Here is a 115,343-nt window from a genome sequence, read left to right as displayed (position 1 = left end):
CCGTCCTTCCACAGCGGCTCCGTCGATGGCTTATATTTGGCCTCATTGAATACATAATGAATATCGTCCTCTACGCCTCTTGCCTCGTCCAGCGCGACTTTGCCTTCTCCTTCATTCAAGCTCCAGCTGCCGATGAGCCCTTTGCCTCTCACCTGGACGTCGTCGATATTGAGATGCCCTTCCGCGCTGGCGTCCGCAAGCTTAACGTACAGCTTCTCTCCCAAGTAACCGGTGGCATCCCATGCGACGCTCGTATAGGTTTCCGAGCCGCTGCCCGTCGCCTTCATAAGAACGGCATCGTCGGAGGCTCTGACCAAGGCCGCGTACAGCTTGCCTTCATCCTGGCCGCCGCCGATCAGAAACCGGATTTCTCCCGTTCCCGTCAACACGAAGGTTTCCGAAGCCAGCGTGCCGGTGCGCGCGTCCGCATCCGTGCCGTCCGCAGCCCCCGCAAGCCCCCATAGATGAAAATTCCCCGCATGACTGAAGGGGGCTTCCTCATCGCCGAAAGATGACCTGTCGGTAACGGCCCCCGCAAACGCATCGCCCTCCGCCGTCCATCCGGTCAAATCGCCGGTTTCAAAGCCCGGATTGGCGAGCTCTCTCGGTACCACAGGCTCCGTATTGAAGACGGAGAAATCGTCGACGTTAATATGGCCGAAGCCGCCTGTATGGTAATCGACGACCCGGATAGACAGGCTCTCGCCCAAATACTCGGAAGCGTCCCATTCCACCCGGCGGTAGCCTTCACCCATCGTGGGTGCGGCCCCGGTCGCCTTGAACAAAATTTCGCCGTCCGCCTCGCGCACGAGCGCAACATACAGCTTGTTCAAGTCCTCGCCCCCGCCGACGCGGAAGCTTATTTTGCCGTTACCGCCCAAGCGGAAAACCGAGGATCTCAGCTCGCCGGTCCGGCGGTCGGAGAAGTCCGGATTGGCCGCGCCCGCAAAGCCCCATGCATGATAGATGCCTTGATGGTTAAAAGGCGTGCTCCCCCAGTAGGTCGCCACATCCGATACCGGCGCGGCAAATGCGGTGCCGATCGTCGACCAGCCCGTCAGGTCGCCGGTTTCGAAGCCCGGATTGACGATCGACTCCGGTTCATTCAGCACCCTGAAATCGTCGACGCTAATATGGCCCCAGCCGCCGGTGTGGTTGTCGACGACCTTCATATACACGGTTTCGCCCAGGTAGTCCTCCGCATTCATGTGCACCCGCCTCAGCGTGCCGTCGTCCTTCCATTCGTTATTGGCAATCTTCATCAGCTCCGTATCGTCTTCGGCTCTCACGAGCGCAACGTACAGCTTCTCGATATCATTGCCGCCCCCGATCAGGAAGCTGATATCGCCGGAGCCTCCGAGCACGAACGGCGCGGAGCTTAAGGTGCCGGTCGGCACGTCGCCGGTTTTAGCGCCCCATACATGATAAACGCCCTGCTTGTTGAAGCAGCAGCCCCAGCCCCAATCCGTGTCCGTCACCACATTCTCGTTCGTGAACGCTTCGCCTTCCGCCGTCCAGCCGGTCAAATCGCCGCTCTCGAAATCCGGATTCGGAATGTCGTGCGGCGACAGCGGTTTATCTGTACTTTTCCCGATTTCCGCCGCTTGAAGCGGATAGACATTCAGGGATACGAGGTCCGCCGCTCCGCCCTCGGCGAACAGCTCCAGCTTGTTCGATCCTTCCTCCGGGAACAGCAGGTCTGTAAAGACGGCGCTTCCGTCGTCCGCGAACAGCTCGACCGACGTTTTGTCGACGAGCAGATGCAGCTTGAGCGTGCCGCCGGCCGTATATTCCGCTTCATGCCGCGCTTCGCCGAACTTCGCGTTGAAGCCTATGTTGCCCGACCGGGTCCGGTCGACGAACAGCTTGCCTTCCGCGGCATCGTAGCCGACGGCCGTCTTCCGGCTGCCGCCGGCATGAACGTTGAACCCGAAGCTTGACGCCGTGGCCGTATCGGCCGCAAACTCGGCAACGATCTCGTACGCTTCGCCTGCAAGCGGCAGCTCAACCGTTCCTTCGGCTTTCGGAATGGCGCCAAGCTCCAGCGGCTGCTGACGAAGCCGGTTCAGCTCCTCAACCGGCGCCTGCTTCAGCCGGATGCCTCCATCGTCTTCGGCGGTAAGCGTAAGCTCACGCGGCACCGTCATCGCCCCCCGCCAGCCCGCCGAAGGAATCGACTGCGCATAAAGCCAGTTGTTCATCCATCCGAGCCAGATCCGGCGGTTCTCGGTGTCGCTGAAGGTCATGCCCGCGTAGAAATCGGCGCCGAAATCCGTCCAAAGCACCTTTTCCGGCGCGTTCAGGTTCGTGAATTTCGATCCGTCAAAGTCGCCTATGAAATACTGCATACCCGATCCGAAAGCCGGCGCGCCTTCGCCAAGGCTGACGGACATCACCCATTTGACGTTGTCCGGATCGCCGTCCACCGCGAGCGGGAACAGATCCGGCGTTTCCCATACGCCGTTATGCGAGCCCTGGCCCGCCCCAAAGTCGCTTTCATGCGTCCAGGCTTTCAAATCCGGCGAAGAATAGATGCCGACATGATCGCCGGCCGTAACCACCATCACCCATCGGTTCGTCTGCTCGTGCCAAATGACCTTCGGATCCCGGAACACCGAAAGCCCGGCCGGCTGCGGAATGACCGGATTTCCGTCATAAACGGTCCACGACCTGCCGCTGTCGTTGCTGTAGGCCAGACTCTGTACCTGACCGTTCGCGTATTCCTGCGTGAACATCGCCACCATCGGCGGCTGCCCGTTCGCCCCGAAGCCGGATGTATTGTTCCAGTCCACGACCACACTGCCGGAGAACATATGCCCGAGCTCGTCGGGATAAAGCGCAATCGGCAGCTCCTCCCAATTCACAAGATCCCGGCTGACCGCATGCCCCCAAAACATTTCGCCCCACGTATCGCCGCTGGGCTTGTACTGATAGAAAATATGATATTCCCCGTTGTAATACACAAGTCCGTTCGGATCGTTCAGCCAGTTCCTCTCAGGCGTATAGTGGAACAGCGGCCTGAGACGCTCCTCCTCCGGCTGCCCTGTCTCCGCGGCCGAGGCCGTCCGCAGGGGAATGGCCTGATAGCACAGAGAGAATAGAAGAATGAAGGCCATTGCCCATTTAAATGCTTTGCTCTGCATGCTTGCGGTAACCCCCCAAAATTGTTAATCGTTTACGTAATCGGCCGGCCCTGAACGGGCCAGCCTCCGAAGCTTACAAAGCCTTAGTCCACTCAGCCCGCCGCAGCCTGAACATTCACATCGTCCACGTTCAGATGGCCGAAGGCGCCCGTCGACTGATCGACGATTTTGATGTAGCAGCTCTCGCCGACGTAATGCTCCGCGTTCCAATTTACCCGGGTATAGGCTTCGTCGTCCGAGCCCGTCGCCTTCATCAGCTCGGTGCCGTCCGACGCCCGGACCAAAGCAACGTACAGGTTCGCGGAGTCGCTGCCGCCGCCGATCAGAAAATCGACCGCTCCGCTTCCGCCAAGCACGAAGTCCAACGAACGGATGACACCCGTCTGGCTATCTCCCCCGTCCTTAAAGCCCCAAAGGTGATAGGAGCCGTTTTGGCCAAACGGGCCTCCCCAGCCCCAGCCGGTATCGGCCGTGACATCGGCGGCACTGAAAGCATTGCCGCTCACGACCGTCCAGTCCGCCAAATTCCCGGTCTCGAAATCGTGGTTCGCGATTCCCGTTACCTGCGCCTGCACCGGCACGTTCATATCGTCCACGTTCAAGTGACCGAAACTGCCCGCCGACTGATCGACGATTTGGATATAGCACTCCGCACCGACGTAGGCCGAAGCGTCCCAGTTCACCCTCGTATAAGCTTCGTTGTTAGACCCGGTCGCCTTCATAAGCACAGCATCGTTGGACGCCCTGACCAGCGCCACGTACAATCCGTTCAAGTTATTTCCTCCACCAATCAGGAAATCGATCGATCCGCTGCCGCCCAGAATAAAGCTGTCGCTCCTCAGCTCCCCGGTCTGCGAGTCGCCGCCGTCTTTAAAGCCCCACAGGTGCTTGGAGCCGCTTTGGCCAAACGGGCCTCCCCAGCCCCAGCCCGTGTCGGCGGTCACATCGGCAGCGCTGAATGCATTGCCGCTCACGACCGTCCAGCCTGTCAAATCGCCGCTTTCGAAATCATGGTTTTTCAGCGTTCCCGTCACGCTTGAGCCGGTCTGAACCGGAACTATAAAATCGTCGACATTTAGATGTCCCCAAGCGTCGGTTCTGTCATCCACAACCTTGATATACATCTCCGTTCCGATATACGCCGTAGCATCCCAGCTCCGTTGCGTGTACGCCTCCGTCGCGCCCTTGCTGTTCTGCCAATCCCAGTAGGTGCCCGGCCCGCTCGTCCGGTACAGCTCCTTGCCGTCGGATGCGCGGACGAACGACACGTACAGCTTGTCAATGTCGGAGCCGCCGCCGACCTTCAGGCTGATCTGGCCGTTCCCGCCGAGCCTGAACGTATCCGACTTCATCGCTCCCGTGGCGGCGTCGCCTCCGCTCAAATGCCCCCACAGATGATAGGTGCCCGTCTGGTTAAACGGCTGCGTCCCCCAGAAGGTCGTTTGATTCGTAACTGCGGTATTCGAGAATGCCGTCCCGCTTTCCACCGTCCAGCCGCTCAGATCGCCCTCCTCGAAGCCGCCGTTAAAGAGGTTGACGGATGGCGGCGGGTTTACGACCGTTACGGTTCTTGCCGCCAGCTTCGCGCCGTCTCTCGTTGTGGCTGTAATGACGGCCGTACCCGGCGCTTTGCCCGTTACCCTGCCGTTCACGACCGTCGCGACGGAAGGCTGGCTTGACGTCCAGACGACGCTTTTGTTCGTCGCGTTCGCCGGTGCAACGACTGCCTGCAGCGTTTTTTGGCCGCCTGCGGAAACCTGAAGCGCCGACGGAGAAATCGACACTCCCGTTACCGGCACGTGCTCGTAAGCCGAGTTCATGCGCCAAACCTTCAGCTTTTTGACTGTGATCGTGTTGGTATCCGCATTGCCCCACAGCTGAAGCCCCTGGGCGTCGCTCCGCGTCGAATAGGCTCTGGTCGTGACCGATTTCAGTCCGTTCAAATAGGCTTCAATCATCGACTTGTCAAGGAAGATACGCATCTTCACGTTTTCGCTGCCGATATCGACGGTGCCGTACTGAAAACCCTTGTTCTCGCCGGCAACCGTTTTGGTACGGTCGACGCCGAATTCCTTGTTGCTGTTCTTATAGAAGAGTGTCGTCTCTTCCTCGCCGTTCGGCGATTTCCGCACCTTCATGCCCACGTTGTCCGCCGAACCCCGGTCGAGCTCAAGCTCGATCTCCAGCGTGTCGCCGGTGATGGAGGACAGCGCCGCATTGGCATCGGAGAAGCTTGTATCGGTCGTAATGTTAAGCAGCTGATCTCCTCTGAGGCTTTGCAGCTCGGCAATCGGATTGATGCCCAGCCTGCCGTCTGAGCGCAATTGAAGCTCCACCGGCAGGCCCGCATTATGCGCCCAGCCGAGATCGGAATCCTGCTGCGACGTCCTCTGGCCCTGTGCGATCGTGAACATGATATTCCGTCCCGTAACCGGATCCGTAAAGGCGCTCGGTCCCGTGAAATGAAAATCTCCGAAGTCCATCAGCTGCGGAGCATCGTTGTCCGGCGAGAACGTCGCCGTCGAAGCGTTCCAGGTGCCGATCCAGTAATACACCTCCACGTCCGCACCGGTCCCAACGGGACTTACGGCGAACAAATGCTTGCCGCCGCCGAGCGGAAGCAAAATCGGGAGCTCCCATACGGGACCGAGGAACGGGTAGGCCGTCATGTCCGCTTGGTATAACGGTCCGCGGTACGTCCAGTTCATGAGCTTCGGATCCGTCGTCGAATAGACGGCAGCCGTTCCGCCTTGTCCCGAGATGCCTGTCCCATTCAGCAAAAACCAGGTCGAGCCGTCCTTGAAGACGTAAGGGTCGCGGAACTCTCCCGGAATGCCCTGGCCGGATTGCTGGGTAATCGCCAGCTTCGATTCCTTCACCCAGCGCTTCAAGTCATTGTCGCCGTCGGTTTGGACCGTGCTTCTCGCAACGCCGACATTCTGATTGCTGTTCATATAAGGCCTGGAATCGTTGCCTGCCGTGAAGAACAGCGTCGGGTTGCCGAAGTCGTCGATGACGGCGCTGCCCGTCCAATCCCCGTCGGGATCGACCTGGAACAGCCCGGGCGCGATTGCCGGCGGAAGGTCGCGCCAGTGCACCATGTCGTCGCTGACCCAATGCCCCCAGTGCATGTTGTGCCAGTACGGGCCTTGGGGGTTATTTTGATAGAACAGATGGTATTGTCCGTTGTAATAGAGCGGGGCATGCGGCTCGTTCATCCAATGGCCCGGCGCAACGGCATGATAGATCGGCCGGTGCTTGTCGCCGTCATAGACGCTCCGGTCGAAGCTCAGGTTCGGTGTCGGCAAATTGCCGCCCAGCGCCGACAAACGGCTGTCATAGGCGGTTTGCGCCTCCGATGCCGTAAAAGCGCCGTTGTACACGTTCACCTCGTCGATCAAGCCGTTGAACATATTAAGCGGAAAAACGGCAAGCGGCGTGCTCTGATTATTTTTGCCGATCAGCAGGTCGTTCGAAGAATGGGCGATCGTGGAGTTGGCGGGAATCGCGCTCTCCGCAACCTGCTTGCCGTTCAAATACAGCTTCATCGTGCCTGCGGTACCGTCGACCGTCGCTGCGAGATGCGACCATTCGTTTTTGGGCAGCGGCTCATAGCACCATACCTCATACCAGTTTCCCCCGGTGCCGATCTGGAAGGACCATGTGCCGTGTCTGAAGACGCCTAGTATAAAACCCTCCTTGGCGCCCTTGTCGTGCTGGTTGACCACCGCTGACAAAATGCCCCCGTCGCCCCACTCATACGCGCGCGGCGCTACCCAGGCTTCCACCGTCATTGCGCTGGAAGGCGTCGAGATCGGGTCATGCGTCACCCAGTTCGAGTAGCCGTCGAACAGCAGCGCCTTGCCCGCGATTCCGTCCTCCCTCCAGACCGGATCGCTTGACGGCTTGTAAACGGCATTGTTGAACACATAGTTCACGGGATCGTTCACCGCGCTGATCTCTTCCTTCGTCACGTTCCCGCTTCCTTCATTCAGCTTCCATTCGGCGATCTTCGTCACCGCGGCTGCCGCTATTTCCGGGAAAATCATCTGTGGAGCCGCCAAAGTCATCATTAGCGCTAGTAAACCAAGCTTCCTCAACCTGTTCCTTCTTTTCATGCATACGCCTCCCGATTTGGTCTGCTTTTTTTCGTCGCAGCGGCCGCGGCTGGTTGCATGCTTCCTAAGTTGTAAGCGTTAACATTATGTAACGCACGAATCGCGATCCGGCTTAGACCGGCGGCAACGTTCCGAATGCTTGCTCCTGCTTACTTAACTGCTTCCTGCACTGCTTCCTGCTTGTCCGTTCGCGGCTTAATCGGGTAGTTGAATAAAACATCACCTCCAATTCTGATAATCGTTTACGCAAACGTTTACGTAACAGCTAAAAAGAATAGTCAGATCGACTGTCTGACTATCAATTTGGCATTTAAACGATGCTCCTGTACGGGCGCATCCGCATTATCGATCCGGTCCAGCATCACCTCGGCCGCCTTCACGCCAAGCTCGAACGCCGGCTGCTCGATAACCGTAAGCGGCGGCGACGTGATGCGGGTCCACTGGAACTCGTCATAGGCGACAACCGCGACTTGCCCGGGCACATGGATTTGCTTCTCCTGCAAATAGAACATGACGCCCATCGCCATGACGTTGTCCGATACGAAAATAGCCGTAGGCTCGTGCACCATCAGCGTCTCTGCCAGCTTGTAACCGCTGTTCAGCGAAACCTCACCCATGCTGATCAGCTCCGACGCCGCTTCCAGTCCAGCCTCAGAAAGCGCTTCGAGATAGCCGGCGAACCTTTCCTCCGTCGTTGTCAGCGTATTCGGCCCGGAAATATAAGCAATCCGCTTATGCCCTTTGCCGATCAGTGTTTGCACGGCTTCCTTGGAAACCGTTTTGTTGTCGACGACTACGCAGTCACGCTCGCTGTCGCTTGGCACCCTGTCCAGATAGACGACCGGATAGTCGCCGAACAATCGCTCATAATCGAGCCCTCTGCTTGAAGGCGCCATTATAAGGCCGTCGATCATCTGGGAGCCGAGCATCCGGATTTCGTCCGTTTCGTACTCCTCCTCTTCATGCGAATCGCTTAGCACGAGATGGTAACGGTGCTGCTTCAGCACGCTCTGGATTCCCGCCGCAACCGACATAAAAAAGTAATTCGACGTTTCCGAGGCCAGAATCGGAGCCAGAAACGCGATGACATGCGATTTTCGGCTTCTTAACGAACGGGCGACGGAATTGATCCGGTAATTCAAATCATCCATCGCCTGATGCACCTTCCGCTTCGTTTCCTCGGAGACGAACCGGGTGCCGTTAATGACGTGCGACACGGTAGCCGTCGATACATTGGCGTGCTTCGCCACGTCTTTGATGCTTATATTTTTGCTATCGCTCATAATCTCACACCTATGTTTGACATTCTATCGTTCCTTGCATAAACGTAAACGTTTACATAACTTTACTTTATGTGAAACCCCAAGGTTTGTCAATCGGATTTTTCAGCCGTCCCGCTGCATCCTCTTCCATCTCCCATCTGTTTCATAACTGGATTTCATATCCTTAATTTCGTAACTGAACCGCATTCGGGCAACATATCTGTATTCTTCGTAGTTATTCCGACCCTAACGCGCCGATTTGGATATTTCCGTCGATTTAAATACGTAGTATCCCGTTATTTACTCCAGGATAAGACCATGCGAAAAATTAGCTGTAATAAATCCAATTACTCCTCCCAACTCTCTCAGCTGAAAAACGGCCGCGAAGTTGGCAACTCTCACAAAGCCTCCCTCAGTAAAAAAGCCGGCCCGGCAGCCCAGCGGAGCTGCCAAACCGGCCGCATCTAACAAAACTTACGGCTCCCTGCCGTTCACGTTCATATCCAGCCTGATTTCCTCCGGAAGCTTCTTCGAGGCGCTCGGCACCTCGCGCTTCTTCACCTCCAGCAGCTCGGAGGAGCAAAGCACGATGCTGACCTGTCCGTTGCCCGCATAAGCGCGGATCAAGATCGGCTGGTTGTAGTTGTTCTTGAACACAAAATCCGGACCATACCAGCTTACCGTCGCGTCACGGCCCGGCGGAACGTAAGGAACGTTGCGGCTGTGGGAGTACCGTTCGACAATTTTGAGTCCGGCCCGGTCTGCAGCGTTGAACAGGGTCGATGAAATTTGGCAAATGCCGCCGCCTACATCCTCATAAACTTCGCCCCGCACGATGACGGGAGCCCGCAAATACCCCTTATCCTTCGTCCGTTTCCCGACCACCTCGTTAAATGAAAACTTTTCGCCCGGAAACACGACATGGTTATTGATGGCTTTGGCGGCCAAGGCGATATTATAAGAACGGTTTTTGTTGCGGTTATTGTAATAGGTCACGTACTGACCGATCCGCTTGACCTTGATCGCAGACAAAATTTCGCTGTCCACCTTCGGGTAGGTCGTAATCAGCGGAACCTCCAGCTTCTGTACCGTCCCTTCGAAAACAAAGCCATAAAGCTGCCGTTTCAGACTCATCCGATCCAGCCTGCTGCCTGTCGTCTCCGGAACGATTCTGCCCGCTCCGTCCAGCTTCGCGTTAACCGGCTTGCGCTCGGTTTTTTTGTCCACGCTGTCCATCAGCTTGTTCAGCTTATCATCGTCCACGAGCGGAACTCCCGGAAGAGGATGGATATAATCCTTGTTCCTGAATTCAGCGATTGGCTGCCCTTCCCGTTCGATGACCAGCGTATCCGGACGCTCCGCGGGCTGCATCATTAATAGTATGGCTAATAGCCAGTTCCATCCCAATGTAACGTCAGCTCCTCATCCAAAAGTAACCGACTTAGTATGGTTCAAAAAAGGTACGGACATACACATGCACCGGAAGGCCTGAAGGCTGATTTTGACAAATCCCGCCAACCGCTCAACGTAATAAATTCTTATATTTTAAAAAATACTGGAGAGAGCGAATTTTTCAGGCGGAGGGATCGGAAATGAGACAAACGGCGGTAAAATGGGCTGCATTTGTAACCGCAGCGATGCTATTCAGCATACTTTTTCTGGCTGGGCCGTCTGCGGCTGCAGAAAGCAAAAAAACAGATCAAACCAGCATTACAATGACCGTGCGTACAAGCAAAAAAGCGGATTTCGCCAGCGAGCTGACCTTTACCAGCAACGAGCTTGCGAAGGCCTTAGGCAAAGCGAAGACGGAGCAAGCGCCTTCCGCGGACCTGCTGCGGGACATCGAGCTGACGGTCGCACAGGCTGGTGCCAATAAGGGAACTGAAGGCGATCCCTTCGATGGTGGAACTTACTACCGGCTTGAAACAAATGGGAGTTTATGGAGCGCGGCAAACGGCGGGGAGCGTATTGTCATGCCCGAGCATGCAGCGGCTCTTTTGCTGCGGTGCGCCGGCGCATTGAGAAACCAGCATTACGGAAAGCTGATCGCTTGGGATGAAGCCGAGCGGATTTTGCCGAGGAAAAGCATTTTTTCGGTGACGGATATCGAGAGCGGGCTGACGTTCCGGGTACAGAGACGCGCGGGAAGCGATCATGCCGACGTACAGCCGTTGACGAAGGAAGATACGAAGGTCATGAAGCAGATTTACGCGGACAAATGGAGCTGGAACCGGAAAGCCGTACTCGTTCACGCCGGCGAGGAATGGATCGCGGCTTCGATGAACGGCATGCCGCACGGCGGCGACGGAATACCGGATAACGGCTTTTCCGGCCATTCCTGCATTCATTTTTATTTGAGCAGCACGCACAAATCGGACCGTCCCGATCTTGCCCATCAGCTCATGGTTCATAAGGCAGCCGGGGATTTGGACGCCTATTTCGACGGTTTATCGCCTTCTTCGCTTGCCAAAACGTTTATTGCCGCCATGAACCACAAGGAAGCCGAGCTCCTGTGGCATTTGGGCAAGGGGCTGGAGGAGGAGCGTTTGTCCGCTATCGAGGCGGAAATGGATTCGCTGGACTCGATCCGCGAGGAAGTGTCTTCCAAGTCCAAAAGCAAAGGGCGATCAGCGGATAATTTGTACGGGGACCGCTTAACCGCAGAAGTCGTGCTGTCCGTCTCCTTCGAGAAAAAAGGTCAATCCCCGCAAAACGGAAAATACCGTTTTTCCTTCCAAAGACAATCGCCCCAGTCGCCTTGGCGCATCTCGGGCGTAGAATAGACCGGGCAATTCTCCCGGCCTCCAGACCGCATAAGCACTGGGGGCCAATGCCTTGCAGGTCAAGTGTACAGGTCATCTCTCCTCTTTGCGAATACAATAAGTTGTATTCCAAAACAGGAAGGAGATTATCACTTTGAAGCGTAATAGTATGGGCAATGCAGGCGGCATGGGTATGGGCAACGTCGGTGCCATGGGTATGGGTAACGTTAGCCCCATGGGTACGGGCAATGTCGCCCCTATGGGTATGGGCAACGTTAGCCCCATGGGCATGGGCAATGTCGGCCCTATGGGTATGGGCAACGTAAGCCCTATGGGTATGGGCAATGTTGGCGGCATGAATAAAGGGCAAGTAGCCGGCCTAAGCGACGCAGACTTTTGTCCGGATTGTCCGACTCAGACGGTCTATGATCCTCCGATTACGGTATACGAAGACTACTACCATCCTCAGCTTGTGAATGTCATTCAAAATATTGAAACGGTGAAGCAGCATCATTGCTGCCCTGTCTATAAACACCTTTATACACACACGGAGAAAAATGTGATGGTCTCGAGCGCGAAACGCAGGAAGTCCGCTAAAGTCTCTTCCAAAAAACGTTCGAAAAAATAACCGCTTTGCGTAATACAATGACCCGTAAGAACGGAGGCTTCACGATTGAAGCTGTCATCTTACGGGTCATTAGTTTGATTCAAAAATATGGCTGCATATCCAATGAGCCTGCTTATCAGCCAGTGTTTGCTACAAAGGCGATCTCAAATTGATTTCCTTTATTTTCGTGAGGTCGACCTTCGGCTTCCGTGTCTCCGTCAGCAGGCCGTTGACCTCCTGCTGGACGTCGGAGAGCTGCGTATAGCAGTATCCGCAGACGTAGTCGGTATCCTTGATCGCATTCGTGATGCTTCGGAACCGCTCCAAAAATTCCTCCTCCGTCTTCACTTGGTTGCCGTAACCCCAGCCCTTATCGGTCGTAAAAGCGATGCCGCCGTATTCGCTGATCAGAATCGGCTGTCCCTTGTAGGCGTAGCCATTCGCGAATGCGAACTTAAAACCGTTATGGCTGATTTCGTTATTCAGAATCGCATCCTTTTTGCTGTAACGCGCCAGGAAACGTTCGCCCGATTCCTCGTAGTCGTGCAGCGTGATGATATCCGAAACGGTATGCTCCCAGCCGTCATTGACGATGACAGGACGGGTCGGGTCCACCGATTTCGTAAGATGGTAGATGCCCTCCGTGAACTGCTGCTGCTTGCGATCCGTCAAAATATTCATGACGCCCCACGATTCGTTAAACGGCACCCATGTTACGATACACGGATGGTTGTAATGCTGCTCCACAATGTCAAGCCATTCCTTCGCGAACCTGCTGACGGCTTCGGCGTTGAACTCGTAAGCTGCCGCCATCTCGGACCAGACCAGCAATCCCTTACGGTCGCACCAGTATAGGAAGCGGGGATCCTCCAGCTTCTGATGCTTGCGCACGCCGTTAAAGCCCATCTCAAGCGTCCGGTCGATATCGAGAAGGAGTGCTTCCTCCGAAGGCGGCGTCAGATGCGACTCCGCCCAATAGCCCTGGTCCAGCAGCAGCCGCTGCTCGATCGGCACGTTGTTCAACAGGACGCGCCCTTTTTCAATCGATATTTTGCGCATGCCGAAATAGGAGAAGACGCGGTCCACGACCTCGCCGTCCTTCCGCAGCTCGAATTCAACGTCGTACAGGTCGGGATGATTAGGATGCCATAGCTTGATGAACCATTCGCTGATACCAAGGTTTGCCAAGTTGATGTCCAGTGCAAGGCTCCCGCGGTCCGCCGCGATCGACACCTCCTTGACGGGGCGGCCGCCGAAAGAAACCTTTGTCGTTAGCGTAAGGCCGCTTCCTTCAGCCGCACCAAGCACCTTGTATTCGAAGCGGATCGTATAGTTGTCGATATCCGGCGTCATGCGCACTCTATCCAGCCGCTCAGCAGAAGCGTATTCAAGCCACACGGATTGCCAGATGCCTGTACTCTGGACATACCAGCAGCCGAAGCTGTCCCTGATCCACCGCTGCTTGCCTCTCGGCTGTACCGGGCTTTCGCTATCCTCAGCTTCCACGCTGAGCAGATTTGGTCCGCCGGCCTTCAGAAACCGCGTAATATCAAAAGAAAAAGCCGAATAACCGCCTTCATGAGTGCCGACATAGCTGCCGTTGACCCACACGCTGGCGCGGTAATCGACGGCCTGAAAACGCAGAATCGTCCGTTTATTCTGCTGCTCCCCGGGAACGGCAAACTCCCGTTCGTACCACACGCGGGAATGGAACGATTCCTCGCCGATGCCGCTCGCTTTCGACTCGTACGTGAACGGCACGCGAATCATCATCGGCGCTTCCAAACCGTTGTACCAGCCCGCTACTTCGCCTAGGCCTTCATCGTCGAACCGGAACCGCCATTCACCGTTCAAGTCGGTCCATTCTTTTCTGACGAATTGCGGCCTCGGATAATTCGGAATATAAACATGACTGGTCATCTCGCCGCCTCCATCGCTTGATGTTGTCCGGCTTTACTTGCTCCCTCAGCTTCCAGGCTCGGCGTCTTGCCTTCGTTGATCGCCCGTATGACCTCGAGCGGCAGCTTCGGCTTGCGGTCAAATGTCAGCAGTCCGTTAATTTCCTGCTCCACATCCGTCAGCTGGGTGTAGCAATATCCTTGCACGGCCTTCGACTCCAGAAGAGGCTGCACTACGTCCAGGATCCTGCGCAGAAAATCCGCTTCGTCGGCTGCAGCCGAGTAACCCCAGCCGGGCGCACCGCCCTTGCGGAACGAAATACCTCCGAACTCCGACACGTGAAGCGGCTCGCCGTTGTATGAATAACCGGGTACATAAATCCAGCGGTTCTGCGCGATGCTGTCCACCGCAGACTGTGCCGTTTCGTACCTGCTCTTCAGCACCTCGCGCCGCCATTCGTAATCGTGAATGGTCGCCAGATCCGACTTCGTATGCTCCCAGCCGTCGTTGGACAAGACGAGCCGCGTGCCGTCCAGCGATTTGGTCAAATAATACATCGCCAGCGTATGCTCCTGCTGACGCTTGTCGATCAGCATGTTCGGCACGCCCCAGCTTTCGTTGATCGGCAGCCAGACGACGATACAGGGATGGTTGTAGTCTCGCTTCACCGCCTCCTGCCATTCCTGTGTAATCCGGCGGACATACGTTTCGGAGAACTGATATGCGTTCGCCATCTCCCCCCAGACCAGCAGGCCGAGCTTATCGCACCAATACAAGTATCTCGGATCCTCAATTTTCTGATGCTTGCGCGCTCCATTGAAGCCCATCATCTTCATCAGCTCCACGTCACGGCGAAGCTCATCGTCCGAGCCGGCTGTCAGCAGCCCCCCGGGAAAATATCCCTGATCAAGGACCAGCTTCATGTAATACGGCCGGTTGTTCAGGCATACCTTCCCATCTTCAATTGAGATTTTGCGCATGCCGAAATAGCTTTCCACTTCGTCCAATACCACCCCGCCATCCAGCAGGTGAAACGTCACGTCGTACAAATTCGGCTTCTCCGGCGTCCACCAGCGGCCAAGGCCATGGTCGTTGAAATCATGGAGCCTGATGGCCCGCGCCTCCTCCTCGCCGCCAAGCTCGAACAAATCCTCGGAAACCCGCTCGCCTTGGAACTTGATCAGCATACGCAGCTTCAGTCCAGGCTTCCAGCCTTCCGTAAACACGCGAATGCCAATTTCGTTCCGGTCGATGTCCGGCGTCATCATGACGCGCTCCAGGTAGCTGTCCGATACGGCCTCCAGCCATACCGTCTGCCAGATGCCCGTCGTCCGGGTGTAGAATACCATCTCGGACTGTTCCTTCCAGTATTGCTTGCCGCGCGGAAGCGTGACGTCCTTGCTGTAATCGCGCACCTTGACGACAATTTCGTTCGCACCGTCCGAAGCCGCGGTCGTAATATCCGCTGTGAAAGGGGTATGACCTCCTTCGTGCGCTGCGACGAGGTGTCCGTTCACCCATACCCAGGCAGCATAATCAACTGCGCCGAAGTGAAGAAGCAGCCGCTTACCCTTGTAGTCATCCGGTAACTGAAAGGTTTTACGGTACCAGACCAAATCGTGAAACTCTTTTTCCCCGATGCCGCTGAGCTCGCTCTGGTAGCAGAACGGCACCTGGATCGTTCTTTCGAAGCGGATGCCCGTATGCCAGCCTCCGCGCATTCCCGCATCCTCATCGTCGAACCTGAACTCCCAGCTGCCGTTCAGATTAAGCCAATTCCCCCGCACGAACTGCGGACGGGGATAATCGTTTCGTGTTGTCGTATTCGTCATGATCTCTTCTCCTAACCGATCTTACGATCGATGGTCTATATCTATCTGTCTATCTGTACCTATCTGTATCTAACCGTCCAGTTCTCAATCCTTGTCCCGCACAGTCATTGTTACTTTCCGATCGCTTCTACGTTCAGCTCGCCGAAAGCGATATCCTTGGCATAGACGGATCGGAGACCTGTCTTTCCTTGAAGAAACGCGTCCGGATCGTCATACGCCAGTGCCGCAGATTTTCCTCCGCCAACGTATACCCGAATGGAACCGCCTTCTGCCTCCACCCTGAGCTTCGTGGACTGCCCGCTTGACAGCTCAACCTTTGCCGCCGCGATCAGCTCCGAATCGTAGTTATGCTTGTAGAGCAGCAGCTTGTTTGCCGACACTGCAACGAAATACCCCATGAGTGAATCCTTCACCTGATCGGGAAAGTCGGATTCGTTCGAAGCCCGGATGAGGATGCCCGCCTCGCCCGTCGGATCTTCGCCCGCCGTGACGGTCGTTTCGACCGCATAGTCCGCCCAAAGCTTACTGCCGCCGTACAGCTTGACGTCGCCGTCTTCCGCCCCGGCGTATACTCCGCCGTTCAGCTGCCAGACGCCGTGGATCTCATCCGCTCCGGCATCGGACAGCACATCCTCCAATCGGCCGGACGCCGCTTCGGTCCGCGAGAACGTCAGCTTCTTGAGACCGAGTTTGCTGCCGGCAAGCTTCACAGCGATCGTATGGATTCCTTTCTCCAGCACGACGGTTCCTGCGCGCACCTTGGCCCACTCCGACGCTTCAGCGTACCGGTCTGCGTCAATGCCGAACTTGCCGGCCTTCCTGTCGTCGACGAGCAGCTCGACGGAGCGTTCGCCTCCTGCCGTGTCCACCGTCGGCTCGAACGAATATGTGCCTGTCTCCGAGACGTTGACGATATAACGGAGCCAATCACCTTTCCCTGTCAGCTCGACGGCAAAGGAACCGTCGTCTGCCTGCCTAATCGCCGTACCATCCCGCTGCCTCAGCTCCGGCGCCGCCGCACGTTCCTTCACCTCAAAGCCCCGGTTCTCTCCCTTCAGGTAATGAACGGCTTGAATGGTGCCCGGCACGGTTTTGGCCGCTTCAAAATCGCTGCTGCCATCCGCATGGTTCACGAAAGCGGTATAGGAATAGACGGGCGAAGCCGCTTGCTGCCAATAGCCAATTTTCCCTGCCCCTGCTCCGGCACCTTCAATTTCCACTTTCAGCAGCCCATCGACGTTAACGCGCAGCATCTTCTCGCCATTCTCTACGCGAATCGAGTGAAGCTTCGTATAATCCGTATCGTCCGGCAAATTGGCTTCTCCTATTATCCGGCGCTCCCCGCCTGAAACAAAGGCAACTGTCAGCCGCCCTTCGGACGGATTCAGCTCCGCAAGCCCGTAATTCGATTCGTCGGTATAACTGAAGACGGCGCCCACGCGGGTATCCGCAGCGGCTTCCTCTGTCAGCCGGAAATTATATTCCGCCGTGAACGGTTCCGATGCGGCCTCATCGCCGATAAAAAAACCGTCGCCGGCGGCGGCAAAGCCCGTTTTGGCGCCATTGACGCCGCCGCTCAGGCGGGCCTCGAAATCCGGCCTGGCGGGAACGGGCTGATCGTCCTTCGACGGGCCCAATACGTCCATGATATCCCCGTTAAATACCAATCGGTCGATATTCATGCGGCGCACCGGCGGACCTTCCGCGGATCGTCCGACCAGATTGTGATAGACGATGTAATGGGAGTCGAGGTTCGGTCCCATTACCGTCGAGCTGTGGCCAAGTCCGTAAAAATCCGGATCGGTGCTGATGACGATTGGATTGTTTGCGGGCACCATGTATGGCCCCGTAGGCGAATCCTTGGCGACCGCATATTGAATCCGATACCCCTTGCTGAACACATGATTGCCCGTGAACGTCATGTAGTACGTGCCGTTCCGTTTGATAATCATGGAGCCTTCCGTCCAATGCCCTAGAAAAACGCCTGGAATCACGCCGCCGTACCCGAATGCCGACGGCCCGTCCATCGGCACGCCGACGATCCCTTCGGTGCCCGCATGCGTAAACGTCCAGGAACCGTCGTCGTCGATGAATACAGAACCGTCGATGCTCATGCCAAGATTGTCCGTGATCCGCTCGAACGGTCCCGTCGGCGACTCGGAACGGAAGACATAATGCCCCCGGCCTGCAGGGGATGTATATAAATAAAAAGTACCGTTCCAATAGACGACCTCCGGTGCGTAGGCCCCTGTTGAGACGGGGTCTTCCGTCACGAGCCCCGCGTAACGCCAGTTCACGAGATCGTCCGATTCCCAGGCTTTGATGCCGACGCGGTGATCCTTCGTGCTCACGTACAAGTAATACTTCCCGTCATGCCGCAGGACAAACGGATCTCCATTGCCGTAATCCTCCCATTCTTCCTCCAGCTTGGGAAAAGGGTTCCTGTAAGTCGTTTGATAATCGCTCATCTGAATCGCCTCCGGTTTCTGGACCGCCTCGCAGCCCGTAATCGCCAGCGCCGCCGCCAGCACTGTCAGCAGTGCGCGCTGCCGCATCGATTGCCGCGCCATTTCGTCCGGTTACCCTTTGATCCCGCTGATCGCCAGCGACTCGATGAAATATCGCTGGCAGAAGAAAAAGACCAGAATAACCGGTATCATGGCGATGACGGCGGCGGCCATGATCATCGGGTAATCGGACTGTCCGATATAGAGCGCCTGCATGGACGCGATCAATACCTGGATCGTTTGTTTCTCGGGCGTATGCAAATAAATAAGCGGCCCGAGGAAATCGTTCCAGATGCCCATGAACCCAAGCGCCGCTTGTGCCGCAAGCGCCGGCTTCAAAACAGGAAGGCAGATCGACCAGAAAATGCGCGGGAAGCTCGCTCCGTCGATCTTCGCCGCTTCGATTAAGTCGTTCGGCAGCGCACCGGACAAATATTGGCGAAGGAAAAAAACAACGACGATGTTACCGAACAGTCCCGGCACGATGAGCGGAAGCAGCGTATCGACCCAGTTCAGCCAGGAAAAGCCGATGTATTGCGGAATCATGACGACCGAATACGGTATCATCATCGTGCCGAGCAGTCCCATGAACAAGACGCTTTTCAAAGGGAACTCGAACTTGCTGAAAGCGTATGACGACATGGCGCTGACAAACAAGCCGATCGTCAGCACCGTGACGACAATGATAAAGCTGTTGGCGAAGCCGTTCAGAAGCGGCGATTGCTCCCAGACATCTGTGTAGTTGCGGAACGTCGACGGCTCAGGGATCCATTTCGGCGGAATTTCGAATACATTTCGTTTGTCCTTCAGCGAGGTGGACAAAGTCCACAGGAACGGCGCGATCATGAACAAAGTGCCGGCGAGCAGGAGAAGGAACGACCAGACATCCGCTATTTTTTTATGCTTCACAACTATCCCTCCTTAATCCTGATAAACCCATCTGCCCGACAACTTGAATTGAATGAGCGTAACGATAAAGATAAGAATGCCCAGCAGCCACGCGGCCGCACTGGCGTAGCCCATATTGAAGTATTCAAAGGCATGCTGGAAAATATAATAAACGATCGTTCCTCCGCTGTATTCGGGACCGCCGTCCACCGCCAATACGTAAATTTGGCTGAACGACTGGAACGCCCCGATGACTCCCATAACGAGTACGAAGAAATGAATTGGCGTCAGCAGCGGAACGGTAATTTTCGTAAATTTGTGCCATGCTCCCGCTCCGTCGATCTCGGCTGCTTCATAATAGGAGGAAGCAATGGACTGCAGTCCGGCCAAATACAGCACCATGTTGCCCCCGATACCGCCCCATAATCCGATCAGAATTAGCGAAGGCTTGACCCAATCGGGGTCTCCGAGCCAATTCGGCCCTTTCATGCCGAACCATTCCCATAGAAAATTGTTCAGCAGTCCGTAATCCTGGTTCAAAATCCACTGCCAGAGCAGAGATACCGCGATAATAGGCGAAATAACGGGCAAATAATAAATCGTACGCATAACGGAGATGCCCTTCAGCTTCCGGTTCATCAGAATAGCAAGCAGCAGAGACAGCAGCATTCCGATTGGGATGCCTATCATGAGATAAACGGTGTTGAAAAGCGATTTGTACAGCTTCTCGTCCTTCAGAAGCTCCGCATAATTGTCGAAGCCGGCACCAGACGGGGCTGAGAGCATATCCCAATTTTGAAAGCTGATATAAATGGAGAAAATCATCGGTGCGAGACCGAACAGCAAAAATCCGATCACCGGCGGCGCCACGAACAGGTATAGCCAGGCCAGCTCTCTTCTGCGATATCCGGAAAAGTTCGTTTTCATATCCGTTCCACCTTCATATAGGATGGCCGCGTATAAGGGGCTTAAGGAGAAGGGGATGGCAGCCCGCTTCGGTCTGCCGCTCCCGCTCCGCGTTCCTACTTATTGTTCTTGTCGTACAGCTCTTGCATCTGCGGCTTGATCTGAGCCGTCCACTCCTTCGCCGTCAGATCGCCGTTCCATACCTTGCTTGCGTTCTGCCAGAACACGTCGATCCACTGCGTGTCCTTGGAGCCGTAAGGGATGTCCGGACGGCCGTAGTCTTGGATGATGTCCAGGAACACTTGGCGATTCTCCGGCGATTTGTCCATATCCATAAATTCGCCGTTCGCCAGGTCGATCAGGTTCGGCACCGCCTGACCGAGCTGAAAGTTCTCGCGCTGGCCGCTCTCGTCGAGCGACAGGTATGCCGCCAGGTCGAACGCTTCCTGCGGATGCTTCGATTTGGCCGATACCCCGAATCCAATGGAGCCGAGCCAAGTCGCCGTCTTGCCCGTGTTCGGACTCGCCGGCCACGCGCCGATATCCCAGCCGAACGGCAGCTCCCAGAAGCCCGGCTGATCCCACGGCCCCATTGCGAACATCGCGAGCTGGCCGTTAATGAAGCGCGTATACGCGTTCATCGCCTGCTCGGCTTCCTGGTTCGGGCTGACGCCATGTTTCAGGTTCAGGTCCGCGACAAACTGCATCGCCTCATAAAATTCCGGCTTGTCGACCAGCACCTCACCCGTCTCATAGTTAATGAACTCGCCGCCGTTGCCCCATACCGCGGACTCCAGGCTGTAGGCGCCGACGCCGTATTGCTCCGGCTTGCCGTCGCCGTTCTCGTCGACCGTCAGCTTCTTCGCAGCTTCCAGCATGTCGTTCCACGTCCATTCGCCGGCCTTGGCCGAAGGAACAGGAATGCCCGCCTTTTCGAACAAGTCTTTGTTATACACGAACGCCCACGGCCCTACGTCCTTCGGTAAGCCGTACAGGTCGCCTTTTCCAATCATGCTGCCGTCGTAGCGGTACCGGTCCATTGCCTGCGTCCATACGTTATCCGGGTTGAACAGGTCCGTCTGCTCCAGATAGGATTGAAGGTTGAGCAGCGTGCCCGTTTCCGCAAACCGGTAAAACTCAGCGCTGCCGACGTAGAATACGTCCGGTGCTTTACCCGAGGCGATCAGCGTTTTCATTTTTTGCGCATATTCTCCCGGCGGTACGGAGGTGTACTTCACGGTCACGTTCGGATTTTTTTCTTCGAAGGAAGCGATTAATTTTTCGAAAATGGCTTTTTCGTTCGGATTGCCATGGCCCATAAATTCAATCGTGACATTTTCCTTTTTGCCGCCATCCACCGCGCTGCCCGATTGATCGGCGCCCGTATCGCTGCCGGCATCCGCCCCGCCGCCGCTGCATGCGGATAGTACCAGCATTGCAGCGACGATCAGCATACTTGACCATTTTAATTTTCGTTTCACGCAAATCCCCTCTTTTTCTGAAAGATTTTTGTAAGCGCTTTACAACATCATAATAACGTATAATGTTATACTTTTATATACTAAATATAATATAAAATTTAAGCTTGCTTCACCAACGTAACCGGCACAATCATTCGCTGCGTTTCATAATGTCCTTCGATTTGCTCCATGAGCAGCTCGACCGTCTGCCGGCACATCTCGTCCTCGTTCTGACGAATATAGGATACGCGCGGAAGATCCGGCGGATCGAACGTAATCAGCTCCAGCTGCTCCGGCACCCGCCTGCCGAGCCTCGACGCGACCCTGTAAGCGGTTTGGCACAGCTCCGTATTAACGGTTATCGCAGCGGTAACCTGAGGGAATTCCCGCAGGAAGCGTTCGATCGCATCCTCCGCTTTGCCGGAGACGATCCCGTCGAGCGGTAGCAGGCACCACAGGTTTTTGTCGATGGATCTTTTCCGTTCCAGATACGCCAGCTCGAAGCCTTGCGCCCGCTCGTCCGTAACCGAGTTCGTAATTTCAGGCGAAATAAACGCGATGTGTTCGTGATTCTTATCCATCAGATACGCAACCGCTTCCTTTGTGCCGTTTACGTTATCCGAGCTGACGCTGTACGTCTTGATTTCCTTCAGGAACCGGTCAATCAGCACGAACGGATACCGGTCGAGCGACAGCCTCAGGATGGAGTCGTTGTAGGTCTCGTTCTCCACAGGGAAAATGATCAAGCCGTCAACTCCCTGCTTCAGAAATGAAGCGATGACGCCTGCCTCTTCTTCCTGCGACTCCCGGGTAATCCGCAGCATGAGCTCGAAACCAGCCTCGGACACGTATTTTTCCAGGCAGTCCAGAAACCGCTGGTCCACCTTCGTCTTCATCGTCGGCAGCACAAGCCCGATCCGCCCGCTGCGTCCCGGCGCCTCCCCGAGCTTGTCATAGGAGGGGGATTGTCCGGGCCTGCCCGCGACGAACGTACCCTTACCTTGAATCCGGACGAGCATCCCCTCCTCCATCAAACCGATCAGCGCGTTTTTGCTCGTAATCTGGCTCACCCTGTATTTCTCCGAAAGCTCCTTCTCGGAAGGCACCCGGTCACCCTCCCTTAGCTTGCCGTGAGCGATCAATCGCTTAATATCCTGTTGGATTTGCTTATAAAGAGGAAGCGTTTTCAATAACATCATCACCTTCATATAAAAATAATATATATTATATATTATTATAATATTTAATCTAAGTTGTAAATGGAAAATTGATCGAAACCTGCGCAGATAAAAACGGCGACAATCCTTCCATCCAGGATTGTCGCCGTTTCCGTCACTTAAATGCCGTCATTGTCTTAAGGCCGAATCACTTGCACCGGCACGATTTCCCGTCTCGGCTCGAAACGGCCGCTTAGCTGCTCTGACAGCAGCCCTACGGTCAACCGGCCGATCTCATCGACCTGCTGGCTGATATACGTTAACCCCTCCAGACCCGAATCATCGAAGGTAACGAGCTCCGGCATCGTCTCCCGCGCTGACTGCCCCCTCATCTCGCGCAGCGCTTCATACGCGTAGCGGGCGATTTCCGCATTGACTGCGAATATTGCTGTAACATCCCGGTGCTCGCGCAGAAAGCTTAAGATGTATTCCGGTACCATCCCGGCAACGATGCTGGGCAGAGGAAGCAAGCACCACAGCGTCTTGTCGATCGGCAGCCCACGCTCGATAAAGGCAGCCTCATACCCCCGAGCACGGTCATCGGTAGCGGTATTCGTAATTTCCGGTGACAAATAAGCAATTTTCCGGTGCCCGCGCGCAAGCAGGTCTTCGACTGCTTCCTTGACTCCGCCCATATTGTCGGAGCTGACGCTGTACGTCTTAATCTCCTTTAAGAAACGGTCAACAAGGACAAGCGGAATACGGTCAAGCGACAGCCGCAGTATCGTTTCATTGTAGCTGTTCTGCTCGACAGGGAAGACGATGAAGCCATCGACACCGCGGTTGCGGAACCGCTCGATCGCCCGGGCTTCTTCATCCGGGTTCTCACGCGTAATCCGGATAAGCAGCTCATAGCCCGCAGAGGCGCAATGCTTCTCAAGGCTGTCCAGCAGCTGCTGATCGATCCGCGTCTTCATCGACGGAATGACGAGCGCTATCGTTGCTGCACCGTGTTCCGCTAAAGCCTTCAATTCGCTCGCCGGCCTGTCCCCGAATGCGCGCACGAATGTCCCTTTCCCGCGGTAGCGGACGAGCAGTCCCTCATCCACCAGGCCTTTAATGGCGTTTTTGGACGTGATCTGGCTCACGCCGTATTGCTCGGCCAGTTCCTTCTCCGAGGGAACCAAGTCGCCTACGTCAAGCTCGCCTGATTGAATTCGACGAATCAAGTCGTTCTGTATTTTCTGATACAATGGTTCCGACATGCTTGCCCTCGTTTCTTCCTTTAATCCCAAAATCGTTATAGTAAGTATACATGATTTAGTACAATACCGCGACGTACCGCATTAAGCTCCAATGTTCAGCCTTTAAAAGATAACCCCTGCTCCTGCAGTGCGCCCCGCAGCTTCGGCAAAGAAGCCGGTCCCATTCCGTGAAATTTCATAATTTCTTTTTCACTAAATTGGGAGAGCTGCTGCAAGGACGTAATTCCGTTATGCTCCAATGCCCGTCTTGCCGGAGCCGAGAGCAGCGAAAGAAAACCGCTGTCCGGTTTGCTGTCCTGCTCGCAGGCCGGGCAGGTCGGACAATCGCTGCTTTTGTAATAGGGATGACCTTTGCTGCACGTTCTTAAAGTTTTTTGGGAAGTCACCGTTCTATCCCCTCCGCTTAAAATGACAAAAGTTCGCGCCTCTCCTATCTATTCGCCTTCCGCCGCGCATAATCCCGCTTTACGATTTGCTTGGCAGCCGATTCACCCGCGATTCCATCTGGGCATATGCTGAGGTAAATAACGAAGAGGAATCGAGGACATGCGCTATGAATGTTATCCCTAACGTTTACGGTTATAAAACCGAATGCGAAAACGTTCCGATTAATTATTTGCCGCAGTGCCAGCCTCAGCAGCCCGGATTTGAATACATCATGAAGCAGAGACCGGTATCGGAGGCTCCAGGCTACGGCGTTACAAGAAAGCTGGCCGATAAGGTGGCGGTCATTACAGGCGGAGACAGCGGGATCGGCAGGGCCGTCGCCTATGCGTTCGCCAAAGAAGGCGCCGACATCGCCATCATTTATTATAACGAACATGTCGACGCGGCGGAGTCGAAGGCGCGCGTTGAGCAGCTTGGTCGTCGCTGCCTGCTGATTGCCGGCAATATCGGAGACGAAGCGTTCTGCCGTCATGCGGCGGAGCAGACGGTACGCGTTTTTGGACGGATCGATATTCTGGTGAACAATGCGGCGGTCCAGTTTTTTCAGAAGAGAATCGAGGACATCAGCAGCGAGCAGCTGGAGATTACGTTCCGGATCAATGTGTTTGGCATGTTCTATTTGACCAAAGCCGCTCTTCCTCATATGAGGCCCGGAAGCACGATCATTAATACATCCTCCGCCACGGCTAGAACAGGCTATGAGGAGCTGATCGATTACTCCGCTACGAAAGGCGCGATCAATACCTTCACCCGGTCGCTTGCAACGTCGCTCATAAGCCGCGGCATCCGCGTAAACGCCGTTTCTCCCGGCACAACGTGGACTCCTCTTGTATCCTCGTCATTCCCTCCGGAAGCATACGCATCGGTCGGCTATTCAAACCCGATCAAGCGAAACGCCCAGCCGGTCGAACTTGCCGGCGCATACGTTTATTTGGCATCGAACGATTCTTCGTTCGTCGTCGGGGAAAATATCAACGTCAACGGCGGGGAGATTTACGTATAAGGATGTGATGATGTTGGCTATGAGCAGGGGAAACGAAGTTGGCATTTCGGAGCCAAACTGGCTGCCGACAACGCCGCTGGAGGAGATGAGCAAGACCCGGTACGATGTGCTGATCGTCGGTACGGGCGCCGGCGGAGGCGCCGTATTGTGGAGATTGTGCGAGCATTGGAAAAACGCGGGCAAAAAGATCGGAGTTATCGAAGCCGGCGATCTTATCCTCCCCACAAACATCCGCAACGTGGAGACGATGAACTCGCAGCGCGTCAATGAATTATCCTATGGTAAAAGAGGGCTGGTCATCGAGGTGCCCGGCACGAACTTCCGCGAGATTATTGCAGTCGGCGGCCGGACGCTGGCCTGGAACGCATACTCGCCGCGCATGCATATCGAGCCGAACGAATGGCCCTTCCCGCTTCATGAGATGGAACAATATTACCGTATAGCCGAACAAGCGATGGGAGTTTCCGTAAGCTATATGGCCGGGTCGCCGATTCAGCAGTTGTTCCTGAACCGCTTGTGGAATTCAGGCTTTAGCCGCGCGCAGAACATGCCGATGGCAGCCGACCTGGAGCCGACGAAATACGGAGAGCTCCATTCGAACGTCTATTTCAGCTCGGTCAAATTTCTGGCCCGGGCCTTGTTCGCAAGAGCTTTCGATTTGGCTGTGCTGTCGCGAGCCGTAGGCATCATTGCGAACAACGGAAAAGTCGAAGGCATCGAAGCGATGACGATCGACCGGAAATCGTATACGGTAAAGGCCGATAACGTCGTCTTGTGCACCAGCTCTGTCGAGACTCCCCGCCTGCTGCTCCATTCCGGCATTCCGGGCCCGGCGATCGGCCATTACTTAACCAAGCATACCGTAGTCTGGTCACCGTTCAAGCTGAACCGGGAGCAATACCCTTATGTAACCGGAACGGCCGGCATTCTGCTGCCCGAGCAAGAAGGCTTCCCTCTGCAAATTCAAGTCGATGGGCCTTCGAGAGCGGTATATTACCATAACAAATTCATCCCTTTCGAGAGCGAGGAGCAAGTGAACGTAGCGGGGATCGGCATCGTGCAGCCGAGGTTTGAAAACTATGTCTCGCTTAATCCGCTCAAACAGGACCGGTACGGGGTTCCGGAAGTACGAATTCAAATGACATACAGTCCATATGATTACGCAGTCACGGCGCTAGCCGAACAGCTCATCGGGCGCGTCGTATCGGCGCTTGGACTTGAGACGACGGCGGCTTTCAACCGCGATGCCCCTTTGCAGGGCGATCATGAATCCGGTACATGCCGGATGGGCGTCGACCCTGTTACGACCGCAACGAACCGTTTCGGGCAAATTCACGGCATCGGCGGACTGTTTGTCGCAGACAACAGCGTCATTCCTATGCTTAAAGCCGCGAACCCTACCTTGACCACGGTCGCGCTTGCCCTGCGTACTGCCGATTATATAGCTCTGACGACCTGACAATGTGTGCCTGCCATGAATAGTTTTACCGGGTATTGGCATAATACTTCCTAGGATTCCCACAGGAAAGGACACAGCTATGGCGACTAACGACAGGGCCGGAGGGAATAGTCAGGCCGGCAATACTCCTGTAAGCGATAAGCCGGAGACGGGCGGTACCCAGCAACCGATTTCAAAAAGCTTGTCCGATACCCGGCAGGAATTGGAGAAGCTTTTATCGCATTGTCACGACATCGTTATACAGCCTTCCCGATATGGAGCCGATTTTCAGTATGAAGTGCTTTCGGTTCATTGCGGCACGCTTGTCGAAGAGAAGGAGGTACTTTTCTTAAAATCCGCTTTGCTGGATCTTGCCTGCCAGGAAGCGGCCGCCTTCCACTCGATCGTACGGGAAAACGTCATCCGTTTTTTTGAAAACCGCGGCGTAACCTCGAGCCGGGTTATGGTCGTGGAAGGACTGCAAAATGCCATACAGCATATAGTGTCCGGGCATGTGGCGATCTTCTTCGACGGATGGAACAAAGCGCTCAGCTTCAATGCCTATTCCGTTGAAACGAGATCGGTCAGCGAACCGATCACGGAGCCTGTTGTGCGGGGGCCCCATGACAGCACCACCGAGGATTTAACGAAAAACATCGGTTTGCTGCGGTCTCGATTGAGAAATCATCTTTTTAAAATCGAGATGTTCAATGCGGGCGGAGAATGCCGGACAACCTCCGCATTCGGTTATTTGGAAGGCGCCGTTAATCCGGAAACGCTGGAAGAGTTCAAAAAAAGACTGGCCGCAGCAAAAGACGTCGAAATACTGGATACCTCCTTTATTGAGGAGTTGATTGAGGACAGCACGTATTCCCCATTCCCGCAATACCGGTATACGGAGCGGCCGGACACGGCGATAGCCGCCGTATTGGACGGCAAAATTATCGTACTCACCTCAGGCTCGCCGTCCATCATGATCTGTCCCGGTCTATTTGCCGAATTTTTCGCAACAAGCGAGGATTATTATTATCGGACCGTTGAAGCTACCCTGCTTCGGCAGCTCCGGGTGTTTGCCTTTTTTATGGCGCTGACTCTTCCGAGTATTTATATAGCAATCAGCACCTTTCATTCGGAGCTGATTCCTACCGTACTGTTGATGGCGGTTCTTGAAACCCGCGAGGGCATCCCGTTTCCCGCTCTCGTGGAAGCGATGTTAATGGAGTTTTTCTTCGAGCTTCTGCGCGAAGCCGGCATACGGCTCCCCCGCCCTGTTGGAACGGCCGTAAGCATCGTTGGCGCACTCGTCATCGGACAAGCCGCCATTCAAGCCAAAATCGCTTCGCCAATCATGATTATTATCGTAGCCTTGACGGGCATCGCTTCCTTCTCCATCCCGCAGTATTCGATCGGGGTAGCGCTGAGGGTGCTTCGTTTTCCGTTAATGTTCCTGTCCGGGACACTCGGAGGCTTCGGATTAATGATGGGGCTGTTGTTTATCCACCTGCACTTGACGGCTCTCAGGTCGCTCGGTCAGCCGTATTTGGCCCCGTTCGCTCCGTTTCGCATTCGCGAGCTGCGAGATATACTGATACGCGCTCCATTAAAAAATCTGCTCCGGTCGCCGCGAAATCGGCACATGCACAGGAGCCGGAAATCGTAACGATTTGAGCCCGAAAGGGAGAATCAGAAAATGAGAACGATCAAATCGATGACCATCATGCTCCTCTTTCTGGTTCTCTTGACCGGATGCTGGGATAAGGGCGAGCTGGTCGAATTCGCCTTTGTCCAGGCCGTCGCAATCGACAAAACGGAAAACGGGAAATTGAAATTGACGACGCTGTTCTTTAAACCGACAGGGGGGGACAACAGCGGCTCTAATGAGGTAAAGCTTGGCAGCTCCAGATCTTTTATGATTCAGGCCGAAGCCTATACGATTTTCGAGGCGATCCGGGACCTTACGATCCATTTTGGACGCAAAGCCAAATGGGACCATATGCGGGTCATTCTCATTAATGAAAAAGTGATCAGGCAGCAGGATATCGGAGATATATTGGATTTCTTCGCCAGGGATCACGAGCCTAGGGGAACGATTCTAGTCATGGCTACAAAGGGAGAAGCCGCCAAGTATTTAAAATTAAAACCGGTAATCGAATCTACGCTCGGGGAGCAGCTGCGTACTATGGAAATTGCGACGACCCGATATTCGGCAAAGTCCGTCCAGACGAATCTTCTGGACCTGACCATTCAGCTGAACAGCGAGGTCGGAGTCGCCCTGCTGCCCTACATTCATTTTTACAAAGCCGATTCCAAAGAGCTTTCGGCATCGGGCATTGCCATTTTAAAAAAAGGAAAGCAGATCAGCACCTTATCTCCGACCAAAATGCAGCGATTGCTGATGCTGACCAATCAGTACAAGGAAGGCAATATTGAATTTCCTTGCGGCAGCGAAGGAAAAGCAAATGTCAAAGAGTCCCTCGAAGTCGTATCGGCAAAAACAAAGGTTGTGCCTGTTATTCAGGGTGATTCGCTGACCGTCAGGCTTAACACGAGTATCGTAGGAGCGATTAGCGAGATGCGGTGTTCTTCCGTCGTGAAGCGGGAGGAAGAGGCCGCGTTCAGAAAAAGAATTCAGGAGACGGTCGAGAAAGAGTTCAGAGATTTGATAACCGAGCTGCAAGCCAAACGGCTGGATGCGATCGGCCTCGGCAACAAAATTTTCGCCAAGCATCCGGCACTGTGGAAAAGCTGGAAAAAAAACTGGGACGAGCGCTTCGCCCTTGCGCATTTCGAGAGCCACGTTGAAATCCGTGTGCTTCATACCGGATTAAACATTGGCAAACCGTACTCCAAGTATAAGGAGAAGTAAACGAATGCTGATCCGATTTGCCATTATGATCCTTGCCTGCGCAGCCGTTCTAGCCTTCGATGCCCCCCATTATAAAATGAGCAACAAACGCGGACATGTGGTATATGGGATCATCATGGCAGTTGCCGTCTACCTGGGGCTTGATTACGCGGTAGGCAAGGATTGGCCGGATCTTCACGATTTGGTCGATTTTGTTTTTTCGGCGCCGACCAAAATGATCGTGACCTATTTCGAGTCAAAATCCTGAACTACTTTAGCTGCCGAGACAGGGGGATTATTCCATGAAAGTAAAAGAAACGGTCAGCCCTTTGCAAATGTCCACACTGTTCTTTATCTTCATGACGGGATCGGCCATCATCAACATTCCCGGCCCGCTCGTCGGTTTCGCAAAAAACGGAGCCTGGGTGTCCCTTCTTATATCGGGCGCTTTCGGCTTTCTGGTCCTGGCCTGCATTCTTTATTTGCACGATAAATTTCCCGGCTCTACGTATATCGATTATACCAAGAAGATGCTGGGGTCTTGGGTGACCGCGCTGCTGTCCGTCCCTTTTATCCTGTTCGTGTGCCACATGGCTTCCGGGATCGTACTTGATATGGGACTATTTCTGACGACGTCGATGATGAGAAAAACGCCTGTATTTGTATTTAACGCCTTCACCTTCACGCTTATTGCGTTTACAGTGCGGGCCGGCATTGAAGTCATGGTTCGCATGTTCACGAACCTTATCCTGATTATGCTGTTTTTTGTCTTTATCGTGCTGCTGCTTTCGATCCCCAATTATCATCCGGATTATATATTTCCGATCATGCCGGACGGCATCAAGCCGGTTATGCAAGGAGCTTACTTTTCGTTCGGGTTCCCCTATGCGGAAGCGTTCCTGTTCACCATGCTGCTGCCGTTCGTGAAAAAAAATCCGGACAAAAAAAACAACAGACTTAACGGATACATGTATCTGGCTCTGGTTCTCAACATCCTCATCCTGATTCTATCCGTCGTTTGCGTTATTTTTGTATCCGGGCCGATTGCCAGCGATATTAAATATTCTTTGTATATGGTGGCGCGCATGATTGATTTTCAGGACATCATCCAGCGGATCGAATCCGTCATCGGCATGACTTTAATTGCCGGCTCTTATATGAAAGCGACGATAGCGCTGTTTGTTCTGAATTTGGTTTTAACCCGTCTGTTCCGCCTGCAGGACGATCGGCTTCTCATTTTCCCGCTTGCGCTGATGTGCCTGTTCCTCTCGGTCGTTCTGTACGACAGCGAGGTCCAATGGTATGATATCGTGTCGAACACTTGGCCGTTATGGAACGGCATTGCCGGCATTCTCCCGCTCTTCCTGCTTACTCTGATCACAGCATTCAAAGGCGGCGGCAAAAAAACAGGAAGCGGCGGCCCGTAAAGGCCGCGCGGCTTCATTAATTGTACATTTGGGCTATCGTATCCAAATACTGCTCGATCGGCATGGAATTTCGCATGGCAAGCAGCCCGTTACCTTCCTGGCCGATGACCGTCCGGAATTGCCGGCTTTTACCCGTTGCCGCAGCTTCTACCGCATCGACGATGATCTGCGGATCGTCCAGCCTGCTGTTGTCCAAATTGGCCATCATCCCTTCAATCTTGTTCATCAGTTTATCGTAAGCCGTAATCTCCTCGTTTTTGTTCCAGACTACTGTCTTTGAAATTATTGCCTGACGAGCCGCCCTGCTCAATCAAACGCAGCTCGATGTTCAGCGGCTTTAATTCGTAATACAGCCCTCCGTCAGCCCTTCCAAAGCGAACTTGGACATATTATAAAGCGAGCCGAGCGGTACGGCGGTTGTTACGCCCATGTAGGAGCTGATGTTAATGAACATGCCGCCGCCGCTCTCCCTGAAGTGCGGCAAAAATTTCCGAATGACATTGATGGGTCCCCGAAACTGGCAAGCGAAAGCTATATCGGACTAAAAAATAGCTGCGGACTGAAAGCGACGCTCGAATCCTGTTTTGTCCGGTCGGGAACGGCGCTTACGCCATCGTATGAAGCGGAAGACCTTACGACCGTTGCGGGCTTCGTAGCGGCGGGCCTCGGCGTTTCCTTAATGCCGCGAACGGCCGGACTGGCGCTGGAGGGGCTTGTTTGGCTGCCCATCGAGGAGAAGGAATGGATCTGGGAGGTCGGGCTGCTATGGAGGAAGGACCAGTATGTATCGCCCGCTGTCGAAAGCTTTATTGCCTTTGCAAAGGGGGGAGTCCATGCGGCCCACACAGGCTCATGATCCTGCACCGCTGGCGCCCGCTATATAATCCGCAGTACGAATGGCTAAAGCTACGGTCGACAAAGTCGGGTTAACCGCCCCCATCGAAGGAAGGACGCTGTTATCGGCAATAAAAATGCCGGGAACGCCGTGAACCTGGCCGTTCGGATCCGTAACGGACGTATGAGGATCGGTGCCCATCCGGCAAGTGCTCGATTCATGATTGTCCGCCCCGGGCAGCAGCAGACATAGATCGGAGCCGTTCACGACACGCTCCAATTCGAGCCCGATTACCGAGGCGGCATTCCGGAGAGCGGCCGCCGACCTTTCAATGACATCCCAATCGGCCGGACTATAGCTGAACTGGACCTGAAGCTCAGGTATGCCATAAGGGTCACGCCTGACCGGATCGAGTAACACCCTGTTCTCGAATCGGGATTCCACTTTGCCGAGCGTGATGATCGAATTTCCCTTCCACTCATCCGTCCTCGGTTTTGACGCGAATTGATACGAATAATAAGGATAAGAGCCGAACATTTGCAGTTGGTAGGGCCGGTTCAACGTTTGCGGGATCAAAATATTAATCATTCCCAAAATGTCCGGAAACCCTTTGCTGCTTATCTCCCCAACGCCGTTAACGATGGAATGATTGGTCAGATAACGGCCGATCGCCCTTCCGGGAATATTGGAATAAAGTAAAATCCTGGGCGTTTCCAAGGCGCTCGCAGCCAGCACCACGGTTTTGGCGCGCAGGTCATAGGTTCTTCCCTCCGGAGTCAGCACCCGGATTCCGCGCGTCCGGTTTTGCTCCGTCAGGACTTGAACGGCTCTGGCATGCACGGCCAAATCATATGGATGAAGCAGCCTTGCCCGCGCTAAAAAAAGGATCGAGCTAAAAAAGACATTCGAATGAATTTCGCCATATTGTGTCGGCTGCAAGTCCGTACCTACCGGCTGATCGACGGCCTCCGGAAACCCGGCGGCGCGCAGACGGTCAAGCAGCAGCTGCGTAAACGTTGAGTACCTGGAGTAGAACGGGGTCACGTTCATGACACGCTCGGCAATGCTGTAGTAGCGATGCATTTCCGCAATCGGAATTGGCCATGCTTCCAGCTCAAAATCCGGAATGCGCGGGCAGACGGCTCCCCAGAACAACGTCCTGCCGCCAAGCCCGTAAACCAGGCGGGAGCCGGGAAATTGAGGGAGAGCCTGCCCCACTCGAATGCCTATTCGGGGATTGTTATAGAGGTTAATGGCGGAATCGCTTGTAGGCAGATTAAATGCGTTTGTGGGCAGCAGCGGCCCTCCGCGTTCAATGACTCCAATCCGTTTTCCCGAGTTTTTCCACTGCTCGCAAAGCCTCCAGAGGGCCGCGCCTCCTCCGGCGCCTGTCCCGACAACGAGGACGTCATATTCCTTCATCGCCATCTCGTCCAAAGAGACAAGAGGGATCCATTGATTCTGCTCGTAAGGCTGAGGAAGCGGACAGAACGGAAGATTCCGGTGCATGAATGGCAATGGCGATCGGCGCTCCTTCCCGCAAAAGCTTTGAACGGTATATTTTATTTGGCAGGTACGGGAAATAGAAGCTTTAGCGGAGAGTCCATGGCTGACGGACTAATCCAGATAGAAAATTTTCAGTAACAAAAATACGATAAAAGGAGATATTCCGATCGCCCATAACGGCCTCTTGTGATGCAAACGGAGCATGGGGAACATGACGCAATTAAATATAAGCGACAAGGTCCATGACCATCCATGATAATACGAAATATATCCGAAAAATTGACCTATCCACTCCAACGAGGAATAAATTCCAATCCATTTTATATAGTGAAGCCATTGTTTTTTTGGAGGGTCAGGGTAATTGGAAAGAAACAGCATAACCGTGCACGGGAAAACAATAAACGAGTACAGGGAATCTGTAATGTATTCATTAGGCCAGTTACGTTTATTTTCCCAAAGATGGTAAATGTTATGTGCGATATATTGGTAAAAGAGGTTGGACACAACCATAAAATAAATCGTAGGCAAAAACTCTTTCCAGCGCCTCCAATCCGCCCACAATAAGGCTGCCAATAATGCCCATATTGCAATTGCAATGTGCAACCGAAACCCCTCCTTTTCTTTAAAATCATGGAGTTTCCTTGGAGCAGCAGACGCGCTTTGTCATTCCATTTACTCCCAATACTTATACATTGTTCCACCGGAGAGCTTGTTTAAACTAGCTGGTGCTCGAAAGTTCCCTCTCCATATCGAAAAAAAACCGAACAAGCTGCGGCTGCAGCTGCTCGGTTTTTTAAAAATAGCCAGGATGCACTTTATGCAGCAGATTAGGAGCTGTAAGTCTCGGCATGCTGCTGTGCTGTATTTTGTGCATTAGAATCAGGCAGGATAGGCGAAAATAGGCCAATTTGTCCGGCTTTACGAGTCGTCAGCTGCAGAATGTACAGCTGGAGCGCCGTTCGGCGTCCCATGTCAGGTTTCAGCTGCAGAAAGTGCAGCGGACACTCAAGCGCGCCGATCAGCCTCACCCGTTCAGTAAATTTCGCGGCCGCGCTCGTCCGCGATGCCGGACTTGCGGAAGAAATAAGTGTTGATCTGGTCCCGCCATTCCTTCGCATGGTCCGCCTGATCCTGCAGTCGTGCCAGCACCTGACTGAAACGGTCCGTCTCGATCCGGCCCTCCAGCGCCGACCAGTCCGAGACGAACTGCTCCGCGCGCGCCGCGCCCTCGAAATGGGTATCGTAAATATGCTGGATCACCGTCTTGCCGGATTGCAGCTTGTGCGTATAAGGCACGTGGTGGAAGAACAGCAGCAGCTCGTCCGGGCATGTCTCAAGCGACTCGTACATACCGGCGTTCGGAGCCTGATACTGCGCCGTGTACCCGGTGCCGGATTGCACGGTTCTGTCCACGCCAATTCCCCGCAAATCCGCGAAATGATAGGTCCCCCATTTGGAGTACTCGTAGCCGTCCACGTTCGGACCGTAATGGTGGTTAGGGTTCACCATCCAGCCTACGCCGAGAGGGGCCGTATAGCTCTCGTACACCTCCCAGGAATCGAGCAGGATACGCGAAATCGCCGAGACGAGCTGCGGATCGCAGCCGAACGTCATGGACACCCACTCCTGTACGATTTGTTCGGAGGAGAGGCCGGGATTCCAGGTAAGACGCCCATACCCGTACAAATTCGCCTGCGCCAAAATATGGCCCGTCCAGTTCAGATCGTCTCCGATATTGGATACCGCCGCAATTCCGCCGAGCCGGCGTCCGAACAGCTTGCCGCTTGCGATTTCCGCAACCGTCGAGCCTTCCCCCCGCGCATAAGTGTCGAACTCCAGCACTTCCTTCCACTGGGGAACGAGGAAGCACACATGCTTCTGCTGGCCCGTATATTCCTGGGTAACCTGAAGCTCCAGCACCTGGTTCGTATTCGGAAGCGCGCCGAACAGCGGCGACACCGGCTCGCGCACCTGAAAATCCATCGGCCCGTTTTTGATTTGCAAAATCACGTTATCCCGGAACCTTCCGTCCAGCGGAGTAAAATGGTCGTAAGCCGCCCGCGCCCGGTCGGTCTTCCGGTCGCGCCAATCCTGGAGGCAGTCGTAGACGAAGCAGCGCCAGATGACGATGCCGCCGTACGGCTGCAGCGCATCCGCCAGCACATTGGCTCCGTCGGCGTGATCGCGGCCGTACGTGAACGGCCCCGGACGGAACTCCGAATCGGCCTTCACCAGAAAGCCGCCGAAGTCCGGAATATGGCGGTAAATCGCCTCTGCCTTCTCCTGCCACCACGCCTTCACTTCTTCGTCCAGAGGGTCCGCGGTCGCAAGTCCGCCGAGCTGGATCGGGCTGGCATAGTTGATGCTGAGATACGTCACGATCCCGAAGGCGCGGAACACGCCGGCGATTCTCGCCACATCAGGCAAATACTTCTCGCTGATAAGCATCGTTTCATAATGATGCACATTCACGTTGTTGATCGAAATGGCGTTGATGCCGACCGAAGCGAGAAGCCGTGCGTAATCCCGGACCCGGAAAGTATCCTTCACCATTTCATGATCCGCATAAAAAATCGATTTGCCTGCGTAACCGCGCTCGATGCTCCCGTCCATATTGTCCCACTGGTTCATCATCCGCAGGCCGTTTGCCGGCGCTTCGGCAATATCAAGCTCCTCCAAAGTCTCGCCGTTCTGCATAAGCCGGAGCAGATGGAAGGCGGCGTACAAAGCGCCCTTGTCCGATTCGCCCGCAACGACGATGCGGCGGCATCCTTCTGCAGCTACCGTACGGATGACATAACCGTCGGGCGCAGGCACTGCGGCCTTGCCTGACAAGGCTTGGTCGATTTCCGCGCTCTGGCCGCGAACGCCAAGCAGAATCGCTTGCGGCTGCGTCGCTTCGGACCGGCGAACCGGACGCCGGCCAAGCATGGAACGGAAGCCTTCCGTCAGCTCGGCTGCCGCCGCCTGCAGCACCTCCGTCAGCGGACCCGGAACGGCAAGCTCGCTTCCCCAGCTACGGTAAGCCTCCGCCAATTTCGTATCCGTAACCGGCGCATAGCGAAGCCAGCCGGCGTATGCACTCTCCTGTTGCCTATTCATAGATCGCTCCCCCATATCCGCTTATTTCTCCTAACCCGCCGACAAACAATAGTCCTGCCAATATGCCGGAGCATACCGGCAGGAGAACCGCGCCGTTATAGCTTCATTTATTGCTGAACGCTTGCCGCAGCGGCCGCATATTCTTCCGCCACCGTGTCGCCGCCCGCTTTTTTGAACTTCTCGATCTCCTTGTTCCAGCCTGCTTCATCGATTTTGCCCATGATGAATTTGACTTTGGCGTCGACCAGAATTTGCGTCAGCTCGGCGCCCTTTTGCGCCCAAGTGTCGGATAAGAGCACCATCGACGGATCCTTGACCGCAAACTGCTCGTTCGCTTTCTCGACCTCGATGACCTTCTCCGAAATCGGATCCAGATCGCCTTGCGTTTTAATAGCCGTAAGCGGAACCGTTACAAGCGGCTTATTGTACGGGAAGCTGACTTCGTTGTCGTAAGTCTCCTGGTTCAAACGTACGGCCTTGCCGTCCTTCAGTTCATAATGCTTGCCTTGAATGCCCCACTCGAGCAGATCGGCCATTTCCTTCTCTGCCAGCTTGTCGAAGAAGGAGAGCAATTGCTTCAGCTCCGCTTCCGTCTTCACGCTCGCTTTCGGGAACATCAGAATGCCGTTGGAGCCGCGGTCCGCTACGACACGTTTGCCGCCCGGACCTTCCAGGACGCTGACGAAGTCGAGCTTGGCATCCGGATTCACTTTCTGAACGCGGGATTGGAAAGCCAGCACATTGTTCGTCGTCGCGCTGATGACGCCCGCTTTGCCGTTCTCGAAATCGCCTTCGCTTTTCGCTTGGCTGACCGATGCGAAATCCTGATTCATCAGCCCTTCGTCATACAGCTTCTTCAGAAACTTGAGGCCTTCCAGATACTCCGGAGTCGCCTCCGCTTTCACGAACTTGCCGTCTACGCTGTTCCAGTTGTTCGGAGCGCCGTGAGCCAAACCGAAATCCGGGGCAAGCGTGTTATTGTTAATAATAGCCGTGAAGCCGACCGTGTCGTTTTTGCCGTTTTTATCCGGATCGTTCTCCGTGAACGCTTTCAGCATAGCGTACAGGTCGTCCAGCGTTTTCGGCTCCTTCAGACCCAGATTTTCCAGCCAGTCTGCACGGTAAGCGAACGTATAACGGGATACCGGACGGAAACGCGGGATGCCGTACAGCTTGCCGTCAATCGATACGTTGCCGTAGACGAGCTCGGGCATCGAAGACAAGTTTTTGTATTCCTTGATCAGCTCCGTAATATCCCAGAACGTGCCGCCCTGAGCTGCGCTGATCAAATAGGACTGGTTCGGCGCCCCGCAGCTTGCAATGACCTGCGGCATCTCGCCGGAGGCGATCATGACCGGAAGCTTCGTGCAAAAATCGCTGCTGGCAATATGCGTCAAATCGAGCTCCGTATTCGTATACTGCTCGATCGCTTTCTCGACCTCGTTGCCTTCCTGCGGAACTTCCTTGCCGTCAAAATTCAGAGTCATCTTGATGTGGAGCGGCTGATTGGATGCTTCTGAATTTTGAGCCGGCGCTTCGGCGCCCGGTTCCTCTTTCGAGCCGCAGCCCGCAAGCACGGAGCCGGCCAGCGTAAGACCAACGAGACCCAGACCGATTGTTTTGTACGTTTTTCTGTTCATGAATAACGTGCCTCCCCTTAATCTGATTTGTTTATATTAAAAGATCGCGCAACCGTACGGCGGCAGATTATCCTTTAACCGAGCCTAATAGAGCCCCTTTGGCAAAATGCTTTTGCAGGAACGGATAGACGATCATAATCGGCAGCGTGGATACGACGATGACCGCCATTTTCACCCCTTGCCCGTAGTAAGCGACGCTTTCGCCGGAATTGCCCGAGTCGCCGAGGCCTCCCGACGCCAGCAGGACAATTTGCCGCAAAATGACCTGCACCGGCCATTTTTCCGGACTGTTAATATACATGATTGCGTTAAAATACTGGTTCCATATTCCGACCGCGTAGAACAATCCGAATGCCGCAAGCGCCGGGAGCGACAGCGGGAGCACGATTCGCAGCAGCACCGTCAGCTCGTGAGCGCCGTCGATCTTGGCGGACTCGATCAGCTCGTGAGGCACGCTGGTAAAGAAGTCGCGCAGCACGATCAGATAGAAGGCGCTGACCAGGCCCGGAATCATGAGGGACCAGGTTGAATCGAGCATATGCAAATTTTTGACGACAAAATAAGAAGGGATCAAGCCGCCCTGGAACAGCATCGTGAACAATACCATCAGCATGATGCCGCTGCGGCCGGGCAGTACCTTGTAAGAGAGCGAGTATGCCATCAGCGCGGTCGTGAGCAGGCTGAGCGTTGTACCGATCAGCGTAATATAGACTGACACGCCGATGCTCTTGACAAAGGTGGCCGTCGAGAAAATGTACTTGTACGTGTCCAGCGTAAATTCGGTCGGCCATACGGTGCTTTGGGTGGAGAATGAAGTCAATACGACATAGACGAACGGCAGAAACATAGCCAGGCCGACCAGGCCCAGAAACAGATGGTTGACGGAATCGAACAGTCTGCTTAATTTCGTGGGATGCGTATGCACGTCAATCCCTCCTTTCTAGTAAATACCCTCTTCGCCGAACAGCTTCGCCAGCTTGTTGGCCAAGATGACCAGGATGAACCCGACGACGGACTTGAACAATCCGACGGCCGTACTGTAGCTGAATTGCCCTTGCTGCAGCCCGACGCGGTACACATAGGTGTCAAACACCTCTCCCACCTCGCGGTTGATCGCATTCAGCATCAAGAAGATTTGCTCGAAGCCGAGATCGAGAAAGCTGCCAAGCCGGAGGATGAACAGGATCACGATCACGCTGCGGATCGAAGGAAGCGTGACGTGCCACAGCTGCCGGATTCGGCTTGCTCCGTCCATGCGTGCCGCTTCGTAGAGCTGCGTATTCACGCCGGCAAGCGCAGCGAGGAAAATGATCGTTCCCCAGCCGGCATCCTTCCAGATCAGCTGCAAAATAATGAGCGGACGGAACCATTCGGTGCTCGTCAGAAATTCAACGGCCGCGCCTCCGGTCATGCCTTTGATCGCTTCATTGATCAGGCCGCCTTCCGTCGTAAGCAGCACGTAGGAAATGCCCGCGATGACGACCCAGGACAAGAAATGCGGCACGTAGACGAGCGTTTGAACGAACCGTTTGTACATTTCATTCCTGATTTCGTTTAGAAGAAGCGCCATAATGATCGTAATCGGAAAATAAATGACCGTGCTGTACAAGCCGAGCAGCATCGTGTTGCGGAACAGCTGCCAAAACTCCGGCATTCCGAAAAACCGCTCAAAATGCTTAAACCCGACCCACTCGCTTCCCATCAGTCCGAGATGGGGCTGATAATTTTTGAAGGCCATAATCAAGCCCCACAGCGGGACGTACCGGAATAAAATAAAGTAAAGCAGACCCGGCAGCATAAACGCATACAGCCAGCGGTACTTCCACAGCCCTCTGAACCGGCTGCCCCTGCTTGTCGCCGTTTTCACATTCGTCTTGGTCACGCTGACGTTCATCGTACTCATGCGGCACACTCCTTTCAAGCCTCTTCATGTATCCGTTTGCAATATTCTCTGAACTTTGTTTAACGGTTAAACTTAGTGGATGGAGGACTGCCCGGCGCCGGCCGGATACCGGGGCGACGCAGCCTATCCATTCGTAACAGAGGTGCGGTAATGACCGGGCGTCACTCCGACCTGCTGCTTGAACACTTTATAGAAGTGACGCGGATTTTCAAAGCCGATATTTTTTGAAATTTGATCCATCGGCAAGTTCGGCATGCCGCTCAGCAGCGATTTGGCCTTCTCGATCCGGACCGTCCTCAAGTATTGGACGTAAGTCATTCCGGTTTCCCGCTTCAGCAGGCTGCATACGTAGCTCGGATGCAGCTCCAGATGCGAGGCCACTTCTTCAAGCGAAATATCATGCATATAGTTGCCGAGAATAAACTCCTTGAACTTTCTTATATTTTCGTTATTCTCGTAGGTTTCCCCGTCGCCTTCCTCCGCCGGCTCCTCCTGGGACTGCTTGCGCTGCTCCACGATTTCCATAGACAGCCTTGTCAGCAGGCCGATCAGCTCCTTCGGATCGACCGGCTTGAGCAAATAATCGGCGACGTTCAGACGGACAGCCTCCCTGGCATATTCGAAGAGGTCGTAGCCCGACAAAATAATAAAGCGGGTATCCGGCTTCTTCTGCGAAGCGGCCTTGATCAGCTCCAGCCCGTTCAGCTCGGGCATCTGGATATCGGAGATGATCAGATCCGGCCGGTACTCGTCCACCATCCGGAGCGCTTCCACGCTGTCGGAAACGCCCTCGATTTCCGTAAAAAGCGTCCCCGCTTGGCGGATCATATGCTGCAAGCCTTTCAAGATGATTGCTTCGTCATCCACGATCATTACCTTAAGCACTGCGATCCCTCCCCGCTTTCTCCAGACGGAGCACCGTAACGGTGCCCAGTCCCGCCGAGCTGTAAATGCTCATTCCCGAGCCGCCGCCATAATACGCTTTGATTCGTTCATGAACGTTGTACAGCCCGATTCCTCCGGCGGATGGAATTCGCTCCACGGGAAGACGGCCCTGCAGCACATCATGAATAACGGCCAGCTTCTCTTCCGGTATGCCTGCTCCATTATCGGACAGCCGGATCGTCACCGCGTCGGGCCCGTCCAGCAGCTCAAGGCGGATCGTTCCTTTTCCCCGGATGTTCTCGAAGCCGTGAAGAATGCTGTTCTCGACGAGCGGCTGCAAAATAAACCTCGGACAAGGCAGCCGGAGCGCCTCTTCCTGCACGGCAAGCTCGGCGTGCAGCCGCTCGCCCATGCGAAGCCGGTGAATATCGATGTAATGGCCGACATTCTCAAGCTCCTCGGACAGGGTAGTCTCGTCCTTCGCCTTGGACAAGCTGTACCTCAGCAGCTTGCCTAGTTTCAGCCCGATTTCCGCCACTTCGTCGTCGCCCTTCATCAAAGCCAGCATGCGCATCGTCTCCAGCGTATTGTACAGGAAGTGCGGATTGATCTGGGCCTGCAGCATTTTGATCTCCGCCTCCTTCTTCAGCAGCTCCGTTTGCGTCACGACATGGCTGAGCTCGTCCACCCGGTGCATCATGGAGTTATACGCCGAAATCAGGAAGCCGATCTCGTCCGAGCCGCTTTCTTCGGGGTAAATGGCTCTCTTGGGATCCTCTACCCGGCGCATGTGGCGCGAGAAACGAATAATCCGCATTGCGATCGATGATGCAATCGTGTAATACAGCAGCGACAAAAGGCAAAGCAGCAAAATGCCGACAGCGACGGGCAAGCCGAGCGCGCTCCTGATATCGAGCACGTCCCGCACCTCGTATACGTTCATGATGGCAAGGTTCCAGCGTTCCAGGCTCGCTACGCAGATCAAATAGTTGCCGTCGCTCGAGTAATAGCTGGCGAAGCCGGACTTCGGAATGTTGGAAGCCCATTCCTCCGGGTCGGGTTTGTACGTTCCGGCCAGCGATTCCTGGAACAGAAGCTTGCCGCTGCTGTCCGTCACCGCCCGCCATGCCTCGTTCCCGCTCTGCAGCGTCTGGAAAAACTGCTTGATCATGCCGTCGTTGAGCGTCAGCTGAAGCAGCCCGAGCTCCCTTGAGAAGCTGTCGTTGTACATTTTGTGAATGTAGCGGATCTTCGGCAGCCGGTTCGCACTCCCCGTCTCCTCGTAGGTCCACAACCCTTTGCTCGGCGGAAGCGCACCCACGGCAGCGGCGTTAACGGGATCCGAGTAGCGGTCCCTGTCCTCGATCTCGGGGGACAAAATCGCAACCTCCGGCAAATTTTTGTATACCGTTATTTTTTCAATAAGCTGGTTGCCAATATACGCGAACGAGAAGGTCGGGCCGATTTCTTTCTTATATTCGTAGACCACATCCCAATCCGAAGCGTATACGCCTCCCAAATATTCAGTCAGATTCGTGTTGTTCTGGAACAGCGGATAAATCGCTTCCACCTTCGTCAGATCGACCTCCAGATTGCGGTAAGCCTGCTCCATAAGCTGGGACATGCCGCTTCTGTACTGCCCGAGCCGGTCGTCGTACATTTGCTTGTAAAAAATAAATCCGAAAACGGAAAACGGGATGCAAATTAACAGCACATAGCCGGCCAGCAGCTTCGGAACGATTCGCACATGGTGGAAACGGCTTGCAAGTGCAGCCAATAATGTTCTCATAGGAGCATTCACCTTCAGCATTTAAAGTCATGACCCGAGTCCTATTATAGCATGACTTCCTATGCCGGCATGGAATCGTCCATTTTCGTCTCCTTGTTTGTATTCGCTTTCATGCGGTGCTTGTGTTTATTATAAAACCGCTTTCACCGTTGCGATACTGATCATTTATAGCGTTCGGGTGTCCAAAATTAAGGTGGGGGGGTGCAGGAGAGTGTGGGGCGCGGCATACGAATGAAGCAATAAATGGAAAATATGCATTTATATCCGACGAAGCAACGATTTTTTACAAAAATAACTGGATTTCGAGTGTCTAATTGATGGGTAAAGGAAAGATTAAGAACAAGAAGGTCAATATAACCACATCAAATCCAGTTATTTTACAAAAGAACTAAATTGCCTCGGAAATAACAGTATTATATCCAGTAATGTGGATCCTGCATTGCCTAATCTTCACTAATCTTCGAGCACCATATCAAAACTGTCGGACAATTTTACTGTTACATTGCTTTATAGCTTTATATCTTGAGCACTTCTTGCTCCACCTTCTTCAGAAACTCGTGAACGACGGCTAGGTTACTTTTTTGGCCGCCCAGCTTCAGCATCGCTCTTCCGACAAAGTTGACCCCTTTATTTTGGCCTGAATAAATGAACCTGGTCCGCTTATCGTCGAGCATGATTAAAGTAAACGTGAGCGTAATTTCAAACGCCTTCCCAAGTGTGAAAGCGATTGTTTTCAGCTTCCTGTCCGCGAGGTCCTCATACGCCAGCGTATCCACGATATAGGTTTCCACACGTTTCCCTTCGCGGTATTTCTGCCGGTGCTTCGCCCCCGCTTCCGTCTCCTTCCCATCAATTAACTCGTGCTCCTCCACCTTCGGCATAATTTTCTTGATGTTCCGATCCCGGAATAAGTCCCATACCTTTTCGATATTCGCTTCAATCGTGATTTCTTCATTCCACTGAATCACTTGTTCTCTCCTCCATTCCGGATGCCAGAAATTCATCGATTTCTTCGGCCTGAAGCTGAAGATCCTCGATTTGCATTCGTATTTTGTTCCTCTTGAGCAGCAGCAAGTCCTCCAAATGCGCGAAGGATTCGTCTCCCATCACGGCTTGCATCTCCTGAATCGTAAATCCGAATCTTCGCAGCTTGGATAACAGAAGAGCAAGGAAGTAGCTGCCGTCGTCGTAATAGCGGTAGTTGTTATTCGGATCGATGAACGCCGGCTCGAGCAGCTTCACTTCCGCATAATAACGCAGCGTTTCTTTGCTTAATCCGGTCAACTCGGAAAAATCGCTGATTTTATACATCGCAGTCCTCCCGCCTCTATCTTAAACCGTGGGGTGCACCACAGAGTCAAGCCGATTCACGTCAAAAAAGGAGGATCACCCACCTCGCAATTCGTTCAGCCCTAACAGGATTGGCCTTACCGCGTAATCGGCAGCGCTTCTCCGTTGATGAACTTCCTTGGTGAAGTACAATCCGTAGCCAAACGCGGTGAGAGTAATTATCCAGCAAATGACAGCGATTCCCCATCTTCCGACCATTGTAATCCTCCAGCCACAATCCGTTTGAGCAATATCTTTCCACCTAACTGTTGCTTAGATACTTAAAGGCGATAGGAACGGAGCAAAAGAAAACCGGGCGGGCTGCAGCAGCAACCGCCCGGTTTAGATTATAGGTCCCTTATAAAGCCTCCGCCGAAATAATCAGAAACATCGGTCTGCGGTTTTCGTCCCGGTACGCGGGATTTTGGTTCAGCAGCTCCTCGGAAGGCCCCGGTTCCTTGACCGCCTTCAAGGCAAATCCGGCCCCGAGCAGGTCGTTCATATAGGTCGAGATCGTCCGGTGGTATTTTACGACGTTGTCCGTCAAAAAAGATGTCGTCCGCCTTCCCTCCGACTGATACCGGTCGACCGGCCAAAACATAGGATTACCTTGAGCGTCGTAATGCCAATCCTGCTCGTCCCGGCAAGTAAAAATCGGATGCTCTACCGAAAAGATGAAGCTCCCGCCCGGCTTTAGACAGGCATGCACCTTCCGGCATAAAGCGTCAAACGACTCGATATAGTGGAACGCCAGGGAGCTGATGACGACATCAAACGGCGATCCGTCAAAATCGATGTCCTCGATTGGCATACGCATATAGGTGACGGCCGAATCGTCCGTCAGCTCGCGGGCTTTTTGCAGCATATTTTCCGAAAGATCGACGCCGACTACGGAGCTTGCCCGCTGTTCCCTCGCATACCGGCAATGCCACCCGAAGCCGCAGCCCAAATCCAGCACGCTTTTCCCCTCCAGGTCCGGCAATAAGGCTTGAAACACATGCCATTCTCCCGCCCCCTTCAGCCCCTGAACGGAACGCGGCATCTGCTTGTACGCATCAAAAAAGGTTGAATCGTCATATTTGTTTTGCTTCATTTCATATCCTCTCCCGTCGTCATTCAGACGTACCTGCGCCTCTTCATGTCCATATGGTACTCCGGATCCGGGACCAAGCGCAACGGAAGGTTCGTTTATAACCGTACTCGCCCTTGTCAGGTAACGGATAACAGGCAGCGCGCAACCGACTGCCTTTCCGTTATTTTCGTTTTTATTTTTATCGTACTAAAAGGCTCGTCTGAGCCCCCGATCCGGTCCAGCAGCAGCTTCACGGCAGCTTCGGCAAGCTCGCCGACGGGCTGGCTGACGGTCGTCAGCGGCACGGGCAGCATTGTGGCCAGCTGCGCATCCGTGAAGCCGGCGACCGACAGCCGCCCGGGTACTTCGCGGCCGATCCGTATAGCCGAATAGATAACCGAAGCCGCCAAATAATCGTCTCCGCACATCAAGGCGGTAATGGAAGCATACTCCTCCAAAAAACGCTCCAGCAGCGGATCGCCTGCGGAATAGTCCGTCAGCTGGTTGGATTTCTCAATGGTATGGATGTATTGGCTTTGAATCGGGATATTGTGATCGTATAAAGCCTTCATATAAGCCTGATACCGGTCTTCGATGCTGCTTACACCCGCCAGCGGATTCGTGACAAAGCCGATTTCCGTATGTCCTGCCGCAATGAGGCTTGCAACCATGTCGTACGCTCCCTGAAAATGATCGTGCAGCACGCAGTCCAGATCGGCGCCTGGAACGAGCCGGTCGACCCCCACGATCGGATAACGTTCAGCCAGCAGCTTCGACAAAGCTGGACCGCATGCCTGACGTCCGCGCGGAAACAGCAAGATACCGTCCACTCCGTCTCCTGCAAGCTGCAGCAGGCAGTCATCCTCATCCGCTATATCCTTGCTTAACTTGATGGTCAGCGAAAAGCGGTTTCTTCTTGCTTCCGCTTCCAGTGCGGATACGATTTTGGACGTATAGTAGTCCAGATTCGAAACGATAAAGGCGATTCTGAGCTCGCTCCGGAGGGCGTTCTCCGGCTCCTCAGCTATGTCAGCGCCGCGCGGGGCCGCCTCGGCCAGAAACGTTCCGCGTCTCGCCAGCCGGTAAACCCGTCCCCTGCCGGCCAGCTCATCGAGCGCCAGCTTCGCCGTCATCCGGCTGACGCCGAACAGCCTCGCAAGCTCCCCTTCCGATGGGACGGGATCATGAGGCTTCAGCCCCCTCTCCCGAATGATCCGCTCCGTTTCGCCTGAAACTTGCATATATAGCGGAAAGGCCGATGCCCGTTCAGGCGCCGGCCGGCCGGACATGATGGATCTTTGCTTCATTTTCGTTCAACCTCGTCTCCAGCGTATGTTGCGACCGCCTGCCTCTACGGCCTTGTCTTTGCACTTATCGTAGTACGCGACTATTCTATTTTCAATAAGCAGACTATTAAAATTGCGTAAAACCTAACCCTCGCATGGAAGAGACTACCATCGCTCCGATGCACTTTATACAGCGGAATCGCCGGTATTCCGCGTTCCTATCCGTTCTGCTGTACTTCATACAGCAGGTTCGGTCTAATAGGGTCTGTTTCGTGCACACGCGCCCCTTTCTGCTGCATATGTGCATCCTAGACAAACCAGAATCGCTTCATGTAAGGTTTCTGATGCATTTTGTACAGCAGTCCTGCGCATGCTCGGCGAAACCGCGTCCGTGATGGAGAGTTTCATACGATTGAAAATGATATTATTAAGCATTTGTAAGTACTTATGAGTATTTTTTGTAAATATGTTGCGTATATGAAGAAAAAACTTGTTAAATTCGCACGATTTGCTGTACAATGACTTACAACGAACGATACAGTTTAACCCCCTACGTCATTGTTAAGGAGGGATTTCCGTACATGTTTCAGGAAGAGCGGATCGCAGCCATTATGGAGCATTTGAAGCAGCATGAAAGAATCGACATCAAAGAGATTTGCCGGCTATTCGACGTATCCCGCGATACCGCCCGCCGGGACTTATTGAAGATGGAAGAGCTCGGTCTCATTCTCCGTACGCACGGCGGGGCTGTTTTGCCCAAAAAAACAAAAGAAGTATACGAATACAAAGAACGGCTGGGGAGAGAATCCGGCGAGAAGCATGAAATCGCAAATTTGGCGGCTTCGCTTATCAAAACCGGGGATTTCATTATGATGGATGCCTCAACGACGGTTCAATTCGCAGCGGAGCAATTATCCGCCGAGAACATCGTCGTCGTCACCAATTCGATCGATATCGCGGATGTGCTCTCCAAAAAAGAGAAAGTCAGGACCTGTCTCTTAGGCGGGGAGCTGCATTCCCAGCACCGCTTTCTGTTCGGGCAATCTACGATCGCCAAGCTGGCCGATTACCACGCGAACAAATTGTTTCTCGGCGCATGCGGCATTACGGCAAACGGCTTATCTTACCCCCACGAGGAGGACGGGGCTGTTAAGCGGGAGATGATCCGAAGGGCGGATCAAGTCATCGTACTTGCGGACCATACGAAGTTCGGCGAGCAAATGTTTTACAAAATAGCGGAGTTGGATGCGGTCGATCTATTGATTACCGACAAGAAACCAAACGAAGCAATGATGGCAACTCTTATTGAGCATCAGGTCGAATTATTAGTCGTATCGGAGGTAGAAAGTGATGATTAAACTGATTGTCAGCGACCTGGACGGCACCTTGCTGGATCATTCGCGTCAAATTGCCGGCAGAGACGTGGATGCCGTTTCCATGGCCCGGAGCGCCGGCTTTGAATTTTGTATCGCATCGGGACGGATGTATTCGGAAATCCGAATACTGATGGAGCCTTTTGGCGATCGTTTTCATGCGGTAGGCCAGAACGGGGCGACGGTTCATACGAAGGATGACAGACTGCTTGCCGCCTCTTCCTTCGAGCCGGACGTTTCGTCCCGTCTGCTTCAGGAATCCCGGAGCTGCGGCCATTTTGTCAATTTTATTCACTGCACCGACGATTCCTTTTATTTGAAAGAACGCAACGACACCACTCGGCCTTATGAAGACCGGATACTCAAAACATGCAGCGTCCACAGCGATTTGGAAGCGGCGCTCAGAGAGGATGAGCTCCGCTGCAGCAAGATTTCCTATTTCGGCGAGCTGGAGCAGCTGCAGCAGTGGAAGTCGGAATTGCTTGACCGGTTTGCAGGTCAAATCGATTCGTACATTTCCGACAAGGATTGTCTGGACGTCATGCCGCTAAACGTCTCGAAAGGAACGGGGCTGCTGCGTCTCATCGAGAGTCTCGGGCTGCGTCCGGACGAAGTGGCGTGCATTGGAGATTCCTTTAACGATTTGTCGATGTTCGCCCTGACCAGGCACAGCTTTGCCATGAGCGGCAGCCATCCCGACGTAAGAAGCAAAGCCGGCAGTGTCGTTCATTCCGTGGCTGATGCCATTGACCGGATTATGACTTATAATCACTCATTGGCAGGATGATAAGCGTGAAGGCGTATTCGGATGCACGCTGGGTAGCCAAGTACAGACGATATTAGCGCTGAAAGCATCGATGCGTGAAGCCCCATTCAAGAGGGTTGGAGTAACTGGATTTTACGCGGTTATTTAGGGTAATCGGCGGCAGAAGGCGAAGTAACGGGATTCTCTACAGTTATTCTCTTGCTTTTCGGCAAAACTCAGGGATTATAGGGGATTTAAAGACATTCAATCCAGTTAAATCTCCGATTCGGCCAAAACTGGTGAAAATAACGGGAGAAAATCCATTTGTTACGTACGATACTGCAACGAGGATGCCCCTAGTCCAAAATCGAGGGGCTGTGGATTACACTAAGTCGATCTGGTAGAGGAGCTCGGTCAAACTCTCAAATCGGAAACGATCCCGCTGCATACTATGCATCAGAAACCTGACATGAGGGGCTCGTGATAAGCTTCTGCTGTACAAATACAGCGGGAATTATACGAAACCGGGATACAGCACGCCAATCTTTGGGCTCTGATGCATATAGTGCAGCAGAGCCATCCGTCTGTTGTAATTTACCTACTTCTGATGCATAAAGTACAGCAGAGCTCACCGTTTTCTCAAACTTCTGCACAAAAAAGGCTGCCGCCAGAATCCATAATGACCTTGGCGGCAGCCCTTTTAACTGCTTATAGAAGAGAGAAAAACGAGCGAAGCAAACCGCGCTTCTTCGGAGGCTCCTGCAGCTTGGCGGCGGCGACCGGGTGCAGCTCTTCGTGCTGAGCCCGGCCCTTGCCGGCCGGCGTCTGCAGAGTCTCTACGGCGGCGGCCAATTGCACGATCATTTGGCGCAGCTCCTCAAGCTCCTCGCGCTGCTGAAGCAGCTGCACCGAGACGACTTCGTCGGCTTTTTGCTGAAGCGTCCGCTCCATCTGCTCGATCCGGTTCAGCATCTCGTCCGCAGCCGCAGCCGCAGCCTGCACATGCAGCGAAGCCTCGTCCTGTTCCTGGACTGAAGCCTCATCCTGCCGGGATGCAGCTGCCTCCATATTGCTTGTCAGCTGCATGCGATCCAGCTGCTCGCCCTGTTCGATGCGCTCCTTGATCAGCATAAGCAGCAGAACGTCGTCTTCTGAGAATATATAGTGGCCGAACCGGTCCTTTTGGAAAACATCCGGGAATGTAGAAGCCCATCGCTTGATGGTCGTTTGGCTGACGGAAATCAGATCTGCGGCATCCTTTGTTTTCAAGTTACCCATTTCTATCCCTCCGCTTCAAATATTCTACCTATATATTTGGCTGTCGGGAAGCGGGTTCCTGCATGGGTGACAAAGGTAGTGCCGATTCGATAAACAAAGTGCTTTTACGAGGAATCATGCGGAATATCCGTCACGCTTCCTCGTCTCTGCATCGTTACTTGGCCCAGGCCGGATCCTTTGCGATTTGGGCCATGTCGTCCCTGCGTTTATCGATGTTTTTCAAAATATCAACCGGTTGAATCGAATTTCCAAACATGGCGGCGATGTCTTTTCCGATGTCCATCCACTGCGGATTGACGTAGCTTACAAAATTTTGAATGTCCGTGCCTTTCTTCGGATAAGCCGCGAACAGCTCTTTCTGGGCGTCGCTGTATTTGTCCTTCAGACCCGAGAAGTTCAGGTTGGTGAACGACGGAGTGTTGTCGATCAGGTATTGAAGATTTTCAGGCTGCGCCAAAAACGCAAGATATTGCTTGGCCGCCTCGATATGCTTGCCCTTCGAATAAACGAATTTGCTCGGACCGCCCGGGTTAATGTAGTAGAACTGGTTGTCGGCCAGCGGGATTACAAAGTAACCGAAATCCTCTTCTTTCAGCTCCGGATTGGCTTTCACGATATCGCCGACTACGCTTTGCGCGGACAGCGACATGGCAAACTCGCCGGTCGCCAGTTTGTTCGCTGTATCGGAGCCCGTATCCGAAAACGTGTTGTCGCCGAAAAATCCGAGATCGTACATTTCCTTCATCTGAGTAAGTGCAGTCAGCATGGATGGATCGTCCGCGAATTTTTTCTTGTTGGCGTTCAAATCATCGTACAGGCCCGGCGTAATTTCGTCGTATCTCGGGCCCGGCTCCGCGAACCAGAGAACATGGTGCCAACCGTCCGCGATCGGCTCATAGATCGGCGTAATGCCCTTTTCCTTGATTTTCAGGGAAGCCTGCTTCAGCTCCTCGTACGTCTTCGGCACGGTCAGGCCAAGCTCCGCAAAAATCTTCTTGTTATAGACCATAACGAAGCTGTTGCCCGTATCCCAAATCGTCTGCGCATATACTTTGCCGTCCAGGGACAGCTGCTCGAGCGACAGCGGATCCTCGCGTTTCGTCCATTCCTGGTCGCTCAGGTCGACGGCGTTTTCCAGAACGTTGTAGTTCAGGCTGATTTCGCTTTTGCCGCTTTGGCCGCCGAAAATGTCCGGACCTTCCTTCGCGTTCAGCTTTGTTTTCAGCACGTTGAAGTACTGATCGGCAGGAATGATCTGATAGTCGATTTTGATGCCGGTCTGCTCCTCGAACTTTTTGGCGAGCTCCATTTCAGAGTCGAATATCCAGCCTTGGCTTGCAAGATAAGTCAATGTAATATCTTGCTTGGCGGGCGTTTCCCCTGTATTTGCGGTGCCGGCCGGCGTTTCTTCATTCTCCGCATTTCCGGCGTTATTCCCGCCGCAGCCCGCAATCAAAACAATGGCAAACAGAAATACGGTCAACATCCAAAGCTTTCTTCTCATAACAATCTCTCCCCGTCATGTTCATCTTTGAATCCGCTTTCATTCCGTGATAGCCTCATTATAAAATCCGGATCTCCGCTCTTCCATGGAGAAAACGGACTCTTTTTTTATCTTTATTTTACCGAATCCGCTTTCAAAAAACTTTTGACAAAGCCATGTTCCTTTAGCACCCTTAGCGTACGGGCCAAGCCCGCTTCCCCGCGATCCGGACAATGATTATTCTCGGTAGTCAGCAAGAAAAAGATTGCGCGCTTCAGGGCAGCGGCAAGCTCATCTGGACTGTTACACATAGTAAATCCGGTTCGAGTATTTTCCCTGGCGTATTGAGCTTCCACCCTGCCAGCGGCGTCTCCAAATGGTCTATGACCAAATCATTGTAAGCGTCGAATAGACCGAGCCTTGTTTCAAGATGAGATACAATCGATGCGGTCTATACAGGGGTATTTATGCGTGCATAATTATTACATAATGGGAAGAACATAATGATGCCTTATATATCCAAATGAGGGGGTGAGGGTGGGTGATGGCGTTGCAAACGGAGAAAACGCAATACAAAGAGAAATTGACATCCAGCTTAGACAATAACCGTGAAGTACTTCAAGAAGTCTTTGGAGAGAACACGGACATTATTTTTCATCGCTTTCTTACCGGGAATCATTTATCCGCATTATGTGTATACTGCAGCAGCTTGTGTGATACCGAACGACTGGAGAAACAATTGCTGTCTCCTATGTTGGACGGCAGCTTTGCAGCTCGTTCGGATGCAGGAATAGAATCTTTTACGTTCGTTCCTATGTCTTCCATTCAAACTGTCTGTACGATCAATGAAGCTATTCTTGCCATTTTGAATGGACAAGCTCTGCTGCTGCTGGAGGATCAACCGATGGGCAGGGCTTATTCTCTACCCAAAACAGCTTCTCGCGCTGTAGAGGAGCCCTCAGCCGAGTCTACTGTCCGCGGGCCTAGAGAAGGGTTTACTGAAAATTTAAGCATCAATCTTTCTCTTTTGCGCAAACGCATGAAAACCCCCTCATTGAAACTCATAACAACAACAAAAGGGCAATACACAAACACAGAAATTGTTCTCGCTTATGTTGAGGGTATCATTGATCCTGCATTGATAAAGGAAGTGCAATCAAGATTAAGAAAGCTGAAGTTAGAGGGTGTTCTGGAAAGTCATTACATCGAAAAAGGGCTTGCAGATGAGCAATTTTCACCGTTTCCGCAGATGCTCGCGACAGAGCGGCCGGATGTGGTCGCAGCCAATCTCTTGGAGGGGCGCTTTGCGCTTTTAATTGATGGAACGCCCTTCAGTCTGATTGCACCGGTTTCGATTTTCTCTATGCTCCAGTCTCCGGAAGATTATTATGAGAATAAATATATGAGTCTGTCCGTTCGCTGGATGAGATACTTTTTCGCCGTCATTTCCATCATGCTGCCATCGGCATACGTAGCTATCACTACATTTCATCAGGAAATGATTCCCACTGTCCTGCTGCTGAGCATCTCTAGGGCGAGGGAGGAGATCCCATTCCCGGCATTGGTGGAAGCGATGATCATGGAAGTCTCATTCGAAGCATTGAGAGAGGCGGGGGTGCGACTGCCTAAACAGGTTGGTGCTGCTGTCAGTATTGTCGGAGCACTCATTATCGGACAAGCCGCAACCTCGGCAGGCATCGTATCCGCTCCGATGGTCATTATCGTGGCATTAACCGGGATTGCTTCATTCATGATCCCAAGATATGCAGCCGGCATTGTTACACGTTTGCTCAGATTTCCAATCATGATACTGGGTGGCACGCTAGGGCTTGTCGGAATGATGCTTGGCGTCATTGTGCTCGTGATCCATCTAAGCAGCCTGCGATCATTTGGGACGCTATATCTATCGCCCGCTGCTCCAACTTCCGCGAAGGGGCTTAAGGATGTCCGGTGGTGTCGCGGAGGAACAAGCGAATAGTTAAAATCATTGAAAATTAGGCTCAGGAGGAGGCGGCGCACATGTTAACCGATAAGGGGCGAATTTCAGAAGTTCAACTGGCTATTCTGCTGCTGCCTACCGTACTTGCCACCTCCATCTTATCCGTGCCTAGCATGACCATGCATTATGCGGGACATGATATGTGGCTCTCGCCTATTTGGGGATCATTCATAGGGCTTATCGTTATCGGGATAAGTCTAGGCATTCATCGCCTATACCCTAATAAGACGATTATCCAGTCTAGTCTGCAAATAATAGGATGGTTTCCAGGCAAACTGTTCGGACTAGCTTACCTTATATACCTGCCTCACCTGACCGGCTTGATTATTCGAGAGTATGGCGAATTTATCGTTACCAACGCTTTGCCGCGCACGCCGTTATTTGTTGTGATGGGGACGATGGTCATTGTATGTACGCTTAATGTGCGCCTTGGAATAGAGGTTGTAGGCCGTACCTCGCAAATATTTGTAACAATTATCACTGCGCTTCTGCTCCTTACATTTCTTCTGCTTATTAAAGAATTGAGGCCTCAGGAGCTTCTTCCAGTGTTCGAGGATGGAATGCTTCCTTCCATGCTCGGCAGCATTCCACCTGCTGCGTGGTTTAGCGAGTACATCGTCATCGCTTTCTTGCTGCCATATGTCAATCATAAACGCCAAGTTGGTAAAGCGATGATTGGATCGCTTTTGTTTACAACCATGACCATGATCGTCACCAATCTCGTTTGTCTGTTCCTGCTTGGCGATCTAACGGACAGCTTTACTTTTCCTATGTTGATTGCTGCAAGGTATATTACGATTGCCGACTTTCTTCAGCATATTGAAGCTGTCATCGTTGCCGTATGGATATTCGGCATTTTTGTCAAAATCTCTGTATTTCTTTACATTTTCTCAACAACAACGGCAGAATGGTTCGGATTAAATGACTATAAACCAGTCGTAGCACCATTAGCATTCTTATGCTTAGCTTATTCCTACTGGGTTGTATCCAGTCATCCAGACGTGGCTAAGCTGTTAAGCGTCTCTGGGAATTTATATACCTTAATGCTTCTTTTCTGTTTTCCTGCTCTCTTATACGTTTGTGCCTTAGTGAGGAAGCTATGGAATGAAAGAATGAAGGGGGGAGCGACTTAATCACTATGACGACGTGTAAGAGGAGTGAGCGTGAGTCTTTCCCTGTAAGGTCGAGATGGAAAACGGCCTTTCAAGCGCTGACCTTATTCAGCTTTCTGCTGCTCGCCGGATGCTGGGATCGAATAGAAGTGAATGACCTTGCCATTATTCTCGCAACCGGTATTGACACCAAAGACGACCAAGTCGAACTGACCGCCCAAATCTTTATTCCTCGCAAGGCAGGGAGTGGTTCTGGCGGAAGCGGCTCGAGCGAAGCCAGTCAAAGCGGAGTAACCATGATACGTACCGCGGTAGGAAGCAATGTGGCTGAAGCGATGAACAGACTTCAGAGAAAAGTTTCCCGCAACGTGTTCTGGGGCCATTGCGAAGTCATTGTCATAAGTGAACAAGCCTCTAAACAAGGATTGCGCCAATATCTTGATTTCTTCCTTCGGTACACCCAAATCCGTGAGCATGCCTATGTATTCTCGACAGATCAGAAAGCAAGGGATATGTTGGCGCTGCTCCCTCCGCTGGAGCGCAGCTCCGCAGAATCGTTGCGGGAGATGAGCAATTTGAAGCTGGGAACGCGTGTAACCGTCTTGAATCTTGCGCAGTCGATAGAAGGTCCAAGCCGTTCAGCTGTTCTTTCGCGCATGCTTATTCTAAAGCCTGCGTCGGGACAGAGTACATACACGAGCGATCCCTATGTGAGAGGTCTTAGTCTGATTAAAGAGGATCGTTATGTGAAAACGGTGACCGAGCCGATGAGCGTTGGAGTATTAATGCTCCTTAATCAACTGAACTATATCATCATGCCGGTAGAGATTGAAGGGAACGAAGGAAACGTTTCGATCAGATTGATATCTATGAAGACCACGCTGACTCCTGCTATCTCGAACAACGAATGGAGCATGAAAATCAAAGTGGACGCAAAGGGTGAAGTGGTGCTGAATACCACTTCAAAATCGATTGCCGATCCTCAAATGAATACGATGGTCGAGCAACAATGGAAGGAGAAGCTTACTGGATTAGCCAAGGATGCATTGATGCTTTCTCAAAAACAGTTGAAAACCGACTTTTTCGGATTTTCTGGACAGTTTCGTCGTCATTATCCAAGAAAATGGAAAGCGCAAAAGCGAAATTGGGATGAAATTTTCGAAAACATGAAGGTGGAGGTGCGGGTGGATACCCTTATTACAAGTTCAGGGAAATCCACATATCCGCAAGGTGTGCCTGGACAAGGTGTACAATATTAATCGAACATAAGGAGGAACAATCGATGAAAGCGGCAGCGATCCTCGGCATTCTTCTGATTTCAGCCGCCATTTTATTGGTTGAATTACGTAAATGTAAGCAGAAGAAATTCAAAATGGTCATTACGGGAATCACTTTATTCTCGGCAGCATTATCCATAGCCTTGCTGTTCAACCCGCATTTGCCGGGTCCGACTCAATTGATGAGCGTTTTGTTCGGGAGATTTGATAAGATGCTGGGATAAAGGAGTTGTCTCATGGGAAACCAGCATATTACGATTGTGGCCGGACGCCTGGGCAGAGGTAAGGAGAACGCATGTGATAGAGCGCCTTAAACTCCATCCTCGATAATCGTCTCATCCGGAGCAGGCGTCGCGGATGGGACCGGCGTCGCGTCCAGCGAAGAAGGGCCGACCTCGATAATGGTCGGCTGCGCGCGGTATGTGTCCTTGGACACGCGCTCGCGGGACACTTCTACTCCGTCGCGCTTCAAGACGCGAAAGGTTTCTACGACATAACCCTGCTTCCCTTCCTGCACGACGACGCTTTTGCCGACCGGAAGAGCGCGGTTCACCGCCTGCTGCGTGCCGGGCTCAATCGTGTCCAGCGTCACAGACTCGATCTCGTAGCTTTCGTTCTGCGGCATCGTGCCGAACAATTTGATGGTCACTTTCCGGTCCTTGACCTCCGTGCGGATGATCAGCGACTTGCCCGTCGAATTGCGGAACTTGAAATCGATGGCATCCGTGGCATAGGTGGCGTCATGGCCGAGAGGGAGGTAGGCGACCGGCAGGGAATGGTTGCGACGTTCGACGATCTCCAGTCCAGCGCGCAGGACGGTCTGGTACAGGGTGCTCGACACCTGGCAGATGCCGCCGCCGATGCCCGTCACGAACTTGCCGTTCAAGATGACCGACGCTTCGCGGTACTCATGCTCTTTCTTCACCTTGGCGATTAGATCGGCATATGAAAATACTTCGCCCGGCTTCAGCAGCCAGTCGTTCAGCTCCTCCGCCGTCACCGTGACGTTATAAGCCCGGCCCTCCGCGCTCGTCGCGAAATCGGTCGTGAACGACTGAAAAGCCGATCGATGCCTTCTTCCTTCAACTGCTCGAGAGTGACGGCAGGATGAATCACCTCCACCGGGAGCCCCGCCGAGAAGACGCGCTGATCACCTTGGATAGCCCCCAGCGCCGTATCGTCTGCCACCACTGCCCAAGCTCCAGCCGCAGCTAACAGCTCTTCCAAATCCAGCCTATACGCATCCGTATGGGGCGTATAGATCACCTCGTCATCCTCCGTAATGGTCCTCGTCGCATCCTTCGACTCGTTTTTTTCGATCCAGCTCCACTGCTTCCGCAAAGCCGATTCGAATGCGTCGCGGTCCCAAGTTTGGCTCAGCAGTAATCGGAAGCATAGATGACCATGGCAAATAAGGCTCGAGCGCCTCTGGATTTTGTGAATCCGGAAGCTGCGGAAGCTGCTCGAACAGGTACTTAAAATATTGAAATGGAAGAAGTCCGTTTTCCTTCGCCGTCTCGATGACGCTGTAGATCGCCGCACTTGCCTTCGCGCCGCGAGGCGTATTCGCAAATAACCAGTTCTTTCTTCCGATTACGAATGGCTTGATCGAGCATTCACTGCGATTATTATCGATCTCGAGTCGGCCATCCTTCAGGAAGGCGGTCAGTTTCTCCCACTGATTCAGGCTGTAAGCAATCGCTTTTCCAACCAGACTCTTCGGCAATGATTGAGAGCGCTGTTGCTTGAGCCATACCGAATAAGCCTCCAGGATCGGAAGGCTTCGCTTCTTTCGCTCGGCATATCGTTCTTCTGACGAAGCATCCTTCAGCTCGCGCTCAATGGCAAAGAGAGCATTGCAGTAAGCTAGTCCTTGACACCGTCGAGCATGGCTTACGTAATGAGCCAGAAATACGTCGACAGCTTGCCGAGGATTAGAGAAGGAGCAGGAGAAACGCTGCCAGGTGGATCTACAGTGGCAAGAGGTACAAACTGTACGGAGAAGTCTTTTGATCTGGAGTAGCTGAGGATGATACACCCTTTATTTTGTAAAGCCAATATTTCAATTGTTCGACAGAACAATGATTTGCGGAGCACCAAGCTTTCATCGTGAGGCCACTTGCCCGATAGGCTTCGATATGTGTGTGCCAATCTTGTCTGCGTTGTTCTTTGGCATTCATGAGTTACCCTCCGTATTCAGGTTAATCTCATGATCTCATAGCTAGGTTAGTAGTTGAAGGTGTGGAGAGTTTGACGCTTACAAATCATTGTTTTCAGGAAAGGGATGGCCTTCTCAAAAATAGGGTCAAAGTTATATCCGTCCCTCCCACTCAGCTTGGAAGAAGATAAGATCGGTCCGATCATCAAAATATCCCCCTACGGCGGCAATATTGATCTCCGTCATTTCTTCCCAGCCCTTTTCACGATATAAACTGCCGCCTTTCTCTTCAAACGTAATGCTGCAAGATACCTCTTCATTTTTCTGATTTTTAAATAGTTTGATTTATCGGGGAGTTTGGCAAATGCATTGCCTGAATGATTAGGCAAATCAAAGTTAACCTCTATAATCCATATATTCCCTGATAGATCGACGGCAAAATCAATTCCGATTTGAGTCGTTGATGCCTTATATTTATTGAACCGGTTAGCGATAATAAAGCTTAATTCGCGAAGCTCTTTCATCTTCTCCTTAATCGCTGCAGGGGTCAGCTGCAAGGATCTTCTTAAAGCTTCCTCAAGTGTAATAACAGATCCGCCGGAGCGGCCGACATTGGTAATAATATTAACGGGTCCTGCGACCTTGGCAAAAAAACCATAAAACCCCCATTTGCGGTACGGTTTGCGCATCAGCATGGAGCGAATATCGAAGGGGCGGTTGTTAATTGCGGCAAGCGAGATCGCCTGCTGAATGATGTAGGTTTTATCTATAGCGGTTTTGATCACTTTCTTATAAATTTCCTCCAAAGCAGTAATCCCGGAAGTCACTTCCGCAGCCCTGCCCTTGATCCTGGTATAGGAATACCCCGTCTCCGTCTTGCGAACATAGGTTACTCCGTTACCGCCATGACGTGTATCGGGCTTAATATATACCTCAGAATACTTATCCATAAACTGTTTTAAGGTATCGAGACTGAACAGGGCCGTATCCGGCAAATATTTTCTAACTTCATTATGCTTATTATAAAATTGATGGAGTTTCCATTTCGAACTGGCCATTGCTTTAGGGATTCACCCTTTCTCGGTGCTTTTCTATATCATATGGGGCATCGTACCAAGAGGATCCAGCTTTCTAGCGAGCTCCTCAAGTTGGGTAGGGGAAAAACCTTCAGAAATAACCGGATTTGTTGCAACTAATTTTTGCATATTTAATCAATCGAAAAAAATAACTGGATTCCGAGTATCTAAATACCCCAGAACCGATAAATCCGGTTCATTTCGGCGATTTAGACACCCAAAATACAGTTATTTCATAAAAGGCTTGTAGTCCTTAAGCGAGCGTCAGCGCGTTTTCCCGGATAATGTCGTCGATGCGGACCGTTTTACCGTTTTCCTTCATCGTCCGTTCAATTGCCGCCATCAAGGCAAGCGTGCGCACGGCCTCCTCTACGTCCGGAAGCGGTACGGCGCCCGAGTCGAGGCATTCCGCGAAATATTCGATATAGTTCTGGTATTCGCCTGCATGATGGCTTCTGCCCTCAAAGCGGAAGTAGTAGTCGTGCATTTCTTCGTAGGAATACGTCTTTTTGCCTTCTCCGGTAAAATGCGTATGGTAGCGCAGATTGGAATATTCCGCACGCGAAGTCCCATTCGTGCCCCGGATGACGCATTCGATACCCGGCTCGACCTCGGTGCCGAGCGACGGCAGCGTGTAGCTGCCTGAAATTTGACCGATCCGGCCCTGGTCGTCGCGGACGAGGAGACGCATCGAATCCCAGGTGTCGAGGCCGTAGCCTCGGCTCGTCTCGCTCACGATCCCGTAGCCCGTCACTTCGGTGACGTTCGGCAAATACCAGCGGACCAGGTCGACGGCATGAATCATAAAATTATACATCCAGCTGAAGCCGCGCTGACGGCTCCACGGTTTGTCCAAAAACCAGCGGCTGTCCGAAATATAATGGGCTTCGACCGTCTGGATATCGCCGTGCTTTCCCTTCTCGAAGTCCGCACGCTGATGGATCATCGGCTCGAAAAAGCGCGAGCTCTGTCCGACGAATACGCGTTTGCCGGACTTCCGCACCGTCTCCAGCAGCTCGTTCGAGCCTTCCAGAGAGGTGAGCAGCGGCTTCGTGCAAATGACATGCTTGCCCGCCTGCACAGCTTGGGTAATATGGGTCAGGTGCAGCTGGTCGGGCGTATAGATGGCAATAACATCGATATCCGGATCGCTAAGCAGCACGCCGTAATCCGTCGTCCAATTGTTAAAGCCGAACTCCTCGGCCCGCTGCTCGCACAGTGACTGGTTAAGATCGCACACCTTCGCAAGCTCCCATCTCTTGCTGCTTAAAGCGGCCGACATAATGCTCCGGCCTTCACCTAATCCAACAACGCCAAGCTTGTAAGTTTTCATAAATACGCTTCCCCCTAGATATGTGGCCGCGCTGTCTAAGCAGCATTGGCATCGTAATCTTAGTTGCTTTCCTCGCGAATCCGGTAATATTCGTACGGCTTCCACAGCGATTGCTCGGATACGGACGCCTGCCCGGACCAGGGACTCGCCGTCACCCAGCTTTCGGCCGTTTGCAGAAGCTCGCCCCATATCTCCCTCACCGTCGAATGAGACACCGGAGCAGCCTTCCCGGCTTGCACGGCCTCCCGCTTGATCCGGGAAACCTCGGAGCATAAGCCGGTCAGACATGCCTCCATGATGGCCCTTCCCTGTTCGGCATCCGCTTCCTGCGCATCGTGCCCGATGGCCAGACGGCCTCCATAGCCCTGAAGCTCCTCGTACCGCCTTGCCGACGGATCGACCAGGTCCGGCCGGATGAACATGAGCTGCGAAAGCTCGTATTTGCCGGCATGGTCGCCCTCGAACAATCCTTCCACCAGCTCCGGATCGCTTTTTACCGAAACGGTCACCGGGACATATTTCATGAACAAGTCGGCCGCCTGCCGCAAATCCTCCTGATTGCCCCCGCTGTGCCCGGAGACGACGACGACCGCTTTAAAGCCGGCATTCACGAACGCTCTTAATTGATACAGGAAAAAAACAAGATAAATGTCCGGAGGCATCGACGTCATCGGCGGATGCTGCTCGCCGACCGTCTGCTCCAGCCAGCCGGCATGGTACCCCGTCTCATGGATATGGTAGCCCATGGAAGGGGCGACGATGCCGCCGGTCCTCTCGGCCGCTTTCCGGCAAAGCCACTCCGCCTTGATCGTATCCAGGCCGAATGCGCTGACCTGACCATGCGGCTCGCAAAGGCCAAGCGGCAAATAGACGACCGGACACTCCTCCATCCGCTGCTTGAATTCGTAAGGCAGCAGCTCCGCCCATAACGTCTTAGATCCAGTATTTGGACTCATAGAAGTTTCTCACCCATCTGTGATGGCGCCGGATATCCTCGAATACGTCATCCGGCAATGGCTCGCGGCCTGCGGCGGCGATATTCTCGTCCGCAAATTTCGTTATATGCATAGACGAAATTGCCGTCGTCACGCCCGGATGCTGCAGGACAAATTTGATAGCAAGCTCGGCCAGACTGTCCGCGTAAGCCGGAATGTAAGCCTCCTGCAGCCGGTTGACGCGCTCGATATACACGCTTCGCGGCATATAATCGAAGTGCGTTTTTCTGAAATCGCCCTCTTCAAAAACCGTGTCTTCCTTCAAATAACCCGTCAATCCGCCTTCGTCCAAAATGCAGCGCGCGATGACAGCGACATTGTTCTGCACGCAGGCCGGAATCAGGCAATCAAGCGGCTGCGGGTCGAAAATGTGGAATACCGTCTGAACGGAATCGATTTTGCCGCTTTGCACGATCGGCAGCGCAATATCGTGACGCGTGTCGGGCAGCGAAATGCCGATGGCGCCGATTTTCCCTTCTTGCTTGAGCTCCAGCAGCTCCTCCATCCAGTAGTCCTCGCTGTCCCAATGCGGCCAGTATTGGTGAAGCTGCATCAGCTCAATCGTATCGACGCCGAGCTCGCGAAGCGAAATTTCCGTGCTTTCCCTCAGCCAGCCTCTCGGAAATGCCGTTTCGACCGGGATCGGAATGCCCCAGCCGATATTGCCCGGCCCTTTCGATTGGATTTTGGAGGCAATAAACGGCTTTTCCCCGCGCCACTCCCGCAAAGCCAGGCCAAGAATACGCTCCGATTCCCCGTAATTGCGCGCAGTGTCGATAAAGTTAACGCCCCGCTCCAGGCTGTGAAGGACGGAGTGAACGAGCTCTTTCTCGTCATGCGTACCGAAAGAGCCGCCAAGGCCCATGGCGCCGAAGCCCAGACGCGATACCTGCCGTCCCGTCCGGTTAAACACATTATATTTCATGATTTCGTTCCTTTCGTTGCGGATGACCGCGCATTTTGTTAAGCCGTTTACGCCTAGGCTTGGATGTACACTTTGCCCGCTTCCACCTTCACCGGGTAAGTTTTCAAATCGACGCATACCGGAGCCCGCTTCGCCTTGCCGGTAGGAATATCAAAACGTCCGTTATGCTTCGGGCATTCAATGACGCTGCCCATCACGAGGCCGTTCGACAAATGAATTTTCTCATGCGTGCAGAAGCCGTCCGTCGCATAATAGTCCCCGTTCTCCGTCCTGTATATCGCATAGGTACGGTCCTCAAAGTCAAAGCGGATGACATCCTCCACCTCGACCGCATCGGCTGCGCAGGCCTCAATCCATGTTCCGGTTCTCATAGCACTTCACTCCTTAGGCTGGTATCCTGCTGACGCGGGACGCCGCGCACATAAGGGCGCGCCGTGACCGGCAGCGGTTTTTCGACGACGTAAGCGGGATCGTGCTTTTGCTTCCGCAGCGCCGTAATGACTTCCTTCAAAGCGGCAAACAAGCCTGGGCGCGCTGCCGGACAATCGGCCTTCATCTCCTCGTGAAGCTTCGGCAGCGCATGGTAAGGAACCATCGGAAACATATGGTGCTCGACATGATAGTTCATGTTCCAGTACAGAAACCGGAATACCGGATTCATATAAACGGTACGGGTGTTCAAGCGGTGATCGAGCACGTCCTCATAAAGCCCCAAATGCTGCGTAATGCCAAACGTAATGACGACGATCCCGCCGTAAAAAGAAGGCAAAAAGACGAACATAGCCGGCAGAATGCTTCCTGCATATATACATGCGGCGACGACTGCTAGCAAAATGAGCATGTAAACGCGTGCTTCACGGAACACCTTGCGGTGCTCGGAGGCGGGAATGTACTCCCGCTCCTGCTCCTCAAGCTTCCCGAACGTATGCAGCACGAACCGCTTCAGCTCGATCGGCCCGCCGTAGAGATGGAAAATTTGCATAATGAGAATTTTCCAAATCGGAGGCCGTTCCGTAATGATCTCAGGATCGCGTCCGACGATGATCGTATCCGTATGATGGCGGGCATGGCTCCAGCGCCACGGCGTTGCCGAGCGCAGAACCATGAAAGATGCGATCTGATAGACAACCTCGTTCATCCACGGCGTCTTGAACGCCGTCCCGTGCCCGCACTCGTGCCAGCGGGAATCGCCGGGCGTTGCGTAGAGAATGCCGTATGCCAGGAAAGCCGGAACCGCCCACCATGTCCCCCAGGACAAGAAGGCAACGCAGCCCAAAATCAGAAGAGAGCCGAACCAGATGATCGTATCCCGGATGGCCGGGCCGTTCCTTCGTTTCATCAGCTCCTTCATGCGCTGGCGGGGAATCGGGCACGTATACCATTCCGCCGCCGCAAGCCCCCGCTCCTGCGCGCGCTTGTTTTCCGGTCCGGTGATGCTGTAATCCCTTTTTTGCAGATTGGCCGATGCCATGAAGCATACCTCCTAACAGCCGTTTGCTTTTAATTTGCCGTCGAGAAACCGTTTCGCGCGCGGAATGTCCTGTTCGTCCAGATGCTCAATGATGATCGGAATGTTCGGATGAAGCTTGGACAGGCGCTGCAAATACAAGTCGTAATTCAAAATGCCAAGGCCGGGCGCAGGGAGCTCGACGGCTCCGGCACCGCGGAACGTATGCGATTCGGCCGCGTCGATCGACGCATGCTTCTCCGACGTATCCTCCGCCGGCTTGCAATCCTTCGCATGCGCGATTTTGATTTTGTCGCCCAGCGTATTGAAAATGCGGTTCAGCTCTTCGTCGACATGATTGATGTTTTTGTCCGTAAAATAGTTGGTAGGGTCCATCAGCAGGCCGAGTCCCGGATGATTGACGTCGGAGAACAGGCGGGCCAGCTGGTCGACCGAGCCGATCACGTTGTTGACGTAGTTTTCAACCAGGAAGACGGAGCCGTGATCATAGGCGAACTTGGCCAGCTCCTCCAATTCCCTGCATACCTCCTCGTACGCTTCCTCGGTGCCGTTTTTCGGATCCCATACCCAGTCGCTTTCCGTATTGTAGGTTCCCGTCTCGCTGATGACATAAGGAGTGCCCAGATCGCGTGCATGTTTCAGCAGCGCCTTCAGTCCCGAAATATTTTCCTCCCGTTTCCTCGGGTCCGGATGGATGATATTCGTGTAGCCGGATATACAGACGATCGGCAGGTTGGCGTCCCTGAACGCGTCGCGGATCTGATGGGCTTTCTGGCGGTTAAGCGAATTCGGCGAAAGGTCCATATCCTTGAACGACAAATCGAGCTGCACGCAGGAAAATCCGTCTTTCTGAATTTTGGCGATCGTCTCCTGAAGCGTATAGGGGTAATACCCGTTAAAAATGCCTACAGAAATCATAGCGAACTGCCTCCCTCAAAGGTATAGGATTTGATTTGGTTTGCCGTTTCCGAAAATTCGACCGTACGCCTTTCGGCGATCGACTTGTAGCACGCCTCGACCAGCGCCATCGTCAGCAGGTTATCCCGCCCGCCGATTTCGGGCTCTGTATCCTCTTCCACCGCGCGCAGCAGCTGGGCCATCGTACCCTGGAACGCGTCCGGGAACCAGACTCTGTTCCATGCGGGGCGATGCCACTGTCCGGGCGACCGCTTCGTTGTGAACTCGAGCGTGCTTGGCGTTCTTGCCGGATAGTCCGGCCAGCCGATCGTACCCTGAGCCATGCCTTCCAGCCCTTCGACCCTCCACTTGATATAAATATCCTTCTCGGTCCCGTCGCCCGGCCAGGCCCACACGTCGTCAAGACTGGTCGCCATCAGCTCGTTTGCGTACTGGAACGTGTACTGGGAAATCCCGTCGATATGATTGAAAGCGGTGCGGGGATCCCTGCGCGCGACTGCGGTGACCCGCTCGGGATCGCCGAACAGGTAGCGGAAGGCGTCGATATGATGGATGCCCATGTTTAAAATTTCGATGTGCTCATACTTGTGAAGAAAGTCCTGCCAGTGCGGAATTGCACGCATCTCGATCGTCGCCAGCACCGGCTCGCCGAGATAACCCCTTTCGAGGATCGCTTTCAGCGCCCGGATCGACTGGTCGTAGCGCATATTGGAGTTAACCCCGATTTTGATGCCTGCCGTCTCGCACAGCTCCACGATTTCGCAGGCTTCACGCATATTCATCGCCAGCGGCTTCTGGCATAGAATCCCTTTGATGTGCGTGTGCTTGACGGCTTCCCGGACGATTTCCAGCTGACGGTCCGGCGGAACCGCGATGTCGAGTATTTCGATTTGCGGATCGCGGACCAGCTCCTCCCATGTTCCATAGACGAGCGGAATTCCGTGCCGTTCCGCAGCCGCCCTGGCATTGCCCGGCGTCCTGGAGGTGATGGCGTATGGACGAAAACCTGCGTCCCCGTAAGCGACGAGATGGCAATCTCTCATGATGAAGCCCGAACCGATGCAGCCGATCCGGTAATCCTTGCGTTTCGGCATGAGCGGATCGATCGGGAAGTTCAAATCAATGGCTCCCATTTGGCAGTCCTCCTTCACATTGTGAGTGAATAAAATCCGCTGCGCGCGCCATTTGATCCTCCAATCGCTTGAAGCCCCATTCTTCTGATTTCCCTGGACATCGATAGGTGAAGAATGGGGCTTCAAAAGCGACCGCTACCGCTTTTCCGGATTCAAACGGCCCGCTTCGCACTTTATTCACCTTATTTCTAAGGCAATCTGCTTCGTGTCGACTTCCTCCAGCTGCGCGCAAATAAATGGATTTATTGTATCAAAATCCAGGATAACTCCGCTCTTTCGGGAAATAACTGGATTCAGCCCATTTAAATCTTAAACAATTGCCGATTCCAAGCAGAATGATCGAAATAAGGACATCGATTCCAGTTATTTCGTTAGAAAATGAAATTTCTTAAAAAATAAGGACACTGAATACAGTTAAATTCCCGCCGGTTGATCCTTCAGAGCTTCCACCCCGAGGCTGGCCCGGAACCGGAGTTCCTCCCCCGGCGCGATGCCGCGGGCGCCCGTCAGCTCGCTGTCGTAGGGCAAATTAAACGCGTCCGTCACATACGTATATGGCTCCAGCGAATAGGCTTCGGCCCAATCCGGACGGAAGAGGACGAGATACCGGAACCCGCGGTCGAACCGGTAGACGATTGCATAACCGCTGTCCTTCATTTCGATCCGGCAGACCGGATCCTCCTCTCCGCTGTCCAGCTCCAGGAGCGAGCAGCCCAGCGGAGGATAATCCGTAATGTCCGCCCCGCCCTGCAGAGCCTGGCTGAACGGAGTAGCCGCAGGCCGTCCGGTCACGAACGCTTCGTTCGTAACGGGCCACTCGGCGGAAGCCGGCGCCTTCAGCGTCAGCGTCTCCCCGCTTCCGAACGGAAGCGAGAAGTAGGGATGGAGACCGAACGCGAACGGAGCTTCGTCCTCCCCGTCATTCCGGATTCTCGTATCCATCTGCAGCCGACCCTCGAACAGGCGGTAGGTGACCGTAAACGTAACCGGATGCGGAAAATAGGCGAGAAGCTCTGGATACACCGCATAATGAAAACGGCTGGTGACCGTAGCGCCACCCTGATCGCTTGCTCCGTACTCGATAACCTCCCAGGCTCTGGAGCAAAGCTCCCCATGCAGATGATTGTCGGGCGGCTCGTTCAAAGGCAGGCTGTACGGCCGGCCGCGGAACGTAAACCTTCCGTTTCTCACCCGGTTGGGCGGATACAGAATCGGAGTGCCGTATTTGAAAGCGGCGAACGGCTCCTCCTTTAACGAACGGACGCTTGAAGGCGGCACAAGGACCGTATGCCCGCCGCTTTCGAAGCGGTACAGATTGTTGCCGGCCTCCGGCACGATTTCAGCCGCTGCCCCTGAAGCCTTGTCGGTTAACACGATGACTGTGAGCCCTTCCCTGATTTCAGATGCCGCCGCATATCGGCTCATATCTTCATTCCTCACCTCCCCGAAATTTCAAAATCGAGCGTAAAGCCTTGCGCGTCCGCCTTGTGCATCCGCACCTCCGTGCCGCCGAACCGCTGCATCCAGCAGCCGGGACTGCCGAGGAACGGCTGTACCGTTTCCATCACGCGGTCGTCCGTCAAAAAGCTGTCGGTCACAAGCCATGTCCCTTCCCCGGCCCGGCCGCTTTCCGGCCACTTGCCCCCGGCCAGCCAGCTGGCGATCACGACCGTCGCCCCCGATTCCGCCCGGCGTCTGACCGCCTTCAGCGTCTCGTCTTCGATCCGCTCGCCCGCTACAATAATCAGCTTCGGACGGCCAAGCTGCCGCTCCTCCACCTTCTCGTCATAGACGAGCACATTGTTAACCGGGTAATACAGCGGATGTACCTGCTCCTCCGGCGGGAACGTCCAGCCCTGCTCGAGCGGAAACCGCTCCTTCGGCACCTCGGCCTTCAGGCGGTGGCGTGGAAAGTCATAGCCGGGAATATGCATACAGCTTCCGTGAGCGGGAATGGTGCCGTGGCTGAGCAAATGCCAGACGTGAAACACGCTTTGCGTCGCATCCGGAGCCGCCAGCCCGCGGTTGCCGAACAGCCTTGCGTTCTGCCCATAATTGCTGTCGTCCGAATGAATGAAGACGATATCGGGATCGGCGTCCCTATGCGTCCACGTCAGCGGATGCTCCGGCACGAAACCGCGTACGAATTCGTCCCATACGTCTCCGAATTCCGTCTTGCGGAAACGGCCGTCCCCGTATTGCAGCAGAACGTCGATATTTTCCGTAAACAGATGGGTCGGTCCCATGTAATAGCCCATTCTCAAAGCCGAAGCGAATTCCTCCGGCGAATGGCCCGGGAAGCCGGAGGTTCGGGTGAACCACGGCCCTGCGTCCGGCCCCCACAGATCGGCGCAAATCCACATCGCCCGGCCGTACTGCCTCGCCGCTCCGAGCGCCGTAGACAGCTGCAGCGACTGGAACGACTCCTTCATCATTTTCGGGCAGACGACCATCCCTCCGCGCGCCTTTGTATGGAACATCGTTGGAAACACGAATTCGGATACGAGCGGAGCGGCGTCCGGATCAAGTCCCGCATCGTCCAGAACGGCTTTTACATGCGCGACTCTCGCCGCAACGGCAGCCGTAACCGTATTTTGCGACTCTGCGAGCGAGCTCCCTTCCTTTACCCCCCAATGCGGCAAAAAAGCATCCTTGCGGTACTGCGACGCATTGATCTGCAAATGCTCGGGCTCATCGTACAGCAGTCCGATCAGCTTGCCGCTGCGGGCGGCTTCGAGCAGCGCCTCGTCCGGCACGTCGTACCGGTTCGTGCCTTCGGCATAGGGACCGTTAATGTTGCCGTACTCGTTGCCCAGGCACACCTCCATGCCGTACTTCGTCATATCGCGAATCATTTCGGATTGGCCGGCCAGGCTGGGGAACATATGGTGCACGTAAAACTCGGCGCCCAGCTCCTTCATCGCCTGAACGAACTTGCCGGGAGGCGGCAGCGGATCCTGCGAAGGATAGATGCTGCCCGTTCCCGTCCGCATAATCTGATCGGACGCTTCCCCGGCCCAGGAGTCCTGCCATGCAATGACCGGCCCCTGTAAACCCAGCTTCGGTTTCATAATTGTCTTCATCTCCCTGTCTAATCCGCCTTAATGCTTCAGGAAAAGCTCGATGACGGGAACGGTTACGTTCGGCTTCTTGACCGGCAATTGCAGCGTCAAAATATCGCGCGACCTGCCCTCGTTGAAGGCCCCCGCTTCCATCGTCATTTCCTCTTCGCCCTGTACCGTTCGAATTTCCGATGCGTCGTTCAGCAGCTGTGCGTATTCCACCCGGCCGGAGAAGCCGCGCAGATGAATATGCTTGAACGGCCAGCTGTAAACATGAAGATAGAGGCGGTTCGTATCCGGGTTATAGGTAAAGCGGCAGTCCTCCGGACATTGCAGCTCCTCCGGCGCCGCCGTACAGCCGTAAATCGATCTGCTGTGGCGCTTCATCCATTCGCCGATGCCCTTCAGGCGGTCGATCGCACGTTCGTCGAATTCGCCTCGCCCGGTCGGTCCGACGTTCAGCAGCAAGTTGCCGCCTTTGCTTACCGTGTCGATCAGCATTTTTACGAGGGTATCGACGCTTTTCCACGATTCCTCGTCGCGGTAATAGCCCCAGGAGCCGCTGAACGTATGGCATGCTTCCCAGACGACGCGCTTGCCGTTCATCTTGATCCAGTCGCGCGGCTGGTATTGCTCCGGCGTCGTAATGTCGCCTCTCACCTGCAAACGGTCGTTCAACATAATGTGCGGCTGCAGCTCGCGGATGAGCTTTACAAGCTTCTCGCTCTGCCAATCTTCTTTGCCTTTGCCTGCAAAGCCCTGCTCGGGCGGGATCGAGAAATCGAAGAACATCAGGTCGATTTTGCCGAACTCGGTCAGCAGCTCTCTCGTCTGCCCGTGCAAATAGTCGACGTACTGCTGCCAATCGCGGTTCCTTTGATCCTCCAGAAACTCCTTGTTGTAGCGAAGCGGATGCTTGACATCGAGCGTATAATGCCGGTGATGCCAGTCCAGCAGGGAATAATACAGCCCCGGCCGGATGCCCTTCGCACGGAAAGCTTCGACCATCGGCGTCAGCACGTCTCGTCCTGCCGGCGTGTTCGTCGACTTGTAGTCGGTCAGCTTCGAATCCCAAAGGCAGAAGCCCTCATGATGCTTCGCGGTCACAACAAAATATTTCATGCCGGCATCGGCCGCCAATGTCGCCCACAGCTCGGGATCGTACAAATCCGGATCGAAACGCTTAAAATATTTGTCATACTGCTCGTTCGTCAAAAACTCCCGGCCCTTCATCCATTCGTGCCTCGCTCCAAGCGAGTACAAGCCCCAATGAATGAACATGCCGAATCTGTCGTGCGTATACCAGCTTGAATCTCCTGTTGTCGGTTCCACCTCGAACGCCATGCATAAACCTCCCAATAACACTTGATGACTTGGCTGTTTCTAGTTTATTGATATCGCTTACATCCTAAAGCTGATTGTCTATAATTATAGATGCTTCAAATTTAGAGTTCTCTAGTCGATATTGCTGTAAAGTTAAGGAATATTGCTTTACCCGACGGCATCATGGATTGTCCCCTTAAAAAAACAGGGAACGTCCGCTCTGCATAACGGCACGTTCCCTATTTCTTTATTTCTCGTACAGCCAATCGAGCGTTTCCACGCTGCTTGCTCCGGCCACATCGCGCACCCGCAGCGGCTGTCCCGCCTTGATGACGCCGACGACCAGATAAGCGCCCCGGCCGAGGACAATCGTATGGCGTCCCGGCTCGTAAGCGAAGGCATGGACGTTCACGTTCGGGTAAAAAAATACGCTCAGCCCGTTTTTGATCACGGGCGAAAGCCCTCCGCGGTCGTCGGCATGCGTGTTTTCCTCCAGGCTCGGAACCTTCAGCCACTCCTCATCGGCGGATTGGGAGTAGCCGATCAGCAGCCGGGCGGGCTCCTTCAGCTCGAGCTCCAGGCTGACGCCTTCCTTGGCCGCCTGCTCCCGGTTGAAGCGGATGCCGGTCAGCCCGACCAGCTCCTCCGCCACCTGTGAGGCCAGCACTTCTCCGTCCGTAAACAGCTTGGCCTGATTCCGGATCTCGTACAGCTCCGCATGCGGCGAATGGAGCGTGAAATCCGCCTGCTCGTAAGACACGACGTCCTGCTCCGCCTCCAGCACCTTCCGCGGCAGCACGCCTTGCCTCAGCAGCGCAACGTTCGCGGAGAAGCTCGAGAATTCCTCCTCGTAATGCGGAAGGCAGGCCTGCCAATGCCCGTATTTCTCCCCGTCCGGAAACGGCACCCTGCGCTGCGGGGTTTGCATGCTGTTAGCGTACAAATACGTGCGTTTCGTCAAGGCAGCGAGCTCGCGATATTCCTCGAGGCTTTGCCGGAAATCCGGCAGCGCCTCCTCGAGCAGCCCGGTATTCCCAAGAAAATTTTTGCCTGACAATTGCTTGTAGGTCAGAATCCGGACTGCCGCCCGCACCTTGTGCGTGTACGAGCGCGTCATCAGCGCAATTGCCGACACATCGGAAGCGATCCGCTCGAATTCTTCCACGCCGCGAAGCACGTGAGGCCGGGCCCGCTCGATTGCCCGTTCGGCTTTGGCCGCATGGTAATCGGCGTCATCCGCAATATCGATCGGCGTCTCCCCGATATGAGGCTGCCCGCCGAGCTCCCGCTCAACGTACAGGTCAAGCCGCTCCCCCTGCGGCGCCTGGGATTCCCACAGCTCCTTCCAGGGCCGGTACCGCTCCGGATTCGTCAGCTGGCTCATCGTCATGCCGAGGCTCATTGTCTGGCGGTTTCCTTCCGTAATGCCGAACCGCCTCAGCAGCTTGGGCGCGCATTCCCCCGAAGCTTCATAGGCATCCAAAATCGCTTCGCCCGCTTCGCGGCTGCCGTAGCGGCCGGCCAGCTCCTTGATCCAGTATTCGCGCTCCAGCTTCGGGTTCAAATCCGGATTCCACGCATAGCGGAACCACGCGGCAAACCAGATCCAGTCCCGGTCCATCTGCAGCAACCGCGGCTCCGCCTTGTCGGGGGAGTACGGCCAATCCCAGTAAAACAACGGATAAAGGTGAATCCCGTTCGTGCCGAGCCGGTATTTGGCCGCCTGCACGCACTTCTGGATGAACGAAGGGGCGCCGTACCGGAAGGGCTCCAAATTGGCCAAAATATGCACATTAAACAGGTGAATCGAGCCGAGCGAGCCGAGATGGCGGTGCGTTTCCTGCCAGTTGCCGCGCGGCGTGTAGGTGGTCAGCGATTCACCGTTATATTTGGCCTCGGTGAACAGATTTGCATAGTTCGGAAGCGCCGCCGCCATCACCTTCTCGGACGGAATCGCATGCGCCCGAACGATAATCGGCGGCAGCTCCTTCCGGTCCAGATCCTTCAGCCCTTCCTTTACGCCTCTCAGAATCGTATCGTTGAACCACTCGACACCGTACAGCGCGCCTTGCAGCGCTTCGCCCAGACATACCATGAGCCCGACATTGGGGAAGCTGCGGATGAACGCGGATATCGCCTTGATATGGTAGTCGCTCGTTACGGGCAGCGGCTGCGGCTGATGCAGCTCCAGGCCGTGCTTTTCGGCAAACGGCAGCGGGATATGAATATTGTAAAACTTGAGCACAAGCCAGATGCCGCGGCAGTCGCATTGCTCCGCCAGCCAGCGGAACATCTCCTCGTTAAGGGCAAACTCCTCCTCGGTCACCTCCAGCGCTTCCGGGTATTCCTCCAGCTTCACAAGTGAGGAAAACGGATGCCCCGTCCAGATGTAAATGACGTTGCATCTTTGCTCGAGCAGCCGGTCTAGAAACGCCAGCCATAACGCTTTATCGTAAAACCATGGGAAGCGGCCCGGCGTGATCGGGTATTCGTACGTTCGTCTGGGCGGCTCCACCTTCGTCTTCTGCAGCGGGACGACAGGCCCTCTCAGCTTCATGACCGGGGCGTCCCCGTAAGCCAGCTCATCCGGCAGCGCTCCCTGCTCAGACAGAAGCGCGGCAAGCTCCTGGCAGCCGTACAGCGCCCCGGTCTCTCCCCCGCCGGAGACGACGTACAGCCCGCCGGGCAATTTCGCCAGGTAGAAGCCTTCGCCTTCAGGCGCTTCGTTGTGGTAAAGGAGCACTTCGCTCTCCTCCAGCTCCCGAATGAAGGAGCACCCGCTGCGGTCGCCGACCGCAATCTTGATCCCTTCCAGCTGCCGGTAACCGGCCAATGTGAGCGGCCCGGTCTCCTGTACCGGAAAGCCCAGCTTCTGCAGCGCACGCTTCAGCAATTCCGTGCCGAAAAGGAGGCGGGAGCCCGCCTCCTCCGGCACGGACAAGTAGATTGTCGTCATGTCGACTACTCCTTCTTCTCCGTGCTTTTTGCCCTGATCTTCCCGCACGTTATTTCAAATATTTCTCGAATATCGCCTGTACTTGGCTAAGCCCGACCTTCTCCAGGTCGTTCAGATACCCGTTCCATACTTCGTCGCTGCTAATATCGACCATGCCCATAACGGCTTTCGTCGCAAACTGCAGCGCAACATCCTCAAGGGCGCTGACCGTCGTATTAACCGTCTCCTGCTCCTCCTCGGTAAGCGGCGCGTTCTTCGGCGTCACATTAAAGTTCGCAGCGAATTCCTTCATCGCTTCCTGCTTCTTCAAATATCCGGCATCCGATTTCAGGAAATCGTCGCTTTGGCTCAGCCACCAGTCGAAGCCGTACTGCTCCGCCACCTTTTGACGGTCGAGTCCGTCCTTGTATTTCAGCGTTCCGCCTTCGTTCACGTAGGTCACGTTCTCCAGGCCCGCCTGGTGGAACAGCTGCCCTTCCGGCGTGGCGCCCCATTCGACATACTCGAGAATGCGGTCCAGCTTCTCCGGCTCATCGGCCAGCTTGCTGCTGAAAATCGGGCCGAACAGCGAGAAGTTAAGCGGCTTGAACTCCAGCGCCGGCTGCTCCGAGGCGCTCGGCAGAGTGCGGGCGTATTCCCACTGGCCGCCCGGAATATCCGTGAGCGCATAACCCGGATCGACCGTATGGCTCGCGTATTGGAAATCCAGCAGCACTTTGCCCGTCAGGCGCTTCGCCTTCCATTGGTCCTGCGTCAGCGTCGCAAATTCCTTCTCGATCAGCCCATCCTTGTACAGCTTGGCAATAAAGGCCAGCATGTCGCGGTGCTTCGGCGACGCCATGTTCCATACGACCTTTCCGCCCTGGTCCGGATCGTTCCAGAAACCGCGCGTGTTGCTGCTTTGCGGGTTGCGGAACGCCTGGCGGAAGCCGTTCATCAGGTTTTTGACGCCGCCGTTTTCCGTGCCGCCGCGAACGCCGATCGGCACCGAATCGGGATACGTTTCCTTCAGCTTTTTCGCCGTCTCGTAAAGCTCATCCATTGTGGCCGGAAATGCGGTAATGCCGGCTTTGTCGAACGCATCCTTGCGGTAAATCCAGGTCATCGGGTCGCTGCTTGCCACGCTTGGCAGCATATACAGCTTGCCGTTGGTGCTGCCGTACGACAGAAGCAGCTCCCAGTCCTCGTCGGAAAACAGCTTGCGGTAATTAGGCAGCTTATCGATGTAATCGCCGATCGGCAGCAAATAACCGGACGACGCCCACTTGGCCACGCTGGTCGGACCGTTCATGTTCGGGATGAAATCCGGATAATCTCCGGATGCAAACATAACATTGTACTTCTCGATGCCCGCCGTCAGCGGGATCGACTCAAAATCCCATTGCATGCTGAACCGTTTTTCGACCTCTTTAATGTAGTCGTTCGGTATTTGATTCGGCGGATATTTGGGCATGCTCGCGACCGAAATCTTCACTGCGGCGTCCCCGCCGGAAGCTCCGCCGTCAGCCGTAGGCTCCGTCCCCTGATCCGGCTCGTTGGCGTTCCCGTTATTTGCCTGGCTGCAGCCCGTCGCAGCGACCACCATTACTAGCGCGAGCAGTGTCACCTTCCAATTGCTTTTTCCCATGATCTTTCCTTCCCCCTCATCATGAATTCAAAGCAGTACTTCGGTTTCTGGTCATGCATGACTGGCGATCAACCTCTGCCGCCTCACCTCCTTCATATCATGTCAGCCCTTCAGCGAGCCGATCATGATGCCTTTGACAAAATATTTCTGGATAAAAGGATAAATCACGAGCATCGGGACGATGGACACGACCAACGTCGCGTATTGAACGCTTTCCGGCGTAAGCTTCGTGCTCATATCCTCCGCCAAGGCGGCGTTGCCCTGCGAAGCCAGCTGCTCGGCCATCGTGCTCTGCAGCACGATCTCCCGCAAAATCAGCTGCAGCGGATAATTGTCGTAGCTCCTCATATAAAGCATGGCGGAGAAATAAGAGTTCCAGTGGGATACTCCGTAAAACAACGCAATCGTAACGACGCCGGCCATCGACAGCGGAAGCACGATGCGGATTAACGTCTGCAGCTCGCCGCAGCCGTCCAGCTTGGCCGCCTCCTCAAGCTCCTGAGGAAAATTTTTGAAAAACGAAATCATAATAATCAGCCACCAGGAGCTGATCAGCACCGGAACGGTCAGCGCCCATACCGAATCCATCATGCCGAGCGATTTGATCAGCAGAAACTGCGGCACGATACCTCCGGTGAAGAACATCGGCAGCACCGACAGCATCAGGAAAAACGGGCGGAACAGCAGATCTCTTTTGGACAGCGAGTAGGCGGTTATCGTCGTGAACAGCACGTTGAGCACCGTACCGATTACCGTAATAATGACAGAGTTCAGAAACGAACGGGGGATGTGGGCATTTTCGAACAGAATCGTGAAGTAGGCGTCCAGGTTGAAGTCCGCAGGCCAAAGGCCGACCCTTCCCCTCATAATCTCATCCGGATTGCTGAAAGAGATCGATACGACATGCAATAGCGGCAGCAGCGTAATTAGCACGACAAAAACCATAACGGCATGCACGATGAAATCCAGTATTCTTGAGCCGAAGGAGGTGTCTTTTACCATAAGCTTTCATCCGCCACCTTTCGTGCCAGATAGTTTGCCGTCACCAGGAAGATGACGTTCACGACCGCATTAAACAAATCGACGGCCGCGCCGAAGCTGAAATCCAGCTCGACAAGTCCCCTGCGGTAGACGAAGGTGGAGAATACGTCCGCCGTCTCGTAGGTTAGCGAGTTGTACATAAGAATGATTTTTTCCGAGCCGACGCTCAGCACGCCCGACATATTGAGGATGAGCGTAATGACCACGACCGGCTTGATGGCCGGCAGCGTAATATGCCACATTTGGCGAAGCCGGGAAGCGCCGTCGATGACCGCCGATTCGTACTGCTCGGCATCGACCTTCGACAAAGCCGCCAAATAGATGACCGCGCCCATGCCCATCGACGTCCAAATGCCCGAGCTGACGAACAGGAAGCGGAACCAGCTGGCATCGGCGAAGAAATAAACCGGCTCCAGGCCGAGCTTGGCGAGAATAATATTGACGATACCGGTGCTTGGAGACAGCACCATCTTCATCATGCCGATCACCGCCACGACGGACAGGAAGTACGGCAAATAGCTGATCGTTTGAACAAAGCTTTTGTAATGCTTTTTCCGGATTTCGTTAAGAAGCAGGGCGAACAGGATCGGAACCGGAAAGCCGAACAGCAGCGAGTACAACCCGAGCAAAAAGGTGTTCCGCAGCAGCTTCAGGAAATACGGCCCGTTAATAAACGTTTTAAAATGATCCAGCCCGTACGCGCCGGCCCAGGGAGCCCACAGCACCGATTCCAGGAAGCTCTGCCCTTCCTGCATACGGAAATCTTTGAAAGCAATCAGGATTCCGTAAATCGGAATGTAGTGAAAAATTAAAAAGTAAGCGATTGCAGGAATGAAGAGCAGCAGCAGCACCTTTTGTTTTTTTGCTTTTCTCCGTATTCCCGCGAATGTACCGGCACGTCCGGCCGCCACGTCATTCATAGGCGATCCTCCCCCTTGCGAATTCTCTGTCGGCGCCGGCCGCTCATGCGGCAATGCCGGGCCGTTAAAATTGGTAGCGCTCTCACAAAACACGATACACCGGCCCGGCCTGAACGGTAAAGGAACACTTCATCCGGAACACACCTTCCTTTCGGAAGGGCGGAAACCCCTGATTTTATGCGGTTTTCAGAGGCGGACACACCTTTTATTCGGAGCACGCCATCGTTTCATTCCGGTATGAGGTCGGCTGTATGCCGAACACCCGTTTGAACGCCCTGCGGAACGATTTGTCGCTGTTGTAGCCGACCCGGATCGCGATGTCCCCGATCGGCAGCTTCTCCTCCTTCAGCAGCTGGCAAGCCTCGTCCAGCCGCAGCCGCTCCAAATATTCGGAGAAGGTTACGCCAAGCTGCTCCTTCAGAAAGGTGGATACATAGGTTTCGGATTGCTTGTATTCGGCGGCCAGCATGCTGAGGCTGAGATTGCTGTCCTTATAGTTTTCGACGATGTAAGCCTTCATGCCCTCGAGCATGCCCTCGTATTTGGAGGTCTTCTGCCGCTTGATCCGCTCGCAGACGGCGAGCAGCTGCTTCGGAACGCGCGCATAGCTGTACTCCTCCGCCGCGTCCGCCTCCGGCCCGCCCTGGCCGTCCGGCAGGGCCCCGTCGTCCCCGGACAAATAGTCGAGCTGTCCGCTTATTTTTTGAAGCGTGCCCTGCATTTCGGCGATCAGCTGCTTTTTGCGCCAAGGGCTTAGCTGCCGGACCCCGATATTTTGCGTTTCGATATGCTCCAGCAGCCGGCTCAGCTCCTCGGTGTCTCCCGCCCTGACCGCATTCATCACCTTCAGCTCCACATCCGGCGGATAATAATAATGGCTGGAATGCCGGCTGATGCAATCGTAGCGCGCCAGCTTCTGGGCGGCATCCGGATCCTCGTGCTCCAGCGCCTGACACGCTTCGTTGTACGAGCGCCAGACGTCCATGACGCGATGATACGCCTGCCCGACTCCAATGGAGGTCATGAGGGACAGCTCGCCGAGAAAGCTCTCCTGCAGCTGCCGGAGCTGTCCGACCCTCCGCTCGAATACCTCCTCTTCCGGACCGCGGAAGGAGAACACGACGGCCAGCTTCTCGGCTTTCAGGTCATGGACGAACGTCCCTTCTCCAAGCTCATGCAGCAGCAGGCGTTTCATCCGCGCTTTGCCCGCCGTCAGCTCCTCCTCCGGCATATACCCGGCATGCTGAATTTGGATGACGGCGACCGCTACGTTGTCCCAGATAATCGAAACTTCCGCTTGCGAAAGATGGGCGCGCATTTCGATTTCATGGTTGAAGCCGCTCTTGAGCATTTTCTCGAAGCAGGCGGCTTGCAGGAGCGGAAGCTGCTGCTTCATGGACAGGCTCATGCTTCTGTTGTTCGTAATGATTTCATGCACGGCCTTCTGAATGACGTCCATCGCGGATGCCCGCTTGCCCGTCTCACCGGGGGCTGCCGCAAAATCCTTGATCGAATCGAGCAGCTCTGCGATCGGCTTGCTGTTCCGGTACGCCAGCAGCAAAGCGGCCAAGCAGCCAAACGCTATCGCAGCCAGAGCAATGGACCAGTTGATCCGCTTGATATACTCCGCTTTGGCAAACACGCTGTCCGCCGGAAGGCCGGCCACATAGGTCCAGCCGCTGCCGGGGGAATGCACCGACGTGATGAACATGTCCGTCCCGTTCATGCGGACGAACGAATCCTTCCCGGCCCCGGCGCTCACCGTCTCGACCCGCTCCCCGCCGGCCGATGCGGAGACGATCATTTCCTCTTTTTCGTTCAAAATATAGGCAAACGAGCCTTCCTCGGCCAGCAGCCGGTCAAACATCCGGACGATTGCACTTTCCTTGATCAGAATGACGACGGCTCCGTCTGTCCGCATGTTGGTGCCTGCAGGCAGAGGGCTGACGTACGCTACGTAATCCTCCGTCGTTCTTCCGTCGTATACGCGGGACAGCGGCAAGTACCGGTTCATCCGCTCGCCGGCGATGGTATCCTCCAGCCACAGGCCGAACGGAACGTCGCCGATCTTTATCGGCTGAGAGTCCAGCTTGTCGATCCGGTCGCCGGAGATGACGGCTTCGCTTTTCTCGAGATAGACGAACAGATTGGAGAACAGCTGGTTCGTCGACAGCATGTTCAATTCGTTTTTCTGCAGCTGGGAGAACTTGTACACCGCCTGCGGCGGCCATGAAGCGTCGGCGGTCAGCATCACATTCAGCAGATCCGAATCCAGCGACAGCAAGGAAACGATATCGCGGATTTCCGTCAGCAGACGGTTAAGCGCCTCCTCGCTCTGCTCCAGCACCGCCAGGTTCAGCTCCGCCGCGTCGTCCTTCACGACCTGCACCGTCTGATAATAAGCATGCGCGCCTACCATCAGCGGGATCAGCAAAATCAGAACATAGGACAATAAAAATTTGCCGAACAGCTTCCGTTTTCCGTTTAATCCGAACGCCCATTTCCGTTTCATCGTCATCGCTCCTTTGGAGAAGTGGATCGTTTCAGCGGCAGGTCCCACTCAACTTTTTTATCCGCGGGTATTGGGAATGCTGGCATCATAAACTGGATTTCATACAGGTATTTTGGGAGTAAATTTGTACCTTGCTGAAATAACTGGATTTTGTGTATCTAAATAGGCGAGTTGCTCCAAATCCGCTCTATTCGGCTGTTTAGATGTACAAAATCCAGTTACTTTGCGGAAAAACAGAGTACGGCGGAAATTAGCTGCATAAAATCCAGTTACTACACCAAGCCAGCGCCCCCAGACACTTACCGTCCAAATTCTATCCCAGACTTTCCCCTCGTTCCGTAATCAGCCTGCTGCAGGACGGGCTATCGTCCTTCGAGCACCGTTTCATCCAGCTAGAAGCCTCCCATAATCCTAACCTAATCCTCACTATCCGTAAACGCAAACGGCTGACACCGCCTTTCGGCGGCATCAGCACGTATAGCAAAGTATTGTCAAGTTCGTTTAGAAGCTTGCGGAACTGCAAGCAACCGGTGACATAAGCTCCCGCTCTGGATTACCGCCAAGGCGGGAGCGCGCGGTTACTTGCGCAGCATTCCCGCTTGCACGCTCTCGAAGGAGTACCGGCCCGAGCCGAGCCGGAACACGGAGCAGCCGTCCTGCTTCGAAGCCGCGCTCGAAACGCTTCCCGCTTCGGCCCCGCCTGCGAGCACCGCATCGCCTGGCACGTACACGTCTGCCGTCGTATTCGCCGGGATCGACACCTGAAGCTTGAATACGCCATTGGGCTCAAGCTGCCATTCGCTGCCGATCGTCCCGTAGCAGGAATCGTAGGACGCCTTCACCCACTTGATCCGGCCGCCCGGCCTTGGCCGGATAACCGCATGCTTGAACCCCGGCGCGGCGGGATCGGCCTCGATGCCGGCCATATACCGGTACATCCACTCGCCGACCGACCCGAGCGAATAATGGTTGAACGAGTTCATGGATGGCGTCTGGAAGCCCTTGTCCTCCGTCCAGCCGTCCCAACGCTCCCAAATCGTCGTCGCGCCGTGCTTGATGGAGTACATCCAAGACGGGAACTCCTCCTGCGTCAGCAGATCGTAGGCGACCTCAATTTGACCGTTGTCCGTAAGCGCGGGCAGCAAATATCCGACGCCGAGGAAGCCGGTCGACAGCCTGTTCCCGCGTCCGCGGATATCGTCGACCAGACGGTCGACGGCCTTTTTGCGCAGCTCCTCCGTCAGCAGGCCGAACTGGAGCGCCAGCACGTACACCGTCTGCGTATCTCCGTGAATCCGCCCGCTGCCGTCCACGAACGCGCCCCGGAACGCATCGGCAATTTGCGCATACAGCTCGTCGTAGGCCTGCTCGTCCTCGCGTTTGCCCAGCACGCCGGCAATGCGCGACAGCAGCTTGGTGCTGTAGGCGAAATAAGCGGTTGCGAGCACTTCGTTCGGCGTATCCGCTCCGATCGACAGCCAATCCGCGTAATTCGCGTAGCCCGGACGGACCAGACCGTCGCTGTTATTTTTCAAATACTGCACCCAGCGCACCATCGCCTCGTAATGGCGCTCCAGCACTCGCGTATCCCCATACATGAGGTAAAGCGTCCAAGGAATGATGACCCCGGCGTCTCCCCAGCCCGAGTTGTCCGGCGCGAACCAGTTCAGTCGGGTGCTCCAATTTTTGAAACGGATCCAGCCGGCATCGGGCGCTACGTCCGTGAACGCTCCCGACGGCTGCTGGCAGTCGATCATGTCCCATACGTACTTCGTAAAAAAGCGCGAAACATCCATGTTATAGGAGGCCGTTCTCGCAAAAATTTGCGCGTCGCCGGTCCAGCCGAGCCGCTCGTCCCGCTGCGGGCAGTCGGTCGGCACCGACAGGAAGTTCCCCCGCTGGCCCCAATGAATATTCGAAAACAGCTTGTTGACCATTTCGTCCGAGGTTTCCATTCTGCCCGCAAGAGGCGTATCCGAATGCACCACCTTGCCGGTCAGCTGCTCCAGCCCGGGCTCGCCCGGATAGCCGATCACCTCGACATAACGGAAGCCGTGAAACGTAAAATGCGGCTCATACCGCTCCTCGCCTTCGCCTTTCATCACATAATGATCCTGCTGAACCGCCTTGCGGAGATTGTCCAGGTACAGCGAGCCGTCCGGGCTCAACATCTCGGCATGGCTTAATGTGATTTTGATCCCCCGCTCGCCAATTGCCTTGATTTCCGTCCAGCCGACCATATTTTGCCCCATGTCAAAAATATAGCTGCCCGAAGCCGTCTTCCGGACACTTACCGGCTTTACCGTCTGCGTGATGCGCACGGGCGGCTCAAGCGCCGCAACGATCAGGCCGTTATAACCCGGACGGACATCCGGCTTCTCCCATGCCGTATCCGAATATTCCGCCGTGCTCCACGCCCCCGGCTCCAGCCTCGCGTCATACGTCTCGCCAAGAATCATATCGGAGTAGGAAATCGGCCCCCGCATCGTTCGCCAGGTGTCGTCCGTGACGATGCTTTCCCGGCTCCCGTCTTCATATTCCACATTCAATTGCAGGAGGAAAAAAGGCCGCTGCCCGTATACGTTTCTGCCCAGCATGCCGACCGTTCCCGAATACCAGCCGTCTCCCAAAATAACGCCGACCGCATTGCCGCCGGCCTGCAGCAGCTCCGTGATTTCGTAGGTCTGGTATTGCACTCGCTTGTCGTAGTCCGTCCAGCCCGGCGCGAACCGGTCCCCGATCCGCTGCCCGTTCACCTGCAGCTCGTACAATCCAAGCGCGGTCGCATAAGCCACCGCCCGCCGGATGCCGCTCCGCAGCTTGAACGCCTTGCGGAGAAACGGCGGCGGCTGCAGATCGACGCCCTGCTCGGCTTTGCGTCCGATCCATTTTCCCTTCCATGCGCCGCGGGACAGCAGCCCCATCGTCCAGAACGCGGGCTCGCTCCACTCCGACTCGCTGCCCTCACCGTCCCAAACCTTCACCTTCCAGTAATAGGCGGCTTCCGCCTCGAGCGTCTCGCCGGCATATACGATATGCGCCGATTCGCCGGAGGAGACGACACCGCTGTCCCAAGCCGTCCCTTCCTCCCGGTCCAGCGCTTCGCGCGAGCCGCTGACCAGAATACGGTATGCGGTCTGAACGGTTCCCGGGCGCTCCGATTCCAGCTGCCAAAACAACCTCGGCTCAAGCGTGTCGAGACCAAGCGGATTTTTCAAATATTCCGTTTTGCAATTAATGATGCGGATCGACATCGTATAAGCGCCCCCTGTTTAATTTTCTTTATTGAACAATTCCAGCTTGGCATACATATCCTCTAGCGTGAACCTGGAGTCCACGGAACGGTATACCCTGATTTTCCTCGCTCCAGGCGGCCCCGGTTCGTAGAGCATCTCTTCCGTAATATGGGGCGGGTCCATCAGGTCGCATTCAAACTCGTGATCGTCGAGCAGCAGCGATACGGCAGGCGAGTCCCCCAGCTGCCACGATTCGCCTTTCGGCCATCTCGGCCCGTGAATCGGCAGCAAATTGAAGGCGACCATCTGGTCGTACAAATACCGGCCGATGTCTCCGTGCGGCCGCACTCTTACCGCCAGCTCCGCCAGGCTGACGCGGACCATCTTGTAGACGTTTCTCGGCACCTGCCAGAGCGGAATCGGAGAACGGAAGACAATGTTGGCCGCTTTGACGTCGTTCCTTAAGTTAAATTCCTCGCCGCCGGCCGGGTAAGCGCCGCCGCCGATCCAGACCGCGGTCAGCCGGTCCGCGATGCGCGGCTCCTGCAGATAAGCGCAGGCCAGATCCGTAAGCGGACCTAGAAAAATAACAAACAACGGAGCCGGATCGTCCTTCATCGCCTCGCGGACGATCAGCTCGGAGCCTTCGGAGGGAATCGGCGTTTCTTCGTCCGCCAGCGCCGCCGGCGCCCCGCGGTATACGCCGGCCTGCCCTTCCAGCTTCATAATGCGCAGCACATTTTCGATTTCTTCGAAAGAGTCCTCCATCGAGGTGGCGCTGCGGCCTGTGCCGAAATGAGCGGCGATAAGGCCCGCGATCCGGAACTGGGGCGTAAGCAGCGCATGAGCGATAGCGAACTGGTCGTCCGCTTCGTTTTTCGCATCCGTGTTGACGATCAGGCGAAGCTTCTTATTTTCGGGAACCTCGTACGGCATTTTCATGTTAGAGCTAACCTCCTATGGTATCCTTTTTTATTTCTTGAACCGACCGAACGATCGACCGTTTGATAGATTCGCGGACCGCGATCCGTTATTTCTCCTAAAATGGCGCCAGCGCGGTTCTGGCGGACACACCTTCCGTTATAGATCGAAATTAGGCTCAAATCAGCTCATTTTTGACCCATTAACGGATCTGGAGTCCGCGAAAGCTCAAAATGGTCAACTTTAGAGGAAATAACGGATCTGACGTCCGCAGCTTAACGGTTCAAAAGCAGCTCAACCGTTCAAACGTTCGGTCGTTCAATCGTTCAATCGTTCAATCGCTCTCAATCATTCAGCCTGGACAGCGTGTAGGATTTCCCCGCTTCAGTCCGGAAAGCGATGACCCGTTGCTGCCGGTCCGCAGCATCTCCATTGGCGGCTTCCACTTCCGCTTCGACCTCCCGGCCTTCCGACAAGACGGCGAACCGTCCCGCCGCACGAATCCGGCAGAGCCCTCCGTGGAGCGAAACGATCTCCGCCTCCGACAGCGCGCCTTCCTTCCAGATCATGCCGACTTCGAAGCCGCTGCGCGCCCGAAGGCCGCTAACCTCGCCTTCCGGCCAGACGTCCGGCAGCGCAGGCAGCAGGCGGATCGCTTCTCCATGCGACTGCAGCAGCATCTCCGCAATGCCGGCCGTCGCCCCGAAGTTGCCGTCGATCTGGAACGGCGGGTGCGCATCGAACAGATTGGCGTACACGCCTCCGCTTACAAAATCGATTTTCCCGCCGTCATCCACCGTCGGCTTCAGCAAAGCCGTCAGCAGGCCGAATGCGCGGTTGCCGTCGCGGAAGCGCGCCCACAGGTTCACCTTCCAGCCGATGCTCCAGCCGGTGCCGCCGTCTCCGCGCCGCTCAAGCGAGACGCGCGCCGCTTCGAACAGCTCCGGGGTGCCTTCCGGCGTCAAAGCTTCTCCCGGGTAAATATCGTAAAGATGGGAGACATGCCGGTGATACCGGTCTTCATCGTCATAGTCCTCGGACCACTCCTGCAGCTGTCCGTGCTTGCCGATCCGCATCGGCAGCAGCCTCGAACGCGCCCCGGCCCACTCCTTTCGCAGCTCTTCGTCGATGCCGAGCGTCTCCGCCGCCTCGATGCAGTTCGACAGCAGCTCGCGGATCAGCGACATATCCATCGTCGAAGCCTTGCCAAGAGCCGGCGTCCGTCCGTCCGCCAGCCTGAATCGGTGCTCGGGCGACGTCGAAGGCGATGTGACAAGCCGGCCCTCTTCGTCCTCGAACAGCCAATCCAGGCAAAACAACGACGCCTCCTTCATCACCGGATAAGCATGGCTCGCGAGGTAGCCCTTATCCTTGCCGAACCGGTAGTGCTCCCACAGATGCGCGCACAGCCAGACGCCGCCCATCGGCCAGTTGGCCCACAGCGGATTGCCGTGCCCGTAATCGCCGGGAGGAGCGGACTGCCGCCAAATATCCGAATTGTGATGAGCCGTCCAGCCGCGGCAGCCGTAGTTGATCTCCGCCGTCCGGCGCCCGGTTTCCGCCAAATCCCGGATAAAGCGGAGCAGCGGCTCATGGCATTCGGACAGGTTGCAATTTTCCGCGGGCCAATAATTCATCTGTGCATTAATATTCAATGTATAATTGCAGCTCCAGACCGGTCTCGCCTCATGGCTCCAGATGCCCTGAAGATTAGCGGGCTGGGTGCCGGCTCTGGAGGAAGCGATCATCAGGTATCGCCCGTAATGGAAAAGCAGCTCCACCAGCCTCGGATCCTGCGCGCCGTATTCCGCAATGCGGCGGTCGGTCGTCAGCGCCTCCGGGGCGACGGAATCCCCCAAGCGGAACCGGACTCTGCCGAACAGCGAGGCGTGATCGCCGGCATGCGCCTGCCTCAGATCCGCATACGGCTTCGCCAGCGCGGCATTCATCTGCCGCTCGGCTATCGGACCCGGCTCCAGCCCGCCGGTGCCCGGGCAGCGGTCGAAGCCGTTAAAGCTCGTTGCCGCGGTAAAATACAAAATCGCGGATGCTGCACCGTCTACATGTAGGCCGTCGCCGTCGATCCGCCAAGTGCCGGGGCCTTCCAGCCGTACCTGCAGCCTGCACTCGAACCGCATCGCGGAAGTCGCATCCTCCGCTCCGTATACGATAGGCTCGGGGATGTCGCAATAATTGGGAGCTACGTATTCCGGGCAGCGCCCTCTCAGCAGCAATGCGCCGTCCGATGCGGTTTGGGACGAGCGCAGCGGACTTGAAAGACTCGCTTTAAAGCTCAGCAGCCCTTCCCGGCCCGCCTTTAAATGAACGATAACAACCTGGTCGGGATACGACGCGAATACCTCTCTCGTATACTCCACGCCTCCGACCCGGTAAGCCGTACGGGCCGCTCCGTCCGCCAAATCCAGCTCCCTCCGGTAACTAGAGACGATATTTCCATGGTAGAAACGGATGTGAAGGTCGCCAAGCGGCATATACGTCTGCGTGTAGGGGCCCATCATCGAAGCTTTGCTTAACGCTTCCGCCTCTTTGTGCCGGCCTTCGGCAATCAGCTTCCGGATTTCCGGCAGCGCCTCCTTCGCCTTCGGGTTGTTCCAATCCCTTGGTCCGCCGGACCATAACGTATCTTCATTCAGCTGGATCCTCTCCAAATCCGCCCCGCCGAATATCATCGCTCCAAGCCTGCCGTTGCCGATTGGCAGCGCTTCCGTCCATAAGGACGCCGGCTTGTCGTATTGAAGCTTCATCCTTTTGCCTCCCATGCCTCTTCTTCTTCCCGCCTAAGCAGCGCCTGCGGAGTTTTTTTATCCTTTGACCGAACCTGACGTCATGCCGGAAATGATATACCGCTGTCCAAGCAAATAAATGACGATGACCGGCAGCGTCGTCAGCACGATATCGGCCGATACCAGATTCCAGTTCACCTGGAATCTTCCGAAGAAATTGTAGACCGCAAGCGTCATCGGCCATTTGGCCGTGTCGTTCAAGTAGTACAGCGGCAGAACAAAGTCGTTCCAGGCGCCCATGAAATTCAAAATGCCGACCGTCACGATGACGGGAGTCAGCAGCGGCAGGATGATGCTGTAGAACAGCCGGAGCGGCGGACAACCGTCGACGATTCCCGCTTCATCCAGCTCCCTCGGCACGGAATTGACGAAGCCGTAAATCAGAAACACGCTGAACGGAATCGACATGACGGCTAGCAAAATGATAATTCCGAGCTGTGTGTTCATAAGGTTCGTGACCTGCATCACCTTCGTCAGCGTCACAAAGTTAATCGGCATAGCGATGCCCATTATAATGAAGAAATACAGAAACCGGTTCAGCTTCGTGGCGTTTCTGGCAAAAATATAAGCCGCGATCGAGGATAGTGCGATGCCGAGCACCGTGGAAGCCGACGTATAAAACAAGCTGTTGAAAAAAGATTGTACCAGCTTCCCTTCCTCGATGACGGTGGCAAAGTTGCTCCAATGCAGCGTCTTCGGCAGCGACATGCTCATCGAGTTCGCCCCGACCCGGTCCTTGAAGGAATTGACCACAATAAGCAGGAGCGGAATGAACATGATGATGCTCAGTACCCAGGCAAAGCTATTTTTCAGCACAAATTGCACGGGATTCTTCTTCATTACTCACGCGCTCCTTCCTTGGCCATTAGCCGGATAATAAAGTAACCGATAATCGTCATGAACAGGAACAGCATCGAGGACAAAGCGGTTCCCACCCCGTAGCGGCCCATCGAAAACTCTTTGAAGATAGCGGTATACAGCACGTCCGTCGCATAGCCCGGCCCGCCATTCGTCAAGACGTAGACGACCTCGAACACCTTCAAGCCGTGCAGCATGTTCAGCACCGTGGTGACGGCCAGCGCCGGCATAAGCAGCGGAACGGTGATGTATTTCAATTTATGCCAGCCGCTTGCCCCGTCGATTTCTGCAGCCTCGTAGTAGGATTTATCGATAGACTGCAGCCCGGCAAGCAAAATAATCATGATGTAGCCGACGCCCTTCCACGTGTCGACTGCGATAATGGATTTGAACGCCCAGTTCGCGTCCACCAGCCATTTTTGCGTCAGGACGTCCAGCCCGATATAACGCAGCGTTTCATTGAGCAGCCCGGTCGCCGGATTCAGGATCGACTTGAAGATGAGCCCCACGACCAGCATCGGCACGATCGACGGCATGAAGAGCATGACCCGGTGAAACCCTTTCATACGGATGCCTTCATTCAGGATCAGGGCAAAGGCCAGACCGAGCACCGTCTTCAAAATTACGGTCGATATCGTAAAATTGACCGTATTAACGATGAAGCTGACGTAATTCTCATCGGCGGAAAACATCACCTTGAAGTTGTCGAGACCGATGAAATGGATCGCATCGGAGTAGCTGTTCCAGTCTGTGAAAGAATAGTAGAAGCCCATCAGACTCGGTACAATAAAGAAGATCGAATAAAAGGCAAGCGTACCCCAAGTAAAATAGGACGGATAAATTTTATTCCTTACCATACATTCATCCCCTCTCCTTTTTTTCGGCCTTGTTACTCGGCCCTGTTACTCGGACCAGGCCGGATCCTTCGCCACTTTAGCCATTTCCGCTCTGCGCTTGTCGATGTTTTTCAATATGTCGGCCGGCTCCATCGAGTTTGCCAGCATCGCGGAAATATCTTTCCCGATATCCATCCACTGTGCATTCACGTAGCTCACAACATTTTGAATATCCGTACCTTTCTTCGGATAGGCTGCGAACATATCCTTTTGCGCATCGGTATATTTGTCCGTCAGCCCCGTGAAGTTCAGATTGGTGAATTCCTTCGTATTGTCGAGCAAATATTGAAGATTTTCCGGCTGTGCCAGAAAGTCGAGATATTGCTTGGCCGCCTCGAGATGCTTGCCTTGCGAATAGACGAATTTGCTAGGGCCGCCCGGGTTAATATAATAGAATTGGTTGTCGGCAATCGGCAGAACGAAGTAGCCGAAGTCCTCTTCCTTCATTTCCGGATTCGCTTTCACGACATCGCCTACGATGCTCTGGGCGGAAAGCGCCATCGCGAATTCGCCGCTCGCAAGCTTGTTCGTCGTACCTGCGCCCGTATCCGAGAAGGTATTGTCACCAAAAAATCCGAGATCGTAAATTTCTTTCAATTGGGTCAGCGCATTCAGCATCGACGGATCGTCCGCGAATTTCTTTTTGTTGGCGTTCAAGTCGTCATATAGGCCTGGCGTAAGTTCGTCGTATCTCGGGCCCGGCTCCGCCAGCCACATCACATGGTGCCAGCCGTCCGCGATCGGCTCGTAAATCGGCGTCACTCCGGATTCCTTAATTTTCAAGGAAGCCTGCTTCAGCTCCTCATACGTTTTCGGCACGGTCAGGCCGAGCTCAGCGAAAATCTTCTTATTGTAGACCATAACGAAGCTGTTGCCCGTATCCCAAATCGTCTGCGCGTATACTTTGCCGTCCAGGGTCGCCGTCTCGAGAGAGAGCGGATCAATACGTTTCGTCCATTCCTGATCGCTCAGGTCGACGGCATTTTCTTTTACGTTGTAGTTGAGGCTGATTTCGCTTTTGCCGCTTTGGCCGCCGAAGATGTCGGGACCTTCCTTCGCGTTCAGCTTTGTTTTCAGTACATTGAAATACTGGTCGGCGGGAATGATCTGATAGTCGATCTTGATTCCCGTCTGCTCCTCGAACTTTTTGGCGAGCTCCATTTCGGCATTGTATATCCAGCCTTGGCTTGCGAGATAGGTCAGCGTAATGTTTTGTTTGCCTGTCGTTTCCCCATTCTGTTCATTTCCCGGGCCGTTTCCGCCGCAGCCCGTAACAAGGGCAATAGCCAGCAGTAACACGGTCATTGTTAAAGCCTTTCTGTTCATCCTGTCTGTCTCCTTCATGATCGTTGTTGAATTCGCTTACATTGAAGTTTTCGTCCTCATTATAAAATCCGAAACCCTGATCTTCCATGGAGAAAACGGATTCATTTTTTGTCTTTATTTTACCGAATGCGTTTTCAAAAAGCCTTTGACAAATGACCTGGCGAGATGGACAATACAGTTAAGTTTGGCTAAAGACAGCTCCCGGAGGAGACGCCAGTGAATAAATTCCGCAACATTCAATCGATATTGTTCATGACTTACTCGCTTATTATTATCGTTTTTTTCGCGGTTTTGGTCATCTGGTTTTACTGGTGGGCATCCGACCTGCTCCGGGCTGGCGCAACCGATTCGCTAGGCAGTATGGGGCGGTCCATGCAAGAGCAGATCGATTCCGAAATTACGAAAATGAACGATGTGTCGCTTGATGTGATGTACTCCAATTTGATCAAAAACAATTTTAAAAAATATATGTCCGGGATAGAAACGTCGTCTCCAGCAAGCTCTGTTGGAGGTCCGCCCGCAGGCATCCAGGTTGAAAGCGCCAAGGAGCTGTCTGAAATATTGACCGCAGCCATCGGGCCCTCGAGGCCTGTCGCGCAGCTCTACCTTTATGATTTCAAAAATAAAGCGTACGGCAACGGCTTTGACAACGGAGCGCGAACCTACAATCCCGAGGATAAGCCGTGGTTCCAAACCGTCATGAACAATAAAGGAAAATACATCAGCCCGCAGGTTCTCGACAAAGAAATGTCCCGCTTTATCTCGTCCAGAGAGGAACAGTATTCCGTCTCGCTCCTACGGCTTTTCTATGACAATTATAACGCTCCGATGGGCATTGTCGAAGTGAAGCAGTATTATAACCGCGTCTTTAAAAGCGCCATCGATTTCGAACAGCAGAACCCGTATCGGGCAAAGGTTATCGTATACGGCGACGATGGGCGGATTGTCTATCCGGCAGAGGAAGCATCGGAGCAACGCACGGCCTATATCCGGCTCGGGACCGGCACGGAGGCCGATATTCAAAATTCCTTCAGCACCGTTCTGAATCCGGTTACGAATGAGAAGGAGCTGCTCTCCAGCCACCAATCGGACGTGACGGGCTGGCATACAACGATCGTCGTATCCGAAAGTGAGCTGCTTGCTCCGATCGTCGATTTTGCCAAGCGGGTTGTACTTATTGCCGCCATTCTGCTGTTGTTCGCCATTTTTCTGTCGTTCGTGGCCGCCAAGCGGATTACGCTGCCGATTATGAAAATTCACCGCACCGTCCGGAATATGCGCCTTGAGAACTTGGGCAGCACCCAGACGGCTCCCAAAGAGCTGAACAGCGGTTTGAATGAATTGGATCAGCTGCACTGGTCGTTCCTGAAGATGAACGCTCAGCTGAAGCAATCGATGGACGAGCTGCTGCTTGCGCAGTCCCAAGAGCTGCAGGCCAAGCTGGTTGCGCTCAATTCACAAATGAATCCGCATTTTTTGTATAACACGCTGGCAACGATTCATGCAATGGCGGAGGAAAATATGAACGAGCAAATCGTCTCGATGACGGAGAACATGTCCAGCTTTTTAAGGTATATCTCTTCCGACGAATCGGTCTCCAGCCTGGAAGACGAACTGCTTCATACAAAAAAGTTTCTGGAAATCAATCAGATCCGTCACGGCCGGAAGCTGCAGTACGAGCTCGATATCGACGACCGGATTTTGCAGCTGAATTGTCCGAAGCTGATCGTTCAGCCGCTCGTCGAAAATGCTTTGAAATTCGGCACGCAGCAGGAGCCTCCCTGGATCATTCGCATCGCCGGCATTATAGAAGACGACAGGTGGCGGATTGAAGTATCCGACAACGGGAACGGCTTTTCCGAAGACAGCCTGAACCGCCTGTACGGCAAAATCCGGGACATCGACGAGACGAATGCCATTCCGATGCTCAAGCTAGATGGAATGGGGCTGCTGAACATTTATATCCGCATGAAGCTGACGTTTGGCACCGAAACCGTTTTCCGGATCGAGAACAGGCCCGGGGAAGGCGCCACAGTTGCTATCGGCGGATTGATATAGCCCCATATTCTTTTGAAAGTAGGTTATCATGATGGAGGAACCGAGACAAATCAGGGTTATTATAGCCGAAGACGAAGATTTGATCCGCAACAATCTGGTCCGCAAAATGGAAGGACTGGACGAATCGATTAAAGTCGTCGGTGCCGTGCAAAACGGGAAAGAAGCGCTCGAGCTCGTCCAGGAAGGTCAGCCCGACGTATTGGTGACGGATATCCGGATGCCGGTTATGGACGGCATGGAACTGATCAGGCAAATGCACCTGTATCACCCCCGGGTAAGCAAAATCATCACTAGCGGTTACGCGGATTTTGAATATGCCCGACAGGCGATGAAATTCGGCGTGACCGACTATTTGCTGAAGCCGATCGCTGCAGATGAGCTCAGACAGGTGCTTTCAAAGGTTAAGTCCACAATCGAACAAGAAGAATCCGCCTACAAAAAAAATATGAAGGGCATGCAAAATCCGGGGATGAACCCCGAGGAAATCGTAAGCAAAGTGCAGAGCTTCCTTAGGGACAACTTCCGGAAGGACGTGAGCCTGGAGCAGATCGCCCGTAATTTCAATTTCAACGCATCCTATTTGAGCAAGCTGTTCATCAAGCATACGGGCGAGCCGCCTTCCCGCTATTTGATGGCCTTGCGCATCAATGAAGCCAAATACCTGCTCGCCAATCACTCTCATCTATCCGTCAAAGAAGCAGGAGAGCAGGTCGGTTACCCCGACCAGTTCTATTTCAGCCGGGTGTTCAAGCAAATGGTGGGATGCACGCCCAAAGAGTACCTGAATGAACAGCATAAAAAGTAAGCAGGCACGCGAACAGGCAAAGTCACTTGGTTGACTTTGCCTGTTCTAAACCAGCTTCGAATGTATGTCAGACCGGCGTATTTTCCCGGATGATATCTTCGATGCGGATCACCTTGCCGCCTTCCTTCATGCTCCGTTCCATCGCCGCCATCAAGGCAAGCGTCCGAACAGCTTCATCTGCGTTCGGAAGCGGTACGGTACCTGTATCGAGACATTCCGCAAAATATTCGATATAGTTCTGGTATTCGCCCGCATGATGGCTTTTGCCCTCAAAACGGAAGTAGTAGTCGTGCATATCTTCGTAGGAATACGTCTTTTTGCCTTCACCGGTAAAATGCGTATGGTAGCGAAGGTTGGAATATTCCGCCCGCGAGGTACCATTCGTGCCCCGGATGACACATTCGATACCGGGCTCGACCTCGGAGCCGAGCGATGGCAGCGTATAGCTGCCGGAAATTTGGCCGATTCTGCCCTGATCGTCGCGAACGAGAAAGCGCATCGAATCCCAGGTGTCGAGGCCGTAGCTGCGGCTCGTTTCGCTCACGGTTCCGAAGCCCGTCACCTCGGTCACTCCGGGCAAATACCAGCGGACCAGATCGACGGCATGGATCATAAAATTGTACATCCAGCTGAAGCCGCGCTGACGGCTCCAAGGCTTGTCCAGAAACCAGCGGCTGTCCGCAATATAATGGGCTTCGACCGTTTGTACGTCGCCGTGCCGGCCGTTCTCAAAATCCGCGCGCTGACGGATCATCGGCTCGAAAAAGCGCGAGCTCTGCCCGACGAATACGCGTTTGCCGGACTTCCGCACCGCTTCCAGCAGCTCGTTCGAACCATCCAGGGAAGTGAGCAGCGGCTTCGTGCAGATGACGTGTTTGCCTGCCTCCAGCGCTTGAATAATGTGGGAGAGATGCAGCTGATCAGGCGTATAAATGGCTATGACGTCTATATCGGGATTGCCGAGCAGCGTATTGTAATCCGTTGTGAAGCGGTCGAAACCGAATTCCTCGGCGCGCAGCTCGCACATCGACCGGTTAATATCGCACACCATCGCAAGCTCCCATCGCTTGCTGCTTAAAGCGGCAGACATAATGCTGCGGCCTTCTCCTAATCCGACAACGCCAAGCTTGTAAGTTTTCATAAATCCGTTTCCCCCTTGTTGTTCGGCCAAGCCGAATTGGCGCAGTTAATGTAAATTGCTTCTATCAATCAGCCGGGAATGCCAATCGGATTGGGATACAGCTTTCATTCCAGCGGCTGATTATCTATAATTATAGGTGCGTCGAATACAACGTACTCTAGCTGATTTTGCTATAAAGTTAAGGGATATTGCTTTTCGGAGGGACTCCGCCATGACCAATCCTTATCTGATCAAACAAGACGTGCCACACCGGGACCCGGGTTTCCCGTTTAACGTCTTTCATATCTTTCCGCCGGACAAGGAAATTCTGCATCTGCACTGGCACGACGATTGGGAAATCATTTATTTTATCCGTGGAAACGCAACCTTCTATATCGGCTCCGAGACGGTTAAGCCCGAGCCAGGCGACCTGCTGTTCGTGAACAAGGGGCTGATCCATACGGGGTTTGCCGATGACGACGACCCGATCGAATATTACGCGGTTGTGTTTCATCCTTCCCTCGCCGGGAGCTCGATGGCCGACGCCTATCATATGCAGATCACGAATCCGTATATATCGGGAAAAAGCTTTTTCCCCCTTCGTCTGCCGGCCCATGACGAGTATTATCCGGCCGTCGCGGCCATCGTGAGGCAGCTGATCGACGAATACCGGCAGAAGGACACGGGCTTCCAGCTGGCGATCCGGTCCATGCTTCATTTGCTGCTTGTCCGGCTGTCCCGCCTCCATCGGCTTCAAGGTCCGTCCGGCGCCGTCAGCCATAACGATGCGGAACAGACCGAGAAATTCAAGGAGCTGATCGCGTACGTGGAACAGCATTATCCCGAGAAGCTGACCGTCCAGCAGGCGGCCGGCATCGTCAATTTGAGCGAATATCATTTCTGCAGAACCTTTAAGAAAATAACCGGCAAAACGTTCGTCGAATACGTCAATTTGCTCCGGATCAATGCCGCCGAGCAATTGCTGCTTCATTCCAACGATCCGGTCACGGAAATCGCCTTTAACGTCGGCTTCGGCAGCGTCAATTATTTCAGCCAGATGTTCAGGCAGTACAAGCGCCACTCGCCCTCTCAATGCCGGAAGCGGCATGGACGGGGATGAGTGATAGGAACACGTACTACGTGCTGCGTGCTGCGCTTTCTCGGCTGTGGCTAACGACCTGAATTCGATAACTTCCCATTTCATCTATCTTAGTAGGATTAGTGCTACTGGATTCCTTAGCAGAGTACCGGACAACCATTAGTTCCTTGCCCGATCACAATAGCTTACTTATAACTACCGATGGCAGCCGATCATACCGATCGACTGCCTTTTTTCGAATATGCCCTGATATGCACATGAATATAATTTCCATTATATAGGTACATTAATCTGAAAAATACAAGGGTGATCGAGTGAACACAGTACGAATTTGGACCTATATTTTGTTGTCAGTAACGTTTATTTTCACGCCATTTACAGAAGCAGAAGCCCGCCTAGACCCAAGATCTGAATCAATCGAAAAAGCATTACTTCAGCAATTGAACCCGATCATTATGAAGTCTCTTAGGGGAATTTACCATGAGAAGTACTCCCAGTTTAACTGCGAACAAATCCTTTCTATAAATGAGCGCTTCACGCTGAATAATCACAAGGATAAAGCAATGCCGGTCGATGCCATTCACGGGGGACAGTATTTTGAAATTTGGGTTGATATATGCAGGCCAGATGGCGATCATGTTCACATGCTATTAAAGAACGACGGATCTGATGATTACTACCTGGATACATACAAAATTTTGGACTCCTAGAGAAACCGCCCTGATGGGCGGTTTTTGTTGTCTCGGCTGCCGCAACAAATTCAAACTTGATTCGTCTAAATTATGGAAGGGAAGGATGAAACTTTCGTATGGAATGCCCATGGTGCAATCACGAGGTGGAGATCGTAAAAGGAAGATGCCCGCATTGCCGCAATAAACTGCACGAGGTCACGGATGAGGATTTTTCGACTGATGCGCTCGATACGCTCATGGAGAACACCACAGAGATTGAGGAATTAAGCATTATCGAGGTCATCGAGGATCGCTTTAAATGCTCTAAATGCAAAGAAACGGATTGTGGTATCAAGGAAGTCGCAATGACGGGTACCGGGTTGAGCAAGTTGTTTGATATCCAGCACAACCACTATTTGTTCGTATCTTGTTTGAATTGCGGTTTCGTAGAGATCTATGACCCGAATGTTCTGGAAGGTAAGAAAACCGGCAAACTAGGTTCGATCATGGATGTTTTGTTTGGGGGTTAAGCGGGAGTTTCGATGCTACAGGTAGGAGATGAAGTTACGGTGACTCTATTTTACTATATTGCCGCCCCTCATGAGCTCCCGACCGGTTCGTTCGGACAGAAAAAATCGGTTATGACGCTCATCGATTACGTGACGAAAGTAAACCCTGCCGCAAAGAACCAGCTCCTGATGCAAATTTTATTGGAGAAATACCCGCAGGGCGATAAACTTATGGAGGTTTATGAGACTGAAGAGGATGCCGCCGGTTTATACATGACGGGTCCCATCACAGGACAAGATTACTCTCATGTGTTCCGCCATCCTTTGGTTTATCAAGTGGATCCCGAAGGAGGCTCCTTCAGGATCCATGACGGATTGAAACAGTCACATCCCCTTTTATACCAAACCAGCAAAAAGTGCTTGTCCGAACTATTCGATTATTTGCGTCGTCAATATAGGAAACGGAGAAGATATCGAGCTCTATTCGTGCTGGGCTAACGGTCAAGAGAGATTTACTGACAAGCCTAAAAAGGAGCTCGATCTCGTGCTTGAGCTATCCTCTTTTCAATTGGAAAACGAGTTTGAGTGGAAAGAACGTCAATTTATTAGAGTAATTAAATAAACGAAGCTACCGGTCTGAAGGAGGTCCTGATGGACAATTACGATTGGAACAACAAAATCGATTATTTAAGTAAAACCAGATGGCTGTATTATAATGATGACTATTTGGAATTCCTTGTTAAAATGGTTTGGAAAATCACATCCCCGGTTCGCATTATCGATTTTGGCTGCGGCTACGGCTATTTGGGGACCAAGCTCTTGCCCTTGCTTCCAGAGGGTTCTACATACACGGGGGTTGATGGAGGAAATCAATTAATCGAACATGCCAAGGATATATTTAAAGATGCTCCATTTACAACTGAATTTGTCCTTGGAGATATTCAGGAAATGGAATTCGAACGAAAATATGATCTTGCCGTTTGCCATGCCTTTTTATTGCATGTGGGAAATCCGAAGGACGTCCTCCGGAAAATGATAGATTGTCTGGAGGATCGCGGCAGAATTGTGTGCTTTGAGCCGCATTGGATCTCAGGCATGGCAAGCTATTTTTTGGACGGGTATCCAGCATCGGATATGGTACAGTTAGGCTTTCTCCAGAGGTTATTTGAGAGAGACGCCCGGCGCAGCGGCAAGGACGGCAATATCGGAATAAAATTACCGGTTTATTTAAGCCGGCTGGGGGTTAAGCAAATCGAGTGCCGGGTTAGCGATAGGGTGAATTTTTTAGATCCTAATTCTGAAGCTGGGGAAATGGAAGCTCTGTTCAGCGCGTTGAAGGAAGACGGATTTGGAGCCGATCCCGGGGCAGAGGAACCGTTTGTTGAAAGTTTAGTTAAACGCGGTGCCGCCTATGAAGAGGCGCTGAGCGAATACAGACTGGAAGCGGCTTTGTCAAACCTGTTTAAGGACAACGTATTTCTGACTTATGCCCCTAATATGAAAATTACAACCGGGATTATCGAAAGATAAACATGTGCAATATAACGCTAGAAACTATCGTTATTAAATCCAATTTACTCCAACTGCCCGCGACAACGATAGAAATTAGCGCTATTCCGCCGTCTGGGCCTCTTTCTCCCGCCAACTGGGCAACTCTCGGCGGATATAACGCTAGAAACTATCGTTATCAAACCCAATTTACTCCAACCCCTCGCGACAACGATAGAAATTAGCGTTATTCCGCCGACTGAGCTTCTTTCTCCTGCCAACTGGGCACCTCACGGCGGATATAACGCTAGAAACTATCGTTATTAAATCCAATTTACTCCAACTGCCCGCGACAACGATAGAAATTAGCGTTATTCCGCCGACTGAGCTTCTTTCTCCTGCCAACTGGGCATCTCACGGCGGATATAACGCTAGAAACTATCGTTATCAAACCCAATTTACTCCAACCCCTCGCGACAACGATAGAAATTAGCGCTATTCCGCCGACTGAGCTTCTTTCTCCCGCCATCTGGGCACCTCACGGCGGATATAACGCTAGAAACTATAGTTATTAAATCCAATTTACTCCATCGACTCTCGACAACGATAGAAATTAGCGCTATTCCGCCGACTGAGCTTCTTTCTCCCGCCAACTGGGCAACATCCCCGAGTAAATACGTGCGCTATCTACAAAAACACAAATAAAGGACACCACGCAGGTGTCCTTTTCCGTTGATGTCTATTTGAAAAATTGCGGCAAATACGCCTTGTTTGCTTCCAAAAGCTCGTCGCCGAGACGCTCTGCCGCCGCTTTGTTGTGCAGAAGAGGAGACACGTACAGCGCCTGGTACAAAAGCTTGCGGTCTCCCGTCAGCGCCGCTTCCACGGAGAGCTCCTGCTCGTTCACGATCGTCAGCATCGAGCCCGCTACGACGTCCGGCACCTCACCGCTGATCTCGGGATGGATGCCGTTCGAGCTGACGGAAGCCCAGGTTTCGACGGCGGTGCCAAGCGGCAGGTTCGAAATCTGCCCCGCATTCGCCATCGTAACGATCGCTCTGGACGGCTTGCCCGTATACAACGATTCGCAAATCGACGACAATCCCTCGTGCGACAGCTTAAACTTCGGCAATTCGGCTTCGCCCCGCAAAATGCCGTAAATCTGCGCCTTTCTCGCGTCGATCAGATTTTGCCTGCGGGGAAGCACGCCTTTTCGGCGGATATGGTTAGTCCGCATCGCCTGCTCGTCATTGCAATAATAAGGGAGATTTTCCGCCACATGATTGGAAGAACCGACCGGAAAATAGCCCAGCTTCTCATACAAAGCGAAATTCAGGTAATACTCCATGTTTTTGCCGGGACTCAGATGCTCGTTGATCATATCGTCGGTCGTATTCGTAACCAGCAGACCGTTTTTTTTGCGGAAATAGGCGACATACCGGTCGAGCGAAAACTCGCTCTCCATCGGGCGGCCCTTACAGGTGACGTTCTTCAGCCATGTATAATGGTTCACGCCTACGCTCACGGCATCGATATCCCCGTAGCCGACCCCCATGTAGTCAGCCAGCATTGAGATCGTACCCGCAAAATTGTGACAAAGGCCCGCTACCTTAACGGATGTCGTTTTGGCGACGGCGCGGGTAAGCTGGGACAGTGGGTTCGTGACATGGATCAGCCAGGCATCCGGGCAAATTCTCTCCATTTTTTCCGCGATGGAACAAAACACCGGAACGTTGCGCAGCGTTCTGGAGATGCCGCCCGGTCCGACCGTATCGCCGACGGCATGATAAACGCCGTATTTTTCGGGGATATGGTAATCCTCGTGCATAGCGGCCAGCCCGCCCGTCGAGATGGAGACGCACACAACGTCGGCTCCCTGCAGCGCTGTGTCCAGGTCGTCGACGCTCACCGTCCAGCCGGCCTGAAGCGCTTCGACCATCATCCCGCAATATTCCGCCATCTCGCCCGCAGCCTTCCGATCAAGGTCCACCAGGCTTAAGTGCCCTCCGTTAAGCGGCTTTCTTAGAAACAAATCACCGGCAAGCGTAGGCGTCCATGCAAAGCTTCCGCCGCCGATAATGACAATTTTCATGCTCAAAACTCTCATCCTTTCCATTTCTTCTTACATCGCCCTTCAGGGGCCCGATTATTCGAACCGCGTTCCCGCCTTCACTTCCTCGATAACGCGAACGACCTCCAGCGCTTCCTCCGCCCGGATTAGAAAAGGCTTACCTCCCCGGATCGCCAGGTACAGCTCCTCCCAAATATCGTACGTCTTCTCCGGGTTCACGGGCAGCGTGCGGTCGATCCAGAAAAGCTTCTCGCCGGAATCGTAGGTGCCCGTGCTGCCGAATGCCGCCCCCGGCGTCCCCGGATCCGCCTCAAGCTCGCCAAGCGGAACGCCCGGATCCAGGTAGCGGAGCCGAATTTCCCGGCCCGTTGCGGTCAGGCTGCCCTTCGTGCCGTACACCTGATAAGTCGGCGAAGGAATCGCGATGCCGCCGCTGATTTCGATATCGACGACGCGCCCGTTCTCGCCCTTCATAATAATTTTCAAATGATCCTCGGCATCCCCTGCGGCGGCGACCTGCTTCAGATCGCTCCAGATCGAAGCTACCGGGCTTTGAAGCAGGCATAGGCCGTGATCGACGATGTGCGGCCCCCAGTTCAGCAGCTGGCCGCCGCCAAACGCCTTGATCGTCTGCCAATCGCTGCGCCGCTGGTAGTTATGGCGGTTCAGCCGGATCAAATACACCTCGCCGAGCAGGCCGCTGCCGATGATTTCGCGCACATGAAGAAAGTCCGGGTCGAACCGGCGGTTGTGGCGGACGAAGATCCGGCGGCCGTTTTTGGCGGCCGCTTCGTAGAGAAGACGGGCCTGCTCGTACGTCTGCGCGAACGGCTTCTCCATCAGCACGTCCTTGCCGGCGTTCAGAGCCAGCAACCCGTGCGCATAATGGTCGCTGGAGCGCGTCGCGATATCCACCAGTTCGATTGCCGGATCGTGAACCAGGCTCTCCAGGCTGTCATGCGTGCGGATGCCCGCTTCCTCCGCCATCCGCCTGCGATCCTCCAGCGTATCGAATGCCGCTTCAATGCGGAATTGCGCCTCCTTGCCCTGCAGCTCCTTCCGGTGCATGCCCCATCCGGCCCGGCCGAGGCCGACCAGTCCGATCCCTATCGGCGTTAAAGCGGCAGAGCCTTTGTTAGTCTCCAAATTCCCTTTATTTGCCTGAACCATCTCAATAACCGCCCTTCCGCAAATAGTCGCGGCTTTCCGCCAAATCCTCCAGCGGCTCCCGCAAATGCGTATCGTGCTCGACGAAAATCCAGCCTTCATAACCCGCCGCCGTTGCCGCGTTCAGAATATCCAAATTGTTCATGCCGATATTCCCTTTGCCAAGTCCGCAGAATCGGCCGCGCTTATGCCAGACGCCGGCGTCGGGGTCGGTCAGCAGCCAGTCCTTGACGTGGATGGCAAGAAGCCGGTCCGCGTACAAAGCCGCAATCCGCTCGGCGTCTCCGCCCATTGCCGCCAAATGGGCCGTATCGAATACGAGGCCTGCGGATGGGCAGCGCTCCAGAAACGACTCCAGCTGCTCCTGCGTCTCCACGAGCGTTCCCATATGGTTGTGGAGCGCAACCCGGATCCCCCACCTCTCCGCATGCTCGGCCATAATGTTCACCTGCCTGCAAAAGACGTCGAAGTCCGATTTTTCAGTCACTTCCGTCCACACGTAGTCCCTGCCGAGGCCTGAGGCCCATTGTACCGAGAGCTCGACGCTCGGCCCGCGGACCGTTGCAAACGACAGCCCGTTCCGGCGCAGGAAGGCCGACTTGCGGATCGCCTCCTCCGGATGAAAGGCGGTCAGCCTCTCGATGCCGTCATATCCGATATGTTTAAGCGCCAGCGCGCGCGCTTCAAAGTCAAAATGTCCGCCGTCCCAGGCGTACATGCCGTAATCGGCTATGCCGATTTTCATTCCGTCCTCTCCTTCCGTGTTCGCGACTCGTTCGGTTTATTGCCTATTATAGGCGCTTTATAATAGTAAGTTCTCTAGCCGATATTGCTCTAAAGTTAAGGAATTTTGCTTAACGCCTCGTCACGTCTCTCGCTAACGAATCACACAGTCTCTATTGGGCCGGTTTGATCATCTTTTTATTTCTTACGAACCGCAGACATGTTATCCGAGTGAAAAGCTGCCGACAGGCGCTCATTTACGAGTCATAACGTGAGCTGAGTCCGATAGAAATCAGATTTGTTCATTTGGGAGCAAGTAGCGTTCCTTGTGTTCGCTAGCGCCATTCTCGCAAGGTGCACTACGGGACTCCTTCTCACGAGGCACCTCAAACGCGCCTTCTACTCCGCCTTGAAATACCATTGCTCGGCCGCTCCAAGCACGGTTGACGTAAAATATCCGCGCTCGGCCGCTGAGTTTACGTTTCCGAGCCTGCGATTATACACAAAAGGCTGGGGCGTGCCCGCAACCGTGCCGATCAGCCACAATTGCTCCGCCTGAATCCGGTAGATTTCTTCCGCCATCCGGGTCCGCTCCGCCGGGTCGGAGGAAGTCTTGATGACCTCCCGGCATTCATAAAGACGCTTCGCCGCAGGCAGCGGCTCCACTCCTTCCCGCCCGCCGGTTTCATACCATTTCCACCATAAGGGCGTGGAGTCGCTAAGCCCTCCTTCGTGGTACGGAATAAGAGGGTCTCCGCCGACCATTTCCCAAATCGAGAAAATAATCCGGTTCGTGACCTGAAGCTCCCCCCACTCCCGCCCCGTCGGAAGGGCTTGCACCTGAACGCATAAGCCCAGCTTCGCCCAATCGCCGGCGATCGCTTCCGCGCCGTCCGCAGCCGGAGGCGTCACGTGAAAATAGGCCATAAGCAGCTCGAGACGCCGCCCGTCCGGTCTAAGCCGCCAGCCCTCCGCATCGCGCCGGTGCAGCCCCATCGCATCCAGCAGCCGGTTCGCTTCCTCCGGCTCGAACGCCGCACATGAGGACTCGAACTCTCCGCGGAAGTAATCCAGATAGGAGGGGGCCGTTGCTTGCGCCGTACGCCCGAAGCCAAGAAAGATCTCTCTTCGGATCCGCTCCCGGTCGATACCGAGCGATAAGGCCCGGCGGAACTGTAAATCCCGTACGATCTCGCCGATCGCGTCGTCCTCGGGACAGAAATTCAAGGTGACTGCAAGCTGCTGTCCCTGCCAGGCCGGCAGCAGCATGACGCTGCAGTCCCCCGCTTTGCTTGCCTCCAGCAGCGGGGAGAGCTCCTTCAGTTTCAGGAAATTTGTTTGAATATCTATTAAGCCGGCTCGAATCCTCTCGCGCAGTCCGTTCAGATCGGCCGCTGCCGACCGTTCGATCCGGTCGATATACGGAAGCTGATTGCCTGCCTGATCCACCTTGTAGTAATAAGGATTCCGCACCAGCGCCGCTTCGGCTGCCGTATAGCCCGGCTCGTACAGCCACGGATCCAGCGACGGGTACCGCTCGATGTCCGGTATGCCGGCAGGGATCATATAACCCGCCTCGCGTACGGGCGGATCGATGCTTTGGTAGAAAGGCCCCCATTGCCCGGGACCAAACCCCTTCTCCCGCATCACCTGCGAGAGCTCCTCCGGCGGCCGGTAGCTGCTATGAAAAGCCTTAAGGTAATGAGCCGGCCTCAGCAGCATATGCCATCTGGCGCTGCGGATCTGCTGGGTGATGAAGCCCGGATAAGACTTGCCGAACACCAATCGGAATTCCCGCCCGTCCACGATCTCCAGCTTTGTCCGCGTGCCTCCCCAGGCAATCCACTCCCACTCGGGCAAAAAAATGACGGAGCCCTCCGAGTTCGTCAGCAGCGGACGGATTTCCGGATGCATAACGACGTCTTCATAGGCGTAACGGACGTCCTCCGTCGTAACGGGAACGCCGTCCGACCATTTCAGTCCCTTTCGGATACGGAACGTATGAGCCTTGCCGTCGTCGCTGCAAGCCCAATGCTCGAATATGCCCGGACGCACGGGGCCCTCCATCCGGCTGTAATGGTGATATCGGCCGGACGGTCCCAGCTCCAGCAGCTCCGCCTCCAGCATATGGCGGAGATAATGGCAAAATTTCGTGTTGATCTCCGAATAACGTACCGTTCCGCCGTAAACGCCGGTTTCGTCCCAGGCCTCCATGACGAGCGGATTGTCCGGAAGCCGCGCCTCAAGCGGCGGCAGTTCGCCGCGTCTGACGCGCTCACCCGATAGGGGAGCTTCGCGGAAGCCGCCGAACGGACGGCCGGACAACTTCTCATATTCGTCCAGGTTATAAAGCGAGGGGCTGCCGGACAGATGTTTTGCTTTCACCGCGAATTCCTCCCATTTGTTCAAGTAGCCGGCGTTAACAGATACGTTTTGCCGCTTTTGGTAGCGAAGGAGATGAGTCCTCCGTTTTCCTGGACGGCCTGGACATCGGCTCCCCCGCACGTTATTCGCAGCTTTTCCGGAGCCCATAGGCGGCACGTTCCGCTTGAATTCGTTTCGATGCCTGCCCCCGTCAGCCTGCCTTCCCTCCACGTGATCCCGACAGCGTAGCCGCCGCGCGCGCGCAGGCCCGACACGCTTCCGTCCCGCCACGCCTGCGGCAAAGCCGGCAGCAGCCTGATCTCTCCGGCATGGCTTTGCAGAAGCATCTCGGCGATGCCCGCCGTCCCGCCGAAATTGCCGTCGATCTGGAATGGCGGATGGTTGTCGAACAAATTCGGAAGCGTCGACTTGGCGAGCAGCGCGTTCACGTTGGCATGCGCCTGCTCGGCGTCTCCCAGTCTGGCCCAGAAGTTGATGATCCAGGCGCGGCTCCAGCCTGTGTGTCCGCCGCCTGCGGCAAGCCGCCGCTTTAGCGTAACCCGGGCGGCTTCCGCCAGCTCCGGCGTTCCCAACGGCGTGATCCGCCTGCCCGGATGCAGCGCGAACAAGTGGGAAATATGCCGGTGCCCCGGCTCCGTCTCTTCGTAATCCTGGAGCCATTCCTGAATTTGGCCGTGGCGTCCGATCCGGAGCGGAGGCAGCTTGCCGCGCGCCGTCTCGAGCTGCCCGCGGAACTCTCCGTCAACGCCGAGCAGAAGGCTGCCTTCGATGCATGCCGTGAACAGGGCGTACGCGATCTCGCTGTCCATCGTCGGCCCGTAACATAGCACGCCCGATTCGCCGTTAGGAAGCTTATACGTGTTCTCCGGTGACACGGACGGGCAGGTGACCAGCAGGCCGTCCGGCGCTTCCACCATATAATCGAGAAGAAATAAAGCGGCTTCCTTCATCGTGCCGTAAGCACGCGCCAGAAATACCCGATCCTGCCCGAACTCGTAATGCTCCCACAAATGCAGGCACAGCCAAGCGGCCCCGAGCGGCCAATAAGTGGCAGGCATATAGCTGCCCTGAGGGGCGGTATCGCCCCACATATCCGTATTATGATGTGCCGTAAACCCCCGGCAGCCGTACATGCTCTCGGCCGTCTGCCGGCCGGGTACGCGCATCCTTTCAATCAGGTCAAACAGCGGCTCGTGGCATTCGCCGAGGCCGCACACCTCTGCGGGCCAATAATTCATTTCGGCATTAATATTGATCGTATATTTGCTGTCCCAGGGAGGAAGAAACTGATCGTTCCAGATGCCCTGCAGGTTCGCGGGCAGCGATTGCGGCCGGCTGCACGAAATCATCAGATAACGTCCGAAATGAAAATACAAGGCTGCCAGCCCGGGATCCTCGGCTCCCTGCCGGACGCGCTCCAGCCTCTGCTCCGTCGGCAGGTCCGCTTCCTCGCCGCCGCTTGCGCAAGACAGCGTCAGGCTTACCCGGCTATACAGGCTGCGATAGTCCTCGAGATGCCGCTGCAAAAGCTGCTCGCCGGTAAGGCGTCCCGCCTCCTCCAGCCGTCCCAGGCATGCCTGCAGCGGATCCGTCTCGCGAAAGCTGGAGTCGGCGCTTAATAGCAGCGTTACCTCGTCGGCATTCTCCACGACCAGATAATCCCCCATTGTGAACAACCGCCCGCCCGAGGCGCGGCCGGCTAATGCAGCGCTGAAGCGGACGCCGTCTCCTCCGCTGTCGCCGGACATGTAGACGGCGGCGTCCCCCGCACGGCCGCTGCGCTCGACATACCGCCAGCTGCCGCGGCTGATCCGGGCCCGGAACGAGATCCGGCCCGGCCTGTCCGCCGTAAGCCGGATGACGATGACACCGTCGGGATAGCTGGAGAAAATGTCCCGCCGGTACAGCGTTTCTTCCCGTCTATAAGCGATCCGCACGACCCCCTGCTCCAGATCGAGCTCACGGCTGTATTCGGACGCATCGCCGTAGCCGTCCTCCATATTCAGCAGCAAATCCCCGAGCGGCGTATAATGCCGCTGATTTTCCGGTGTGCCGGAAAACGCCAGTAAAGCCAGCTTCTGCGCCTCCTGCAAACGGCCCTCGAAGATCAGCCTCCGGATTTCCGGCAGCTGCCGAAGCGCATCCGGATTGTTCCGGTTCCGCGGTCCGCCGTGCCAGACGGAATCCTCGTTCAGCGCAATGCGCTCCGCTCCGGGACGGCCGAAGACCATGCCGCCCAGCCGCCCGTTTCCGACGGGAAGAGCCTCGTTCCAATTGTCGGCGGGGCGGTTGAACCATATGCGTTCCTTATGCTCCGTTTTCATCATCCCATGTCTCCTTCATGCGTCCCGGCGGACAAAGCCGGCCCGGCGAGGCGCCTGCGCTAGCGGCAGGCGCGCCCGGGGCCGGATTCGCATTTACTTGCCGCCGGCAGCGTATTGTTCCTTCAGTTCCTTCAAAATTTGCTTGTACGTTTCATCCGATGTAATGCTGGCCACGTACTGATCCCATTCTTCCATGCTCATCTGGCCCATAACGACCTTCACTCGGTTATCCTTCAGCCCTTTCGTCAAACGGTCCCATTCCTTGAGCAGCGTAGGCGCATACAAATTGTAGTGCGGCATGCCGAGGCCGCTGGCTGCGGCTTCCTTGTATTTGGCGTTAATATCCGCCACCGTTTCCTTGAGCTCGGCCAAAGCAGCCGGATCCGCTCCGCGTCTCGTTTCAAAATCATTGATGAAAAACTCCGAATCGCGGTAGGTCTGCATAATCCACGGATCGCCGCCGACGCCGTCCTCGCTCATTTTCTGCTCGTTCATAACCTTCGCGCCGTCTTTCTCTTCATAGTGGACACCCTCGATGCCCGACAGGAATAAATCAAGCGATTCCCCGCTTGCCATCCAGTCCAGGAAAGCAAGCACGCGCGGAATATTTTCTTTCGGCATTTTGGCATTCATCGCCGTTTGCGTCCAGAAGCCCGCATTCGTATCGACCGCCGGACCCTTCGGACCCTGAAGCGGCTTCAGCAGCATACCCTTTGCATTCGGGTCGACGCTGTCCGCGAATTTATTGATCGGTTTTTCGGCCGGCACATACGCATGCCAGCGGAAGACCAGACCGGCCGCCGTTCCGTCGGGGAAGCTCGCAACCTTTTGGCCCAGCGCGAATTCCGGATGGATGGCTTTAGCATCGTACAGCTTTTTGAGCCATTCCAGATACCCTTTGTACTCCGGCATAAAATTGCTGTAGACGAATTCACCGTCCGCGTTAACGCTCCAATCCCCCGTACCGGTGAAGGCGGCGACGATCGATTTCATGGAGGTGCTCTCCAGCGCGCTTGCCCCTGCGCTCAAATCCAGGCCGTACATTTTAGGGGGATCGGAAAGGGCGATAAGGGTATCGCCTAGCTCTTCGACCGTCTCCGGCGTCTTCAGCCCCTTCGCTTCCATTAAATCCTTACGAAGCCAAGTGCCTGCGAAGGTTTCCGGCTCGAGGTTGCGCGGAACCGCGTAAATTTTGCCGTTAAACGTAACCTTGTCCCACAGCGACTGCGGAATTTTGCCGAGGTTCGGATATTTCTCCGCAAAATCAGGCGCTTTAATATAGTCCGTCAAGTCGTGGAAAACGCCGTTCTCGATCGCTTTCACCTGCACCGACGTATAGAGCTGCGGACCGCTCGGCATGACCTGGATCAGATCCGGAAAATCGCCGCTCGCCAGCCCTACATCCTGCCTGGCCGCGTATTCGTTATAAGGGACGTACGTCAGGTCGATTTCGGTATTCGTCAGTTCCTCAACCTTTTTCTCGATCGGATTGCCTTCCGGAGGGGTATTTCCGAACGAAATAATCAGCATCGATAAATCCAGCGGCTTCCCGGTGCCGGTCTCCGCGTTCCCGTTATTGCCGCTCTCCGTCGTTCCGGTGTTGCTTCCGGCGTTGCTGCCTGCGTTGTTCCCGGCGTTCGTTCCTCCGTTCGAGCTGCAGGCGGATACGGTTAACGTGAAAGCGAGCAGCAGCAAAGACATTGATACGGTAAGCTTGTTCTTTTTTCCAATCACCATGTTCGACCTCCAAAGGTTTATATTTTGTATTGGATCGGACCGCCGGGATTACTCCTTGACGGAACCGATTAAAACCCCCTGCGCGAAATGCTTCTGAAGGAACGGATAGACGAGGACGATCGGCGCCATAACGGCGATGACGGCCGCCATCTTCATCGTTTCCTCGGGCGGCGTGCTGCCGAGCTGAAGCTGCGTCAGCGCCTGGCTGTCGATGAACCGGCTTGCGTTCGCGGCCAGCACGATTTGCTGCAAATACACTTGAAGCGGCCATTTGACGCTGTCATTGATATAGATAATGGCGTTAAAATACGTGTTCCAGAAGGCGACGGCGAAGAACAGGGTGAACGCCGCGAGCGGAGCCTTCGACAGCGGCAGAATAATTCGCATGAAGATACCCATGTCGTTGCAGCCGTCGATTTTGGCCGATTCCTCCAGCTCCTGCGGGATGCCTTGAAAAAAGCTTTTCAGCACCAGCACCGTCCATGCGTTCGTGACGACCGGCAGAATGAGCGACCACCAGCTCTCGAGAAGACCCAGGTTTCGCACGACGAGATAGTTCGGGATAAGTCCCGGCGAGAAAAGAATGGTCAGCACGAGGAGGCGCAGCATCGCCGTCCTTCCCGGCAGGTAGCTCTTCGAAACCATGTACGCGAAGGTCGCGGAAATCGCGAGCGCCAGCGGCGTGCCCGCCAAGGTGACGAACAGCGAAGACCGCAGCGCCGTATTAAAGCCGTTGCCGAACAAAATATACTTGTAAGCGTCCGCCGACCATTCGGCCGGCCATAAAATCAGCTTGTTCGGCTCGTAGACCGACGAATCCGTGAAGGACACGGCCAGAATATAAAAGAACGGAACAATCATCGCCAATCCGACAAGCAGCAGCACGAAGGCCACGGAAAGCTGATAGAGGCGGTCCGCCCGGATCATGCCCATTTCGTTCACTCCTCTCAGAGGCATCTACCAGATGCCCTCATGCCCTTTTTTGTTGGCGATGCGGTTGGCCGCCACCACCAGCACGACGCCGATGACCGATTTGAACAGCCCGGCCGCGGTACTGTAGCTGTACTCGCCGCTCCGGATGCCCGTCTTGTATACGTAGGTGTCGAATACCTCGGCCACCTTCATGACAAGCGGATTTTGCATCAGCCATAGCTGCTCGAAATTGACCTCCATCGCGCTGCCCAGCCCGAGAATGAACAAAATGATAATCGTGGGCATGATGGACGGGATCGTGACATGCCGGATCTGGGCGAAGTGCCCGGCGCCGTCCAGCCTTGCCGCTTCGTACAGGGAAGGGTTGACTCCGGCGATCGCGGCCAGATAGATGATCGTTCCCCATCCGATATCCTTCCAGATGCCCTGCACCGTGACGATGCCGTAAAAGTACTTGTTCTCAAGCAGGAAGGAAATCCTTTCGCCCCCTAACGCCTCGATCGCTTTGTTGATCAAGCCGTATTCGGAGGACGTCATCAAATACGTAATGCTCACGACGATGACCCAGGAAAGGAAATGCGGGAAATAAATCATCGTCTGGATCGAGCGCTTGTAAGCCTGCCATCGCACTTCATTGAGGAGCAGAGCTAGCAAGATTGGCGCCGGAAATTGCACGAGCACATGAAGCAGGCTGATGATCAGCGTATTGCGGAAAATAATGGAGAAGTCCGGATCGTCGAACAGTCTGCGGAAATGCTCCAGCCCGACCCAATCGCTCTCCAGAACGCCCTTAATCGGCGTATAATCCTGAAAGGCGATCAGAATGCCGTACATCGGGACATACTTGAAAAAAATAAAGTAGACGATGCCCGGCAGACCCAGCAAATACAAGTAGCGGTAGCGCCATATCGTCTGCAGGCTCCGGCTTTTGACGACAGGCTTTGCGAGCCATCCGGCTCCGGCGGTAGTTTTCATGCTACGACCTCCTCTTGCTATCAGTTTGCCAGAGTCCGGGCATTCGAAATAGAAAAAGCGGTGACTTGTTATGTACAACTGTGACTTTTTCGTATGCGCTTTCATTTAAATATACAAAACGGCTCCGCAGCTTAAGCCGAGGAGCCTCTCCATTCTAGACGGACTGGTAGCTTTTCCGGTATTCCTGCGGCGTTACGCCGACTGCCTTGCGGAACAGCTTGGAGAAATACGTATAATGGCTGCAGCCGACCTGCTCCGCAATAGTCGTGACCTTGAGATTGGTCGTCGTCAGCAGCGTTTTGGCGCGGTCCATCTTCTCGGCCAGCATGTAATCCGACATCGAAACGCCCTTCACTTTCTTGAACAGCCGGGACAAATAAGCCGGATTCAAATGGACGACGGCCGCCAGATCGTCCCGGCCGATTTCGGAAGCGAGATTGGCCTTAATATATTGACATACCCGCTCCACAATCGCCGAATGGCTGCCGCCTGACGCGGACAAGGCGGAGGCCAGCTTCTCCAGCGTCTGCCTCGTCCAGCTTTTCATGCGGGGAATCGAAGCCGTAACGGCCGGGCCGTCCATCAGCTCCCTGGATTCGAATACGTCATGCACGGACAGGTTCCGCTCATGCAGCATCTGGAACACAAGGCCGACGATGTGAACGTAAAAAGCTTCCAGCGCCTCCGTGCCGGCCGACTCCCGCTCCATCTCCTCGAACGCCTGGTACGTCTTCCGTACAGCCTCCTCGTGCTTGTTCATATCCAGCAGGACGCGAATATCCGGCCATTTGAAGGAGGCCGCGCCGGAGTGCCGCGGCTCTTCCTTATCCAGAAACATCACCCGATTGACTTCATGGATGTTGTAACGCTCCATTTCCTGCAGCCGGCCGTATGCTTCGCTTACGCTGCCGACGTTGACCGGCTTGCCCACGTAGCAGGTGAGCGTGCAGTGCAAATATTGCTGGCAGGCGGCAATCAGCTTCCCGCATGTATCGGCTATGCGGGCTTCGTCATACGCCTCGGAGCCGTCGGGACGCAGAATCGCCATCTGGCCGCCCGGCACCTTCACGATTTCACCGGGGTAGACGCCGCCGAACGTTTCCGAGGCGATATTGCCGAGCGCAAACTCCAGTATCGCCTCTTCTCTTGCCGTCAGCTTCTGGTTCCACGACTCCAGGCTGATCAGGACGGGGACGACCCGGTCGTCGGCCTGAATCGGCAGGCCGTACAGCTCCGCCGCGTACGCCAGGTATCCGTCCGTCGGAATTGTACGCCCCTGAAGCAGGTCCTGCCAGAAACGCTCGACCAGCACCGGCCTCTGCTTCTCCCATAAACCGAGATACTGCTGATATTGCTGCAGGAAGAGGTGCTGCTCCTCATCCTCCCCGATCTTCCCGATCGCGTCCCGCACGACAGCCTTTAGCTGGTCATGGTCGAAGGGCTTCAAAATATAATCGTAGCTGCCCATTTGAATCGCACGCTGCGCATAGGAGAAGTCGGCATGTGCCGTCAAAAAAATCGTCTCGATATCGGGGTGGCTTTCTTTGATCTTGTCCATCACCTCGAAACCGCTCGTCCCCGGCATCTCGATATCGACAATGAGCAGGTGGAGCTTATGCTCGGCCGCTATGGCTGCGGCATCCTTCAAGCCGTATGCTTCATGGATGCATCCGATCGGCAGGTCCCTCCAGTCGATGGCACGGCTGATTCCCTGCACGGCAAAGCGTTCGTCGTCGACGACCAGCATGTTATACATGCTCTTGTCCCCCTTCCGTTTCGTATGGAATGCGGAGGCGGATTATCGCGCCTCCCCCGTCCGCATTCGCGAACGAGGCGGCAGTCCGTCCGCCGTAACGCATGCTTAATCTCCTGTAGATGTTCCAAATGCCAAGATGTCCCTCCTGCGTTTCGTTGAAATAATTAAGATTTTGCAGCTGTTCCAGTAGCTCCGGGGAAAAGCCCGTCCCATTGTCCGACACGGTAATGTCGACGAAACAGCCTCCCTCCGCGGCCTTGCCGTGCAGGCAAACCTCGAGGCGGATAACAAACGCCAGCTCGGGATTTGTGAAGCCGTGCACGACGGCATTCTCCACGAAGGGCTGCAGCGACAAAGGCGGAAGCAGAGCGGAGCCCGCTTCTTCGTCCATGTCGCACTCGAACCGGATCTGGTCCGGAAAACGCAGCATTTGAATGCCCATGTAATTGCGGACATGCCCGATCTCCTCGCCGATCGTAATCAGCTCCTTCTCCGTTCTCGTAATAAAGCGGAAATACTCGGAAATATGCAGGATCAGCTTTTTCACCGTATCGTAATTGCGAAGGGCGACCAGATTGTACACAATATTCAAGCTGTTCAAATAAAAATGCGGATTGATCTGCGCTTGAAGCTGTTTATACTCCGCCCGCAGAGAGCGGTTTTTCTCTTCGTAAACATCGATTTTCAAATGTCTGATTTCGGAGGCCATCCGGTTGAACGCCTCAATGAGCTGGCTGAGCTCCAAGGTTTTCTCGGGCCGGATCCGGATATCCAGCCTTCCCTCCTCAAGAAGCCGCATCCCCTTGATCAGCTTCCGGATTGGCTTGATCAGGATCGTCCGCAGAACGGCCACATAAATGGCGAGCATGACGATAACCGCCAAAATAATCAGATAAAACAGCCGCTCAAAAAATAGCAGGTTTTTCAGCAATATCGATTCCGGAATGAGCACCGTCAGCAGCAGATCAGCCATCGACGACTCCCGGCTCACCTGCACGTAACGAAGCTTGGAGCCTTCCTCCTCGGACACCGGAAAACGCTTTCGGAAAAACGACGGCTCCTGCTTCAGAAACGACTGCTCCTTCATGCTCGCCAGCACCTCGTACTGCTTGGACAGCGCCACGACCTGGCCCCGGTCGCCGAGATCCATTTGCCGGAATGGCGCCATAACGTTGCCGGATCCGACCCAGGCGCCGATATAGACGGAAGGAGCGGCTTCGACGACGCTGATCAAGCCAAAGGAATTGGCGTCATGAATCGTCTGCCAGCTGTAAAATTCCCTCGTTTCGATCGCGCGGTCGAGCACCTCCAGCCAGCCTGTCCGGCCCGGGCCGCTTCCAATCGATTGGTCGGTGGACGCCAGGTCCTTGCTCTTCTGCATGTACAAAAACAGAAAATCGGCTTGCGGCGTATAGACCAGCACCTGCTTCAGCGATTCCATCGCTTTATATTTGCTGTAAATGTAAGGCCGGCTGCCGGGTTCATATTTGGAAACCAGATTGAGATCGTCGCTGCTGCGCTGGACGCTGCTCAAATTGTCGTTGATTTTCTGAAGAGACGTATCCAGGGAAGCCATATACAGCCGCATCAGATTGGTATTCGAATTGATAATCTCTTCGCGGATGTTGTTCATGCTGAACCGGTTGACCAGAAACAGCAGCGTCGCGAATGGCAGAACGACAAGCAGGCAGGCCAAAATAAACTTGACTTGAAGCGATCCTTTAAACAGCGGCATCCCCTTCTCTCCTACGACAGATCAGACAACTTCCGTATGTTAAGGATGCATCGGATATGCAAAAATTTCAACAACATTAATTCCCAATATTTCAATAGAACTTAAACCAATAAAACAAAAAAACCGCGATTTCCGCGGCAATTCATGCGACCATACCTCTTTTTCATTACAACTTAAATGTGGCGAAAACTCCGGCGTGATCGGAAGGCCAGAGAGCGGCAGGTGTCCTGTCACCCTGTTCTTCTCCAACCAAATCCGCATGAATCGGTATCGTCACATTTTTAAATAGAATATAGTCTATTCTTATATTCAATGCAGAAGCTGCATTCAAAAGATCGGGGGCCTGAACACCGGTAAAGCCAAAGCCTGCCCCCACTTCAGTCCATACATCACGAAGTCCTGAACTGACTAAAGCAGTGAATGTAGGGTTGGCAGGGGTCAAATTCAAATCTCCCGTAAGAATCACCGGTAACTCAGTCTTGGCCGGACCATTTATCAGCTCCAATGCTTGGGCATTCCTTGTATTAAAATCAAGCGGCTCCAAATGGGTGTTGATCATCCTAAAAACACGATTACCTAATTTCACATCAACCGAGGACCATCCCCGAGTGAATCCGGAATAATTCGTTGTGAAATTAACTTCTTGTTTATCGATCACCTGAAGTCCTAGTTCTTTTCGAATCAAAATGACATCCCGGTCCAGAAAACTAATCTTATTTCCGTTACTATCCTGAACATCTTGTACATCCCGATTATGATTACGAGCCGCTGCTTCATAGTGCAGCCCGATCGCTTTTAACTCAGCCATCAGCAATTCAACAAAGTCATAGACAACCGTCCCAAAACCGGGAACTTCGAGCTCCCACCTTTCCGCTTCCTGTAAGCCGATGAGATCGGGTTTTCTAGACGCAATCTGACTGGCGATTGCTTTGGCACGAACAGGAAAATTGGTCGCAAGAAATTGACGGTACACTTGTGTTACCGCCGGTGGCGTTAGTCCGCCTGTCAACGGTGATAAATCCGCACCTAGATAGATATTCCAGGTTAAAAACGAAACACCTTGTCTTAGTCTGGCTCCCATCGCCTTTAATGCCCCTCCTTGTTTTCAATCATCTTAACAATAGATGAAAATGGGGGGGTGTTTGTGTCATTTTTGCTTTAATTTTAATTCTCCGGGAGTCCAATCCTTTCATGGTGCTGATAGTTCCCATAGGTAGATGGAAGCTACCGTTCCGTAAGGCGAGTAGTTGTCACGATAGGCGTTAAATTGCTGCTTGGACAAAGTGTCCAGCCCGTACAGTCTCATCATGCCGCGACGGATGGCGATATCTCCCCAGCTGACGACATCTCGCCGTTCCAGGCAATGAAGCAGCAGCATTTCCGCCGTCCAGATGCCTACGCCTTTAATAGCCGTCAGCCTGTCGATCACCTCTTTATCGGACAAGCGGCGCAGCTCCTCCATCTGCAAGCCGCCTTGTGCGATAAGCTCGGCGATCTCCTTGATGCATTCCGCTTTTTTCATGCTTAAGCCGCATTGCTTCAAATCCGCCGCCGTTTGGGCCGCCAGACGTTCCGCGCTGAATTCGCCGAACCGGCTCTGCAGTCTCCCCCATATCGTAGCCGCGGCCTTAACCGAAATGAGCTGGCCAACGATCGCATGTGTCAGTGCGGAGAACAGGTCCGGCGTCACGGCTCTTTCCACCTTGCCGATCCTGTCTATCGCCGCCCCAAGCGCCGCATCCCTCTTTTTCAAATATTCGATCTCTTCCTCGCCATAGTCGAAGGTTTTGGTCATCATTCGCGTCCCCCTCCCGATTCTTTCTTCTACTATACCTTATCCGGCCCGATTGATGCCCCAAGATGGAATGAAACAGCAAGATTGTGAAACTCCTCATCTCCTCACTGTCAATCACTCGCCCGGCTTCGATAAGGCACCTCTTTTTTTCATTTTTGATCCACTCTCCCTTTAGCTCAGGAAAACGGGCTGTTTTCGTCCCACCATCATGAGCTGTGTATTCGTCTGACCGTCCAGAGCTTTATTCGTCTACCCATCATGAGCTGCGTATTTATCTGCCCGGCCGGAACCGAGGGGATAGTGCGCAAAAGAACAATACAAGCTATATACCCTCTGCCTGCGTAACTCATCAAGCTCCGCAAGATCCGAACATCCTCACTAAAAATCACTCGCACACACCCAAGCTAGATGGGTCACCCTTTTTTCGTTCTTTGCTTCATTGTCCCCTCAACTCAGGAATTTGAGCTACCTTCGTCCACCATCCCGGGTTGAGCATTTTCGTGTACCCAACCCGAGCTGAGCTGTTTTCGCCTACCCATCCTGAGCCCAGGGGATAGTGAGCAAAAGAACAAAATCGCAAAATACCCGGAAGCCTAAGCCTCCGGGTATCACCTTTTTTATAGCTTAACGGTCGCCTTCGTTTCGCTTGCCCTGACGATCGCATCCAGTATTTCCTGGTTGCGGTAGCCGTCCATGAAGCCCGGAAGGCCGTCCGGGACGTTCCCCTCGAGCAGGGAGGCAAAGTCCGCGTACTGCGTGACTTTGCAGTGCGCAGGCACGTCGAGTGTGACCGTCGCTAGCTGCCCTGGCGCTTCTTCGCGGATCCATATCAGCTGGTTCGGGTTAAGCGTCGATGCGTGCAGCGTGCCGCAATCCCCGTAGACGGACACCTCGTGCTGATTGCCCGAGCCGATCGCGTTGCGG

General features: G+C 54.3%; 90 protein-coding genes and 2 pseudogenes (2 of these 92 cut by a window edge). 22 read left to right on the top strand and 70 right to left on the bottom strand.

Features of this window, described 5'->3' with window-relative positions; all coding sequences use genetic code 11:
* From KP806_RS13180 to KP806_RS13165, 4 genes are all read right to left on the bottom strand, one after another.
* Positions 1–3,143 carry the start of a GH32 C-terminal domain-containing protein gene (locus KP806_RS13180; RefSeq protein WP_224724153.1) on the bottom strand. The gene continues 3,958 nt to the left of window position 1, outside the view, so 3,143 of the gene's 7,101 nt are visible here — the first part of the coding sequence; the start codon lies at positions 3,141–3,143; its stop codon lies off the left edge, out of view.
* Between the two features lie 92 nt (positions 3,144–3,235).
* Positions 3,236–7,192 (bottom strand): GH32 C-terminal domain-containing protein, encoded by a 3,957-nt coding sequence (locus KP806_RS13175; RefSeq protein ID WP_397376399.1) that lies wholly within the window; start codon positions 7,190–7,192, stop codon positions 3,236–3,238.
* Positions 7,193–7,539: 347 nt separating this feature from the next.
* The gene (locus KP806_RS13170) at positions 7,540–8,544 is read right to left on the bottom strand and encodes a LacI family DNA-binding transcriptional regulator (RefSeq protein ID WP_224724151.1); all 1,005 of its coding nucleotides are present in this window, start codon (positions 8,542–8,544) and stop codon (positions 7,540–7,542) included.
* Positions 8,545–8,997: 453 nt separating this feature from the next.
* Positions 8,998–9,897, bottom strand: coding sequence for a VanW family protein (locus KP806_RS13165; protein WP_397376398.1), 900 nt, complete (start codon positions 9,895–9,897; stop codon positions 8,998–9,000).
* 218 nt (positions 9,898–10,115) lie between these two features.
* Here KP806_RS13165 and KP806_RS13160 point away from each other — a divergent pair, with 218 nt between their 5' ends.
* Entirely contained in the window at positions 10,116–11,306 is a 1,191-nt protein-coding gene (locus KP806_RS13160) for a hypothetical protein (RefSeq protein WP_224724149.1), read from the top strand.
* 133 nt (positions 11,307–11,439) lie between these two features.
* On the top strand, positions 11,440–11,913 hold the full coding sequence (locus KP806_RS13155) for a hypothetical protein (protein WP_224724148.1): 474 nt from the start codon (positions 11,440–11,442) through the stop codon (positions 11,911–11,913).
* Between the two features lie 129 nt (positions 11,914–12,042).
* Here KP806_RS13155 and KP806_RS13150 read toward each other — a convergent pair whose 3' ends face one another.
* The 9 genes from KP806_RS13150 to KP806_RS13110 all read right to left on the bottom strand — a co-directional run bounded on the left by KP806_RS13150 (position 12,043) and on the right by KP806_RS13110 (position 24,192).
* Positions 12,043–13,812 (bottom strand): glycoside hydrolase family 2 protein, encoded by a 1,770-nt coding sequence (locus KP806_RS13150; RefSeq protein ID WP_224724147.1) that lies wholly within the window; start codon positions 13,810–13,812, stop codon positions 12,043–12,045.
* Entirely contained in the window at positions 13,809–15,623 is a 1,815-nt protein-coding gene (locus KP806_RS13145; RefSeq protein ID WP_224724146.1) for a glycoside hydrolase family 2 protein, read from the bottom strand. Before KP806_RS13145 ends, KP806_RS13150 begins: the two co-directional genes overlap by 4 nt.
* A 110-nt stretch (positions 15,624–15,733) precedes the next feature.
* Positions 15,734–18,193 (bottom strand): family 43 glycosylhydrolase, encoded by a 2,460-nt coding sequence (locus KP806_RS13140; RefSeq protein WP_224724145.1) that lies wholly within the window; start codon positions 18,191–18,193, stop codon positions 15,734–15,736.
* A gap of 9 nt (positions 18,194–18,202) precedes the next feature.
* A complete protein-coding gene (locus tag KP806_RS13135) occupies positions 18,203–19,039 on the bottom strand; it encodes a carbohydrate ABC transporter permease (protein ID WP_224724144.1) in 837 nt (278 codons plus the stop codon).
* Between the two features lie 12 nt (positions 19,040–19,051).
* A complete protein-coding gene (locus KP806_RS13130; protein ID WP_224724143.1) occupies positions 19,052–19,945 on the bottom strand; it encodes a carbohydrate ABC transporter permease in 894 nt (297 codons plus the stop codon).
* Positions 19,946–20,040: 95 nt separating this feature from the next.
* A complete protein-coding gene (locus tag KP806_RS13125) occupies positions 20,041–21,405 on the bottom strand; it encodes an ABC transporter substrate-binding protein (protein WP_224724142.1) in 1,365 nt (454 codons plus the stop codon).
* Positions 21,406–21,503: 98 nt separating this feature from the next.
* Entirely contained in the window at positions 21,504–22,574 is a 1,071-nt protein-coding gene (locus KP806_RS13120) for a GntR family transcriptional regulator (RefSeq protein WP_224724141.1), read from the bottom strand.
* Between the two features lie 164 nt (positions 22,575–22,738).
* Positions 22,739–23,806, bottom strand: coding sequence for a GntR family transcriptional regulator (locus KP806_RS13115; RefSeq protein WP_224724140.1), 1,068 nt, complete (start codon positions 23,804–23,806; stop codon positions 22,739–22,741).
* Positions 23,807–23,901: 95 nt separating this feature from the next.
* Positions 23,902–24,192 (bottom strand): RNA polymerase alpha subunit C-terminal domain-containing protein, encoded by a 291-nt coding sequence (locus tag KP806_RS13110; protein ID WP_224724139.1) that lies wholly within the window; start codon positions 24,190–24,192, stop codon positions 23,902–23,904.
* Between the two features lie 167 nt (positions 24,193–24,359).
* Between KP806_RS13110 and KP806_RS13105 the strand changes: the two genes are divergently transcribed.
* The 6 genes from KP806_RS13105 (at position 24,360) to KP806_RS13080 (ending at position 30,966) form a co-directional block, all read left to right on the top strand.
* The gene (locus KP806_RS13105; RefSeq protein WP_224724138.1) at positions 24,360–25,256 is read left to right on the top strand and encodes an SDR family oxidoreductase; all 897 of its coding nucleotides are present in this window, start codon (positions 24,360–24,362) and stop codon (positions 25,254–25,256) included.
* Positions 25,257–25,275: 19 nt separating this feature from the next.
* Positions 25,276–26,715, top strand: coding sequence for a GMC oxidoreductase (locus KP806_RS13100; RefSeq protein ID WP_224724296.1), 1,440 nt, complete (start codon positions 25,276–25,278; stop codon positions 26,713–26,715).
* A gap of 79 nt (positions 26,716–26,794) precedes the next feature.
* The gene (locus tag KP806_RS13095; RefSeq protein WP_224724137.1) at positions 26,795–28,354 is read left to right on the top strand and encodes a spore germination protein; all 1,560 of its coding nucleotides are present in this window, start codon (positions 26,795–26,797) and stop codon (positions 28,352–28,354) included.
* Between the two features lie 30 nt (positions 28,355–28,384).
* A complete protein-coding gene (locus tag KP806_RS13090) occupies positions 28,385–29,560 on the top strand; it encodes a Ger(x)C family spore germination protein (RefSeq protein WP_224724136.1) in 1,176 nt (391 codons plus the stop codon).
* A gap of 4 nt (positions 29,561–29,564) precedes the next feature.
* On the top strand, positions 29,565–29,807 hold the full coding sequence (locus KP806_RS13085) for a hypothetical protein (RefSeq protein WP_224724135.1): 243 nt from the start codon (positions 29,565–29,567) through the stop codon (positions 29,805–29,807).
* Between the two features lie 34 nt (positions 29,808–29,841).
* Positions 29,842–30,966, top strand: coding sequence for a GerAB/ArcD/ProY family transporter (locus KP806_RS13080; protein WP_224724134.1), 1,125 nt, complete (start codon positions 29,842–29,844; stop codon positions 30,964–30,966).
* 16 nt (positions 30,967–30,982) lie between these two features.
* On the opposite strand, the gene KP806_RS13075 is transcribed toward KP806_RS13080, so the two are convergent.
* Positions 30,983–31,192 carry a hypothetical protein gene (locus KP806_RS13075; protein ID WP_224724133.1) on the bottom strand — a complete coding sequence of 70 codons (210 nt, stop codon included), beginning with the start codon at positions 31,190–31,192 and terminating at the stop codon, positions 30,983–30,985.
* A 111-nt stretch (positions 31,193–31,303) separates the two neighbouring features.
* Positions 31,304–31,450 carry a hypothetical protein gene (locus tag KP806_RS13070; RefSeq protein ID WP_263575693.1) on the bottom strand — a complete coding sequence of 49 codons (147 nt, stop codon included), beginning with the start codon at positions 31,448–31,450 and terminating at the stop codon, positions 31,304–31,306.
* Here KP806_RS13070 and KP806_RS13065 point away from each other — a divergent pair.
* A complete protein-coding gene (locus tag KP806_RS13065) occupies positions 31,442–31,822 on the top strand; it encodes a LysR substrate-binding domain-containing protein (protein WP_224724132.1) in 381 nt (126 codons plus the stop codon). The genes KP806_RS13070 and KP806_RS13065 overlap by 9 nt on opposite strands.
* Here the strand turns inward: KP806_RS13065 and KP806_RS13060 are convergent.
* From KP806_RS13060 to KP806_RS13010, 12 genes are all read right to left on the bottom strand, one after another.
* Complete coding sequence (locus tag KP806_RS13060; protein WP_224724294.1) at positions 31,817–33,310, bottom strand: GMC oxidoreductase; 1,494 nt, start codon at positions 33,308–33,310, stop codon at positions 31,817–31,819. The two genes, KP806_RS13065 and KP806_RS13060, sit on opposite strands and share 6 nt — an antisense overlap.
* Positions 33,311–33,418: 108 nt before the next feature.
* Positions 33,419–33,868, bottom strand: a complete 450-nt coding sequence (locus KP806_RS27995; protein ID WP_397376397.1) for a CBO0543 family protein — start codon at positions 33,866–33,868, stop codon at positions 33,419–33,421.
* Between the two features lie 471 nt (positions 33,869–34,339).
* Positions 34,340–36,424 (bottom strand): alpha-glucuronidase family glycosyl hydrolase, encoded by a 2,085-nt coding sequence (locus KP806_RS13055; protein ID WP_224724131.1) that lies wholly within the window; start codon positions 36,422–36,424, stop codon positions 34,340–34,342.
* 92 nt (positions 36,425–36,516) lie between these two features.
* The gene (locus KP806_RS13050) at positions 36,517–38,049 is read right to left on the bottom strand and encodes an extracellular solute-binding protein (protein WP_224724130.1); all 1,533 of its coding nucleotides are present in this window, start codon (positions 38,047–38,049) and stop codon (positions 36,517–36,519) included.
* 67 nt (positions 38,050–38,116) lie between these two features.
* Positions 38,117–38,974: a carbohydrate ABC transporter permease gene (locus tag KP806_RS13045; protein WP_224724129.1), complete on the bottom strand. Its 858-nt coding sequence runs from the start codon at positions 38,972–38,974 to the stop codon at positions 38,117–38,119.
* 15 nt (positions 38,975–38,989) lie between these two features.
* Positions 38,990–39,952 carry an ABC transporter permease gene (locus KP806_RS13040; protein ID WP_397376393.1) on the bottom strand — a complete coding sequence of 321 codons (963 nt, stop codon included), beginning with the start codon at positions 39,950–39,952 and terminating at the stop codon, positions 38,990–38,992.
* A 123-nt stretch (positions 39,953–40,075) separates the two neighbouring features.
* On the bottom strand, positions 40,076–40,837 hold the full coding sequence (locus tag KP806_RS13035; protein WP_224724128.1) for a response regulator transcription factor: 762 nt from the start codon (positions 40,835–40,837) through the stop codon (positions 40,076–40,078).
* A complete protein-coding gene (locus KP806_RS13030; protein ID WP_224724127.1) occupies positions 40,830–42,626 on the bottom strand; it encodes a cache domain-containing sensor histidine kinase in 1,797 nt (598 codons plus the stop codon). Before KP806_RS13030 ends, KP806_RS13035 begins: the two co-directional genes overlap by 8 nt.
* Positions 42,627–43,141: 515 nt before the next feature.
* Positions 43,142–43,594, bottom strand: coding sequence for an SRPBCC family protein (locus KP806_RS13025; RefSeq protein WP_224724126.1), 453 nt, complete (start codon positions 43,592–43,594; stop codon positions 43,142–43,144).
* Positions 43,578–43,937 (bottom strand): MerR family transcriptional regulator, encoded by a 360-nt coding sequence (locus KP806_RS13020; protein ID WP_224724125.1) that lies wholly within the window; start codon positions 43,935–43,937, stop codon positions 43,578–43,580. Before KP806_RS13020 ends, KP806_RS13025 begins: the two co-directional genes overlap by 17 nt.
* 376 nt (positions 43,938–44,313) lie before the next feature.
* Positions 44,314–45,048: a class I SAM-dependent methyltransferase gene (locus KP806_RS13015; protein ID WP_224724124.1), complete on the bottom strand. Its 735-nt coding sequence runs from the start codon at positions 45,046–45,048 to the stop codon at positions 44,314–44,316.
* A gap of 116 nt (positions 45,049–45,164) precedes the next feature.
* Positions 45,165–46,334, bottom strand: coding sequence for a substrate-binding domain-containing protein (locus tag KP806_RS13010; RefSeq protein WP_224724123.1), 1,170 nt, complete (start codon positions 46,332–46,334; stop codon positions 45,165–45,167).
* A gap of 560 nt (positions 46,335–46,894) precedes the next feature.
* Between KP806_RS13010 and KP806_RS13005 the strand changes: the two genes are divergently transcribed.
* Entirely contained in the window at positions 46,895–47,671 is a 777-nt protein-coding gene (locus KP806_RS13005) for a DeoR/GlpR family DNA-binding transcription regulator (RefSeq protein WP_224724122.1), read from the top strand.
* Positions 47,664–48,473: an HAD family hydrolase gene (locus KP806_RS13000; protein WP_224724121.1), complete on the top strand. Its 810-nt coding sequence runs from the start codon at positions 47,664–47,666 to the stop codon at positions 48,471–48,473. The genes KP806_RS13005 and KP806_RS13000 overlap by 8 nt, the downstream gene beginning before the upstream one ends.
* Before the next feature lie 666 nt (positions 48,474–49,139).
* Here KP806_RS13000 and KP806_RS12995 read toward each other — a convergent pair.
* The 3 genes from KP806_RS12995 to KP806_RS12985 form a co-directional block, all read right to left on the bottom strand.
* Entirely contained in the window at positions 49,140–49,709 is a 570-nt protein-coding gene (locus tag KP806_RS12995; RefSeq protein ID WP_224724120.1) for a MerR family transcriptional regulator, read from the bottom strand.
* Positions 49,710–49,863: 154 nt separating this feature from the next.
* Positions 49,864–51,213: an ABC transporter substrate-binding protein gene (locus KP806_RS12990; RefSeq protein ID WP_224724119.1), complete on the bottom strand. Its 1,350-nt coding sequence runs from the start codon at positions 51,211–51,213 to the stop codon at positions 49,864–49,866.
* Between the two features lie 113 nt (positions 51,214–51,326).
* The gene (locus KP806_RS12985) at positions 51,327–51,548 is read right to left on the bottom strand and encodes a CapA family protein (RefSeq protein WP_224724118.1); all 222 of its coding nucleotides are present in this window, start codon (positions 51,546–51,548) and stop codon (positions 51,327–51,329) included.
* A 188-nt stretch (positions 51,549–51,736) separates the two neighbouring features.
* On the opposite strand from KP806_RS12985, the gene KP806_RS12980 reads away from it, so the two are divergent.
* From KP806_RS12980 to KP806_RS12965, 4 genes are read left to right on the top strand one after another with little or no spacing between them, the layout of a single operon-like run.
* Complete coding sequence (locus KP806_RS12980; protein ID WP_224724292.1) at positions 51,737–53,170, top strand: spore germination protein; 1,434 nt, start codon at positions 51,737–51,739, stop codon at positions 53,168–53,170.
* A gap of 41 nt (positions 53,171–53,211) precedes the next feature.
* Positions 53,212–54,324 (top strand): GerAB/ArcD/ProY family transporter, encoded by a 1,113-nt coding sequence (locus KP806_RS12975; RefSeq protein ID WP_224724117.1) that lies wholly within the window; start codon positions 53,212–53,214, stop codon positions 54,322–54,324.
* A 5-nt stretch (positions 54,325–54,329) separates the two neighbouring features.
* A complete protein-coding gene (locus tag KP806_RS12970) occupies positions 54,330–55,562 on the top strand; it encodes a Ger(x)C family spore germination protein (protein ID WP_224724116.1) in 1,233 nt (410 codons plus the stop codon).
* A gap of 23 nt (positions 55,563–55,585) precedes the next feature.
* Complete coding sequence (locus KP806_RS12965) at positions 55,586–55,804, top strand: hypothetical protein (RefSeq protein ID WP_224724115.1); 219 nt, start codon at positions 55,586–55,588, stop codon at positions 55,802–55,804.
* Positions 55,805–55,890: 86 nt separating this feature from the next.
* On the opposite strand, the gene KP806_RS27610 is transcribed toward KP806_RS12965, so the two are convergent.
* The 26 genes and pseudogenes from KP806_RS27610 to KP806_RS12845 form a co-directional block, all read right to left on the bottom strand.
* Entirely contained in the window at positions 55,891–56,205 is a 315-nt protein-coding gene (locus tag KP806_RS27610) for a G5 domain-containing protein (RefSeq protein ID WP_263575700.1), read from the bottom strand.
* Positions 56,206–56,226: 21 nt separating this feature from the next.
* Positions 56,227–56,586: pseudogene (locus KP806_RS27605) on the bottom strand (VanW family protein); the annotation flags it as partial.
* A 381-nt stretch (positions 56,587–56,967) separates the two neighbouring features.
* Positions 56,968–57,456: pseudogene (locus KP806_RS12955) on the bottom strand (IS66 family transposase); the annotation flags it as partial.
* A gap of 94 nt (positions 57,457–57,550) precedes the next feature.
* Positions 57,551–57,760, bottom strand: a complete 210-nt coding sequence (gene tnpA, locus KP806_RS27990; RefSeq protein ID WP_397376392.1) for an IS66 family insertion sequence element accessory protein TnpA — start codon at positions 57,758–57,760, stop codon at positions 57,551–57,553.
* A gap of 220 nt (positions 57,761–57,980) precedes the next feature.
* Positions 57,981–58,796, bottom strand: coding sequence for a YheC/YheD family protein (locus KP806_RS12950; RefSeq protein ID WP_224724113.1), 816 nt, complete (start codon positions 58,794–58,796; stop codon positions 57,981–57,983).
* Positions 58,797–59,067: 271 nt separating this feature from the next.
* Positions 59,068–60,147, bottom strand: a complete 1,080-nt coding sequence (locus KP806_RS12945; RefSeq protein ID WP_224724112.1) for a Gfo/Idh/MocA family protein — start codon at positions 60,145–60,147, stop codon at positions 59,068–59,070.
* Between the two features lie 59 nt (positions 60,148–60,206).
* Positions 60,207–61,103 carry a creatininase family protein gene (locus KP806_RS12940; RefSeq protein WP_224724111.1) on the bottom strand — a complete coding sequence of 299 codons (897 nt, stop codon included), beginning with the start codon at positions 61,101–61,103 and terminating at the stop codon, positions 60,207–60,209.
* Positions 61,081–62,067 carry an aldo/keto reductase gene (locus KP806_RS12935; RefSeq protein ID WP_224724110.1) on the bottom strand — a complete coding sequence of 329 codons (987 nt, stop codon included), beginning with the start codon at positions 62,065–62,067 and terminating at the stop codon, positions 61,081–61,083. The genes KP806_RS12940 and KP806_RS12935 overlap by 23 nt, the downstream gene beginning before the upstream one ends.
* Positions 62,068–62,120: 53 nt before the next feature.
* Positions 62,121–62,438, bottom strand: a complete 318-nt coding sequence (locus KP806_RS12930; RefSeq protein WP_224724109.1) for a MocE family 2Fe-2S type ferredoxin — start codon at positions 62,436–62,438, stop codon at positions 62,121–62,123.
* On the bottom strand, positions 62,435–63,538 hold the full coding sequence (locus tag KP806_RS12925; protein WP_224724108.1) for a fatty acid desaturase family protein: 1,104 nt from the start codon (positions 63,536–63,538) through the stop codon (positions 62,435–62,437). The genes KP806_RS12930 and KP806_RS12925 overlap by 4 nt, the downstream gene beginning before the upstream one ends.
* Positions 63,539–63,550: 12 nt before the next feature.
* Positions 63,551–64,453 (bottom strand): sugar phosphate isomerase/epimerase family protein, encoded by a 903-nt coding sequence (locus KP806_RS12920; RefSeq protein ID WP_224724107.1) that lies wholly within the window; start codon positions 64,451–64,453, stop codon positions 63,551–63,553.
* Positions 64,450–65,586, bottom strand: coding sequence for a Gfo/Idh/MocA family protein (locus tag KP806_RS12915; RefSeq protein WP_224724106.1), 1,137 nt, complete (start codon positions 65,584–65,586; stop codon positions 64,450–64,452). Before KP806_RS12915 ends, KP806_RS12920 begins: the two co-directional genes overlap by 4 nt.
* Before the next feature lie 414 nt (positions 65,587–66,000).
* Complete coding sequence (locus KP806_RS12910; RefSeq protein WP_224724105.1) at positions 66,001–67,011, bottom strand: aldose 1-epimerase; 1,011 nt, start codon at positions 67,009–67,011, stop codon at positions 66,001–66,003.
* 11 nt (positions 67,012–67,022) lie between these two features.
* Entirely contained in the window at positions 67,023–68,657 is a 1,635-nt protein-coding gene (locus KP806_RS12905) for a hypothetical protein (RefSeq protein WP_224724104.1), read from the bottom strand.
* A 30-nt stretch (positions 68,658–68,687) separates the two neighbouring features.
* Positions 68,688–69,992, bottom strand: a complete 1,305-nt coding sequence (locus tag KP806_RS12900) for an alpha-L-fucosidase (protein ID WP_224724103.1) — start codon at positions 69,990–69,992, stop codon at positions 68,688–68,690.
* Between the two features lie 226 nt (positions 69,993–70,218).
* Positions 70,219–72,927 (bottom strand): hypothetical protein, encoded by a 2,709-nt coding sequence (locus KP806_RS12895; protein WP_224724102.1) that lies wholly within the window; start codon positions 72,925–72,927, stop codon positions 70,219–70,221.
* A 49-nt stretch (positions 72,928–72,976) separates the two neighbouring features.
* Positions 72,977–74,554 carry an extracellular solute-binding protein gene (locus KP806_RS12890; RefSeq protein ID WP_224724101.1) on the bottom strand — a complete coding sequence of 526 codons (1,578 nt, stop codon included), beginning with the start codon at positions 74,552–74,554 and terminating at the stop codon, positions 72,977–72,979.
* A 102-nt stretch (positions 74,555–74,656) separates the two neighbouring features.
* Positions 74,657–75,556, bottom strand: coding sequence for a carbohydrate ABC transporter permease (locus KP806_RS12885; RefSeq protein WP_224724100.1), 900 nt, complete (start codon positions 75,554–75,556; stop codon positions 74,657–74,659).
* On the bottom strand, positions 75,550–76,515 hold the full coding sequence (locus KP806_RS12880) for an ABC transporter permease (RefSeq protein ID WP_224724099.1): 966 nt from the start codon (positions 76,513–76,515) through the stop codon (positions 75,550–75,552). The genes KP806_RS12885 and KP806_RS12880 overlap by 7 nt, the downstream gene beginning before the upstream one ends.
* Before the next feature lie 205 nt (positions 76,516–76,720).
* Complete coding sequence (locus KP806_RS12875; RefSeq protein WP_224724098.1) at positions 76,721–79,027, bottom strand: helix-turn-helix domain-containing protein; 2,307 nt, start codon at positions 79,025–79,027, stop codon at positions 76,721–76,723.
* 578 nt (positions 79,028–79,605) lie between these two features.
* Positions 79,606–82,281, bottom strand: a complete 2,676-nt coding sequence (locus KP806_RS12870) for a glycoside hydrolase family 78 protein (RefSeq protein ID WP_224724097.1) — start codon at positions 82,279–82,281, stop codon at positions 79,606–79,608.
* A gap of 18 nt (positions 82,282–82,299) precedes the next feature.
* Entirely contained in the window at positions 82,300–83,205 is a 906-nt protein-coding gene (locus tag KP806_RS12865; RefSeq protein WP_224724096.1) for a nucleoside hydrolase, read from the bottom strand.
* A 323-nt stretch (positions 83,206–83,528) separates the two neighbouring features.
* The gene (locus KP806_RS12860; protein WP_224724095.1) at positions 83,529–85,949 is read right to left on the bottom strand and encodes a glycoside hydrolase family 95 protein; all 2,421 of its coding nucleotides are present in this window, start codon (positions 85,947–85,949) and stop codon (positions 83,529–83,531) included.
* A 57-nt stretch (positions 85,950–86,006) separates the two neighbouring features.
* Positions 86,007–86,828 carry a carbohydrate ABC transporter permease gene (locus KP806_RS12855; RefSeq protein ID WP_224724094.1) on the bottom strand — a complete coding sequence of 274 codons (822 nt, stop codon included), beginning with the start codon at positions 86,826–86,828 and terminating at the stop codon, positions 86,007–86,009.
* Positions 86,828–87,703 carry a carbohydrate ABC transporter permease gene (locus KP806_RS12850; RefSeq protein WP_224724093.1) on the bottom strand — a complete coding sequence of 292 codons (876 nt, stop codon included), beginning with the start codon at positions 87,701–87,703 and terminating at the stop codon, positions 86,828–86,830. The genes KP806_RS12855 and KP806_RS12850 overlap by 1 nt, the downstream gene beginning before the upstream one ends.
* Before the next feature lie 45 nt (positions 87,704–87,748).
* Positions 87,749–89,068: an ABC transporter substrate-binding protein gene (locus KP806_RS12845; RefSeq protein ID WP_224724092.1), complete on the bottom strand. Its 1,320-nt coding sequence runs from the start codon at positions 89,066–89,068 to the stop codon at positions 87,749–87,751.
* A gap of 216 nt (positions 89,069–89,284) precedes the next feature.
* On the opposite strand from KP806_RS12845, the gene KP806_RS27810 reads away from it, so the two are divergent.
* Entirely contained in the window at positions 89,285–91,126 is a 1,842-nt protein-coding gene (locus tag KP806_RS27810) for a sensor histidine kinase (protein WP_224724091.1), read from the top strand.
* Between the two features lie 31 nt (positions 91,127–91,157).
* Positions 91,158–91,931: a response regulator transcription factor gene (locus tag KP806_RS12835; RefSeq protein ID WP_224724090.1), complete on the top strand. Its 774-nt coding sequence runs from the start codon at positions 91,158–91,160 to the stop codon at positions 91,929–91,931.
* Positions 91,932–91,998: 67 nt separating this feature from the next.
* Here the strand turns inward: KP806_RS12835 and KP806_RS12830 are convergent, their stop codons facing one another.
* Positions 91,999–93,072 (bottom strand): Gfo/Idh/MocA family protein, encoded by a 1,074-nt coding sequence (locus KP806_RS12830; RefSeq protein WP_224724089.1) that lies wholly within the window; start codon positions 93,070–93,072, stop codon positions 91,999–92,001.
* Positions 93,073–93,283: 211 nt separating this feature from the next.
* Between KP806_RS12830 and KP806_RS12825 the strand changes: the two genes are divergently transcribed.
* From KP806_RS12825 to KP806_RS12805, 5 genes are all read left to right on the top strand, one after another.
* On the top strand, positions 93,284–94,171 hold the full coding sequence (locus KP806_RS12825) for an AraC family transcriptional regulator (RefSeq protein ID WP_224724088.1): 888 nt from the start codon (positions 93,284–93,286) through the stop codon (positions 94,169–94,171).
* Positions 94,172–94,464: 293 nt separating this feature from the next.
* The gene (locus KP806_RS12820) at positions 94,465–94,860 is read left to right on the top strand and encodes a hypothetical protein (RefSeq protein WP_224724087.1); all 396 of its coding nucleotides are present in this window, start codon (positions 94,465–94,467) and stop codon (positions 94,858–94,860) included.
* A gap of 98 nt (positions 94,861–94,958) precedes the next feature.
* Complete coding sequence (locus KP806_RS12815) at positions 94,959–95,351, top strand: zinc ribbon domain-containing protein (protein WP_224724086.1); 393 nt, start codon at positions 94,959–94,961, stop codon at positions 95,349–95,351.
* Between the two features lie 12 nt (positions 95,352–95,363).
* The gene (locus KP806_RS12810; protein ID WP_224724085.1) at positions 95,364–95,828 is read left to right on the top strand and encodes a hypothetical protein; all 465 of its coding nucleotides are present in this window, start codon (positions 95,364–95,366) and stop codon (positions 95,826–95,828) included.
* 153 nt (positions 95,829–95,981) lie between these two features.
* Complete coding sequence (locus tag KP806_RS12805; protein ID WP_224724084.1) at positions 95,982–96,860, top strand: class I SAM-dependent methyltransferase; 879 nt, start codon at positions 95,982–95,984, stop codon at positions 96,858–96,860.
* A gap of 697 nt (positions 96,861–97,557) precedes the next feature.
* Here KP806_RS12805 and KP806_RS12800 read toward each other — a convergent pair.
* The 13 genes from KP806_RS12800 to KP806_RS12740 form a co-directional block, all read right to left on the bottom strand.
* Positions 97,558–98,910 carry a family 4 glycosyl hydrolase gene (locus KP806_RS12800; RefSeq protein WP_224724291.1) on the bottom strand — a complete coding sequence of 451 codons (1,353 nt, stop codon included), beginning with the start codon at positions 98,908–98,910 and terminating at the stop codon, positions 97,558–97,560.
* A 54-nt stretch (positions 98,911–98,964) separates the two neighbouring features.
* Positions 98,965–100,059, bottom strand: a complete 1,095-nt coding sequence (locus KP806_RS12795; RefSeq protein ID WP_224724083.1) for a Gfo/Idh/MocA family protein — start codon at positions 100,057–100,059, stop codon at positions 98,965–98,967.
* A 1-nt stretch (position 100,060) separates the two neighbouring features.
* Positions 100,061–100,801, bottom strand: a complete 741-nt coding sequence (locus KP806_RS12790) for a sugar phosphate isomerase/epimerase family protein (RefSeq protein WP_224724082.1) — start codon at positions 100,799–100,801, stop codon at positions 100,061–100,063.
* Between the two features lie 377 nt (positions 100,802–101,178).
* The gene (locus tag KP806_RS12785; RefSeq protein ID WP_224724081.1) at positions 101,179–103,164 is read right to left on the bottom strand and encodes an ABC transporter substrate-binding protein; all 1,986 of its coding nucleotides are present in this window, start codon (positions 103,162–103,164) and stop codon (positions 101,179–101,181) included.
* A 20-nt stretch (positions 103,165–103,184) separates the two neighbouring features.
* Positions 103,185–105,488 carry a glycoside hydrolase family 95 protein gene (locus tag KP806_RS12780; protein WP_449589906.1) on the bottom strand — a complete coding sequence of 768 codons (2,304 nt, stop codon included), beginning with the start codon at positions 105,486–105,488 and terminating at the stop codon, positions 103,185–103,187.
* A gap of 93 nt (positions 105,489–105,581) precedes the next feature.
* The gene (locus tag KP806_RS12775; RefSeq protein ID WP_224724079.1) at positions 105,582–107,225 is read right to left on the bottom strand and encodes an extracellular solute-binding protein; all 1,644 of its coding nucleotides are present in this window, start codon (positions 107,223–107,225) and stop codon (positions 105,582–105,584) included.
* A 48-nt stretch (positions 107,226–107,273) separates the two neighbouring features.
* The gene (locus tag KP806_RS12770) at positions 107,274–108,158 is read right to left on the bottom strand and encodes a carbohydrate ABC transporter permease (protein ID WP_224724078.1); all 885 of its coding nucleotides are present in this window, start codon (positions 108,156–108,158) and stop codon (positions 107,274–107,276) included.
* Between the two features lie 24 nt (positions 108,159–108,182).
* Positions 108,183–109,133, bottom strand: coding sequence for an ABC transporter permease (locus KP806_RS12765; RefSeq protein ID WP_224724077.1), 951 nt, complete (start codon positions 109,131–109,133; stop codon positions 108,183–108,185).
* Between the two features lie 154 nt (positions 109,134–109,287).
* Positions 109,288–110,889 carry a response regulator gene (locus KP806_RS12760; protein WP_224724076.1) on the bottom strand — a complete coding sequence of 534 codons (1,602 nt, stop codon included), beginning with the start codon at positions 110,887–110,889 and terminating at the stop codon, positions 109,288–109,290.
* Positions 110,882–112,624 carry a sensor histidine kinase gene (locus tag KP806_RS12755; protein ID WP_224724075.1) on the bottom strand — a complete coding sequence of 581 codons (1,743 nt, stop codon included), beginning with the start codon at positions 112,622–112,624 and terminating at the stop codon, positions 110,882–110,884. Before KP806_RS12755 ends, KP806_RS12760 begins: the two co-directional genes overlap by 8 nt.
* Before the next feature lie 166 nt (positions 112,625–112,790).
* On the bottom strand, positions 112,791–113,705 hold the full coding sequence (locus KP806_RS12750; RefSeq protein ID WP_224724074.1) for an endonuclease/exonuclease/phosphatase family protein: 915 nt from the start codon (positions 113,703–113,705) through the stop codon (positions 112,791–112,793).
* A gap of 108 nt (positions 113,706–113,813) precedes the next feature.
* Entirely contained in the window at positions 113,814–114,422 is a 609-nt protein-coding gene (locus KP806_RS12745; protein WP_224724073.1) for a DNA-3-methyladenine glycosylase family protein, read from the bottom strand.
* Between the two features lie 614 nt (positions 114,423–115,036).
* Positions 115,037–115,343, bottom strand: partial view of a Gfo/Idh/MocA family protein gene (locus tag KP806_RS12740; RefSeq protein WP_224724072.1) — the end only. It continues 746 nt past the right edge of the window; 307 of the gene's 1,053 nt are visible here — the last part of the coding sequence; its start codon lies beyond the right edge, outside the window; its stop codon occupies positions 115,037–115,039.

Source organism: Paenibacillus vietnamensis, assembly GCF_020169515.1.
Taxonomy (GTDB): Bacteria; Bacillota; Bacilli; order Paenibacillales; family Paenibacillaceae; genus Pristimantibacillus; species Pristimantibacillus vietnamensis.
This window is presented reverse-complemented; position numbering and strand designations above follow the sequence as displayed.

What these genes read in the sequence shown, in the direction of transcription:
- KP806_RS12940 (WP_224724111.1), bottom strand. Translation starts at nt 61,103, where the DNA reads ATGAGTCCAAATACTGGATCTAAGACGTTATGGGCGGAGCTGCTGCCT.
- KP806_RS12815 (WP_224724086.1), top strand. Translation starts at nt 94,959, where the DNA reads ATGGAATGCCCATGGTGCAATCACGAGGTGGAGATCGTAAAAGGAAGA.
- KP806_RS12920 (WP_224724107.1), bottom strand. Translation starts at nt 64,453, where the DNA reads ATGATTTCTGTAGGCATTTTTAACGGGTATTACCCCTATACGCTTCAG.
- KP806_RS12755 (WP_224724075.1), bottom strand. Translation starts at nt 112,624, where the DNA reads ATGCCGCTGTTTAAAGGATCGCTTCAAGTCAAGTTTATTTTGGCCTGC.
- KP806_RS12750 (WP_224724074.1), bottom strand. Translation starts at nt 113,705, where the DNA reads ATGGGAGCCAGACTAAGACAAGGTGTTTCGTTTTTAACCTGGAATATC.
- KP806_RS12825 (WP_224724088.1), top strand. Translation starts at nt 93,284, where the DNA reads ATGACCAATCCTTATCTGATCAAACAAGACGTGCCACACCGGGACCCG.
- KP806_RS13000 (WP_224724121.1), top strand. Translation starts at nt 47,664, where the DNA reads ATGATTAAACTGATTGTCAGCGACCTGGACGGCACCTTGCTGGATCAT.
- KP806_RS13050 (WP_224724130.1), bottom strand. Translation starts at nt 38,049, where the DNA reads ATGAACAGAAAAACGTACAAAACAATCGGTCTGGGTCTCGTTGGTCTT.
- KP806_RS13075 (WP_224724133.1), bottom strand. Translation starts at nt 31,192, where the DNA reads ATGAACAAGATTGAAGGGATGATGGCCAATTTGGACAACAGCAGGCTG.
- KP806_RS12780 (WP_449589906.1), bottom strand. Translation starts at nt 105,488, where the DNA reads ATGAAAACGGAGCATAAGGAACGCATATGGTTCAACCGCCCCGCCGAC.
- KP806_RS12975 (WP_224724117.1), top strand. Translation starts at nt 53,212, where the DNA reads ATGTTAACCGATAAGGGGCGAATTTCAGAAGTTCAACTGGCTATTCTG.
- KP806_RS13010 (WP_224724123.1), bottom strand. Translation starts at nt 46,334, where the DNA reads ATGAAGCAAAGATCCATCATGTCCGGCCGGCCGGCGCCTGAACGGGCA.
- KP806_RS13115 (WP_224724140.1), bottom strand. Translation starts at nt 23,806, where the DNA reads ATGTCGGAACCATTGTATCAGAAAATACAGAACGACTTGATTCGTCGA.
- KP806_RS13080 (WP_224724134.1), top strand. Translation starts at nt 29,842, where the DNA reads ATGAAAGTAAAAGAAACGGTCAGCCCTTTGCAAATGTCCACACTGTTC.
- KP806_RS12990 (WP_224724119.1), bottom strand. Translation starts at nt 51,213, where the DNA reads ATGAGAAGAAAGCTTTGGATGTTGACCGTATTTCTGTTTGCCATTGTT.
- KP806_RS13060 (WP_224724294.1), bottom strand. Translation starts at nt 33,310, where the DNA reads ATGCACCGGAATCTTCCGTTCTGTCCGCTTCCTCAGCCTTACGAGCAG.
- KP806_RS13170 (WP_224724151.1), bottom strand. Translation starts at nt 8,544, where the DNA reads ATGAGCGATAGCAAAAATATAAGCATCAAAGACGTGGCGAAGCACGCC.
- KP806_RS12790 (WP_224724082.1), bottom strand. Translation starts at nt 100,801, where the DNA reads ATGAAAATCGGCATAGCCGATTACGGCATGTACGCCTGGGACGGCGGA.
- KP806_RS13160 (WP_224724149.1), top strand. Translation starts at nt 10,116, where the DNA reads ATGAGACAAACGGCGGTAAAATGGGCTGCATTTGTAACCGCAGCGATG.
- KP806_RS13100 (WP_224724296.1), top strand. Translation starts at nt 25,276, where the DNA reads ATGAGCAGGGGAAACGAAGTTGGCATTTCGGAGCCAAACTGGCTGCCG.
- KP806_RS13055 (WP_224724131.1), bottom strand. Translation starts at nt 36,424, where the DNA reads ATGGGGGAGCGATCTATGAATAGGCAACAGGAGAGTGCATACGCCGGC.
- KP806_RS13130 (WP_224724143.1), bottom strand. Translation starts at nt 19,945, where the DNA reads ATGAAAACGAACTTTTCCGGATATCGCAGAAGAGAGCTGGCCTGGCTA.
- KP806_RS13150 (WP_224724147.1), bottom strand. Translation starts at nt 13,812, where the DNA reads ATGACCAGTCATGTTTATATTCCGAATTATCCGAGGCCGCAATTCGTC.
- KP806_RS12860 (WP_224724095.1), bottom strand. Translation starts at nt 85,949, where the DNA reads ATGAAGCTTCAATACGACAAGCCGGCGTCCTTATGGACGGAAGCGCTG.
- KP806_RS12925 (WP_224724108.1), bottom strand. Translation starts at nt 63,538, where the DNA reads ATGGCATCGGCCAATCTGCAAAAAAGGGATTACAGCATCACCGGACCG.
- KP806_RS13095 (WP_224724137.1), top strand. Translation starts at nt 26,795, where the DNA reads ATGGCGACTAACGACAGGGCCGGAGGGAATAGTCAGGCCGGCAATACT.
- KP806_RS13015 (WP_224724124.1), bottom strand. Translation starts at nt 45,048, where the DNA reads ATGAAGCAAAACAAATATGACGATTCAACCTTTTTTGATGCGTACAAG.
- KP806_RS12745 (WP_224724073.1), bottom strand. Translation starts at nt 114,422, where the DNA reads ATGATGACCAAAACCTTCGACTATGGCGAGGAAGAGATCGAATATTTG.
- KP806_RS12900 (WP_224724103.1), bottom strand. Translation starts at nt 69,992, where the DNA reads ATGGCGTTCGAGGTGGAACCGACAACAGGAGATTCAAGCTGGTATACG.
- KP806_RS12805 (WP_224724084.1), top strand. Translation starts at nt 95,982, where the DNA reads ATGGACAATTACGATTGGAACAACAAAATCGATTATTTAAGTAAAACC.
- KP806_RS12845 (WP_224724092.1), bottom strand. Translation starts at nt 89,068, where the DNA reads ATGAACAGAAAGGCTTTAACAATGACCGTGTTACTGCTGGCTATTGCC.
- KP806_RS12810 (WP_224724085.1), top strand. Translation starts at nt 95,364, where the DNA reads ATGCTACAGGTAGGAGATGAAGTTACGGTGACTCTATTTTACTATATT.
- KP806_RS12905 (WP_224724104.1), bottom strand. Translation starts at nt 68,657, where the DNA reads ATGAAACCGAAGCTGGGTTTACAGGGGCCGGTCATTGCATGGCAGGAC.
- KP806_RS27610 (WP_263575700.1), bottom strand. Translation starts at nt 56,205, where the DNA reads ATGCCGCAGAACGAAAGCTACGAGATCGAGTCTGTGACGCTGGACACG.
- KP806_RS12965 (WP_224724115.1), top strand. Translation starts at nt 55,586, where the DNA reads ATGAAAGCGGCAGCGATCCTCGGCATTCTTCTGATTTCAGCCGCCATT.
- KP806_RS12880 (WP_224724099.1), bottom strand. Translation starts at nt 76,515, where the DNA reads ATGAATGACGTGGCGGCCGGACGTGCCGGTACATTCGCGGGAATACGG.
- KP806_RS12870 (WP_224724097.1), bottom strand. Translation starts at nt 82,281, where the DNA reads ATGTCGATCCGCATCATTAATTGCAAAACGGAATATTTGAAAAATCCG.
- KP806_RS12950 (WP_224724113.1), bottom strand. Translation starts at nt 58,796, where the DNA reads ATGGCCAGTTCGAAATGGAAACTCCATCAATTTTATAATAAGCATAAT.
- KP806_RS12865 (WP_224724096.1), bottom strand. Translation starts at nt 83,205, where the DNA reads ATGAAAATGCCGTACGAGGTTCCCGAAAATAAGAAGCTTCGCCTGATC.
- KP806_RS12885 (WP_224724100.1), bottom strand. Translation starts at nt 75,556, where the DNA reads ATGGTAAAAGACACCTCCTTCGGCTCAAGAATACTGGATTTCATCGTG.
- KP806_RS12795 (WP_224724083.1), bottom strand. Translation starts at nt 100,059, where the DNA reads ATGGTTCAGGCAAATAAAGGGAATTTGGAGACTAACAAAGGCTCTGCC.
- KP806_RS12945 (WP_224724112.1), bottom strand. Translation starts at nt 60,147, where the DNA reads ATGAAAACTTACAAGCTTGGCGTTGTTGGATTAGGTGAAGGCCGGAGC.
- KP806_RS12910 (WP_224724105.1), bottom strand. Translation starts at nt 67,011, where the DNA reads ATGAGCCGATATGCGGCGGCATCTGAAATCAGGGAAGGGCTCACAGTC.
- KP806_RS12915 (WP_224724106.1), bottom strand. Translation starts at nt 65,586, where the DNA reads ATGGGAGCCATTGATTTGAACTTCCCGATCGATCCGCTCATGCCGAAA.
- KP806_RS12930 (WP_224724109.1), bottom strand. Translation starts at nt 62,438, where the DNA reads ATGAGAACCGGAACATGGATTGAGGCCTGCGCAGCCGATGCGGTCGAG.
- KP806_RS12760 (WP_224724076.1), bottom strand. Translation starts at nt 110,889, where the DNA reads ATGTATAACATGCTGGTCGTCGACGACGAACGCTTTGCCGTGCAGGGA.
- KP806_RS13140 (WP_224724145.1), bottom strand. Translation starts at nt 18,193, where the DNA reads ATGGCGCGGCAATCGATGCGGCAGCGCGCACTGCTGACAGTGCTGGCG.
- KP806_RS13105 (WP_224724138.1), top strand. Translation starts at nt 24,360, where the DNA reads ATGAATGTTATCCCTAACGTTTACGGTTATAAAACCGAATGCGAAAAC.
- KP806_RS12775 (WP_224724079.1), bottom strand. Translation starts at nt 107,225, where the DNA reads ATGGTGATTGGAAAAAAGAACAAGCTTACCGTATCAATGTCTTTGCTG.
- KP806_RS13020 (WP_224724125.1), bottom strand. Translation starts at nt 43,937, where the DNA reads ATGTATAAAATCAGCGATTTTTCCGAGTTGACCGGATTAAGCAAAGAA.
- KP806_RS12890 (WP_224724101.1), bottom strand. Translation starts at nt 74,554, where the DNA reads ATGGGAAAAAGCAATTGGAAGGTGACACTGCTCGCGCTAGTAATGGTG.
- tnpA (WP_397376392.1), bottom strand. Translation starts at nt 57,760, where the DNA reads ATGAATGCCAAAGAACAACGCAGACAAGATTGGCACACACATATCGAA.
- KP806_RS12970 (WP_224724116.1), top strand. Translation starts at nt 54,330, where the DNA reads ATGACGACGTGTAAGAGGAGTGAGCGTGAGTCTTTCCCTGTAAGGTCG.
- KP806_RS13030 (WP_224724127.1), bottom strand. Translation starts at nt 42,626, where the DNA reads ATGAGAACATTATTGGCTGCACTTGCAAGCCGTTTCCACCATGTGCGA.
- KP806_RS13165 (WP_397376398.1), bottom strand. Translation starts at nt 9,897, where the DNA reads ATGATGCAGCCCGCGGAGCGTCCGGATACGCTGGTCATCGAACGGGAA.
- KP806_RS12980 (WP_224724292.1), top strand. Translation starts at nt 51,737, where the DNA reads ATGGCGTTGCAAACGGAGAAAACGCAATACAAAGAGAAATTGACATCC.
- KP806_RS12995 (WP_224724120.1), bottom strand. Translation starts at nt 49,709, where the DNA reads ATGGGTAACTTGAAAACAAAGGATGCCGCAGATCTGATTTCCGTCAGC.
- KP806_RS12835 (WP_224724090.1), top strand. Translation starts at nt 91,158, where the DNA reads ATGGAGGAACCGAGACAAATCAGGGTTATTATAGCCGAAGACGAAGAT.
- KP806_RS13145 (WP_224724146.1), bottom strand. Translation starts at nt 15,623, where the DNA reads ATGACGAATACGACAACACGAAACGATTATCCCCGTCCGCAGTTCGTG.
- KP806_RS12770 (WP_224724078.1), bottom strand. Translation starts at nt 108,158, where the DNA reads ATGGGCATGATCCGGGCGGACCGCCTCTATCAGCTTTCCGTGGCCTTC.
- KP806_RS12830 (WP_224724089.1), bottom strand. Translation starts at nt 93,072, where the DNA reads ATGAAAACTTACAAGCTTGGCGTTGTCGGATTAGGAGAAGGCCGCAGC.
- KP806_RS13175 (WP_397376399.1), bottom strand. Translation starts at nt 7,192, where the DNA reads ATGATTTTCCCGGAAATAGCGGCAGCCGCGGTGACGAAGATCGCCGAA.
- KP806_RS12895 (WP_224724102.1), bottom strand. Translation starts at nt 72,927, where the DNA reads ATGACGACAATCTACTTGTCCGTGCCGGAGGAGGCGGGCTCCCGCCTC.
- KP806_RS13085 (WP_224724135.1), top strand. Translation starts at nt 29,565, where the DNA reads ATGCTGATCCGATTTGCCATTATGATCCTTGCCTGCGCAGCCGTTCTA.
- KP806_RS12765 (WP_224724077.1), bottom strand. Translation starts at nt 109,133, where the DNA reads ATGAAAACTACCGCCGGAGCCGGATGGCTCGCAAAGCCTGTCGTCAAA.
- KP806_RS13090 (WP_224724136.1), top strand. Translation starts at nt 28,385, where the DNA reads ATGAGAACGATCAAATCGATGACCATCATGCTCCTCTTTCTGGTTCTC.
- KP806_RS12850 (WP_224724093.1), bottom strand. Translation starts at nt 87,703, where the DNA reads ATGGTAAGGAATAAAATTTATCCGTCCTATTTTACTTGGGGTACGCTT.
- KP806_RS13040 (WP_397376393.1), bottom strand. Translation starts at nt 39,952, where the DNA reads ATGAGTACGATGAACGTCAGCGTGACCAAGACGAATGTGAAAACGGCG.
- KP806_RS12800 (WP_224724291.1), bottom strand. Translation starts at nt 98,910, where the DNA reads ATGAAAATTGTCATTATCGGCGGCGGAAGCTTTGCATGGACGCCTACG.
- KP806_RS12875 (WP_224724098.1), bottom strand. Translation starts at nt 79,027, where the DNA reads ATGAAACGGAAATGGGCGTTCGGATTAAACGGAAAACGGAAGCTGTTC.
- KP806_RS12935 (WP_224724110.1), bottom strand. Translation starts at nt 62,067, where the DNA reads ATGAAATATAATGTGTTTAACCGGACGGGACGGCAGGTATCGCGTCTG.
- KP806_RS12855 (WP_224724094.1), bottom strand. Translation starts at nt 86,828, where the DNA reads ATGAAGAAGAATCCCGTGCAATTTGTGCTGAAAAATAGCTTTGCCTGG.
- KP806_RS13005 (WP_224724122.1), top strand. Translation starts at nt 46,895, where the DNA reads ATGTTTCAGGAAGAGCGGATCGCAGCCATTATGGAGCATTTGAAGCAG.